The sequence below is a fragment of the Amycolatopsis sp. NPDC005232 genome, from assembly GCF_040607795.1.
Taxonomy (GTDB): Bacteria; Actinomycetota; Actinomycetes; order Mycobacteriales; family Pseudonocardiaceae; genus Amycolatopsis.
Window position 1 is genome coordinate 1 of sequence record NZ_JBEXHL010000022.1, and the last position, 112,845, is coordinate 112,845.

The window sequence follows — 112,845 nt, forward strand, 5'->3', positions numbered from 1 at the left end:
CCACGACGCCCAGCGCATCAACACCGAACTCCGCGCCGGCGACTGACGCCCGACTTCGACCGACTCGGCACACGGCACCAGCGCCGCGTGCCGTTCTGCGTGAGCGGGCCGGGATCGATCGGCTGTGGATGTCGTCGACAACCCGGTCCATCTCCGGCTGGGAGCTCTCTCGGGCGAGGTGGCCGGAGACCGCCTCGATGTGCTCGGAGGTGTTTCGGGTCGGCAAGCGGAAACCGCGGCACGCGCGTCGGTTTCGGGCGAGCTCGGTGGATGAAATTCGGCCAGGCAGATCGTCTACTGTGGACCTGGAACAGTGCCGCATGGTTTCTGGATGGCACGAGATCACACTTGTCCGGCAGGAACCGTTCATCCGAGTAGTGCCGTTGCCACTGCGGACGAGGATCAGTACCCGTTGGCTGGGTTCGAGCCGCTGTACGTCGTCGCTGCTCGGCAGTGGTGGGGGTAGTCCGGTGAGCGGTGCTGGAAGGACAGGATCGCGGGGTTCCGGATCGTGCCGTCCTGGATCTCGATGGCGCGCCGGACGGTTTCGTGGGCGTCCCAGGTGGAGGGTCCGGAAAGGACTGATCGGAGGTGGGGGAGCAGGGCTTCGCTGATTTCCCAGGTCGCCGAGTTCCACAAGTAGGACGGGACCGGCCGGCGAACCATGCCTGCGTCTTAAGCCGGCAGGGCCCACGACGGGGCACGTCGACGGCGAGTGGTGGCCCCGGAGCCGTGACCTGACCTGTGAGCTGCCCGCGCTGCTCACGGCGGCGGTCGCTCGTCTGGGCCGGATCGGCGAGGTCGCCTACCACGCCGAGAAGAACACCCGGGCCGAGGGCACTGGCTCGCGCCACTGCCCGCCTGAGCCCCGCTACCCATCGTGGCGTTCACGAAAGGATCCCCTGATCAATATTTCCACATTGGACAATCCGCTGTTCAGTCACCCCATCGCCGAGCAACCTCGGCCCGGCGCGTTGACCACGTCCCAGGACGACCGCTACGGAAAGTTGTTCCTCCAGCCGGGCTACGAGCCGGGGTCGGACACCGAAACCGAAACCCGCCCGCACCGGCGGCCTGGCAACGCGAACACGCGGGTACGAAAGTCAGGACGTCCCAGCCACCGCTGATCCGGTTTCGTGCGAACCAGCCGTCCAGCGTGGGTTTCGCCACCACGGCAGCCCGGATGGACCGGACGCGAGGCCGAGAATTCCTGCGTATCAACAATTCTCACCCCGTTCGGGGACGCACTTGACGTGATCTCACGCCTTCACTCCACGGCCGCCGGGACGGGTGGGCTCGACCATAGATGCGCCTGCTTCAGCGGGCATGACGAATCGGTAGAGGAGAAAATTGTGACCACGGACGTCACTGTTGTATCGCGGTACGACCTGCGGGTCAAACTGGTGCGGGATGTGCTGAAGGAAAACACGAAACTGGATGAAAAGGCGTGTCAGGCGCTCGCGGTGCAGCTGCTACACGCCATGGACGCAAATCCCGAACGAATGCGGTGAACGCTCGCCGGCCGGCCTTACGCTGCGGCTTCGACCTGGGCTCTGCCAGGGCCTCGCCCCTTCAACCGCAATGCACCCCGGGGTGGTGGCAGGGGAGGACGGCCGCGACGCGGCGTTGCCGAAACGCAACCAGCCGTCCGGCACGCCGCTGTCCCGGCCCGCTTTGGAGACGCAGGGTTGCCGCACACGGACCCCTTCCCCTGTAGGACGTTGCCTGCCGTGCCGTCACTGCTTCCTTGGTGCCGCGAGCTGTCCCTCGGCAGGCCCGTGACACGGGCCGGGGGAGTGACCGGATGGGTAGTGGCGGTCGATGATGGTCCTGTGCCCTTCAGCGCCCGAGAACACTTCCTCAGCCAATACCCCCCAGGCGAAAGACCCACCGCTTTTGAGCAGTACGAGGGCTCAGGCATAGCATTGGAATGGCTGTTCGCTGCGGTCGGCTCCGGCGTCGCAGGCAATGTCGCCTATGACGTGCTGAAAGGCCTCGCCCAGCGGGCGGCGACAGCTACCTGGAAGCCTCAACGGCCGTTGCCGGAGCACGATCGGTTGGTGCTGTTGGCTTGGCTCGCGGTCCAGGTGAGGTGCTATCGGCTTGAGTTACGTGAACCTGAGCTGGGGAGTCTTCGCCTGGTTTCTCGACTTGAGCGGGACGAGGCTGTCGAGCTCCTCTTGCGTGGTTCTGCGCTGTCGGTCAAGGTCGTGTCTCCCTCGGGATCGAGGCGGTACACCAAGCCCAAGGTGTCGGTGACGCTGTTCACCGTCGAAAGCGCTTAGCGCGTGTCTTACGTGGTGATCGGTCGCTCGTGAGCGGTGATCTTGCCTGTGGTTGATCGTTTGTCGTTGAGGTTGGTTCCGGATGAGCTGTGGGTCCCGGCGGAGCCGTTGATTCCGGCAATCAAGTCCCGCCGCGGTCCTCGGCGCCGCAAGCCGGCCAAGCTGCACGCCGACGAGGCCTACGACCCAGCCCGACCTGCGGCGCTGGGTCCGCGATCGCGGCATCAAGGTCCGTATCGCCCGCAAAGGCATCGAATCTAGCCAGAAACTCGGCAAACACCGTTGGGTGATCGAACGAACCATGGCGTGGTTCACGGGATACCGACGCCTGACGCTGCGCTACGAACGCAAAGCTGAGCGGTTCCTCGCCTTCCTCATCCTCGGAGCCAGCCTCACCTGCTACAAGAAACTTCGCAAACTCACCACATGAGACACGCTCTAAGTGCCGTTGCAGTATTGGGTGGCAACACCGGCGACGCGGGGCCCGGATCCACATTGGCGGTGGGAAACCCCAGCATTCGCCCGCGCTGCGCCCCGATGACGACAACACCTCTGACCGTGCGCGCGACGGGCTCACCCATATCGGCTCCTCGAGTTACTGGGCGATTCTGCCGTCGTCGAGGATCAGCTTCGGGTCGTGCCCCATTCGATCCCGCTTGATCTCCAGGTAACGGATGTTCTCGGGGGTCGCCTGCACCGGTAGCGGCACCTGCCCGAGCACCTTCAGTCCGTAGCCTTCGAGCCCCACGCGTTCGGCGGGATTGTTGGTCAGCAGGCGCACAGAACGGATCCCGAGGTCGCTGAGAATCTGTGCCCCCGTGCCGTAGTCGCGGGAGTCCGCGCGCAGGCCGAGCTCCAGATTGGCGTCGACGGTGTCCGCGCCCTGCTCCTGCAGCTGGTAGGCCTGCAGCTTGTGCAGTAGCCCCATTCCCCGTCCCTCATGGCCCCGCATGTACAGCACGACACCTCGGCCCTCCCGCGCGACGGCCGACAGGGCGGCATCCAGCTGGTGACCGCAGTCGCAGCGCAGCGACCGGAAGACGTCACCGGTGAGGCACTCGGAATGCACGCGGACGAGCACGTCCTCGCCGTCGGACAAATCGCCGCAGACGAATGCGATATGCACGCGCTCGTCGTGGAGGGACGAATAGCCGATCGCGGTGAACTGCCCCGCCGTCATAGGGATACGAGCCGAGGCAACGCGTTCGACCAGTTTCTCGACCCGCCACCGATAGACGATCAGATCGGCGATCGAGATCATCTTCAGGTCGTGTTCTTCCGCGAAGCGCTGCAGCTCCGGGCCGCGGGCCATCTCGACCGGGTTGTCCTCGCTGGTGATCTCGCACAGCGCCGCCACCGGGGCGAGACCCGCGAGCACCGCCAGGTCGACAGCCGCCTCGGTGTGCCCCGTCCGGCGCAACACCCCGCCGGGCCTGGCCCGCAATGGGACGACGTGACCGGGCCGGCTGAAGTCGCCGCTGCTGGACGCCGGATCAGCCAGGCTGCGAATGGTTCTCGCACGGTCGCTTGCCGAGATCCCGGTCGAGATCCCGTGCTTCGCGTCGACCGTGACCGCGTAGGCGGTCCCCCGCCGATCCTGGTTGGTGGTGACCATCGGCGGCAGGTCGAGACGATCCGCATTCTCTTCCGTCAGCGACACGCAAATGTATCCGGACGTGTGGCGGACGGTGAACGCGACCAGCTCGGCGGTGGCGAACTGGGCGGCGAAGATCAGGTCGCCTTCGTTCTCGCGGTCTTCATCGTCGACCACGATCACCGGTCGACCGGCGGCGAAATCGGCTATGGCCGCCTCGACTGCGGCTGTTCCGTGCACGGATTCCCCTTCAGTGAGTTGGCATATGCGGGACAGTGGGATGAAGACTGCGCCCTCATCGGCTGCCGTCCACCGGACATCGTTGAAACGCGAGTCCGTCTTCGACGCGAGAACCCTGGCGAGCCTGGTGCGCCGCGAGCATGTCGACCCCGATGCGACGGCATTCGCGCAACAGCGGCCACGATGTCGACGTCTTGGCGACACACAACGAGACCAGAGGCGGGTCCAGTGAGGACAGAGGTGAAGGAACTGGCGGCCAGTCCGCGGGGTCGAGCGCCGTCGACAAGTGCCGCGACGGCGGTTACGCCGCTCGGAAACTCTGAATACACACTTGACCGGTATTCTCGAATAACAGGGAACCCCTGTCCGTACGGAGCTGGCCACTCGAAGCGAAAGCCGGTCGCCGGGTTGTGAATCGCGAAGGCGGTATCGGTCATCGTTGTCTCCAGATCACGGTGAGAGTTCGCGCACGGGCGCGGCGCTGGCCGACGTGCATGTCGTCGGCCAGCACTCGTCGCCGGCCCCAGGCCGCGGGCACAGCCACAACTCCGTCAACACGGTCGCTTGTTGGTCAGCCCAGCAGCTTGCCGCGGTAGCCCCAGTGCGAGGGCTCGATACTGTGAAGGACGATGGCTGTGTCGTTTGCCGCGTCCTCCCCGAGGACGGAGCCGACTGCCTGCGTCAGCGCCTCGACCATCTTCGCGCTGAACGTCTCGTCGTCGAAACGACTCGTGAAGAACGATGCTTCGATGTGAGCCATTGCTCTCTTTCTCCTTCTTCCGTGGTTACGACGTGCTCAATTCGTTCGAGCCCGGCTGGCCGGCTTCACCGTCTCGCCGGCACCGTTCTCGGTGAGTTCGTCGTGGTCGTTCGATCAGGAATCCTCGGCCCGGGTCGGGTGCTCCGCTTCCTGGAGGTCGAGCGCCTCCGATACGGCTCGCAGATACCCGCTGAGCTCACGCCCGGCCCGCACGACGTGCCTGATGTTGGAGGGCTGGGCCAGGCGACCGATGTCGGTGAGTACGTTTCCGTCGACCACGACGACATCGCCGACGGCGCCGGTCCGCAGTGAGCCAAGATCAGGTCGGTCCAGCAGCGCCGCCGCGTTGGTCGTAGCCGTGGTGATCGCTTCTTCTTCGGACATGCCGTGCCGGACGTACAGCTCGAGCTCGCGAGCGTGCGCGCCGAACGGGCACAGCGTGCCCGAGGAGTCGGTGCCCATCGCCACGTTGACCCCGGCCTCGCGTGCCAGTGTGAACGATTTCAGCGTGCGGTCGTGTGCTTCGCTGAGGTCCGCCACCCCTTGGGCGGTCAGGCCGCGGAGTGTCCCCTCTCGTTGGCACCAGTCGTTGAAGGACATGGTGGGGACGAGGAAGGTCCCGCGCTCGGCCATCTCGATCGCCAGCTCCTCGTCGAGGTACGAACCGTGCTCGATGGAGTCGACACCTGCCGCAAGGCTGCGTCGGATGCCTTCGGCAGACAGTGCGTGCGCTGCGACCCGGAGGTCCAGCTCGTGGGCAGTCTCGACGATGGCGGCCAGCTCGGCGATGCTGTAGTTGGGCCAGCTCGGCCGTTCGCCCTTCGACATCCCACCGCTGGCCATCACCTTGATGAAGTCCGCACCGGCCCGGGCCTGGAGGCGCACGAGCTTGCGGCACTCCTCGATGCCATCTGCCGTGTCCCATTGTTCCCGTGGCGTGTACGGCGGGTAGAACAGATCGCCGTGACCGTTGGTCATGGTGATCCACCACGGAGCGACGGCCAAACGAGGTCCGACCGCCAAGCCTTCGTCGATGAAATCGCGAAGCTCGGTCTCTCCGGCGCCGCGGTGCCCCATGACCCGCAGCGTCGTGAATCCGGCGGCGAGCGCTCGGTGGGCGTTGCGCAGCCCGTGCAGCAGCTTGGCCGGCTTGCTCACCTGGCCGCGGAAGACATCACTTGCAATTACGTGGTGGTGATCGGAATTGGTCGTCAGGTGGACGTGGGCGTCGATCAGGCCGGGCAGGACGGTGCAACCTGCAGCGTCGAGCCGGGGAGTCCCCGGGGGAACCCTGCCCTCTTCCCGCGGCCCTGCGTAGACCACTGTGCCGGCTCGGATGTGAACGAGTCCGTCGCTGTGATGCTGGCCCGGCCCCGACCATACCAAGCCGCCTTCGATGGCGATGTCGCCGGGAGTCATCGCGAGCCCGGGAAGCACGCTGGTTCTGACAATTTCATCCCCTTAGAAGGTGTGGTTCTTTCCGCCGAAGACAGCGCTCACGGAGTCGTCGGTGAAGATGCTGTTGATCGAGTCCGCGAGCAGCGGGGCACATGAAAGCACCTTGATCTTGTCGGGGGCACCCTCGCGGAGCGGGATCGTGTCGGTGACGACGATTTCCTCGAAAGGCGACGCAGCAAGGCGTTCGTACGCGGGCCCGCTGAAGACCCCGTGGGTCGCCGCGGCGAGCACTCGGCGAGCACCGGCGTGCTTGAGCGCCTCTCCTGCCGCGCACAGCGTGCCGGCGGTGTCGATGATGTCGTCGATCACGATGGCGGTCTTCCCGCGGACATCGCCGATGACGGTGGTGATCTCGGCGACCTGCTGCTGGGGCCGCTCCTTGTCCAGGATGGCCAGGCCGGCCCCGATCTGGGTGGCGAACTGCTTGTTGAGCTTCACCCGGCCCGAGTCCGGGGCGACGATCACCAGGTCGTCGTCGAGGCCGGCGAAGTAGTCACTGAGGATGCCCAAGGCCGTCATGTGGTCGACCGGGATGCCGAAGAACCCCTGCAGCTGGCCGGCGTGCAGGTCCATCGTCAGCACTCGGTCGACACCCGTCGCCTCAAGTGCGCGAGCCACCATGCGAGCCGAGATCGGCTCGCGCGGAGCCGACTTCTTGTCCTGCCGCGAGTAGCCATACCACGGAGTCACTGCGATCACGCGGTGTGCGCTCGCACCGACGGCGGCGTCCACCATTACCAGGAGCTCCAGGAGCGAGTCGTTCGCATTGACGCCTGTCTCCGGGTTCGCGCACATCGGCTGAACGATGAAGACATCCGCTCCACGGATTGATTCTTCGAACCTGCTGTAGACCTCTCCACTGGAGAACGTCTTCAGGGTCACCTTGCCAAGCTCGATCTGAAGAAGCTCGGCGATGGCACCCGCCAATGGCGCGTTGGACCGGCCGGCGAACACCATCAGCCGCCTGCCCCAATTTGCGTGCGACGACGCGTTCACGAGCTCACCACTCCGCCAGTGCGGATTACGGACGCCCGAGGGGGCATCCGGCCTTCCCCTGTCAGTGGTCAGATTCACGAGGTAAAAACCTTTCGACTTCGGTCCGAAAAAGGGGAGACGCTGCGGGTTCGACCACCATCACGTGCCCGCGCTGCTTTCGTCGGTCGCCAAGACGGCGTCGATCGTTGCCGCACTCGGCACGCCCGTGCGCGCGCCCACCGACTCAACCGACAACGCCGCAGCAGCCGCGCCGCGCCGCGCCGCGCCGGCGACGTCCGTTCCCGCTGCCAAGCTGGCGGCAAACACGCCGTTGAAGGTGTCCCCAGCGCCGGTGGTATCGACCACTCGACGTGCCGGCCAAGCCGGGATCCGGGTGCTGACTCCGTCAGCACCACACAACAGCACGCCGTCGGCGCCCAGCGTTACTACCACCGGCGCTCTCGTGTGGGATGCCACCGCGGCCGCCATCGTCTCCACCGGCGGGTCTCCGGGCTGACCAAGCAGACGGTAGAGGTCTCGCAGCTCGCCCTGGTTCGGGGTGATGATCGGGGCGAGCTTGAGGAGCTCTTGGACGCAGGGGACGACAGGGGCCGGGTTGAGCACACACAGCAACCCCTGTGCAGTGGCGGCCTCGACTGCGGTGACGACTGCCGTGACAGAGATCTCCGTACTGACCAGAACGCACCCTGGCCACCCGCTCGCTCGCTCGATCGCGGCCCTCACGTCCCGAGCGCCCACCGCCGCATTTGCGCCGGCAGCTACGGCGATCTGGTTCTCCCCGAAGGAATCCACGACAATGAGCGCAGCTCCGGTAGTGGACCCCTCCTTGATCACGACATCGCTGACGTCGATCCCTTCGGCACGCAGCTCGGCCAACGCAGCCACTCCGAACTCGTCAGGCCCCACGGCGCCGACGTAGCGGACATCGGCACCTGAGCGCGCCGCCGCGACAGCCGAGTTGCCGCCCTTCCCGCCGCCGTGACGCTGCAAGTCCGCCCCCACCACGGTCTCGCCCGGTCCGGGAAGCCTGGAGGCGGCGACGACCATGTCGACATTCAGCGCCCCGACGACGAGGAGACGCCCGTTCATGCCTGATCCGGCCGGCTGCGCACCGTCGCCCAAGCTCACGACACCTTTTCCGCGAGCACCGGCGCTTCCTGCGCCTGCGCGGTCCACGAGACGATCGCCGTCCACATCTGGCCGTAGTGCGGCCACTCCAGGAACTCCTGGGGTGCCCAGTGTGGGGCGAGATCGGAGGCAAACGCCGCGGTCCGGCCGTCACCGTACTGGCCCACGACCAACATCGGGTCCTCATCCACCCGCGCCACGACGGTGGCGTCCGGCTTCGCAATGAGTTTGTTGTAGCCGAGAAGGTGGGGCCATTCCGGCGGCGTGCCACCCAGGACCGGGTGATCGGGTTGGCAGACCTCCACCGCGACTCCCTCCGACCTCTCGACACGGTCGTCGTACGGGAGCATGGCCACGGGCAGCGGATCGGCGAGCGGGCTCATGCCGAAGCGGCCCTTGCCATCGATCCCGGTGAAGGAAAGATACCCCCCGACCATGACCAGCCCGCCACCTCGCTTGACGTAATCCGCAACCAGACCAAGCCGGTTTGGCGACCTTTCCGATCGCAGGAAACTCTCATCCGGCAGCAGGAAGGAGTTGGATCCGATGTCAGAGATGACGACCACGTCGAACTCGTCGATTTCCTCCGGCGAGCGGGGGAACCGCAAGGTGATCTCGTGGCCCCGGATGTAGGTGACCTCGAACCCAGCGTCATCCAGGCAGCCGAGGAAGAAGCCCGCGCCCTCCTCGTATTCGGTCGAGTGGAACTGGTCGAAGCCCTTCATGTGGATCGTGTGCTTCACCCACGACTCCCCGACGAAGAGAACCCTGAGCGGCGACCCGGTGGTGCTCATCAGCTTGAACTCCCTTGCACGAACTGGTTTCTGGTTGATGTGGCTTTGAGCTGGCGGCCCAGCGCGTGCGCCTCGCGAAGGTCGATCCCGACGTAGGTCTTCGCGGCCAGGGGCGCCAAAACGGGCGTTGGGTTCACCGCGACCGATTGCGAGAACGTCATGAACAGCTGCACGTCGCTGGATGAATCCCCGTAGACCACACACTCATCGGCGCTCAGGTTGCGAGCAGCGAGAGCCGACTGGGTGATTGCCACCTTCGCCTCTGGCCTCAGCGTGGCTGAGTTCTCCAGCGGGCTGCCCAACTCGACAGCCGAGCCGTAGGTCTCGTTGGCGCCCCAAAGCTCCAGCCTGCGGACGAAGAACGTCGGCGACTGGGAGATCACGATCACGTCCTCACCGCGAGATCGAATGTCCTCGAAGGTTTCGGCGACACCTTCCATCCAGGGCGAGCTCTGAAAGGCATCGTCGAAGTCGGCAGGGGATGCGTCCTTGCAGATGTCGAGGAGCTTCAACCAGAAGTCGGTGTCGGAGATCGTCCCCTCGCCCCACGCCCTCTCGATTTCCTGCCCGGCATCGAGTTGGCCCATCTGGCGAGCCAGCTCGATCGCGGCGGTGCTCCTCAGGAGGGTGCCGTCCATGTCAAACACATGGAGGCAGCCCACCGCGCCGGCCTCTGCGGATGTGTTCACCTTCAGTTCTGCCCTTCGGACGAGGAGAACGGCTTCTGATCGAGCACTACGGTCTTGTTTTCGAGGTACGGCAGAAGGCCGGCGACGCCGCCTTCTCGGCCGACACCAGACTGCTTGAAGCCGCCGAAGCCGATCCCGAAGTCCGCCCGGTTGCCGTTCTGCCCCACTGTCCCTGCGCGCAGGAACCTGGCCACCTCGCGAGCACGGTGCGCGTCGTAGGTGAACACCGAAGCATTCAGACCGAACGCGGAGTCATTGGCGATCCGGATCGCGTCTTTCTCGTCAGCCGCGGCGATCACTGAGATCACGGGCCCGAAGATCTCCTCTTGGGCGATCCGGGAGGAGTTGTCCACATTCCCGAAGACGGTCGGCTCAATGAACCAGCCCCGGTCGAGGTCCTTGGGTCGGTTACCGCCGAACGCCAGGGCGGCCCCTTCGTCCTTGCCGATCTGGACATAGCCCTCGACCCGCTCACGCTGTCGCCGAGAGGCCAGCGGCCCCATCTGGACGCTGGGGTCGAACGGGTTCCCCACCTTGACCCGAGAGAACCGCTCGGCGAGCGCCTCGAGCATCTCGTCGTGCCGATGGCGAGGCACGATAATCCGAGTCAGCGACGCACAGATCTGGCCGGAGACAAAGCACGCGCCCCCGGTGAGGCTGTCGGCCGCTTCGGCAATGTCCATGTCGTCGAGGACGACCGCCGCCGATTTTCCTCCCAGCTCGAGGGTGTACCGCCCGATGCGCTCCGCCATGATCCCGGCGATCCTCTTCCCAACCGCCGTGGACCCGGTGAAGGTGATCTTGTCCACGCGGTGATCGGTCACCAGCGCTTCAGAGGCCTCCCGGTCGGCGGTGAGCACGTTTACCACGCCGGGGGGGAGGCCGACCTGTTCAGCGATCTCGGCGATGACATACGCGGCGCTCGGCGCCTCCGGTGACGCCTTGACGATCACCGTGCACCCGGCGAGTAGCGCGGGCGCCAGCTTCCAGGCGGCCAGGTGCATCGGGGTGTTCCACGGAATGATCGCCCCCACGACGCCTACGGGCTCCCCGACGATCATCCCGAAGCCTTCGCCCGAGCTGGTGGGCACCTCCTGCTCGAACGGATACCGATCGGCGAGATCAGCGTAGTAGTTGAACGCCGCAGGGACCTCCTCCAGGACAGCCGGCACAATACGGGCGATGATCCCCGTCTCGCGGGGCCACAACTGGACCAGGTCATCGGAGCGCTTGGCTGCCGCTTGAGCGATGGCGCGCAGGAACTCCGCCCGCCGGCTCGGCGACATCCGTGGCCACGGGCCGTCGTCGAAGGCCCGCCGCGCCGCTCCCACTGCCCGCGCGACATCCGCCGCTTCGGCCTCAGCGACAGTGAAAAACAGCTCCTCCGTCGCCGCTTCGATCACGTCGATCGTGCGGGTCGTCGAAGGATTGACCCATTGCCCGTCAATGTAGAACTGCCCCGGGTTCGAGATCGGCGCGCTGGGCGTCTTGGTTGTCATCGGAATGCTTCGCCTCCAACTGGTCGGCTATCGCGGAGCTCGTGGTTGTCATCACTTGCCGACCCGGCCCTTCATCGGATCGCGCCCAGTCGGCGGTGGGCGCGGGGCCAGGGGTCAAGGAACTGGACGCGGTGGACCGTGACTCGTCGTCACACAGCGTGATCCAGAACCCCTTCGAAGAGCGTGGATTCGATTACCCGCCGACGGATGGTCTGGTACAGCGGACCGTGCTCCTCGCGACTGGCCAGTGCTGATGCCCAATCAGGGTCTGAAAGGAACGTCGCCCACTTGCGCTCCAGCTCGGCAAGGTCGGAGAACCGCATCGTGTAGACGAGCTCATTGAAGGAGTTGTCACCGATGGTGGTGCAGCCCACCTGCGTCATCTCCATCCCGTGCTTCCTGAACAGCGGCACCACCACTGACGTGAATAGGTCGACGACATCCCGGAACCGGCCCGCCGCCGGGACGTACTCGCGAACCTCGTAAATCACCTTGTTGATCTCCTCTGCGGTCTTCGGGTTCTGAGCCTTCACGGCAGTTGGCGGGCGGATCCCCACGGTTGGTCTCGATCAGGCGCGCTTGGACACCCGAGGGGTGTTAGTCCGCGAACGCGGGAAGGACCTCTTCAGCCATCATCTTCATGTTCTTGACGATCGCGTCGGTGGGCTGACCGACTGCGATGAGGCATGCCAAGTGGTCCACTCCAAGCTTTTCGTAGGACTTGAACCGCTCGATCATGCGATCGGGCGTGGTCAACACCGGGTCGGCGTACTTCTCCAGCAGGTTGTCCTTGGAGAAGGAATGCTGCTCAGGTGTCATCTTCCCGCGGTGCACGTAGTCACGGCTCTCGCCGACATTGCGAGTGGCGAGCCGCTCTTCCTTCGTGTCGACCGTGCCGGGACCCTTGACCAGGGCCATGTAGTAGTTGTATTCGTTCACGACGTCATCGAAGTACTCCAACGCCTCTTCCTCGGTACGACCGACCCAGGTATGGCGGAGTACCATGACCTCGCCGCGAGGATTCCCGGTCTTTTCGATCTCGTCGTTGTAACTCCCGATGAGCTCCTCAAGGTCGCCGTGGGGCTCGAAGTTGCCGTAGTTCGGCGCCGTGATCAGATTCAGGCCCTGCTGGGCGACCCGGCGAACACCATCGTTGCTCTGCGATGCGACCCAGATATCAGGATGTTGCTTCGCCGCCGGCTTTGGGACCAGGGTCGTCGGCGGGAATGAATAGAACTGGCCGTCATGGGACACGTCATTCTCGGTGAAGAGACGACGGACGATCTCCAACCCTTCTTCGTACATTGCCCGCTGGTTCTCCGGCTTCACCCCGAGCCGATCGAGTTGGAACCTGCTCCCACCGCGTGCGACGCCGATGCCGATTCGACCTGGCGCGAGATGATCCAGCAGGCTCATCTCGGAAGCGACCAGGAGCGGGTTGTAAGCCGGTAGGACGACCACACCCGGAACGATCCGCAGCCGCTTGGTCCGCTGAGCCGCGACCGCCGCGAACATCATCGCCGAGGGATTGGCCACGTAGTTCTGGAACTGGTTCTCGTTGATCGTGATCCCCTCGAAGCCGAGCTCCTCGGCGGCATCGACGATCCTGAGCATGCTGTCCAAAACCTCGGACCAGGGCCGGGTCATGTCCGGATAAAAGAACGGCGCCGTAACCCAGAACTTCATTGCCATCGTGTTTTCCTCAACTCTTGTTCGCTAGCTTCCAAGGGACCGTAGGACTAAAACCCGAGGCGCTCGGCGAAGCAGTCCACGGCAACGGGAAAGACCACGATGCCGTGGACTGCTTTATGAGTGCCCCGCGGGTGAGTGGTTCAGTTGACGGCCGCGCCGGCGGGTGCCGGTGCGGGTCCGGTGAGCATTGGCGCGATGTAATCGCCGTACCATTCCTGCGGCACCGGCGCCTCACTGGCAGCGATCAACTCAGAGAAGTCCCACTTCTTCAGGAGTTTTCCGTTGCGGAAGACGGGCTTGAGCAGGTTCTGCTCGGGGCTGACGGAGTCGCGCGGTACGGTCTTGTACTCACCGTCCTCCAGGATGAGGGCGAGCCGCCCGGCCTTGGACCTCTTGAAGCTGGCCCCGGTGGGCTGCTTGGAGATGTCGCGCCACTCACCGTTGACGCAAACGGCGTTTGCCTTCTGTGCGAAGTTGTTGGTGTCGCGGTTGACGTGCTGAAGGAGGCCGCCGCCCATGCCGAAGACGGCGTTGTCTGCCGCGAGGCCGCGGCGCTCCATCTCGATCAAGATCGCCCGGAGGCTCTCACCGGTGACGCCGTCGCCCTGCACCACTCGGATGAACGGAGGGAGGATCTTGAAGCCCTTGCTGTTGACTTCGTAGCCGAAGGCGTCCATGAGCCACTCGGTGGTGTCGGAGGTGACCTGGACGACGTCGCCGGAGTCGGGGCGCGCGCCCACCATGCCGGGGAAGTTCTGGATCAATTCCTTCAGCTCGCCGCCGAGGATCTTCTTGACGCAGTGCTCGTGGTCGTAGGTGTCGGTCAAGACCAGCGCGAAGCCGTAGTCGCGGTAGGTCTCGAGCATGTTTCGGATGGCGTCGGCCTCGAAGTCTCGCCCCCAGGCGGTGAAGCCGGCGTGTTCGGAGTTGGGGCCGGAGTTCGATGGAGCGACGGCGTTGTACCAGCGCTTGGCGGCGAGGATGCCCGGGGTGGTGTCGCTCTGGCTGAAGTTCACCAAGTGCGCCATGCCACCAAGTGCGGCGGATTGCTGCGAGCTGACCCCCCGTGCGCCGTAGTCGTGAAGCATGTGCCGGAGCGCTCCCTGGTTGTCGGAAGTGCGCTCCAGGGCGGTGCGGATCACCTGCTTGCACAGCCAGCTCAGGGTGCCGATCGTGGTGGGATACCACACCGCCCTCAGCAGGGCAGTCTCGAAGAAGCTGGTCACCCAGTAGTACTTCGGGTCCGTGTTGATGAGCTGCACGAGCACGTTGTTACTGGGCAGCACGGTGCCCTCGGGGATCGCCTCGATCTCGACGGGCAGATAGCCGTCGTGGTCGTTGATGATGCCCATCCAGTTGTCGCGGTTGAAGTGCATCCCCTGCTCGCGCATGAGGTACTCGGCCTCATCGACATCCTCAAGCGTCACGGGGCGCATGAGGTAGTCCCGGATGAAGGCTTGGAGGCCGACGAACATCGTGACGGGGAACTGGCCGCCGCGGGACTCGATGTACGACGAGATGTACTCGGTGCCCGGCGGGTACAGCGAGTAGTGGCAGTGCTTGTAGTTGTCGGTGTTGACGACGATGTTGTCGAACTGGTCGCCTAGGGACATCTTTGTCCTTCCTCTCGGCCGCCCCGCGACTGGAGTAGTCACCAGCAGTCGCCAGCGGACCATTAACGATTCTACATCCACGCCGAAGTCTGCGGTCTGCAACCACGACTTCGCTGATCAGATCGTCGGTCCAGCGGGTAGAAACCTTTCTACCGGCGGGACTGTATCAGCGGTAGATCGGCTCTGTAAACGGTGAGTTTCGATCGGCCCGAAGGGACCAGGGTAGGACCTGCTCTGCCCGGGCAGGGGTACCTGACGGCGGTCGAGCTCTCGATCGCATTCGAAGATGTCGTGGCCGTGGAGGTTGAAGATCTCCGCACCGCTACCCCGTACCGCGGACCCTCACGCGGCCGTCGCCTGGCGCATCCTTCGTCTCCGGCGTGCCTTGCGGCCCCAGGTCACCTCGGCGGCCAGCGCCCGAACCCAGTGTGTGAAGCGCGACGCACCGAGGCCGACGGATCCGCGCCACCCGCGACATCGGGGGACGCTGCGCCCCAACGCGCGCCGGCCTAGGCCGGAGAACTGCAGCAGTAGTTCTGGAAAGCGTTCTATCCTTGAGCTGGAATCGGCTATGGTTACCCTTCGCGACGTGAACGAAGTGCCGCATGACGACACGTGGGGGTGATCTTGACCCGGAATTCGGGAGCCATGCCGACGCGCAGGCCCACGATGAAGGAGGTTGCTGAGCGGGCAGGAGTCGCGATCAGCACGGTAAGTTACGTGCTCAACAACAGCGGGCCCGTTGCGGCCGACCGGCGTGCACGGGTGCTGGAGGCTGTCCGCGCGCTGGGCTATTTGCCCAACGAGTCTGCTCGCAACCTCAAGCGACATAGCGTGGCCACCGTAGGTCTCGTTGTCCCCGACCTTGTGAACCAGTACTTTGCGTTGATTGCCGAGGGAGTGGAGCAAGCCGCGTCCGAGAAGGACGTCTTGGTGGTGTTCTGCACACCGGAAGCGACCGGTGGCGGCGAGTCCTGGAACAGCAGGCTGCTGCGCAGTCAGCGCCTCGACGGGCTCATCTACCTCTCCGGATCAGAGACGCGAATGGAGGCTCTGGTCGAGTTGACCCGAGTCGGCCCTGTCGTCCTCGTCGACGAAAAGCTCCCTGGATTCAACCTGCCGTCTGTGGTCTCGCAGAACCGCCGAGGTGCGAGGGAGATCGCCAACCACCTCACCTCGCTCGGGCACGAGCGCCTAGCCATCCTTGGCGGTCCGCTCGAGCTCTGGACGGCCGAACAGCGCCTCTCGGGCTACCGCGAGGCCATCGCCGCCGCCGGACTGAATCCGGACGGCATCCCCGTGCTCGCAGGTGACTACAGGATGTCTTCGGGCGAGCAGCTGGCTGCCGAGATCCTGAGCCGCACGCCGGACGATCGGCCAACTGCTTTGATCTGCGCGAACGACCTCATGGCAATTGGGGCCCTGACCTACTGTCGCCGCGCTGGCCTGCGGGTGCCGGAGGACGTCTCGGTGGTCGGATTCGATGACCTACCGTTCGCTTCCCTCCTCACCCCGGCTCTCACCACCGTCCGACAGCCCGCTCGGGAGATGGGCATTCAGGCCATCAAACTGTTGCTCGGCATGGTCGACGGCGCCGATCCGACTCCTCCCCCTCCGTTACCGGTCTCTCTGAAGATCCGGGAGTCGACAAGCCCCCTCTCCGTCCACTGACGAGGCGTTCTCATCCACGACGCGATCACCTGGACAGAGGTTTTATCAGACACGCCCTAGATGTTGCGGGTCATGACGTTGGTGACGGCTGGCGGGGCCTGGGACAGGGGACCAGGTCTTTCGGCGGCAGGATGGGAAGTGCGACCAACACATCCGAGCCCGACAGAAAGACCCGTCCAGGCACCACCGTAATGCCCCCGCTGCCGGGTCGAGGGCCGACGCCGCCACGGAGAGGCCGGTCTGCTCGGCCGCCCGAGTGTCCCGCACGGCCAGCCAACGCCACCCCCGCCGAGGTCATCACCCGGATCGAGTAGCTGCGCCGGCAACGCGAGTACTCCGCTCGCCAGATCGCCACCGAACCGGCCGCCGAAGGCATCACCATCTCGGTCCGCACCGTCGGCCGGCCACCTGCTCCGCATCGGCCTGAACCGACGCCGCGTCATCGATCCCACCGGCCAGGACAACCGGCAACCACGGCGGATCATCGCCCACTGGCCGGGCACATGGTCCACCTCGATGTGAAAAAGACCGGCCATATCCCCGATGGGAAGCGCTGCCTGATGGGACCGCTCGGACCGCGATCGGGTTCGTCCACCGGGCTCGGGCGTTCCTCGCCCGCCACGGCAGCACCCACATCCACCGTCTGGTCACCGACAACGGCGCCTGCTACCGCGCGAAGGGTTTCGCCACCGTCCTGCGCGGAGCCCGGCCAGCCACCAGCGGATCACGCCCCACACCTCACGCCACAACGGGAAAGTTGAGCGCTAGAAACGGATCCTGGCCGAGGAGTTCTTCGACGCCCGCGCCTGGACCAGTGAACAGCACTGCACGACAGCTCTGGCCGTCTGGAACGTGCATTACAACTGACATGATGGCATGGGCCCCGCTTATTTCCGTTATAGCGAAGGGAAATGCGGCCGGCACGAACCGTGACGTCGGCATCGGCATCGACCCACACAAGACCAGCTGGTACGCAGCGGTGGTTGCCGACACCAGCTACTCGAAGAACTCAGGGTGGCGGCAAGCCGCGCCGGCTACTGTGAACTGTGTCGTCTGGCCCGACGTTGGCCGGGCATCGCTGGGCGAGCAAGAGCAGCAACGGCCTGGGCCGGCCGTTTACCCAGCGATTGATCGACGACGACGTCGCCGTCGTGGACGTGTCGTCCGAACTCAGCTGCCGGGTGCGCCAACTGGCCACCGGGCACGGCCGCGAGAACGACCAGGTCGACGCCCGCTCGGTCGCGGTTGCCGCACTGCCGGCGCCGACCGGCAGCATCATCGGGACGACCAGGCCGAAACCCTGCGGCTGCTCAGCGAACACCGAGATGAGCGTCATCCGACGCCGCACCCAGGTCATCAACCGGCTGCATGTCCTCCTGCCGCAGTTGCTTGACGGCGGAGCTTCCGCATTCGTTGACAGCCGACCGCGCCGCTGCGCTGCTCGGCCGGATCCGCCGAGCCCGCGGGGCACGAGTCACACGACGGGCACTCGCGGTCGACCTGGTCGCGGACCCTCGCCATCTCGACAAGAAGATCGCCACCGTGGAACGACGAGTGTCGGACGCGCTGTCCGACAGCGAACCGGCGCTGTTGCGGCTGCCCGGAGTCGGTCCCATCCTGGCCGCTCGCAGCATCGATCGTGTCGGATCACTCGACCGGTTCCCCGACGCCAGCCACTTCGCGTCCCGCTGCGGGACCGCGTCGATCGAGGTCTCCTCCGGCGACGTCACACGCCACCGGCTATCCCGCGCCGGAGACCGGCAGCTCAACCGTGCACTGCATCTCATCGCATTCAGCCAAGTTCGCTGCCACGCCCCAGCGCGAACCTACTACCAGTACAAACGCGCAGCCGGTAAACGCCACCGCGAAGCCATGCGCTGCCTCAAACGACGGCTTGTCGTCTACTGCCACCTCACAGCCGACCCGCGGGCTGCGGCGCACGCCGCGACTTGACAGAGAGGAGCTACCATCGACCACACGCCGCCGCTGGTAACCAGTCACCAGCCACCCAGTTCCTCGCTGGCGTCACCCACGTCATGGCCGCATGCAGCTAGATCTCCTCCAGCGTGGCGCCGTCGTAAAACTTTGCAGCCTTGTAGACCATCGGATCCGAGGTGGAAACCTCCAAGTAGGTGACTTGCGCAACGATCAGAACGTGAGTTTTCGCGCGGAAGCGTTCTTTGATCTCTGCCTCGATCGATGCGGCCGACCCGCGGATCAGAGGGGATCCTTCCGGTCCGGCGTGCCAGTCGAGTCCGGCGAACTTGTCGTCCGACTTGGACGCGAATCCAGCGACGACCGCACGCTGCGTGTTGGCGATGATGTTGATGCCTAGGTGCTTGGATTCGAAGAGCGACGGGTAGGTCGAGGATGTTTTCTGCACACACAAGGCCACCAGCGGCGGGTCCAGCGAGATGGGCATGTAAGCGCTGACGGCTAGTCCGCGGGGTCGATCTGCGGAGTCCATGGTCGTCACCACGGTCACACCGGTGACGAACTTCCGGTTGAACTCCTTGAGATCCTCGATGCTGGGCATCTCGACCGCCTCGCCCGCGCCATTGGGCGCCGCGGGCGAGGCGAGCGCCGATCCCAGGACAGGCGCTCCCAGGTCGGACAGCATGTCGACCGACGGATCCCAGGTCACGCGCTCACGGATGATCCGGCCATCGCGCAGCGTTCCCTGTACGGCGCCTCGGGCGTGCAGCGCACGCCTCGTCGGGGGGACGTCGCCGAACGCGTTCACGAACGTACCGGTCGCCGACCAGAAAAGCGCGAAGTCATCGCCGTCCACGACGATCATGTCCACCGTCGTCCGCAGGTCCGGGATAGAAGCCCGCATGTCGCGAACCTGGCGCTTGAGCTCGGCCAGGCCCGAGGTGCGCCCCAGCCCGGCGTTCTCCAACTCGTAGTCGGCGTGGACGATCTCATCCAAGGCATCGGAATCGCCTTGGTTCCAGGCGGCATCCCAAGCCGAACGCACCAGGTCCTTGAAGTCCGACATCTCTTCCCATCCTCACTTCTGGCACCAAGAGGCAGACGACGCCACGGTTGCGGCTCGGTCTAGCCGACTGTGTCGCCGGGGCGCACGAACTCGGCTGAGGGCTTGGCTGGGCGCGTGGACTCCTCTGGACGAGGAATATAATCGATTCTACTATTAGTGTCAACGGCATTGTCAACTTGTCGAACTTGCTGATATAAGCGTGATCCACTGTGCTCGACACTGGTGGAAGCGATTCAATCAGGCCCGGCCTGCTCTTGAGCGCAAGCGTTCGTGGCAGGTCCCGCACCCATCCGCCGCCGCCACGACCGGAGCGCCCCGACTGTCAACCGACGTGGGGCGGGGGCGTTGCTTTTGCGTGCCGGCTTCCGAACCGGTGCGGTCGCGTGTGAAGGGAACTCAACAGTGTCCGACGGGTCGAAGGTGTCGCTGTTTCTGGACGTCGACACAGGCGTGGATGATGAGATGCCACTGCTGATGGCTGCGTCGTCACGACGTTGACGCCGGCGCGGTCGTCAGCGCGCTTGCGCCCGCTGTTGCTGCGGTGAGCGAACTTTCACTCGCCGGTCGCCGCGTCCGGATCACGGCTCTCGGTCGCTTGTCGATGTCGTGCCCGACGTCGACCAAGGTGCCATTCGAAGGGAATTCGTCCAGCGGGTGGCGGGTGTAAGCCCAACGCTGCGGGCTGCCGCGAGCCGCCTCGCGCTGACCCGGCTGGCGGCGTCGATCACGCGCCCGACGATGTCATCGTGCTGATCTACACGCCCGGAACGACCCGTCCTCAGGGCAGGGGAGCGATGAGGCTGCCGCGTGGGCTGTTCTCGCTCAGTTATGCTACAACCAGAAACGATTCGAGTATCCGGGCCGCGGGGGAGCGGCCCGCGAATTCAACAAGGGAACCGCACTGTGGACGAAGCCTCTGCCAGCCAGATCCAGGTCAACGCCGTCCTGGGACCCGTGCCGGCCGACAAGCTCGGAACGACGCTGACGCACGAACACCTCATCTGTGACTGGACGAAGCCCCTGGGCGAACCCCAGGGCGAAGTTGACCGCAGTGTCTTCGCCCGCCGTGTGGATCCCTCGATCCGTTGGCTGCTCACAGAGGATCCGTCCTGCTGCTTCGACAACGCACGCCTGGAAGACACAACGGCCGTGGTCGATGAACTCCAGTGCTTCATCGACGCAGGAGGACAGACGGTCGTTGACTGCACCAACGGAGACATCGGCCGAAACCCGCGTGCGCTGCGCGAGATTTCCGAGCGAACCGGTCTCAACATCGTCATGGGTTCTGGTTGGTACGTGCACCCGTATCACGACAGCGGGACCGCCCTGGCCACAGCAGCCGAGCTCTACGCACAGATCCTCGCCGAGTTTGCTGACGGCGTCGGCGACACGGGGGTGAAGCCGGGTGTCATCGGAGAGATCGGCGTCTCGCCGGAGTTTACCGACGCAGAAGGGGTCCGCCTCCGCGCAGCCGCTCGGGCTCAGCTGGCGCTGGGCGTACCGCTTCTCATCCACCTGCCGGGATGGCAACGCCGTGCCTTCGAGGTGCTGGACATTGTCCTGAGCGAGGAGGGTGTTGCGCCTGAGGCAGTCGTCCTTTGTCACATGGATCCATCTGGCGAGGACGTTAACTACCAACGCGAGGTAGCTGATCGAGGTGTCTGGCTCGAATTCGACATGATCGGCATGTCCAACTACTTTCCGGGCGAGGGTCAGTCGCCTGCGCCGGAACAGACGGCCGCGGCGATCGCGCGCCTCGTCGAGGCTGGGCACGCCTCCCGACTCCTCCTCAGCCATGACCTGTCGCTCAAGAACATGTGGACGCGGAACGGCGGAAACGGCGTCGGCTACGTTCCTCGGCTGTTCCTCCCTCGGCTCGAGCGCCACGGGGTGCCGGGCGGTGTGACCGCCGATCTGCTGACGACCAACCCCCCGCGCCTGTTCGTCGGCGCCGCGCTTGCCTCGGCCGCTGGTGACAGCGGCTCGTGAGTGCGGCGGTGAACGCAGGGGAGACCACATAGTGGAAACGACTTGCCTTTGTGCCCGCCTGAGCTACTTACGCAATCGTAGGTGCCTGTCGGAGGGACGCACGGCCGGCCCGCGTGCACGGAGCGGTCGTCATGGACGTCACGGCTGGAAGCGTCGCAGGCCGCGTAGCGACGAAGAGTTCGCGCGACAGCTGCGAAAAATGGATTCACACAGCGAGAGGATCAAGAACGTGACGCAACACCTCGGGAATGTATTCAACTACGACCTCGACGCAGAAGGCCATGAGTCCCTGGAAGACAGCCACACAACCATCGACACGGCGGCCTATCACATCGGAATGGTCGACGGCGTCAACGTCGGGGTGTGGGAGGCGGAGCCGGGTCTCATCGGCGGTCTGACTGCCGACGAGATCTTCGTCGTTCTCGAGGGCCGTGCCGAAGTGACATTCGAGGACACGAAGGAGAGGCTCGAGGTCGGCCCAGGCGATGTCGTCCGCCTCAATGCCGGCCAACGGAACACCTGGCGCACCTTGGAACGGCTGCGCAAGGTCTCCGTCTGGTCGGACTCCGGAGTCCGGCAACCTTCCTCATGACGGCCTGGCGCCGGCCCGACTCGCGGTTGTCGATACGAGTACAGCGGGACTTTGACCGCAGACATGGCCCAGCGCGTCCCCAAACCCCCACCAACCCGACTTTGAGAGGCCCCGCATGATACGCCGACCCGTGATCCTCGATGTCGACACCGGCAACGACGACGCTGTCGCAATCACCATGGCCGCGACTCATCCCGCCATTGAGCTTCTTGGTTGCACCACCGTTGCCGGCAACCTCTCGCTCGAAGAGACCACCGACAACACCCTCCGGGTGCTGAATGCGATCGACAGGAGCGACATCGAGGTCCACGCCGGGCTCTCGCGTCCCTTTGCTCCGGCGCCCTACGCTTCCGGCGCGAACGAGGTCGAGGGCGTATTCCATCAGAGCACACTGCCTGTCGGCACCTCAGGGCTTCAGCCACGCAGTTGGCACGGCGTCGAATGGCTCATCGAGACTCTTCGCCAGACAACAAGGCAGGTCACGCTGATCCCGGTCGCCCCACTCACCAACATCGCCGCCGCGATCACCGTCGCGCCCGACATCCTCGATGCGATTGACGAGGTCGTCCTCATGGGAGGAGCGTCGACCTTCGGGAATCGAACCCCGGCTGCTGAGTTCAACATCTACACCGACGCAGTCGCAGCGAACGTCGTGCTCAGAGCTGGCATCAGGCGCCTCACGATGGCCGCGCTCGACGCGACACACGACGTGCTCGTCAGCCAGGACGACTTGCACCGCTATCGAGCACTGGGAACGCGCGCCGGCGACGTCGCGTCCACTGTCATCGACTACTACATCGATGGTTACGAAGCGTCTGTCGGCCCTATCGGGGCCGGCTCATCTGCACCGCTGCATGACGCGTTGTGCGTTGCGTATGCGATCGACCCGGAAGTCCTCGACATCACTGAGGCCTACGTCGAGGTCGACACAGTGAGCCCGTACAACTACGGGCGCACAACCGTCGACTTCCACAGGTACCGAGGCGAGCCGGCGAATGTCCGTTTCGCGAAGCACGCGGATTCGGCTCGATTCCACCGGATTCTCGATGAGTGCCTACGCGAAGATGTCGAGCAGTCTGAGACACGTCTTGTCAGGCGGTCTGTATGAGGGCCTCCGGTGAAGGCTGGTTGATCCAGGCGGCTTTGGGCAGCTTCGGCGCCTGGGGTCGGCGTGATGCGCCCCGGGGTCTGCGCAGGCTCTGATTCCGGGAAGGATGCAGAGCATGCCGGCACCGAGGAAGTACAGCGAGGAGCTGCCTGAGCGGGCGACGCGGATGGCCTTGGACGGGATCGCGACCGAGGGGCAGCGGATGGCGGTCATCTGCCGGATCGCGGGTCAGTTGGACGTTCGCCCTGAGGGATTGCGGACTTGGATCAACCGTGAGGAGATCGACGTCGGCACGGTGCCCGGCCGCACCAGCGATGACGCCCAGCGTATCGTCGAACTGGAGCGCGAGGTGCGTGAATTGCTGCGGGCGAACGAGATCCTGAAGACGGTCTCGGCGTTTTTCGTCGCCGCGGAGCTCGACCGCAAGACCAAATAGAACCTCAAAAATTCCATACATCGGTGGGAGGTTCCGCTCGCGGTGGTCATCCAGTATCTTGACGACCACCGCGAGCGCGTTGTCGAGGGCGAGGAAACTCGGAGCCGAGTCGATCTGTGCATCTTCGGAAACAGTACGTGTGCAGATCGCGCCGAGGACGTACCCGGGCGGCAAAGAAACGCGCTCCATCGAAACGTGCTTTGCGAGACGCCCAACTGGTAAAATTTGGCAGCTGTATATGACGTGGCTGTGCTCGCGTTTGGAGCGGCAGCTGTGCGGTTCCTGTCGTCGTCCACAACGCGGTGCGTCGGTGCCTGGCGGGCGAGCGGCGTCGACTCTTGGGCGTAGACTGGTCCGCGGTCGAGATCGCCCGTTCGAGGGGTTCTGCTCAAACCCAAGGGATTATGGCCCGACGCTCGCGACTGACCTGCGTTTTCGCAGGTCAGAACACTGCTGGGCCAAGGAGGACTCATTATCCCTTGGCCGTCGGTTCGAGCCCGGCCCGGCCCACTCTTCATCTCTTGATCATGCGGTTGACCTGCGGGACACGGAAACGATGCCTGAAGTTGATCTTGTAAGGTCTATTGGTGCCCGGTCAACAAGTAGCGCAGTGCTTGGAGTCCAAGGGATTATCCGAGTACGACTGATCACATGACCGCCGCTGAGGCACCTGAGGAGGTGCTGGAACCCGATGACATCAGAGAGCTCGTCGGGGACTGGAGAACGCATCTGAGGGCCAAGAACCGAGCCGACTCGACGATTGATGCGTACCTCGACAGCAACGCCATGCTGGTGAATTACCTCGACGACGAGGACGTGTCGATGCTGGTTCCTAAGATCGGCCGGCGAGAACTCGGGCGCACTTCGAATACCTCCGGCAACGGCCGAACTTTCGTACCGGGGGAGGGGTCGCTCTCTTTCAGCTACATCGCGAAGCAGAACCGGCACTTGCAGCAGCTCTATCGGCGGCTCGACGACGTCGAGGACCTCATCGAGATCTCGCCCTTCTACAAATGGAAGGCCCGCCGTCCCAGAGAATCCGCCGGCGATCTTGCGCGACCGTGAGCTGAAGGACCTTCTGGCGACGACGGCGGGCAAGTCGTTCGTGCAACTGCGCGATCGCGCGATCATGCTGGTGCTGATCGACTGCGGACTGGGGCTCGGGGAATTGTGCGCGGTGCGACCGGCCCACCGGCTCAGTGGAAGCGGGGGAGTTTCGGACGCCTACCACACCCGGCCGCGGGAGTCGCCCATGCCGCCGCTGGGGTAGTGACCCGCCGATGGGGAAGCGGATCCGCCGATCGGTGGTGACTGTGACGGTCGCATCGCCGCTCGAGCCGCAGGTCACACCGGACGCTTGAGCGCGACGACGGCCCGGTGGTCGTCCTCGCCGCATGGGCTGCTCCGTTCCCGCTCGATCTCGCGCTCCAGGTGCATCGGCGCGTGGTCGCGGTCGACTTCGTCGGTGCGGCAACCACGCGCTCGCGCGACCAAGTCGAGGCGGCGGCCGACATTGCCCAGCGCGGGACCCAGCAACGCCTGCTTGCTGATCCCGAACGGCGCTCCCGGTCCGAACGGCGCCAGCATTTCGCCGATCATCTCGGTGACGAGCGGCAGCAGTTCCTGCGTGCGTTGAATGACAATCGCTCGGTTCGCGTCGTCGGCCGCGACGTGCCGGCGGCAGGTGAACGTGCCCCAGGCGATGTGACGGCGTTCGTCGGCGGCGATGTGCTCGACGATGCGGACGAGGCCGGGGAAGATGCCGCGGCTTCGACAGATCTGCGCCGCGGCGGTGTAGCAGGTCAAGGCGAGGCAGCCTTCGACGATGTGGTTGTGGGTCACCGCGGCCCGGATCTGAGCGGCGGGCGAGTGGTCGTCGGTGAGTGCGTACAGCGACCAGGACAGTTCTTCCAGGAAGATTCGGCGGCGAACATTCCTGCTCTCGGTGAACCACGGCAGGGAGTCACTCATCCCGATCGCGTCGGACCACATGCGGAGCGCCTGGGTGTGCTGCGCCTCTTCGAACACGAGCTGCGTCAGGTACGTCTCGTCGTCCCGCCTGTTCTCGGTGGCCATCGCCGTCACGAACGGCTGCAGATCCTGGGGCGCCGACTCGCCGATCGAGATGAGGTTCGCCACGAACAGGCAGGTCAGACGGCGCTCGCCGGGGGACAGCGTGGCGAAGTCGGCTTCGTCATTGGTGAGGTCGATGTCATCGGGATTCCAGAACGCCGCATTGCCGTCGCGGAACAGCTGCCGGGGGACCGGGTCTGGCCGGCGCTCGGTGCAGGTGCCGCCGCCGAACCTGAGGTGGTGACTGGGCTCGATATCGCCGATGAGGGACATGGCCGCTCCAGGTGTCCGGTTGATCTGGCCGCCAGGATCACCCGGCGGGCGCGGTGCGGGAATGGTCCGCGCGCGCCACGGCTGGCCCGCGAGGGCCAACTTCCGGCCCGCTCAGTCCGCCGGGATCTCGACCTCGGCGACGAGTCCACCGCCCGGACGGTTCCGGAAGCCGACGCGTCCGCCGAGCGCCTGCACGATCTGTTCGACGATCCAGAGTCCGAGTCCGGCCGTGCCGCGATTCGACCCGGCCGCGGTGAACTTGCCGGTCAGCTTCGCGAGGTTGCTCGCGTCCACGCCGGAGCCGCGGTCGAGCACCCGCAGCAGGAGCCGGCCGGCGGTGACTTCGGCCTCGACGTCGACGGGCTTTCCTTCACCGTGGCGGGCCGCGTTCTCGAGTAGGTTCGTGAGCACACGGCGGAAGCGCTGAGGGTCGGTGGTGACGGTCAGAGCGTCGTCGAAGCGCAATCGCAGCCGCGGTGGCTGGAGTCCGGCCGCGTCCGCGGAGGCCAGTACCAGGGCCCGCAGCTCCACCGGCCGGGGCCGGCCGGTGCCGAACGCCGGGCGGCGGCTCGCCGCGACGTCGCCCAGGGCGTCGAGCATGTCGGAGAGGTGATTCGCGTGCTCGGCGATCAGCCGGCTGCCCGTTTCGCGGTCGGCCGGGGTGAGCGCGCTGTCCTCGGCGAGCCCCCGGGCCAGTGCGCGGAGCGAGATCACCGGCGTCCGGAATTCGTGCAGCACGACAGCGAGGCCGTCCTGCTGGGACTGGTACGACTCGAGGAGCCGCCGCCGCAGGTCGCGTTCCTCCTCGGCCGCGGCGTGCTCGGCCATCGCCTCGACCCGGGAGGCGATCCCGGCTTCCCGCTCGCGGTCGACCAGCCGGGACAGGCTCGCGCCGAGCAGCCCGGTGAGCAGCAGGTAGCCCGTCCACCAAAGGCCTTGGAGCAGGCGTTCCTGCCGCGAGGTGAATTCCGGGTCGACCAGGAGCACCACGGCCAGGTAGGCGACGCCGAGTCCGAGGGCGAGGGCCATGCTCGGGCCGAGGGGCAGGCGGATGGCCGCGGCGGTGACCACGAGCACGAGGATCGCCACCGCCGGGCTGGTCGCCGCGCCGGTCATGGCGACCGTGAGCAGGGTGAAGGTTGAGTCGAGGACGGTGAGCAGCCAGGCGGCCGGCCGGGTGTACAGCTCCCAGCGCGGGTTCGCCGCGACGCCGGCGGCGTAGCCGGACGCGACGGAAAGGGTCACGACGACCCACGGAAGGTGCCGCCGGACGTCGTCGCCGCCGGTGACCAGCAGCAGGACCATCGACAGCGCGACCGCGAGCCGCACGGCGACCATCACCCGGGCGACCGGCAGCGCATCCGGCACGGTCGGCACGTCGGCCGGCATGACGGCCCTCCTCGTGACTCTTGGTGATCGCCGCGGCCGGTTTGGTGGCGGAACGTACCTGTCATACTAGGCCCGTGAATGATCGGCGTCTGGTGGTCGTGGTCGTGGACGATCACGAGCTGTTCGCCAGAGGGCTGGCGCTGCTGCTGACGACCAACGCCGGCGACCGCTTCGAGGTGGGGGGAACCACCACGCACGTCGAGGAGGCCCCGGCCCTGGTCGAGTCCTGCGGCGCCGATCTCGCGCTCGTCGATCTGGCGATGCCGCCGCTGGGCGGAGCGGCCGCGATCCGCCAGATCAAGCGGCGCCACCCGGCCACCCACGTGCTCGCGCTGTCCGGATCGGATGATCTGGAACTCGCCGAGCAAGCCCTGCGCGCCGGGGCGGACGGCTATCTCACCAAGTCGGCGGACCCGGAGGTCCTCGTCGCGCCGTTGCTGACCGTGGCCGCCGGGTTCCGGGTCCTCGAAGGCGAGCTGCTCGACGTGCTGCTGACCACGACCCGCAAGCCGCCGGAAGCGCTGCTGGACACGCTCGACTCCCAGGATCTACGGCTGTGGGCGCTGCTCGCCCGCGGCCTGGAGACCCAGGACATCGCGAACCGGATGCTGGTCTCCGAGCGCACGGCCAAGCGCATGGTCGCGTCGTTGCTGAACCGGATCGGCGCCGCCAACCGGGTCGAAGCCGCCGGGTTGGCCGGGGCCTACGGTCTGCTCGACCACGACCCCACAGACCGTCCACAGTAGAGACTCCGGCCCCGCCGGCGACGTCACGCCGACAACGTTGACAGGCCATTGCGGACCGCGGGCCGTCGCTACCCCAACGAGTCATCCTTTTGCCGCCGGGTGGTGATGCGCGCGCGGTTCCGCGCGCCGCATCATTACCGACCATCGCAGTTCCGCGATGCGGCCTGACCGGAATCACGGTCACGCCCGGAGAAGGAGTTGGGTGGAATGGTGAGCCGATCAGGAACCGGGCCGGTCGCCCGGTCCGGCACCCGCGTGACGATGTCCCGGGGAATCGACACCAAGGCGTGCGGACGTGGTATTTGGCGTGGTTTCGCCATTTTGGTGATCGGCGCCTTGCTGCAGCCGATCGCCGCGGCCGTCGCACCTCTGGTGGGTGCGAGCTTCCTGCTGATCACCGCCGTCGTGGCCTTTGGCTTCGCCGGCTTTCGCACGGGTGACACGCACCACCCGATCTTCCAGGGGGCTGTGACCGCGGTCGGTGGCTACGTTCTCGTGCTGCCCTTGAGTTTCCTCACCGCGGCGACGGTCGGGCCGCAGCAGGTGCTGGCCACCGCAGCGGTCGCCGTCGCCACCGGTGGGCTGGCCGGCTTCGCCGGCCACGTCGTCCGCGCTCGCGAGAAGCGAGGCGAAAAGGCGTGACCGCAACGAAACCCGCACCCGCGCGTCGGTGGAGCGCCGGTGTTCAACGGCCGCTGGTCGAAGCCGGGGAAATCGTCCACCTGCTCGGCCGGGTGCTCTGGCTCGCGATCCGCCACCCGTTCGGCTACTGGGGCGAAGTCCGCGACCTGATGTTCGAGACGTTGCGCCGCTGCTGGCTGCCGGTCATCATTTCCACGACCGCACTCGGTTTCGCCGGCCCGGGAATGCAGGGCGGCAGCCTCTACAGCGTGCTCGGCATTCCCGACCGCCTCGGCTCCTTCTTGTTGATGGCCAGCGTCCGCGAATTCGCGCCGTGGATCGACGCGATGATCGTCGCCGGGGTGATGGGCACGGCCATCGCCGCAGACCTCGGCGCGCGGCGGATCCGCGAGGAGATCGACGCCATGGAGGTCCTCGGCGTCGACCCGGTCCGGACCCTGGTGCTGCCGCGGATCATCGCGGTCACCCTGATGACCGGTCTGCTCGAGGTGTTCGCACTGGTCTGCGGCGTGATCGGCGGCTACATCGCGGCGGTGCCGATCTTCGGCGCGACCGGCGCGGCCTTCATCGGGAACTTCTGGTCCAACGCGACCACCACGGACATGTGGGGCAGCATCGTGAAGACCCTCGCGTTCGGACTGATCCTCTCGGTCGTCTGCTGCTACAAGGGGTTGAACGCCCAAGGCGGCCCCATCGGCGTCGGCCGTGCGGTCAATCAGGCCGTGGTCATCTCCTTCGCGTCGATCTGGATCTTCAACTACGTCTACACGTCCGCGCTGCTCGGGCTGAACCCCGACATGCAGGTCTTCAAGTGAGGGATGCGGAATGACCGGAACGGTTCGGCATGAGCCCGGCGCAACACCGGCGGGCCGCACGAAGACACCGGACGTCGTCATCACGTTCGGGGGGATGGCGGGGAAACTGCGTGACGCCGTCGCGGCCGGCGGTGACATCATGAAGTTCGCCGGCCGCACGGTGCGCAGCCTGCCAGACCTGCGGCGCCACGTCACGGAAGTGTTCGCCCAGGCCGGAATCTTGATCCTGTCGAGCGGGATCATCGTCTGGCTGATGCAGTTCGTCGTCGGCACGATGTGCGCGACCGAAGCCAGTTACACGCTCAAGCAGGTCGGCGCCCCGATCTATTCGGCGGTGTTCAACGACGTCTGCGGTCTGCGTGAGATGTCGGTCTACATGTGGGCCTACATCTTCGCGGCGAAGGTGGGTTGCGGGCTCGTCGCGGAAATCGGGTCGATGCGCATCGCCGAGGAGATCGACGCGCTCGAAGTGCTGGGCATCAAGTCGCGCAGCTACCTCGTCGGCACCCGGATCGCCGCCGCCTGGCTCTGCATGCCTTTCCTGTACATCGTAGGGCTGGGCCTGATGTTCATCTCGATGCACCTGGTCACGGTCTACCAGCTGGGCACCGTCTCCAGCGGTGGCTATTCCTTCGTCTTCTGGCTGTTCCAGAACCCCTACGACCTGATGGCCGCCATTTCGAAGATGATCGCGATGGGCACGATCATCATCTTCGTCGGTTGCTACTACGGGTACAACGCGTCCGGCGGGCCGGTCGGCGTCGGGAGAAACACGGCGAAATCGATGATGCTCAACATGGTCCTCATCCACGTAGTCGGGTTGCTCGGCACGTGGTTCTTCTGGGGCTCCTACCCGAACATGCCGATCGGTAACTGACAAGGAGAACTCATGGTCATCGGGGTGAACGGGCCGGCCGTCGACACGATCGGCTCACCGGAGCGGGTGCACACGATGGAGGTGCGGAACGTCCACAAGTCCTTCGGCAGCTTCGACGTGCTGAAGGGGCTCAACCTGGAATTCGCCGACAACGCGATCACCACCATTCTCGGCCCGTCCGGTACGGGCAAGAGCGTGCTCATCAAACATCTCGTCGGCTTGCTCGAGCCGGACCAGGGTGAGGTGAGGATCTTCGGTCGCGACATCTGGAAGATCGGCGAACGAGAGCGCTACGAACTGCGCAAGCGGTTCGGCGTCCTCTTCCAGGACGGCGCGCTGTTCGGGTCGATGAACATCTTCGACAACACGGCGTTCCCATTGCGCAAACACACCGACATGGGCGAGGACGAGATCGAGGCGATCGTCAACCAGCGGCTCAAGGAAGTCGGGCTCGAACGTTCGTCCTACAAGTACCCCAACGAGGTCTCCGGCGGCATGCGCAAGCGGGCCGGCTTCGCGCGGGCGCTGGTGATGAACCCCGACATCGTGCTGTTCGACGAGCCCGACTCGGGGCTCGACCCGGTCCGCACCAGCCTGCTCAACGACCTGATCCTCGACATGCACCAGGAGTACCGCGGGACCTACCTGCTGGTGACCCACGACATCCGCACCGCACGCAAGGTCAGCGACTACGTCGGGGTCATCTGGAAGGGCAAGGTCGTCCACTACGGACCGACCGAGGAGGCCTTCAACTCCCCGGATCCGTTCGTCCGCCAGTTCCTCTCCGGCGACTCCGCCGGACCGCTGGGAATGGACTGAATCCATGCGCAGAATTCCCCTCTTAGTGCTGGGGGTAGCCGCGGTAGCCGCCGCCGCGCTGCTGATCGCCCCAGGCGACGACGAGTACCCGGCGAACGTGGTGTTGCCGTCGGCGACCGGCTTGATCGCCGGCAGCAAGGTCCTCGTGAACGGGTTCGACGCCGGGCAAGTCGACGACGTGTCCATCAAGGACGGACGAGCGCAGGTCACCGTGAGACTGACCAAGGACTTCGCGCCGCTGCACTCCGGCGCGTCGGCGGGCATCGTGTGGAAGGCCGTACTCGGCGAGCGGCAGCTCGACGTCCGGGACGGTCCGAAGACGAACCCGGTCATCCCGGCGGGCGGCACCCTGGACGGCAAGGTGTCCGACCCGGTCGAGATGGACAAGGTGCTGGCCGCGCTCGACCCGGCCACCCGCACCCACCTCAGCTCACTGGTGCAGGGACTCGACCGCACCGTCGCGGGCAACGAGACCGACCTCCGGCAGACCCTCCGAAAGGCAGGCCCGACGGTGGAAGCGCTCGGCGGGGTACTGCGGGCCGTCGGCTCGGACGGGCCGGCGATCAAGGAGCTGGCCGGACAGCTGAACGGCATGGTCACCACGCTGGTGAACCGCGATCAGCAGGTGCGCACCATCGTTTCCGGGCTGTCCGGCGCTACCGAAGCAGCCGCGCAGCAGCGGGACCAGCTGCGCGCGGCGCTGCGGAAGCTGCCCGGCACCCTCGGGACCGCGGACCGGACGCTGGCCGACGTGCCCGGCACGGTCGACAAAGCGGTGCCGCTGCTGAACGACCTCCGCCCGGCGACCGACCGGCTGCCCGCCGTGGCCCGCACCCTGCGCCCGGTGCTCGCGGACCTCCGCCCGACCGTCGCGGAACTGCGGCCCACCCTGGGTTCGCTCGGCACGCTGCTGCAGTTCACTCCGGGGCTGCTCGACAGTGCCCACGGTGCCCTGCCCGGCACGGACTCGGCGGTGACTTCGCTGACGCCCGCACTGAGCTTCTTGCGGCCCTACACGCCCGAAGTGGTCGGGTGGTTGTCGAACTGGGGCTCCTCGGCCGCCAACTACGACAGCAACGGCCACTACATGCGCGTCAACATCCCGGCTGGGATCTCGAGCTTCGACAACAACCCGGGAGTCATGCCGCCCGGGATGGCCAGCGACCCGTTTCCGGCGCCCGGCGCGATCGCCGGGCAGCCGTGGACCGACGCGTTCGGAGGTGGAGTCCGATGAGGCCACGGCGGAAGATCCAGGCCGTGCTGGCCACGGCCGCGGTGGCGGCGGCGGTGGCGGGCGCCGCGGTCACCAACACCGGCTCCGGCGAGCAGCCGGGCAAGCTGACCATCGCCGCGGAGTTCGCCGACGCGAGCCCGCTGGTCGTCGGCAACGACGTGAAGGTCAAAGGCGTCACCGTCGGCGAGGTGGCCGGCATGAGCGTCCACGACGCCAAGGCGGTCGTCACCCTCGAGGTCGATGGCACGGCTCTGCCGTTGCACAAGGACGCCCGGGCCACCGTGCGGCCGGTCAGCCTGCTGGGGGAGCGCTACGTCGACCTCGATCGCGGCAGCGCTTCCGCGCCGGTGTTGACGGACGGGGACGTGCTGCCGGCCGGGCAGACCGGGCAGGCGACCGATCTCGACCAGGTGCTCAACACGATCGACGACCCGACCGGGCAGTCGCTCGCCGCGCTGGTCACGATGCTGGGCCAGGGCATGCAGGGCAACGGCGCCAACGCGCAGGCCTCGATCAAGGCGCTCGCGTCGTCCATGCAGGACACCGACGGGCTGGTGCAGCTACTCGGTCAGCAGAACCAGCTGCTCACCGACCTCGTCGACCACGTGCAGCCGGTCGCGAGCGCATTGGCCGCCGACAACGGCAAGACCCTGGGTGACCTGGTCGACTCTTCGCGGCAGGTGCTCGGCGTGACGGCGAAGAACCAGGAGGGACTCGACGCCTCGCTCGCCGAGCTGCCGGGAACGCTGGCCGCCGCGCGTGACACCCTCGCCGAGCTCACCGGAACGGCCAAGGCCACCACGCCCGTGCTCGAGGGGATGCGGCCGACGACCGACAACCTCACCGCCGTCAGCGACGAACTGCGCAGGTTCAGTGAGTCGGCGGATCCCGCGCTGACGAGCGCGAAGCCCGTCCTCGAGCGCGCCGAGAAGCTGATGGACGCGGCGCGGCCGGTCGTCGAGGAGCTCCGGAAGGCAGGCCCGGGCCTGCGCGGCACCGTCGCCGCGGCGAACCCGCTCACCGCGCAGCTGACCGGCAACATCGAAAACGTCCTGAACTTCTTCCGGTTCTGGGCGATGTCGACCAACGGCTGGGACGGGCTTTCGCACTACTTCCGCGGCCAGGCGATCATCCACCCCGAAGAGATCACCGGGTTGCTGCCCTCACTGACCGGGACTCCGCCACCACCCACGATTCCGGGCGCGGGCAAGCCGGCCGCTCCGCCGGCGCTGCCCGGCCTGCCCGGATCGCTCGGCTCTGGCCTGCTCGACACGAAGTCCCTCGTCGCGCCGGACGGCGGCGTGACCGGGCTCAACGAGCGCCAGGAGAGCGGCGTTCTCCAGTTCCTGCTCGGAGGTTCCTGATGACCAAGCGCCGGTCGCGCAAGTTCCGCTCGGTGTCCACGGGCGCCTTGGTGCTGGTGGTGTTCGCTCTCGCGCTGCAGCTCGCGCTCACCGCGGACAAGGGGTTGCCGGGGGCGACCTACACCCTGGTCGATGCCGATGTCTCGGACGTGGGCGCGCTCCGCCCCGGTGACGATGTCCGCGTCGCCAGCGTCCGGGTCGGTCGCGTCAAGGACATCCGGCTGGTCGGCGGGGCCCCGCGGGTGACGCTCCAGCTCGACGGCACGCGGGAGGTCTACCGGGACGCAGCGGCGGACGCCAAGACCGTCACGGTGGCCTCGCGGTCCGCGTTGGGGCAGAAGTACATCGCGCTGACCCCGGGTACCCCCGAGGCGGGGAAGCTCGGCCCGGCGGACGTGGTCCCGCAGAGGCGGACCGCGGGCTCGCAGGAGGTGAGTGACCTGCTGGACGTGCTCGACGCGCCCACGCGGGACGCGCTCGGCTCGACCGTCCGGGAAGTGGGCGGCGGAGCCGGTGGGCACGCGCAGGACCTGCAGGACGCGCTCAAGGCCGCGCCGCGGATGCTGCCCGACCTCGCGACCGTGTCGAAGGCCCTGTCCGCGAACGACGGCGCGGACCTGACCGCGCTGCTGACCACAGCCGACCGGCTGTCCGCCCGGTTCACCGGGCGCCAGGAACAGCTGTCGGAACTACTCGGCCGGCTGGACACGACGATGCGAGCCGTCGCGGTGGACGAAGGGAAACCGCTCGACGACGTCGTGCAGCGCGCCCCCGGCACGCTGCAGGCCGCGCGAGCCGGCCTGCAGTCATTGCAGGCACCGCTCAAGGACCTGCACGCCGGCATGGCCCAGCTCGTGCCCGGGGCGCGTGCTCTCGGCCAGGCGACCCCCGACCTCCGGGGCGTGCTGCGCGAAGCGGTACCGCCGCTGGGGAAGGTGCCGGACGTCGGCAGGCAGGCCGAGCCCGCGCTGACCGACTTGACGAAGGCCGTCGGTGACGCGCGGCCGCTGGCACCGCGGCTGACGCAGACGTTCGCCAGTGCCGACCAGTTCCTGCGGGTGCTGGCGCCGTACGCCCCGGAAGTCAGCGGGTGGTTCACGAACTGGGCCGCCGCGCTCTCGCACGGTGACGCCAACGGCCACTTCCTGCGGCTGTACCTGCTGTTCAGCGAGGAGTCCGTGCTCGGGCAGGGCGGTCTGCGAGATCCGCTGGTCGCCAGAAACCCCTATCCCGCACCGGGTGAGGCGGCGCAAGACGCCCGGAAGATCCCAGGAGGTAACCGGTGAAGGCGCTCGCACTTCGTTCAGGCATCGGGCACCGGCGGCCGGTGTCCGCGTTCAAGCTCGGCGTTGTCGTTCTCGTGGCGACCTTGCTGGCCGGCTACGCGCTGCTCGAGAAGGACCGCGTCGCGACGGCGTTACGGCCTGGTGACACTGTCCGCATCCAGTTCGCCCAGGACTACCACCTGCAGCCGTTCGTCTCCCAGGTCAAGATCGCCGGGGTCCCGGTGGGCGTGGTGTCCTCGGTCGACCGGTCCGGCGACGGCTCGGCACTGGTCGAGCTGAAGGTGGACGACGGCGTCACGGGCAAGCTCGGCGCCGCACCGAGCGCCGCCCTGCGCCCGACCACCATCCTCGGCGGCAAGTACTACGTGGAGCTCGTCCCGGGCGGCGGCCGGACCACTTTCGCCGGCACCATCCCGGTCGAGCGGACCAAGACCCCGGTGGAGCTGCAGCAGCTCGCGGACGCTCTGCAGCCGGACGCGGTGAAAGGCATCCGCTCCGCGACGCAGAACCTCGACGACACCCTCCGCGCCGGCGGGAAGCCGGCGATCGAGGGGCTGCTCGCCGACGCGCCGGACACGCTCGACGCGACGACGCCGGTCCTGCAGGGCCTGCAGGGCACGGACCCGCGCACCGACCTGACGAACGTCGTGCACGGGTTCGAGTCGACCGCGCGCGTGCTGACCGAGCAGCCGGGGCAACTCGACTCGATCGTGCAGAACCTGCAGCAGGTCACCTCGACGCTCGGCAACCGGCGAGCCGACATCGCCACCGCGATCGCGGACCTGCCGAGGACACTGGACAACGCGGACGACGGGTTGACCCACCTCGGCGTCACGCTGGGCAAGCTGCGGGAGACCGCGGACCCCGCGCGTCCGGTCGCGCGTGAGCTCGACGCGTTCCTGGCGCACGCCGATCCGGTGCTCACCAAGACCCGTCCGCTGCTGACCGACGTGCGCGGCCTGCTCACCGACGCGCAGCCGTTGGTCGAGCAGCTCGTCCCGACCGCGCAGGGCACCACGAAGGTCTTCGACGACGTCCGCGGGCCGGTGCTGGACCGCGTCAACGGCCCGATCATGAACATGGTGCTGTCGCCCTTCAAGGGCACCGGCATCTACGCCGGAGGCGGCTCCGACCAGCCGTTCTACAAAGAGGTCGGCTACATGTTCGCGACCATGGACCGCGCGTCCGATCTCACCGATCCGAACGGCGCGGCCGTCGGTCTCCAGCCGGGGCTCGGCGGCGGCAGCATCGCCGGCACCCCGATCAACTTCGAGCAGCTGATGAATACGCTCGCCCACCTGCAGGGCGCCACCCCGGAGAACAGGAGCGGCCGATGAACGCGCACTCGGGCCGGGTCCGGCGGACCTGGCAGCGGATCTCGAGCGAACCGCGGCTCAAGCGCAACGTTCTCGCCGTGGCCGCGCTCGTGACCGCGGGGCTGGTGGCAGGTGGCTACATCCTGACGATGCAGCAGGTCCGCGTGCCCTGGGACGGCAAGACCCACTTGTCGGTCACCTTCGAGTCCGCGCCGGCGATCAACCCGTCGAGCAGGCAGGAAGTGCGGATCGCGGGCGTGGCCGTCGGCGACATCCGTGCGGCGAGCGTCGACGACCGCGGGCACGCGCGGCTCGAGCTGGCGATCGACGAGGGACACCAGGTCTACGACAACGCCCGTGTCCTGCTGCGCCCGAAGAGCCCGCTCAACGAGATGTACGTCGAGCTGAACCCCGGCGGCCCGCCGGGGAAGCCGCTGTCCGAGGACGGGGTACTGCCCGTCGCCAACTCGGTGCGGCCGGTACAGGTCGACGAAGCACTCGGGCACCTGGATGCCAACACGCGGGAAGCGCTGACCACGCTGCTGTCCGAATCGGACGTCGCGCTGGCCGGAGCGCCGGCCGAGCTGCCGCAGGGGCTCGAGGCGACCGATCAGGTGGTGCGGGACCTGCGCCCCGTCGCGACCGCTCTGCAGACCCGCAAGGAGACGCTGCAGAAGCTCGTCACCGCGCTGGGGCAGATCGCGTCGGCGACCGGCGGCGACGACAAGCGGCTGGGCGCTCTGGCCGACTCCCTCCAGAAGACCCTGGCGACGGTGGGGCAGCGCAACGGCGACTTCGACGCCGCGCTCGCGCAGCTGCCGGACTTCACCCACCAGCTCGAGCAGGCCACCGGCAGCATCGGCGCACTGAGCGCCCAGCTGGACCCGGTCCTGGACAAGCTGCGCGAGGCGAGCGGGACCCTGCCCGGCTCGCTGGAGAAGTTCACCGGCACGGTCGACAAGCTCGGGGAGACCGTCGACTCCGCCCGGCCGGTGGTCGACAAGGCCGTTCCCGTGGTTCACGACCTGCGTCCTTTCGTCGGTGACCTCAACGCCTCACTCGGTGACCTGCACGACGTGACCGGACGGCTGGGCCCGATCACGACCGCGGTGCTGCCGTACCTGAACGACCTGGCCGCGTTCGTCACGAACTCCCGGTCGATCACGAGCCTGCGCGACGGAACCGGTGGGGCGTACCGCGCCATCGCTCAGCTCTCGCCGGAAAGCGTCACGGGCCTGCTGCCGCTGCTGCCCGCCCTGCAAGCCGCCGCCGCGCGATAGAGGGAGTGTCCAATGAGGATTCCCAGTGGACTGGTCCCGCACATCCGGACCTTGGTGCTGGCCGTGTTCATCGCCGCCTGCGCCGGCCTGTTCGGGTACCTGTGGCTGAACTCCGGTGGCCGGCTGCCCGGTATCTCCCGGGCGGGTTACACCGCCGAGCTGCAGTTCCGCACCGCGTCGAACCTGGTCTACGACTCGGACATCACCATCGCCGGGGTGAAGGTCGGCAAGGTCGAGGCGTTGCGCACCGAAGGCGACCTCGCGCACGTCACGATGCGGCTCGACCAGAACGCGCCGCTGCACGAGGGGGTGACCGTCCAGGTCCGGAACAAGACCCTGATCGAGGAGACCTACCTCGAGATCACCGACGGTCACGGGCCGGCGCTTCCCAGCGGCACCGTGCTGCCGCCGTCGGCGGGCAAGGAGGCCGTCGAACTCGACGACGTGCTCACGAGCCTCGACCGGCCGACGAAGGAGTCGCTGGGCACGCTGGTCCGCTCGCTCGGCGCCGGGACGAAAGACACCAGGCAGGGTGTTTCCCAGGCGCTGCAAGGACTCGGCGATCTCGGCCGGGAGGGGCACGGCGCGTTGGCGGCACTCTCGGCCCAGTCCGGAGACCTGCGGCAGCTGACCGGCAACACAGCGAAACTGCTCGCGGCGCTCGACACCCGGCAGGGCCAGATCGCCGACTTGGTGACCGACGCCGACAAGCTCACCCAGGCGACCGCGGGCAGTGACACCGAGCTCCGGGAGGTCCTGCGGCGGCTGCCCGGCCTGATGGACACCGCCAAAAACGCCAGTGGTGGGCTGAGCCGGCTTTCGCCCGCGCTGGGCCCGGTCGCGGGTGGTCTGAACGCGGCCGCTCCCGACCTCGACGCGGCCCTGCAGGAGCTGCCGGCCACGTCGGCCGATCTGCGTGGTCTGCTGCCGTCGTTGAACAGCGTGCTCGACGCGGCGCCCGGCACGCTGCAGCGGGTGCCCGCGGTGTCCGCTGACGCATCGAAGTTCCTGCCGACGCTGAACGTGGCGCTGGGCGACGTGAACCCCATGCTGTCCTACCTGGTCCCCTACGGCCGCGACGTTGCCGCGTTCTTCACGAACATCGGGCAGGTGACGGCGCGCGGTGACGCCAACGGCAATGCGATCCGGCTGTTCATGGTCTTCAACGAGCAGAGCCTGAAAGGCTTGCCGGTCAACGTCGACGTCGGTCCGCTGAAGAAGAACAATCCCTATCCGGCGCCCGGGCAGTCGGCGAACCCGGGACCGTTCACCGGGTCCTACCCGCGGGTCGAGCAGGACCCGCCGAAGTGAGGCGCTTCAAGCTGCGGCGGCCGTCCCGCAAGGTGCTGGCGATGACGGCGGTCCTCATCGTCCTCGCCGGGTTCGTCGGCACCGGCATGGCCAGGACCCGCATCGAGACCGGGGTCAGCTCGCTCCTGCCCGGCGACGATCCCGCGGTCGCCCGATTCGACGAGCTGAGCCGGTCGTTCGGCGGCGACCCCGTCGTCGTGCTGCTCGAATCGGCGCGACCCGGGCTCCTGCTCGACCAGCCGCACCTGCCGTCGCTGGTCAAGCTGGAGGGCGAGTTCGCGAAGCTGCCCGACGTCGCCGCCGTCTACGGGCCGGGGACCGTGCTGAACCAGGCCGCCGGCCGGGCCCAGGACCTGATGGCCGAGCTCTCCGGCCGCCGCGACCGCCTGCGCGCGCAGGCACAGGCACAGGCCAAGCAGCGTGGCGCGACCGACCGGGCGGCCGGCCAGGCCGCCGACGGCGCGGTGGCCGCGTTCGACCAGCGGTACGGCAAGCTGCTGGTTCAGGCCCTGCCGGCGGGCCTGCCGACGCTGAAGAACCAGGCGTTCGTCACTTCGGTCGTCTTCGGCGCGGACGGAAATCCCCGGCCGCAGTGGCACTTCGTCGTGCCGTCGGTGAAGTCGGTCGCGATCTTGGTCCGCCCGCGGCAGAACCTCGACCAGTCCGCCACCGAGCGGCTCGTCCGGGGCGTGCGGGATGCGGTCGGCGCGGCCGCCGTCGACGGAGCGAAGGTGACCGTGTCCGGCGTCCCCGCAATAGCGGGTGCACTCGCCGATGAGGTTCGTGCGGAACTTCCCCTGCTCGGCGGCGCCGCGTTGCTCGCGGTGGCCCTCTGTTTCCTGCTGGTTCCGTGGCACCGCCGCCGGCACCAGCTGCTGCCGTTGGCAGGTTCGCTGGTGGCCACCGCGGTGACGGTCGCCCTGTTCGGCTGGCTCGGTCGGCCGCTGTCGCTCGGGGTGGTGGCCTTCTTGCCGGTGCTGCTCGGCGTTGGCAGCGATTTCCCGACCTATCTGGCACGGCGGGCGGACCGGCGGGTCGTGTTCGCGGTCGCCGCCGCCACCGCGTCCGCGTTCGGCGCTTTGGCCTTCGCGCCGTTGCCGTTCGTGCGGGACCTCGGGATCGCCCTCGGGATCGGGGTGCTGGTCGCCTTCGCCGTCGGCCTGCTGTTCCGGCCGGCCGTGGCGGAGCCCGCACCCGTGAAGGTCTACAGTGGACGCACCGCGAGCCTGCCGGTGCGGCTGGGAGTGGGTCTGGCGGTGGCGGCGCTGGCGGCCGGCGGCTGGGCGACGCTGCCGGGGCTTTCCCTGCAGAGCGACATCGAGAGCTTCGTGCACGGCCTGCCCGCGTTCGACGACGCGAAGCACGTCGAGCAGGTCATCGGCTCCTCCGGCGAGGTCGACGTCGTCCTGCACGGCCCGGACGTCACTTCTCCGCAGGCGCTGGCGTGGTCGCGTCAAGCCCAGGACGTGATCATCGCCCGGCACGGTGACCGGCTCCGTCCGGTCGTGTCGCTCCCTACGCTGCTGAACTTCCTCGGCTCCGCGCCCACGAAGGACGAGATCACCGCGGCCGTGCGCCTGTTGCCGCCCTACCTGACCGGGTCGGTTCTGCGAGCCGACGGGCAGGAGTCCGTGCTCTCGTTCGGGGTGCGGCTGGACGACGTCGAGAGCCTGGTCGGCCTGCGTGACGACCTGCTGAACCAGCTTCCCCCGGCGCCGCCGGGCTACCGTGCCGAGCTGACCGGGCTGCCGATCGTCGCGGCACGCGGGTACGAACTGGTCTCGGGCAACCGATTCTGGACCAACGGCGTCGGCATCGCCGTGGCCGGGCTCGTGCTCGCCGTGGTGCTCGCCCGGCGGAAGGACGCGCTCCGCGCGGCCGCCACCGCCCTCGTGGCGACCGGGACGGGCTTGCTCGCCGTATGGCTGGCCGGGATTTCGCTGACGCCGATCACCATGGCGCTCGGATCACTCATCGCCGCCGTCGGCTGCGAGTTCGCGGTCCTGCTGGCGGAAGCCGGACGCCGTCGCGATCACGCGCTGCGCAGATCCGTGCTCCTGGTCGGCGCGGTTTCGACCGTCGGCTACCTCGCACTGGCCCTTTCGCGGCTCGACGCCATCCGGCAGTTCGGCCTGCTGCTCGCCGCGGCCGTAGTCCTGTCGATGGCCGCCGCCCGGCTCGTCGTCTGGCTCGCGCCAGGCCGCCCCGCCTCCGCTCCGGAAACCAGCCCGGCGCCCGAAGCACTCGTAGGAGTCACCTCATGAAGATCACCGCATGGCCCGGCAAGGTCCGGTTGCCCCACAGCCGCCGCGGCCGAATCACGACCTTGCTCGTCCTCGTCGTGCTGCTCGGCGGGACCGGACTGGCGTGGTGGTCGGCGCGCGCCGACGACTTGCCCGGCGACGCGGTCTTCGCCTACGGCGACCAGATCGAGTCCGTCACCCAGCTGCAGGAGCGGATCCAGACGTTGACGGCGCTCTACGGCGTGCAGCCACCGGACCAGCAGGACGCCGCCAAGTCCGACGCGTTCCGCCGCGACACCGCGAAGGCGGTCGCCGTCGGGATGGTGCTCGACCACGCGGCCCGCGACCGCGGCATCGTCATCGCCGACAAGGCGGCCCGTGACGTGCTGACGCGGTTCATCTCCCAGCAGATCGGCGAAGGGCCGGACGCCCGGAGCAAGTTCGTCCAGGCGCTCGGCACCACCGGTACGTCCGAAGACGCGGTGCTGGACGAGATCAAGCGGCAGCTCGCGGTCTCGCAGCTGTTCGACTCGGTCACCGCGGGAAGCGCGGTCGGCGACGACGAGGTCTCGGACGCGTTCGCGAAGCGGAAGGCGCAGCTGGACACGCCGGAACGGCGGCAGCTCACCAACATCGTGGTCAAGACCAAGGAGGACGCTGACCGGGTGCTCGCCGACCTCAACGCCGGGACACCGTTCGAAACCCTGGTGGCCCAGCGGAGCCTGGACGGCGCGACGCGGGACAAAGGCGGCGACCTGGGCCAGGTGACCGCGGCCCAGCTCGAGGACGGCTACGCCAAGGCGGCCTTCGCGACACCCGTCGGCGGGCTGTTCGGTCCCGTGCAGACCACCCACGGCTGGAACGTCGGCCGGGTCCGCCAGGTCCTGCCCCCGCAGCCGGCGGTCTTCGACCAGGTCAAGGACCAGCTCAAGCAGCAGCTGACCCTGGAGAAGGCGCTTGCGACGTGGCGCGGGTGGCTCGGGTCGCAGCTCACCGGCGCGAACGTCCGGTACGCCGACGCCTACCGCCCGGCCGATCCGGCCGCGCCGCCGCAGCAGGCGCCGGGGTGGTCGCCGATGCCGGGTCAGGTGCCCGGGCCACCCCGGCCGTCGCGGTGATCGCGGACTTCGCGGTGCTCGCGGTGGCGGGCACCGCACTGGTGGCGGTCGGACGGTGGGGCTGCCGCGCGGCGGCCGGGCGGGTCAGCCCGGCCCTGCCGGAACCCGAGCGCCTGCGGCGCATCGGGAAGCTGCGGGGGAGCGGACACGTGTTCCAGGTCGTGGGCGTGGTGTTCGCGCTCGCCGCGGTGTGGAGCCTCTGGTGACGGTCAGGCGGGCTCGGGGGTTCCCCGGCCCTGCTGGGTCCGCAGGAACAGCGAGACCGCTTCCGCGCGGTTCGCGGCGCCGAGCTTGCGCAGGATCTGCTTGACGTGGGACTTGGCCGTGTCCTCCGAAATCGTCAGCCGGGTGGCGATGGCGGCGTTGGTCCGGCCGTCGCCCATGAGCCGGAGCACCTCCAGTTGCCGCGGGGTCAGCGCCGACTCCACGAAGGATCGGGCCGGCACAGGTCCGGCCGGAGGAACGACCGGATCTCCGACGACCGGTACCGCCGGGTTGCTGTTGCTCAGGATCCGATCCATGGCGTCGGCTAGGTTCGTCGTGAACCTGCCGACCTCGGTCCGCAGCGAGTGCAGGCGCTCGACAAGCACGGTCCGCCGGAACGCGATTCCCAACCCCTGGGCGAAGGTGCCGAACACTTCGCGGTCGAACTCGTCGACCTGGCGCCCCTGGACGTGCCGATCCGCGTGCACCAGCCCGAGCACGCCGTCGTCGCCGACCACGGGAGCGACCACATAGGACTCCAGCCGGGCGGCCTCGACCAGGCAGGCGAGCCCACGCGCTTCGCGCTGCGCGTCCGTGACGAGCAATGCGCGCCGCCTGCGGACGGCTTCGGTCTCGACGACGGTGCGGTCCAGGACCGGGGACTCCGCCCAGCCGACCCGCAGGATCTCCGCCGCCCAGGCGGGGTCACCCAGCACGGTGCAGGACTGTGGCACCCACACCGACTCCCGGATCTCTGAGAACAGGGCGCGGTCGAAGCCGAGCTGGCACACCGCGTCCGGCACACATTTGGCGAGCCGGGCCACCGAGCGAGCCTCCTGCAGCCGGGTCAGTGCCTCCTGGACCTGAGCGTGGACGCGCATCCGGAGGTCGAGCTGGGCCTGGCGCAGCCGCTCGCGGACGTCGGAGACCTCGATGAACAGATGGAGGACGGCGCCGGCCTGTCCGGTGGTGGCGAGTTCGCCGACCCGTTCGGCGAGTTCGGCCAGAGCCGCTTCCGCGACCGGGAATTCGTCGGGCACGTCCGGGTCGAGGGCACCGCCGAGCAGGGACCGGGCCCGGGTGGTGACGGCCCGGACCTCGCGCAGGACAGCATGGGGAACAGGGTGCCCGCGGCCGTTTCGGGACGGAGTCAACGTTGACTTCATGGTTTCCTCTCAAGCCGGGCGGGAACGCGGGGCGCCGGACCCGCTCGTCGGACGGGTCCGGCGCTGCGCGGGGAGGATCAGGCGTCGGCGGAAACGGCGGTGGTGACAGCGAAACCCGCCACCCACTCCGGCACCGGCTCGTAGAACCGGTAGTTCATCACGTACTTCCCGCGGGCCGCCATCGCGGCGTACGCGGCGATCCAAGTCCGCACCTCGTGCGAGGAGTGCCCGGCCTGCTCGGCGAACCACTCAGTGCTCCAGCCGTCGACGAGTCGGAGTTCGCCCGCCGAAACCACATCGAGGAACTGCTGGTCCCACTCCGGGTTGATCGGCTGCATCGACGACGTGCCCGCGGCCAGGTCGAGGCCGGAGGCGATCACGCGGGCCTGTCGCCGGGCGCGCTCTTCGGGCGTCGGGTTGCGACCGTCGATCAGCCGCGCGGCGACCTCCTCGGTCGCGTTTTCCAGCTGGGGCACCGGTGGGTCGTGCGAGAGCCCGCCGGAGCCGAGGAACAGCACGCGCTGCTCGTCGAGGTGGGCGCTCGCGTGGCCGATCGCCGTGCCGAGCTGCCGGACGCGGCCGACGGGACAGAGCGGCGCGGCGACCGAGTTGATGAAGACGGGGATGACGGGAACGCGGTCGAGCCCGCCGAACAGCAGCTGCAGCGGCTGGGAGAACCCGTGGTCGACGTACATCTGTTCGGACAGCGCGAGGTCGACCCCGGCCGCCAGCACCACCTTGGCCAGCGTCCGCGCGGACTCGGCGACCGAGAGCTCGCCGGCCGGGGTGTCGTAGTCCCCGAGTGCGGTCGCCCGCGTCCCGATGCAGAACGGCGGCATCATGTCGTAGAAGAAACCGTTGTAGTGGTCAGGCGCGAAGAGCACCACGAGGTCGGGGTCGAATCCGGCGATGAAGCGCCGCGCGTGTTCGAAAGCCTTCTCGACCCGCTCTTCAACGGCTTTCGCCGGATGGTTGAAACCGATCAGTGGCGAATGGGACAGGGCGCACACGGCAACGGGCATCGGCCCTCCACCCTTTCTTTGTTGGCATTCTTCCGGTAAGAAACATGCTAGAATCTTAGCATACCAGTACTGGGTTTCGATGACGCGACGGAAAGGGACCTGGCATGACAGTGCCGACCGGCAATCGCAGCGAAGGCAGTCACCGAGCAGCGCGCAGGAAGTTGGGGAAACGTCACCGGGTCGGCACGGCCGCCTGCACCGCGGTCGCGCTCACGAGTGCAGTCGTGGTCGGAGGTGGGGTGCTGCTGGTCGAACCCGTGGCCGACGGGCGGGCCTTTCCCGCGACCGCGACGACCAGGTCGCCGGCGCCGGGGAAACCGGTCTGGCCGGCCTTGCCAGGGGTAGGGCTGCCGGCGACGCTGCCTAGCGTGCCGGTGCTGCCGCCGCTCGCGGTTCCGGCTGGCCACCGGCTCGGTGCCGCCACCGGATCCGGTGCGAGCGCGGGCATCCCGGCCACGGTGCTCGACGCCTACCGCCGGGCCGAGGCCTCGCTCGGTCACGCGAACCCGGCGTGTCACCTGACCTGGGCGTTGCTCGCGGGCATCGGCAAGGTCGAGTCGAACCACGCCCGCCACGGCGACGTGGACGAGCAGGGAACGATGGTCCGGCCGGTCTACGGTCCCGCCTTGGATGGTTCGCCGGGCTTCGCCAGGATGGTCGACGCGCGGAGCGGGCAATGGGCGCGTGCCGCCGGCCCGATGCAATTCATCCCCTCGACCTGGCAGAAATGGGGTGTGGACGGATCCGGTGACGGCCAGGCGGACGTACAGAACGTCTACGATTCCACGGAGTCGGCCGGTCGGTATCTCTGCGCCGCCGGTCGCGATCTGAAAACTGGCGCCGGACTGCGGAGTGCCATTCTCGGTTACAACAACTCCGAGGATTACCTGAACAAGGTAATGGCGTGGACGCGAATCTATTCCGCGGGTTCGTTCGCCGTGCCGGACGAACCCGGGTACCCCGGCGAAGATCCGACCTACGACGAAAGCGTGGCCTCCGTTCCGGCCCATCCGGCAGCGCCGCGCCCGCCGGCCACGGGTGCCGTACCGGCCGCGCCCGCATCGGCCAAGCCGGCCCCCGCGCCGGCCGCCCCACCCGCGAAACCGTCGCCCGCGCCCGCGCCCGCGCCTGCACCTGCGCCGATCGCCGGGTTGCCGATCAGCGTGCCCGCATCTCTGGACGGCGTCGTCGCGACCGCGGGGGAGGTGGTGGGTGGGCTCCTCGGCCCGCTCGGCACGCACTGAACTCCGGTGACGACTGATGGCGCCGCCCCGGCTGGCTGGGGCGGCGCCATCAGTTTCCCGCGGCCCGGACGCGCCACACACAAGCACGGTGCCGGGCGGGTCTCAGGAGTATTGGCCACGGACTTCGCCGACGAGCCCGCGCCAACGCCGCCCGTTCTCGCGCGCGCCATCGGCGTACGGGCCGGGAACGACGTGGTACGGCGGGCGGGCGGGGCCGGCGGTGACGTAGCCGGCCTCGTCGAAGCGGAGCTTCTCCAGGGTGATGTTGTACTTGGAGAACTCGGGGAAGTTCGTCCTGGCGAGGAACGGTTCGTACGTCCACTCGATGCGACGGGTGAGGTGCCGCGCCGTGTCGACGTCACCGGCCTGAATCGCGTCGCGCAGGGCGAGCACGGGCTCCGGACCGCACAGGGCGCTGCTGCTCCAGCAGCCGAGCGCCGTTTCCGGGTGCAGCGTGTGCGCCGCGAGCCAGTCGCTCTCCAGCGGCAGCAACCGGAGCCGGTTGCCGACCCCCGCCATGTCCGCGGCGAACTTCGGCGTGATCGCGATGTACTTCGCGCCGATGATCTGGGGGACCTCGGACAGCGCGGCGTAGGCGGCCGACGGGATCGGGCCCTTGAACGCCTCGGGGTTGTCGTAGAGGACGATCGCCATGTCCGGGAACAGGCCGGCGACGCCGCGGTAGAACGCGAGCAGCGTGTCGGCCCCGAGTTCACTCCACATCGGACGGCCGAGGATGACGCCGCGCACGCCGAGGTCCCGCAGGAAGTGGATCCGGTCGATCGTGTCCCGCGTGTTGGGGGCAGTGGCACCGACGAACAGCGGGAGGTCCGGGGCAGTGTCCGAGACCGCGTCGGCGACGCACGCGGCGAAGGCCTGCCATTCGGCCAGCGTAAGGGTCGCCATCTCGCCGAGCGTGCCGTTGGTGATGATCCCGTCCACGCCGTCGGTGACGAGCGCGCGGATCATGCGATCGGATTCGTCGAGGTCCACGGTGTCGCGTGCTGTGAGTGCGGCCGCGCCGGGCAGTGCCGGGGTGGGCGTGACGGCGATGACGCCGCGAAGGTCGTCGACACCGAATTTCTGCACCATGGGTCTCCTCGCGTTCACAGGGAATGGGCGGTCCGCCCGGCAGGTCAGGTGGGGGGCTGCCCTGCCTGCCGGGCGGACCGGGTTCGGGGGGACTTCAGGAAGCGTGGCCGAACGACTCGGGCGGCTGCAGGCCCCACGGGCTGAACGCCTTCGGGAAGTCGTCCCACACCACCGGGTCGTTGCGACGGACCCGCGGCATCTCGGCCGACAGCTCATAGCGGTTGCCTGCGGCCCAGAAGTAGGTGTAAACGTTGCCGCCCACGCCGTGCCGCCCCGGCCCGACTTCGATCGGCACGCCGTGCCGTCCGAGCTCGTCGGCGGCCAGCTTGAGGTGGTCGAACGACTCCATCCCGAGGGCGTAGTGGTGCAGCGACTTCCCGGCCTCCGGCGTGGAGATGATTGCGATGTCGTGGTGCAGCGTGCTGGCCCGGCACCAGGCCGCGCCGATCACCCCGGGGGCCGGGGCGAAGATGTCGGACACCTGGAAGTCCAGTAGCTCGACCAGGAAGTCGACCAGCGGCTTGGGGTCCTGCGCCTGCACGGTGATGTGGTCGAAGTCCAGTGCGCGGATCCCGCCGCGGCTGGGGGCTTTGGACGGGTGGATGTACTGCGGCCCGGTCGAGAGCACCGCGAGCTCCATGACGTGCCCGGAAGGCGCCGCGAACTGCAGGGATCGGACCACACCGGGGTGTTCGTCGGTGCGGGTCTCAGTCACGACACCGGCTTCGGCCAGCCGCTTCGCGTAGTGGTCGAGGTCGTCGACGTCGTCGACACGCAGAGCGAACCTCCGGACCCCGGTCCCGCCGGCGGTCAGCACCAGATCGCAACCGCCGTCGATGCCGACCGAGAGCCGCACGGCGCCGTCGGCGCGGCCGAGTTCCTGCATGCCCAGTACGTCGGTGTGGAAGCCGATCGCCTCGTCGAGATCGGCCACGGCGAGTTCGGCGTGGGCCACCTGAGAAATACCCATCGGTGGGTCAGCTCCTGTCCATCTTGTCGTAGGGGATGTTTCCGGCGCTTTCCCGCTTGTTGATGCCGAGGGAGTCGAGCTGTCGCGAGTTCTCGACGAGGATCATGCGGACGCGTCCGGTGCCGTCGTTGTAGTGCCGGTGCCAGACCCACGGTGGGGTGTAGACGAAGTCCCCGGCCGACCACCGCAGAGTTTCCGGCCCGATTTCGGAGTAGCCACTGCCCTCTAGCACGCAATGCACGGACTCGTGAACGTGGCGCTGGAGGTCCGTGGCCGTGCCGGCGGGGATCTCCTGGAGGTAGAACTCCATCGACTTCGCCGGCACGTCGGCCAGCACGCCGACCCGGCTGGGGTTGCCCGTCACGTCCTCCTCGAGCCACCGGGCACTCGCCGAGCGGATGACCAGGTGCTCCGGCATCGACCGCTCCGGGTCGTAGTGCTTCATCTCGTTGAGCTTGTGCATCCACTGCTCGAAATTCGTCATGGTTCTCCAGCTAGGTCGAGGTCATCCCACCGTCGACGACGTGGGTCTGTCCGGTCTGGAACCCGGCAAACTCCGAGCAGAGGTGGGTCACCAGGTCGGCGATCTCCTCGGGACGTCCCCACCGGCCGACGGGCAGTTCGGTCGCGAGTTGCCGTTGTTCCAGCTCTTCGGTCGGGACACCCGCGGCAGCGGCGCGTGCCGCGGCAAGCGAGCGCCGCCGCGGCGTGTCGATGTGCGCGGGGGCGATGACGTGCGTGGTAACGCCGTGCGGGGCGACCTCGGCGGCCAGGGACCGGGCCAGTGCGGCGACCCCCGCCCGCATCACATTGGACAGGTGCAGCAGCGGCAACGGTTTCACCACGCCGACCGAGGTGACGTAGATCAGCCGTCCCCACCCGGCCGCGGACATCGACGGCAATACCGCGTTGGTCAGTGAGATCGCGCTGTCCAGCAGGAGCCGGTAGGCCGAATCCCAGTCGTGCGCCGAGAGTTCGGCGGCCGTCGCCGCGCGGGTGCCGCCGGTGTTGGACACCAGGATGTCGATGCCCCCGAGCGTTTCGCGCGCGGCGTCGGCCGCCGCGGCCGCGGCGCCGGGCTGGGTGAAGTCCGCGATCGCCCAGCCCGCGGCACCGATCTTCCGGGCGACCTCGCCGGTGTGCGGTCCGGTTCCCGTGATGAACACCTCGGCCCCGTCCGCTCGCAGCGACGTCGCGATCGCCATGCCGAGCCCGCTCGACCCGGCGGTCACCAGTGCCCGGCGGCCGTGCACCGTCATGCCGCCGCACCCTCCCCGGTACCGCCGGGCAGGACACCGGATTCCTTGATCGAGGTGGCCAGCAGCCCGTCGATCAGGCCCAGCGGCTCGGTCCAGTCGTACTGGTTGAACTGGGTGTTGATGCGGAGGAACAGGGGATCACCCGCGTAGAACCGCTCGTAGAGCTCGTGGCGGCCGCCGAAGGCGGAGACCGCGAGATCGGCGGCGATCTTGTAGATCGCGATGCGGTCCAGGCTGTTCGTGTCGGGACCGCGGTAGAACCGGGCTATGTCCGCGGCGATCGGCGAGTCGAACGCGCTCACGTCGGCCGGCTGGTACAGCAAGCCGCCGGCGAGGATCTGCTGCAGGATCTCGCGGATGCGCGGGTACCAGCGGTTCCCGGAGTTGCGGATCGCGTACAGCGGCCGGACGTCGGGGAACAGGATGCCCTCGTCGTTGCGCTGCGCGCCGGCTTCGGCGGCGAGGACGGCGGCCCTGGTCAGCTCGATGTACGTGGTGATCTCGCCGAGCGCGTCGCGGACCTGGGGGAATTGGTCGGTCTTGACGACCTCGGTCGCCCGCTTGGCGATGCCCGCGACGAACTGGAGCTTCGCCAGCAGCCGTACCGAGGTCTGGACGCCGGTGAACGCGTTGGAGTTGATCGCCCAGATGTTGTTGACCCGCTCGTAGTCCTGGTTGATGAAGACCCGTTCCCAGGGCACGAGCACGTCGTCGAACACGACCACGGCGTCCATCTCGTCGAACCGGCTGGAGAGCGGGTGGTCGAAGGCGTTCCCGCCGCCGAACGGTTCGCGGCAGATCAGCCGGACACCCGGGGCGTCGGCCGGGATGGCGAACGCGATGGCGTAGGGCTTCTCGTCGGCCGCGTACTTGCGGAGCGAGAAGGGCCAGACGAGGATCTCGTCGGAGTAGGGCGCGGCCGTGGCCAGCATCTTCGCGCCGCTGACGATGATGCCGTCCGGGGTTTCGCGCTTCACGCCGAGGTAGGTGTAGGGGTCGGGCTGCTGCGACGGCGGCTTCGACCGGTCGACCGGCGGGTCCGCCAAGGCGTGGGACAGGAAGAGATCGTTGTCCCGCACGTACTTGTAGTACGCGCGCACCCGGTCGGCGCCTTCGCCGAAGAACTCGGCGTTGGCGTTCCACGCCACCAGCATCGCGCTGACGAAGTCCGTGCTACGCCCCATCATGCCGAGGCTGGAGTCCGCCCACTGCTTGTGCATGACGCGGCGGAGCTCGAGGTCTTCGGCCGTGCGGGGCATCAGGAACTGCACGCCCGCCTTGCCAGCACCGTCTTCGGGCGCAAAGAGCATGCTGTCGGTTTTGGACTGAAGGTCGTAGAGGCGGGCGATTTCGGCCGCGGCGCCGGACGTCGCCTTGTGCCCGGCCACGTCGGTGATCTTCTCGGCCCCGACCCACAGCTCAGGGCTGTGGGTGCGCAGCCGGTCGAGGTACGCGGCGCCGTTTCGTGCGGTCATCACTTTCCTTTCAAGAACCTGATGTGGGTCTCGTTGAACTGGTCCGGCTTCTCCCACTGCGGCCAGTGGCCCGCGCCCTCGATGACCTCGAGGCGGCTTCCGGGGATCAGCTCCTCCAGCAGCGCGGCTTCTTCGACCGAAGCCGTCGGGTCGTGGTCGGTCCACAGCAGCAGGGTCGGCGAGACGATGCGGCTGCACCACTGCGACGACCAGACGTACGGACGCCGGTGTTCCCAGTCCTGCACCGCGAGGATGTTGCGCATCGCGGTTTCGAACCCCGGCTGGGTGTAGATCCGCAGCCGCAGGTCGACGAGTTCGTCGGTGACGAGGCTCTTGTTGTGGAAGAGCCACTCGACCCTGGTACGCACGCTCTGCCGGTTCGCCTCGCGGACCGCCTTCATGCTCGATTCCTTCAGCCCGGCCATCACCTCCGGCTTGTTCGTGATGTTGCCCGGGGTATTGAGCACCAGCCTGTCGATCCGGCCGGGGTGGTGCGCCGCGGCCCACGCCGCCACCCAGCCACCGAGCGACTCACCGGAGAGGTGGGCCTTTTCGATGTCCAGCGCGTCCAGGACCGCGATCAGGTGGTCGCTGAGGTAATCGATCGTGTAAGGCCGGTCGGGCTTGGCCGAATGTCCGTGTCCCGCCATGTCGTACACGACGATCCGGAATTCTTTCGCCAGGTCGCGGATGTTGCGGGAATACGCCTCCAGGTGCCCGCCCGTGCCGTGCACCATGACCAGTGCCGGACCGGTGCCCGCTTCCACCACCCGGGTGGCGATGCCGGCCGCGTCCACGGTCCGCTGGCGCAACTCGATGCCCGCCAAATCGCCCCAGATGCTTACGTGCTGCTCCACAGCATTCCTTCCTGTCGCGACGTCCCCACATATTGGCATACTAGAATCTCAGGAGCAAGCCGTGTTTGCGACACGGTCGTCGTCGCTCGATGGCGGAAAAGGAAAACGGGTGTCATGGCCGTAGGCATGACACCCGTTCATGTGAGTGTGGCTACACTTCCACGAACTTCCAGAACCGCGAAACGTGCTCCTCCATGAGCCTGCCGGCCCGTTCCGCGTCCCGGCGCTCGATCGCCTCCGCGATCTCGGTGTGCTCGCTCTGCGCCTGCGCCAGGTCCGTGCTCAACCGGTTCTTCTGGAGGTAGAAGTCGTTAAGGTCCCAGGTGTCCATGGCCAGTTCGGCCAGCCGCTGGTTGCCGCCGGTGGCCAGTACGGCGGAGTGGAAGTCGCGGTTGGCCCCGGCGAAGGCGAGTGCGTCGTTCCGCTTGGCCGGGCCGGTGCCGCGGACCAGCATGTCATCGATCTCGGCCAGCTGGGCATCGGTGGCGGTGAGTGCTGCGAGCCGTGCGCCCGCTCCCTCCAGGATGCCCGCCACGGCGAAGTGGTCGCGCACCTTCCGTTCGTCCGGGACCGTCACCTGGCATCCGACCTGAGGAATGACCGAGATGAATCCGGCGGCGGCCAGTCGCATCACCGCGTCCATCACCGGCCTGCGGCTCACGCCGAACTCGGCCGCGAGGTCGTAGGTGCTGAGGATCTCGCCGAACTGATGGCGTCCCTCGAGCAGTTGGGTGAGGAGAGCTTGGTAGATCTGGTCTGTTTTGGTGACTGACGCGATCATGGGCATGGACTATCCGGCCCTTCGGTGCGGGAAGGTCGGTGCTGGCGTACTGTCGATCACGCCGAGATTCTAGCGTGTCAATGGCGAGTAGGGGTGCGCCGAAGCGGGAGCCCGGGTGTGGTGGTCGGCTCATTGAGCCGGGTGGAGCAGAGGGCTCGCGCCGTCTGGTGGCAGCGCTGAAGCCGGAGCGGACTCCCGCTCCGGCTTCAGGCCGGCCGAGGCTGCTGCCCGCGACCTCGGTCAGTCCACCGACCAGTCGGTGTTGTCGATCTGGCCGAACATCTTCATGGCGGCTTCGAGGCCGGGCAGGTTGGCGAGTGCCACCGACATGGAGCCGCGGAACTTGACCTTCCGGGTGACCATCGCCTTGGCGGCGGGGAGTTCGCCTTCGCCGAGGCGCTGCCAGGTCTCCACCTTGGCCGTCAGGACGAAGTCCGGCTTCACGCCTTCGATCGGGGCGCCAGCGCGCACGACTTCGCCGGCGTTGACCTCGATCTGGCCCGCGCGGCTCTCGTTCTCTGCGAGCCGGTATTCGATGACCATGCTCAGCTTCTTGAGGCCCTCTCGCGTCGCGTCCGTGGTGTTCCAGAGCTCGGCGTAGGACTTCATCCACTCCGGCGACAGGACGGGTGTTCCCATGGTGCGCTCTCCTTTGGTTCGCCTCCGCGGCGGACAACTGGGGTTTGACAACGAGGCTGAAGATACTAGTATCTTAGAAAGCCAGTCAAGCTGTTGCTGCGGCCCGCCCCATTGTGGGCCGCGATTTTCGGAGGAGACAAAGATGTCTGACGCCAAGGCGGTCACATGTTGAGGGACGAACTCCGGCAGATCCTCGAGAAGGGTTTGCGTGACGTAGAGGCCGACTGGACCGTTCCGGCCGCAATCATCAACGACCCGGAGATGCACGACGCCGAGCGTGAGCGCGTGTTCGGCCGTTCGTGGGTTTTCCTCGCCCACGAGAGCGAAATCCCGGAACGCGGCGACTACGTCGTCCGATACATCTCGGAAGATCAATTCATCGTTTGCCGGGACGAAGACGGCGAAGTCCGCGGCCACCTGAACAGTTGCCGTCACCGCGGCATGCAGGTATGCCGCGCCGAAATGGGAAACGCCTCCCATTTTCGCTGCCCGTACCACGGCTGGACCTACAACAACAAAGGCAGCCTCGTCGGCGTGCCGGCCGGGCGCGAGGCGTACGGCAACAAGCTGGACAAGTCCCTGTGGCAGCTCAAGCCGGTCCCGAAACTGGGCACCTACAAGGGTTTGATCTTCGGCTGTCTCGATCCGGACGCCCAATCCCTCGATGACTACCTCGGGGACATGAAGTTCTACCTCGACATCGTGCTGGACCGCAGTGACGCCGGCCTGCAGGTCGTCGGCGCCCCACAGCGCTGGGTCGTCGACGCGAACTGGAAGCTCGGCGCCGACAACTTCATCGGCGACGCGTACCACACCATGATGACGCACCGGTCCATGGTGGAACTCGGGCTCGCTCCGCCGGACCCCAAGTTCGCGCTCTACGGCGAGCACGTGCACACCGAGAACGGCCACGGTCTCGGAATCATCGGCCCGCCGCCGGGCATTCCGTTGCCCGAATTCCTGGGTATGCCAGAGAACATCGTCGAGCAGTTGCAGCGCCGGCTTTCGCCGGAGCAGGTCGAGGTGTTCCGGCCGGTCGCGTTCATCCACGGCACCGTGTTCCCGAACCTCTCGATCGGCAACTTCCTGATGTCGAAGGACCACGTCTCGCCGCCGACGTCGTTCCTCACGCTCCGGTTGTGGCACCCGATCGGCCCGGACAAGATGGAGATCATGTCCTTCTTCCTGGTCGAGAAGGAAGCGCCGGACTGGTACAAGGAGGAGAGCTACCAGGCCTACGTGCGCACGTTCGGTATCTCCGGGGCCTTCGAACAGGACGACGCCGAGAACTGGCGCAGCATCACCCGGGTGCTGGGCGCCCAGTACGCCAAGAAGATGGAGCTCAACTACCAGATGGGCCGCGGCGTCTACGAGCCCGACCCCGACTGGCCCGGTCCCGGCAACGCATTCCCGATGGACTACGCCGAAGCCAACCAGCGCAACTTCATGGAGTACTGGATGCAGCTGATGGTCACGGACCCGTCGTCGCACACCGGAAACGGCAAGGTCTCCGACGAGGCCGCGGCCGAAGCGCTGGCACGGGCGGAGGCCTAGGACCGATGACCACAGCAACGGAGATCACCGACGCCACGGTGCGTGAAGTCACCGAGTGGCTCTTCGCCGAAGCCGAACTGCTCGACACCGGCAAGTACCGCGGGTGGCTCGACCTGGTGGCCGAGGACCTGTCGTACGTCGTGCCGCTGCGGGTCACGCGCGAGCGTGAGGCCGAGACGGACATCGTCGAGGGGATGACCCTGATGGACGACGACTGGGACTCGATGGAAATGCGCGTCCTGCGACTGGAAACCGAGTATGCGTGGGCGGAGGACCCGCCGTCGCGGTCACGGCACTTCGTGACCAACATCCGGGTCGCCGCCGGCGAGGCGGAGGGCGAGGTGGCCGTCAAGTCGAACCTGCTGCTGTACCGCACCCGCGGCGACGTCGCGACGTTCGACATCCTCTCCGGCGAGCGCCACGACGTGCTCCGCCGGGTGGCCGGCGGCTACCGGCTCGCCAAGCGGGTGGTCGTGCTCGACCAGACCACCGTCATGACGCACAACCTCGCCCTGATCATGTGACGGAGGCAGTTCGGTGACCATCATCCACAACGAGGGCCAGGACCCGATCATCCAGATCGCCAACGAGTTCACGGTGATCCAGGTCAGCTACACCAGCACCGGCCAGCGTGAACGCCTCCTCGTCAGCTCGCCCCGGCTCGGGTTCCAGACCCTGCTCGACCCGCTGCAGCTGGAAAGCCTCACCTGGCAGCCGCCCGAAATGTATTCGAAGCTGCTCGACACCCCGTACGGCCCCGGGACGGAGCTCAACGCGCGCCCGCTGTCGGCTCTGCTCGGAAAGGACTGATTTCCATGGGTTTCCTGGACGGGAAGGTCGCGCTGGTCACCGGCGGGGGATCGGGTATCGGCCGGGCCGTGGTCGATCTCTACGTCCGAGAGGGCGCGAAGGTCGGCATCCTCGAGATCTCGCCCGAGAAGGCGCGGGACCTGCGAGAGAAACTGCCGCCGGACGCCGTGGTCGTGACACAGGGCAACGCGGCTTCCATGTGGGACAACGAGCGCGCCGTCGCGGACGTGACGAAGGCGTTCGGGTCGCTGACCACGCTGGTGTGCGCGGTGGGCGTGTTCGACTACTTCACCGAGATCCCGCAGCTGCCGAAGGACAAGATCGGCGAGGCGTTCGACCAGCTCTTCGCCGTCAACGTGAAGAGCAACCTGCTGACCGTGAAGGCGGCGCTGGACCAGCTGATCGACAACCGCGGCCAGATCATCCTTACCATTTCCAACGCGGGGTTCTACCCCGGTGGTGGTGGTCCGCTCTACGTGTCGTCGAAGTTCGCCGTCCGCGGTCTGGTGACCGAGCTCGCGTACGAGCTTTCGCCGCACGTGCGGGTCAACGGAGTGGCGCCCGGCGGCACGATCACGGACCTGCGGGGAATTCCCGCGCTGGCGAACGAAGGTCAGTCGCTGAAGGACGTCCCGGACATCGAAGGCCTGATCAAGGGGATCAACCCCCTGGGCGTCGTCGCCCAGCCGGACGACCACTCGTGGGCCTACGCGTTCCTCGCCGCGAAGGAACGCGCGCCCGCGGTCACCGGCACGATCATCCACAGCGACGGCGGGCTGGGCGTGCGCGGGATGACGCGCATGGCGGGGCTCGAGCCCTGATCCTGCACCGCATAACGGGGAGACGGCCTCGGAAACCCCGAGTTCCGAGGCCGTCTCCTTTCCACCCTCGAAAGGAGGCGTCGATGAAGACGCTGGTGGCTACCGAAGAAACCCAGGCTGATCCCGCCACCGCGCTGTGGATCTGTGATGTCTGCCAGGACGTGTACGACCCCCGCCTCGGCGACCCCGAAGGCGGGATCGAGCCCGGCACGTCGTTCGCCGACATCCCGGACGACTGGGTCTGCCCGGTGTGCGGGGCGCGCAAGAAGGAGTTCCGGATGCTCGCGCCGGGCGACGAGTACGACGTCGAGGACGACGCCTACGCGGGAGCGCAGGGGTGAGCACGCCGGGCCGCGTTCTCGTCTGTCTCAAGCAGGTCCCGGTGCCGGGCCAGGGCGTCTTCGACGAACGCACGAAACGGATCCGCCGGGACGACGACCAGGTCGTCACCAACCCGCCGGACCTGCACGCGCTGGCGCAGGCGCTGAGCGTGCGGGCGGAGACCGGCTGGGAGGTGGTGGCCGTGACGATGGGGCCGCCGGCCGCCGCGTCGACCCTTCTCGACGCGCTGAGCCGGGGCGCCGACCGGGCCGTGCACCTGGTCGACCGGCGGTTCGCCGGCGCCGACACCCTGGCGACGGCCCGGGCGCTCGCCCGGCTCGTCGAACGGGAGCGCCCGGACCTGGTGCTCACCGGCCGGTGGACGCTGGACGGCGGCACCGCGCAGGTCGGCCCGCAGGTCGCGGAGCTGGCTGGGCTTCCGCAGCTGACCCAGGCCACGATCCTGCGGGCCGGCGACGGTGCCCTCGCTGCGGACGTCGAGACCGATGTCGGCCGGGAAACCTGGACGGTCGCCTTGCCCGCGGTGGTCTCCGTCGGGCGGGGCACCGAACCGCCGTTCGTGACCCAAGCCGATCCGTCGGCCGTCGAAACGCTCACCGCCGAGGAGCTCGGGGGAGGACCGCGCGACTTCGGCACCCGCGGTTCGCCGACCTTCGTGGCGGAGATCCGGCACAACGCCCGCGAACGCCGGGCCGAGTACGTCGGGGCCGGGTTCGACACAGCGGAGCTGCTGGAGGCGGCCTTCGCGCCGCTGGAGCCCGAGGCCGACGTCGTCGTGGCCGGCCCGTCGCGCGAGATCTGGGCGGTCGCCGAGCCGCTGCCCGGCGGTGGCCTCCATCCGACGAGCCTCGAAGCGCTGGCCTGCGTCCGGACGGTCGCCGGCGACCTGCGGGCCACGATCGTGGCGGTGCTGCCGTGCGACCAGCCGCACGACCTTCCGCGCGTGCTCTACGCGCACGGGGCCGACCGGGTGCTGGTGCTGCGAGGGACCGAGCCGGCGGACTACCGCACGGACCTGGTCACCGACGCACTGAGCACGGCCATTGCCACGCACGCGCCGTTCGCGGTGATCGCGCCGTTCAGCGCGCGTGGCCGCGACTACGCCCCGCGCGTCGCCGCGCGGCTCGGGCTCGGCCTGACCGGGGACTTCACCGCCCTGGAGGTCCGTGACGCGGACACCGACGAGCCCGACCTGCGGTGGCTCAAACCGGCCCTGTCGGCGGACGTGGTCGCGCCGGTGATCGCGCACTCCACCCCGTCGATGGGCACGCTGCGGCCCGGGTCCTTCCCGGCGCGAGCCGTTCGCGATCAGCGGGAGCCGGAGGTCGAGTTCGTCGGTGGCACCGCGACCGGCGACGGTGCGTGCACCGCGGTCGAGCGCCGGGTCGAGCTTCCGGACGCACCGAGGCTCGCCGCGGCGCGGCTGGTCATCGGGCTCGGGCCAGGGCTGGGCACCGGTGCCCGCCGCGTCGCCGAACGCGTCGCCGCGACACCGGGGATCGCGCTCGTCGCGACGGCCGCCGCGGTCGCCGCGGGGGAGGCGCCCCCGCAATTCGAGATCGGGCCGCTCGCCCGCAGTATCGCGCCCGCGGTCTACCTCGGGTTCGGGCGCCACGACCTCGGCACGCTCCAGGCGGTCAAGGGCGCCGGCCGAGTGGTCGTCGTCGATCCAGGTGCCTGGCTCGACGCCTTCACCGGTCTGGCCGACACCGTCGTCACCGCGAACGTCGAGGGGGTCCTGCTGGACCTGCTGCTGGCGACGGCGGGCGCAGCCGCCGGCTGAGCACTGGAATCCCAAGGAGGACCCATGAGTACCGCCGCGCCGGCGGCGAACGTCGACCCTCGGCGGTTTCGCGACGCCATGGGCCGGTTCGCCACCGGCATCACGATCATCAGCACGCCGACCCCGGCGGGACCGCACCACATGACCGCGAACGGCTTCATGTCGGTGTCCCTCGAGCCCGCCCTCGTCGTGGTGTCCATCGCCCGCCGCGCCAAGATGCACGACTTCCTCCTGGCCAGCGGCGTCTACGGCGTCAGCGTCCTCGCTGCGGACCAGGAACCCGTCAGCATGCACTTCAGCGGCCGTCCGGACCCGGACCTGCACCCGCGGTTCGACGACCACGCCGGGGTCCCCCTCGTGGCCGGGGCGCTCGCGCAGGTGGCCGCGGAGATCGTCGACGCCCACCCCGCCGGTGACCACACGTTGTTCGTCGGCGAGGTGCGCCACCTCGCCGACGGCGTGGGCGACCCACTGGTCTTCCACGCCGGCCGGTACCGCCACCTGCTCAGCCCCGCGGCGGATTCGGAGTACTCCGACGCCTGGTCCGGCTTCTGCCTGGATCCGTTCGGTCCCTCTTCCCGCGCCTGAATTCGGAGGTAACCCATGCACGCCCGCCCCATCCGGTGGCTGCCGTGAACGCCGCCGTCCGCGAAGCCGCGGACCTGCTGTGGAACGCCGTCGACACCGGCAGGCCGTGCCTGCCGATCCGCGATCTGTTCACCTTCGGCGACATCGAGGCCGCTTATGCGGTGCAACGGCTGAACACCGAGCGCGCGCTGGCCGCGGGCCGGCGGTTGGCCGGCCGCAAGATCGGCCTGACCTCGCCCACCGTCCAGCGCCAGCTGGGTGTCGCTCAGCCTGATTTCGGGGCGGTGTTCACCGACATGGCCGTGGCCGACGGCGGGACCGTGCCCGCCCGCCGGCTGCTGCAGCCGAAGGTTGAGGCCGAGATCGCGCTCGTGCTGACCGACGACCTGCCGGATCCGGACTGCACCGCGGCGGACGTGGTGCGCGCCACCGGCTTCGCGGCGGCCGCGTTGGAGATCGTGGACAGCCGGATCGCCGACTGGGACATCTCCATCGTTGACACCGTCGCGGACAATGCGTCGTCCGGCCTGTTCGTGCTGGGCGGCACTCGACTGCCGCTCGACCGCGTGGACCTGCGGACGGTGCGGATGACGTTGTCCCGCCACGGTTCGGTGGTTTCGGAGGGCAGCGGTGCCGACTGCCTCGGCAGCCCGCTCGCCGCCGCCCTGTGGCTGGCGTCCACGTTGGCCCAGCGAGGAGATCCGCTGCGGGCGGGGGATGTCGTGCTGACCGGCGCACTCGGACCGATGGTCGCCGTCGCGCCGGGGGATGTCTTCCACGCCGAGCTCTCCGGGCTCGGTTCGGTGCGGGTCGGCTTCGCGGACGAAGGAGAAGCCCGGTGAGCAAAGCGAAAGTAGCCGTCATCGGGTCGGGTAACATCGGCACCGACTTGATGATCAAGGTGCTGCGGCTGTCCGAAATCCTCGAAATCGCCGCGATGGCCGGGATCGACCCGGCCTCCGACGGCCTCGCCCGGGCCCGCCGGTTGAAGGTCGCGACCACCCACGAAGGCGTCGACGGGCTCGTGCGGCTGGACGAGTTCACCGATGTCCGATACGTCTTCGATGCGACCTCGGCCGGCGCGCACCGCTACCACGACAAGGTGCTGCGCGCTCTCGGCCGAACCGTCATCGACCTCACTCCGGCCGCCGTAGGCCCCTACGTCGTCCCGCCGGTGAACCTCGAAGCCCATCTCGACGCCCCGAACGTCAATATGGTGACCTGTGGCGGCCAAGCCACGATTCCCATCGTCGCGGCGGTCGCCGCGGTCACTCCGGTGCACTACGGCGAGATCGTCGCCTCGATCTCTTCGCGGTCCGCCGGGCCCGGTACTCGCGCCAACATCGACGAATTCACCGAGACCACCGCCGCGGCGATCGAGCAGGTGGGCGGCGCGGCGCGCGGCAAGGCCATCATCGTGCTGAACCCCGCGGAGCCGCCCCTGATTATGCGCGACACGGTGTACTGCCTGGTTTCGGAAGCCGACACCGAGGCGATCACGGCGTCGGTCGAGCGGATGGTGGGCCGGGTGCAGGCTTATGTTCCTGGCTACCGCCTCAAGCAGAAGGTGCAGTTCGACGCGGTCGCGGCGGACGATCCGCTGCGCGCCCTGGTTCCGCCCGGGGACGCTCCGGTGAAGGTGTCGGTCTTCCTCGAGGTCGAAGGCGCCGCCCACTACCTGCCCGCCTACGCCGGGAACCTCGACATCATGACCTCGGCGGCGCTGGGCACCGCCGAACGCATCGCTGCCCGCCGCGCGGGCGAGGGGAGGGCCCGATGACCCGGCTGTACATCCAGGACGTGACCCTGCGAGACGGCATGCACGCCGTCCGGCACCGCTACACCGTCGAGCAGGCCAGGGCGATCGCGTCCGCATTGGACACCGCCGGCGTCGCCGCGATCGAGATCGCGCACGGCGACGGGCTGTCCGGCTCGAGCATCAACTACGGCGTGGGCGCTCACACCGACTGGGAGTGGATCGAGGCCGTGTGCGACGTCGCGCGCCGGGCCGTGCCGACCACGTTGCTGCTGCCCGGCATCGGCACGCTGCACGACCTGCGGCAGGCCCACGCGTTGGGTGTCCGGTCGGTGCGGATCGCCACCCACTGCACCGAAGCCGACATCTCCGCCCAGCACATCGGTGCCGCCCGCGAACTCGGCATGGACGTCGCGGGCTTCCTGATGATGTCCCACCTGGCAGAACCCGCCGAGCTGGCGCGGCAGGCGAAACTCATGGAGTCCTACGGCGCGCAGTGCGTGTACGTCACCGATTCCGGCGGCCGGCTGACGATGGACGGCGTGCGCGACCGCTTCCGCGCCTACCGCGACGTCCTGGACGCCGCCACGGAACTGGGCATCCACGCCCACCACAACCTCGCTCTCGGTGTCGCGAACAGCGTGGTAGCGGTCGAAAACGGCGCGACGCGGGTGGACGCGTCCCTGGCCGGGCAGGGCGCGGGTGCCGGGAACTGCCCTCTCGAAGCCTTCATCGCGGTCGCCGATCTGATGGGCCACGAGCATGGCTGCGACCTGTTTCCGCTCATGGACGCCGCCGACGATCTCGTCCGTCCGTTGCAGGATCGCGAAGTCCGCGTGGACCGGGAAACCCTCAGCCTGGGCTACGCCGGTGTCTACTCGAGTTTCCTGCGCCACGCGGAGGTTGCGGCGACGCGGTACGGCCTCGACACCCGGGCGATTCTCGTGGAAGTCGGCCGTCGCGGCATGGTCGGTGGCCAGGAGGACATGATCACCGACGTTGCTCTCGACCTTGCGGCCGGGCGCCGGAGGTGATCTGCCTGCAACGCCGTCGGTTACTTGTCCCTTCGCGCGGTCTGCGTGGCGCAGTCGACGTCCCGGGACGTCCGGTATTCCCGTCGGCGCCGGTTGCGTTCTTGGCGTTCCCGCTCTCGGCGGCTGTAGGTCGCGTTGAGGACGGTCTCTTCGTCCTCCAGGCTCGATCCGAGCGCACCGGCGACGATCCCGACCGAACTGCACAACCACACCAGGTTCAAGTACGAACCCACGCCGACCGGGTGCCCCAGAGCCTGCGCAAAATAGCCGCTGTCGATCAGGACGGCCGCCGCGAGCAGCGCGAGCACGAACAGGATCGCGTACATGCACGCCACCCCGATGGCCAGCGTGGTCGCCGTGGAAACATTGTACAGCAGAGCCTTGCGTCGCCCGGCGACCTCGGAAGGCCGGTCCCACAGGTGGTTGTACACCGTCAACCACACCGTCATGACCAGGACGGTGACCACCGTGATCGCCGCAAGCCGCATCGGGGACAGCGCGTCCGCGAGCTTCCAGAACGAACTGGTGATGATGCCGTAGGCGGCGGTCCCGGCCGCCGCCGCGGTGGCGCCCGCGAGGTGCGGAACGAGCCGCCACGGACGGTTGTCCCGCACCATCCCGGCCAGCAGCCGTAGCCGGCCACGCAGCCCGACCAGAGCGAGATGAGTCGTGGCCGACTGGTGTCCGCCGGACATGCGCTCCGTCGGGGCCAGCGCCTCACGCCACCGCGCCACCGATCCTCGTTCAGAATGATCTCCGTCGACTTCGAGCCGCCGCGACACCAGCTGCCGCACCACGCGGACCAGCAACGTCCGTGCCCGGTGACGCACCAGGACGGCACCGAGCGCGGGCAGCGAGATCATCGCGACCCTGTGCTCGACGTCGACCCCCGCCACGACGGGTTTTGTCCCCGCGCGCCGGGGAAGATCGGTGAGCAGGACCAGCAGGTCCCAGCCCCGGTCCTGCCGGTGCCGCTGCGACAGCGTGCGCATCGGTATGTCCCCGTCTTCGTCCAGCGGCAGCTGCGTTACCTCGTGCTCCACCCGCCACCGCATCTCCCCGCTCACTCGGGCGCCGAAGATTCCGGGTAGATCGTCGGCGATGGTCGTGATCACCTGCTCCGGCAGCCCTTCGTCGGCGAGCACCCCGACGATCACCGGGCGTGGTGCGTTCATGTGGTTCACCTCGCTCATCGGCACCTGCCGGTTTCCCCGGGCGGTGCCGGCCAAACCACCCGCCCGGGCGACGCCGCGAGCAGCGGCGCCGTGTTCGGCCGGCCGCCGACGCCGGTCGTCCAAGTCAGCGTCGACCATCTAATTCGGCACCGAGCTTGGCTACCGGCCGGACAGCGGGTCAGAGCGGAAGGGCGGGATGCCAGGACGTCGCCACACGGTAGGCCCGTGCCGGTGGCGTGCCCGGTCGTTCCCGGCGCGCCCGCGTGACCAGCACCAGTAGCCACACAACCCCGATCGCCGCGATCAGGCACTGGCCAACCCAGGTCAGCGTCGTGTACAGCCCGACCCGGGTGCCGGTCGGCGCGGCCGGCAGGCCGCGCACCAGCAGGTCGTACTGCCACGGCAGCAGCTCGGTGGTCACCAAATCCGACAGAGACAGCCCTTGAGGGGTGAACAGCGCGGTCAGCGCGTACCCGGCCGATTCCAGGGCCGCGAACCCGAACCCGACCGTGGCGCCCAGGATCAACCCGTCGCCCAAGGACTTCACGGCCAAGTGCCGGGTCAGCAGTGCGAGCGCGGCCAGTTTGACTGCTTCCTCGATGAGTCCGACGCCGACGTACAGCCACGGCGACGGGTACAGCAGATACGTCTCCAGCACCGATGCGCCGAGCACGCCGAGCACACCGCCGACGATGAATGTGCGGAACACGATTTCGGCGGTGATCTCGCCGGAGTCCCGGCGCTCGAAGGCCCACGCGACGAAGGTCACCGGCACCAGGAAGGTGCCGAGCAGCACCAGGGTGGGGATGAGGTTGGGGTTCCCGGTCAGATAGGTGACGACCGCGGACAGTATCCACAGGACCAGGCCGACTCCGAACATCCGAAGCCACATACGTCGTTTCGGCCGTTCGGCGACAACTCTCACCTGCGCTTCCCCCACCGCTCGCCGCGGCCGTGGGCGGCCGTGTCGATGAAAGTCCGGTACCGGTCCGCGGAACCGGGCTCTGCGACGTCCTCGAGCCCTTGGGGGCAGCGCAGTGACGACCACAGCTCGGCACGCGGTTTCGGGTCGTCAATGACGGCTCGGTACCAAGAAAAAACCTCGGCCAGCAGGGTGTCGTCCATCGCGTACAGCACGGGCGGCGCGAGCCCGGTCAGCTCGAACAGGCCGTTGAGCGCCGTCAGCCGGTCCTCCACCCGGTGCACGAGGTCGAACAGGCCGTCGTCCATCTGCTCGACCTGGGACAGGTCGAGCACCAGGTGCCGCGTGCCGGCGTGGAGCAGCCCGGCGAAGTGCGCGGCCAGGAGGCGGAGGGCCCGCGCGTCGATCGGCCCGCGGACCGTGACGACGGTGTGGTGGTCGTCGCGCAAGGTCGAGGTGACCGTGAAGTTCGCCGCCGTGGCGGCGACCTCGCGCGCCGGCCCGGTGAGGCGGTGCAGCTCGGCGAACGCCACCGCGTACGCCGGCTGATCGAGGTTGAGTGAGAGTTCGTTGACCATGCGCGGCCCTTTCAGAGGAGCAGTTCGAACATCCGGAAAACCTGGTCCCACTCGGCGGAGCCGGGGTTCTTGACGCGCGGATCGATGATCTTGAACGCCTGGGCGAGAGCCACGCTGAGGCCGCCGGCGATGGCCGGGAGCCGAGCCTCGGTGTCTTCGGAGATCGCGATCCCGAGCGGGGGACGCGACAGGAGCTGATCGAGCAGCGGCACCACTTCCAGGTCCTCGTCCATCTTGAGGAACTCGTGCATGCGCTCCTGCAGTCCCTTGGTGATCGGCAGGTCTCGCGGCTCGATGACGTCCCGCCCGTTGGCCTTGGCCGTGGCCTTGGCGAGCACGAAGAGGTCGTAGATCCTGCGGTCCAGGAACTCGTCGTACCGTTTCAGATCGCTCTTGTCGACGTCCAGGCTCGCGGCCATCCGGAAGAACCGTTCGAACCTCGCCACACCCATGACTGGCATCAGGCCTCCTGTGAGAGATGTTCGTGCACGAACCGGACGGCCATGGCGCCTTCCCCGACCGCTGAGGCCACCCGTTTGACTGAGCCGTGGCGGACGTCCCCCACGGCGAACACACCCGGCCTGCTCGTCTCCAGCACCAACGGCGAGCGAGGTACCCCGCGCCACACGTCGGCGTCGCGGAACCCCTCGGCGTCTGCCCCGGTGAGCACGAACCCGTCCTCATCGAGGGCGACCATCCCGGAAAGCCAGGCGGTGTGCGGGGAAGCCCCGATGAAGACGAACAGCGCACGGGCGTCGAGGACGCGGCGCTCACCGGTGCGGTTGTTCTCGACGACCAGGGATTCGAGACCGTCACCGCCGACGAGCTCGCGGACTTCGGTGTGGCCGAGCACGGTGATCCGCGGATGCCGTTCGACCTGGTCGACGAGGTAGCGGCTCATGTTCGCGGTGAGATCGCCGCCGCGCACCACCAGGTAGACCACCGGCGAACCTTCCGCGAGGAACACGGCCGCCTGGCCGGCCGAGTTGCCGCCGCCGACCACGGCCACGGGGGAGGCCAGGCATCGACGCGCTTCGTGCAGAGTCGCGGCGTAGTAGACGCTGGTCGCTTCGAACGTCTCGATGCCGGGTACGACGAGCCGGCGGTACCGGGCGCCCGTGGCGATCACGACAGCGCGGGTAACGATCTCGATGCCGTCGTCGAATCCGACGGCGAAGCGGCCGCCGCGTGGTTCGAGGCTGCGCGCTTCGGCCGGCACAGCGACCCGGACCCCGAACTTGGCCGCCTGGATCACCGATCGCTCGGCCAGCTCCGCGCCGGAGATCCCCGGCGGGAAGCCGAGGTAGTTCTCGATCCGGGACGTCGTCCCGGCCTGGCCGCCCGGGGCCACGGCGTCGAACGCCGACAGCCTCAACCCGTCGGAAGCGCCGTAGACCACCGCGGCCAGACCGCCGGGCCCGGCGCCGACCACGAGCAGGTCCTGTACACCGCGTTCCGGTTGCGGCGGCCGTAGCCCGACTTTCCTGGCCACCTCGGCGGTGCTCGGGTTCCGCAGCACTTCGGTGCCGTTCAGCACGACCACGGGGGTGTCCTCGACGGCGACGCCGAAGCGCTGCAGGAGCGCCTCGGCCTGCTGATCCTTCTCGACGTCGACCAGCCGGTACGGGAGCCGGTTGCGAGCCACAAACTCCAGCAGCCGCCTGGTATCCGGGGAATAGCAGGAGCCGACGATCCGCAGCCCGTGGCCGGACCCGATCAGGAGTGTCCGTCGCACGAGGTAGGCACGCAGGATCAGATCGCCGAGCACCGGATCGCCGAGCACCAGGCGCCGCACCGCGCTCACCGGGATGGTGAGCACCTCGCCGGGTTCGGCGGCCACGGCGCCGACGAACGCGGGCTGGCCTTCGAGCAGGCCGACCTCGCCCAGGAACCGGCGGGGTCCGTGCACGCGCACGACCTTCGCGTCGTCCCCGGTTCCTTCGGTGATGGCGACCTTGCCGCTCAAGACCACGAAGAACTCGGACGGTTGCCCGCCCTGCGCGTACAGCACCTCGCCCGCCTCGACCGGACGGCGGTCACCACCAGCGTGGAGCGTGCGGATCTGCTCGTCCGTGAGCCGGGGAAACGCTCCGTACGAGTCCGGCGTCTCGGTCAGCGGCGCGCCGAGGTCGATCCCGGTCGCGGCGGTCATACGAAGGTCTGATCGACGTAGCACCAGCGCCAAGTCTCCCCGGGCTCGAACGAGCGCACGATCGGGTGCCCGATGGCGTAGGCGTGCTTGCTGGCGTGCTTCATCGGCGACGAGTCGCAGCAGCCGACTTGCCCGCACGTCAGGCACAGCCGCAGGTGCAGCCACGGCGTGCCGGCGACCAGGCACTCCTCACAGCCCTGGGGGGTTCGCGGCACCACGTCCTGGACGAGCGCGAGATGCCGGTCGACGACGTGCGTCATCGCACGTCACCTTCCCTGGTCGAGGTGGTCTTGGGGGTACTTTCCGGCCGCGCCAGCGCCTGATCGAGCCACTCGCGCAGCACGGGGATTGGCGCGGCGCCCGCTTGCCGCGTGACGACTTCGCCGCCGCGCAGCACCATGAGTGTCGGCACGGACTTCACGTCGAACCGCTGGGACAGCCCGGGTGCCTTGTCGACGTCGACCTTCACGAGCTTGACCTTCCCGGCCCGCTCCCGGGCCAGCTGGGCCAGCGCGGGGCTGACCTGGCGGCAGGGCCCGCACCAGGTGGCCCAGAGGTCGACCAGCACCGGCATCGTGGCCCGCTCCGCGACTTCCGCGAAGTCGTTGTCTCCGGCGTCGACGATCCAGGGCAGCGGCTGGTGGCAATGCCCGCACTTCGGCTTGCCCGCGGCGGCGGCCGGGACGCGGTTCTTGTGGCCGCAGTGTTCGCAGACGACGGTGCCGGCGGTTCCGGTGTCGGTGCTCATGCCGCGGACCTCCCTTCGCCCCCGCTGTAGGTGACGACGAGCTCGCCGTCCTTGGCGTCGACCGTGATCACCAGCCCCTCGGTCGGTTCACCGCGCAGAAGCGTGCGGCCGATCTTGGTCTCGACCTCGTGCGAGATGTACCGGCGCAGCGGCCGGGCGCCGTACACGGGGTCGAACCCGTGCTGGGCGATGAGCTTCCTCGCTTCCGCGGTGAGCTTGACCGAGATGCCCTGTTCGGCCAGCCGGTGGCGCAGCTCGTCGAACTGCAGGTCGACGATCCGCTCGATCTCGGCCGGCCCGAGCGGGGTGAACAGCACGATGTCGTCGACGCGGTTGAGGAACTCCGGCCGGAAGTGGTGCCGCAGCTCGGCCAGCACGGCGTCCCGGGCGTCCGGCTTGATTTCGCCGGTGGAGGTGACCCCGTCGAGCAGGTGCTGCGAGCCGATGTTGGAGGTCATGATGATCACCGTGTTGCGGAAGTCGACGGTACGGCCCTGCGCGTCGGTGATCCGGCCGTCGTCGAGCACCTGGAGCAGCGTGTTGAACACGTCCGGGTGCGCCTTCTCGATCTCGTCGAACAGCACGACCGAGTAAGGCTTGCGCCGCACGGCTTCAGTGAGCTGTCCGCCCTCGTCGTAGCCGACGTAACCCGGCGGAGCGCCCAGCAGCCTCGAGACGGTGTGCCGCTCCTGGTACTCGCTCATGTCGAGCCGGACCATGTTGTCCTCGCTGTCGAACAAGGCCGCCGCCAGGGTCTTGGCCAGTTCGGTTTTCCCGACACCGGTCGGGCCGAGGAAGATGAACGACCCGATCGGCTTGCGCGGATCGCGGATGCCCGATCGCGCCCGGATGACCGCGTCGGCGACCAGCCGCACGGCCTCGTCCTGGCCGATCACCCGCTCGTGCAGGATTTCGTCGAGCCGCAGCAGCTTTACCCGCTCGCCTTCCTGCAACCGGGAAACCGGGATCCCGGTCCACGAGGCGACGATCTCGGCGATCTCGTCCTCGGTGACAACCTCGTGCAGCAGTCGCTTCCGGCCCTGCTTGCCCGCCAGCTGTTCTTCCTCCGCCGCAAGTCGGCGCTCGGCTTCGGTGATCTCGCCGTAGCGCAGCTCGGCCGCGCGGTTCAGGTCGTAGTTCCGTTCCGCTTCGTCGGCTTCGTGGCGCAGCCGTTCCAGTTCGGACCGCAGCTCCTGGACCCGCCGGATCGCCTGACGCTCGGCTTCCCACTGTGCCTTCTTCGAGTCCGCTTCGGCCCGAAGATCGGCGAGTTCCCGGTCGAGGTCCGCCAACCGTGCTTTGCTGGCCTGGTCGGATTCCTTGGACAGTGCGGCTTCCTCGATCTCCAGGCGGGTGACGCGCCGGGTGAGCTCGTCGAGTTCGGCGGGCATGGAGTCGATTTCCGTACGTAGCCGCGCGCACGCCTCGTCGACCAGGTCGATCGCCTTGTCCGGCAGGAAGCGGTCGGTGATGTAACGGTGGGACATGGTCGCGGCGGCGACCAGTGCGCCGTCCTGGATCTTGACCCCGTGGAACACCTCGAGCCGCTCCCGCAGTCCACGCAGGATCGAGATGGTGTCCTCGACGGAGGGTTCGTCGACGACGATCGTCTGGAACCGGCGCTCCAGTGCGGCGTCCTTCTCGATGTGCTTGCGGTACTCGTCGAGCGTCGTCGCCCCGATCATGTGGAGCTCACCGCGCGCCAGCATCGGCTTGAGCATGTTCCCGGCGTCCATCGCGCCTTCGGTGGCGCCGGCCCCGACGACCGTATGGAGCTCGTCGACGAAGAGCAGGATGCGTCCTTCTTCGGCTTTGACCTCGGCCAGCACGGCCTTGAGCCGCTCCTCGAATTCGCCACGGTACTTCGCCCCGGCGACGAGCGCGCCCATGTCGAGCGAGAAGATCGTTTTGTCCCGCAGGCCTTCCGGCACGTCGCCGCGCACGACTCGCTGGGCGAGGCCCTCGACGATCGCCGTTTTGCCGACGCCCGGGTCGCCGATCAGCACAGGATTGTTCTTAGTTTTCCGCGACAGGATCTGGATCACCCGGCGGATCTCGGCGTCCCGGCCGATGACCGGGTCGAGTTTGCCCGATCGCGCGTCGGCGACCAGGTCCCGGCCGTACTTCTCCAGAGCCTCGTACGCGCCCTCAGGGGTGGCCGAGGTGACCCGCTGGTTGCCGCGGATCTTGGTCAGCGCCGCCAAGAACGAATCGCGTGTCACACCGTATCGGGTCAGCAGCCGCCCCGCGGTGGACTTCGCACCCTCGTCGACGAGTGCCAGCACGAGATGTTCGACGGAGACGTATTCGTCCTTGAGCCGCTTTCCTTCCCGTTCGGCGGCGTCCAGCAGACCGGCGAGGCGCCGGGTGAGGTAGACCTGCCCGGGTGTGGTGCCGGGGCCGGTCACCTTCGGTCGCCGCGCGAGCTCGGCTTCGACGGCTTCGCGGAGACCGTCGACGTCCGCGCCCGCCTGCACGAGCAGCCGGGGCGCCAGGCCGTCGGCCTGGTCGAGCAGGGCGAGCAGCAGGTGCTCGCCGTCGGTCTCGGTGTGGTCGTGGCGCTGCGCCACGCTCTGGGCCTCCTGCAGCGCTTCCTGTGATTTCTGGGTCAGCTTGCTCATGTCCATCGCTGGTGGCTCCTGACTTGGGCTTCGAGGACGTCGAGTCGGTCCAGCAGGTCGAGCACGAGCCCGATGGCCGCGTAGTTGAGGGAAAGGCCCGTGCGCAGGCGCTGGATGCGCGCGAGGGTGTCAACGGCGGACGGCGCGAACCACAGCCGCCCGCTCGCATCGGCGGTGCCGTCGACCAGGCTCAGCGCGACGAACCGGCGGATCAGCTCCGGGTGCAGTCCGCTTCGTGCGGCTACCGTGTCGAGGCTGAGCCGGACGGGGCGCGCGAGCAGGTACTCGGCCATCAGGTCCTCCTGGGGTCGAAGTCGGACACCGCGGACAGCTCCTCGAAGAGCTCCCGCTCCCGTTTGCCGAGCTTCTTCGGCACCATCACGCGCACCTCGGCGTAGAGATCGCCCGGCTTGCCCTTGGGGTTGGGCAGGCCCTCGCCGCGCAGCCGCAGCCGCCGTCCGGTCGACGAGCCGGGCACGACCCGCACCTTGACCTCACCACCGGGCGTCAGCACGGGGACCGTGGCGCCGAGCGCCGCCTCCCACGGCGACACCGGCAGCTCGACCGTGATGTCGCGCCCGGACAGGCGGTAGCGAGGATGCGGCTTGATCCGCACCACGAGGTAGAGGTCACCGGGCGCGGCGTTCCCGGACGCCCGCCCGCCCTGACCGGCGAGCCGGATGCGCTGTCCGTCGAGCACGCCGGCCGGGATGTCGACGTCGTAACTGCGCTCGCCCGCGCCGGCGATGCTCAGGTGCCGTCGCCCGCCCCGGTACGCCTCGTCGACCGTCAGTTCGAGCTCGGCCTCCTGGTCGGCGCCCGCGACCGGCCCGCCGGAGCCCCGGCTCCGGAAGAAGCCGCCCAGCAGGTCCTCGATGTCGACGCCTTCGAAGCCCTCGAAACCGCCGGCGAAGCCCGGACCTGCCTGGCGGCCGCGGCCGCCACTCCGTCCACCGGCACCGGCGTAGACCCGCTCGTCGAAGTCGTCGGGCACGCGGCGGAAGTCCGCGCCGAACCGGTCGTACTTCTTGCGCTGCTCCGGGTCGGACAGCACCTGATAGGCCTCGCTGACCTCCTTGAAGCGCTCTTCCGCGCTCGGGTCGGAGTTCACGTCGGGATGGAGCTGCCGCGCCAGTTTCCGGTACGCCCGCTGGATTTCATCGGCGCTCGCGGTTTTGGCGACACCGAGAGCTTCGTAGAAATCGGTTGCCACCGGTCATCACCCCTGTGACTTGGACACCGTCACGGCCGTCGGCCGCAACTGGCGCCGGTCGGTCCCGTAGCCGGGGCGCACTACACGGGTCACGGTGTTCGGTTCGGTGGCCGGGTCCTCGACGACGGCGACGACCTCATGCCTGTTCGGGTCGAACCGGACGTCGGTTTCGTCGTCACGCGGGTACCCGAGACCGGCGAGCAGCTGGACGGCTTGATCCCGGATCGCGTGGACGCCCTGCACGATGGCCGACGGGTCCGCCTCGGCGTGCGCGAGCGCCAGTTCGAGGTTGTCGAGCACCGGAAGCCAGGCCGCCGCGACCCTCGCACGCTCGGCTTCCACTTCCCGCCGCAGCTCCGTGGCATGGCGCTTGCGCACGTTGTCGAGGTCGGCCAAGGCCCGCCGCCACCGGTCCTCGAGCTCGGCGAGTTTCTCCTCCGCCCCGGCCGCCGGGGCCGGCACCTCCTGCGGGCCGGGCACTGTGCCGGCCTCGGCGACCTCCGCGGAGGGGTTTCCCTGCTCCGCGGCCTTTCCTGGGGTGGTCATCGATCCGCCTCACGCCCGGTCGAAGTCCGCGTCGATCACGTCGTCCTCGTCGGCCGCCTGCTGCGCGCCGCCGCCGGAACCGCTGCCTCCTTCGCCGTCGCTGCCGCCGGTCGCCCGGGGAGCGTTGAGCCCGGCCAGCACCTGCTGCAACTCCGAGGTCAGCGAACGCGCCTGGTCCACCGGAGCCGCGTTCTTCACGGCCTCACGAGCCTGTTGGACGAGCATCTCCGCCCGCGCCTTCTCGTGCGGCGGGGTTGTGTCCGTGATCGCCCGTTCGACCTGGTACGCCGCGGAGTCGAGCAGGTTGCGCGCGTCGACCTCCTCGCGCAGTCGCAGGTCCTCGGACCGGTTGCGTTCGGCTTCGGTGACCATGCGGTCGATCTCCGCCTGGTCGAGATTCGAGCTCTCGCTGATCGTGATGCCCTGCTGCGCGCCGGTGTCCTTGTCCTTGGCGGTGACGTCGAGGATGCCGTTGGCATCGACGTCGAAGGTGACCTCGATCTGGGGCTCGCCCCGCGGCGCCGGGCGGATGTCGGTGAGCTGGAAGCGCCCGAGGACCCGGTTGTCGGCCGCCCTTTCCCGCTCGCCCTGGAGCACCACGACGTCGACCGCGGGCTGGTTGTCCTCTGCAGTGGAGAACACCTCGGTCCGCCGCGCGGGGATGGTCGTGTTGCGCTCGACGATCTTCGTCATCACGCCGCCCCGGGTTTCGACGCCGAGGGACAGCGGGGTGACGTCGAGCAACAGGACGTCCTTGACCTCGCCTTTGAGCACACCGGATTGGACCGCCGCACCGAGCGCGACGACCTCGTCCGGGTTGACGCTCATGTTCGGGTCCTTGCCACCGGTCAGCCTGCGGACCAGGCTTTGCACGGCCGGGATCCGTGTCGATCCGCCGACCAGGATGACCTCGTCGATGTCGTTCGCGGTGACCTTCGCGTCGCTCATTGCCTGCTTGACCGGGCCAAGGCACCGCTCGACCAGATCCGCGGTGATCTGTTCGAACACTGAGCGCATCAAGGTGGTCGTGAGGTGCTTCGGGCCGTCTTTGTCCGCCGTGATGAACGGCAGGCTCACGCTCGTCTGGCTGACGGAGCTGAGCTCGACCTTCGCCTTCTCCGCGGCTTCGAAGAGCCGTTGCAGCGCCTGTGGATCCGAACGCAGGTCGATGCCGTTGTCCTTCTGGAACTGATCGGCGAGGTGGTCCACGATCCGGCGGTCGAAGTCGTCACCGCCGAGGTGGGTGTCTCCGGCGGTCGACCGGACCTCGACCACGCCGTCTCCGACGTCGAGCAGGCTCACGTCGAAGGTGCCGCCGCCGAGGTCGAACACGAGGACCGTCTCGTGGCTCTTCGAGTCGAGCCCGTAGGCGAGCGCGGCCGCGGTCGGCTCGTTGATGATGCGCAGGACCTCGAGGCCGGCGATTTTGCCGGCGTCCTTGGTGGCCTGCCGCTGGGCGTCGTTGAAGTACGCCGGCACGGTGATGACAGCCTCGGTCACCCGCTCGCCGAGGAACTTGCCCGCGTCGTCGGCGAGCTTGCGCAGGATCTGCGCGCTGATCTCCTCCGGCGAGTAAAGCTTGTCGCGGACCTTGAACCGGACGACGCCGCCCTCACCCTCGACGACGTCGAAGCCGACAGCCTTGGCCTCGTCGCCGATCTCGTCGTATTTCCGGCCGATGAACCTCTTCGCGGAGTAGACGGTGCCCTTCGGGTTGAGGATCGCCTGGCGGCGGGCCAGCTGGCCGACCAGCCGCTCCCCGCTTTCGGTGAACGCGACCACCGACGGGGTGGTCCGGGTGCCTTCCGCGTTGGCGATGACCGTGGGTTCGCCGCCCTCCCAGGTGGCGATCACCGAGTTGGTCGTGCCCAGGTCGATGCCGACTGCCTTGGCCATCACACGCCTCCTTTCATCTTGCCGAGCAGGTTCTTGGCTTCGTCGGCCACGGCTTCGTCGGCGACGACCTCGTAGCGGGTTGGAGTCGTGACCCGGACCGAGGCGAAGTCGCGGCGGCCACGCTGGAGCGCGTGGGTCACGAGGCCGAAGATCGCGCCGATCACCGCGCCGAACACGAGTCCGTACACGGCGAGGGTGAAGGTCGCCAGCAAGGGCATGAACCAGTTGAAGATCCCGAACAGCCAGCCGATCAGCAGCCCCGTGATGGCACCCGAGCCGGCTCCGCGCAGCGCGGCGCCGCCGTAGTTCAGGCGCCCGACGACCTGCTCGACCAGCTTGACGTCCGAGCCGATGATGGCGACCCGCTGGACCGGGAAGCCGTTGTCCGACAGGTAGTCAACGGCACGCTCCGCTTCGCTGTAGGTCTCGTAAGCGCCGATCGGACGACGCTGGCTCGCGGCGCTCTGTTCCGATCTGAGCTGTTCCGAAGAGTGACGCGGTGGTGGCGTCGTGGCGCCGGGCTGCGCAGTCATCGTCTGGCTCCTAGGCGTTCGCGTGTTCTTCTCGAGAAGCCTTTTCGACGATCTGAGGCTTCTTCTCGCTCGTTTCGGTGCCACTGCCGATTTCGACTTTGCGAGGCTTGCTGGCTTCGGCAACCGGGATACCCAGCACGAGCACACCGTGGTCGACTTCCGCGGACAATCGCGTGCTGTCCAGGTTGTCGCCGAGGAAGAACTGGCGGCTGAACTCACCTTGCGGCCGTTCGTCGACCACCAGTTCGTCACCTTCACGGCGCAGCGGGGCGCGACGGGCTCGCACGGTGACCACGTTGCGTTCCACCGTGACGTCGACGTCGCCGGGGTCCACTCCCGGTAGATCCAGCGCGACGATGAACTGGTCGCCGCGGCGGAAGGCCTCGATCGGCATCGCCCGCGGACCGCGGGCGCCTACCATGGCCTGCTCGGTCAACCGTTCGAGATCGCGGAACGGGTCGAAACGCATTAATGTCATAACTCTCCTCATTCCGGGCACCTGTCAGGAAGAGACGTACCGCGTCCAACGGACTATGTGACGCGTTCTCCTGGCGGGCACGAGTTGCGGGTACCGCGAGAAGCGAGACCGTCGCAGTGGCCTCTTGGGACACAACACATCGTGACAAGGACGGCCATGGTCGCGCGTGCGCCTGGCAGGTCGAAATTCGCGCGGACGATCGACCCGGCAGAGCAGGATCATCCGTGTAAGATTTTGTCCAGTCGGCGGTCGGAGGCCCGGATGTCACCCGCGGCGGCGGGCGGAGCCCACCAAGATCTACAACGGTCGGACAGCTGGTGGCGTGGCCACTTGTCGAATTTGCGCGGGCTGTTCGACGGCCGTGAAGCCGACGACATCATTCGGCTTGCCGCCACGTCGCTGTTGTCGCTGAGCGGCTGCGGGGCCAAGGCGGCGTACCTGATCATCGACGGCGCACTCAGCCGTCGGGATGACGCGGAGCCGGACGCGGAGCTCGACCGGCAGGTCCGGTTCCTCGACGGCGGCAGCGGCCCGCTCGTCCTACCCGACGGTGATTGGTACTGGGGCTTCGCGCTGCGCGGGCTGAGCAGCCTGAGAGGCTACCTGGTGGTGCACGCGGCAATGGAGCCGTCGAAGGACGAGTTCTTTTTGCTCGAAGGGCTCAGCCAGCAGACGGCGGATGCGCTGGCGAACGCCGCGCTCCACCGGCGAGAGCGGAAACAGGCCCTCGACCTGCAGGATCTCAACGGCAGGCTGTCCGCATCGGTCGCCCGACTCGAGCAACAGACGCACGTGCACGAGGTCCTCACCAACATCTCCGTGTCCGGTGCGGGCGAGCCTGGCATCGCCCACGCGCTGCACCAGCTGACATCGTTGCCGGTCGCGATCGAAGACCGGTTCGGCAACCTGAAGGCCTGGGCCGGTCCCAGCAAGCCAGATCCGTACCCGAAGCCCATATCCCACCGGCGCGAGGAGCTCCTCAGGCGCGCCGCGGCGGTCCCGCATCCGGTCCGGGAGAAGGATCGGTTGATCTCGCTGGTCAAACCGCGCTACGAGGTGCTCGGCGTGGTGGCGCTCGTGGACCCCCGCAGGACCGTGGGCAGCCACGAGATGTTCGCGCTCGAATACGGGACGACGGTGCTGGCGCTGGAGCTGTCCCACCAGCGCAATCTCGCCGAGGTCGAGCTACGCCTGCACCGTGACCTGGTCGACGACCTGATCACCGGCACCGACGACGAGAGCGCCTACGCTCGCGCCGATGCGATCGGGCACGATCTGCGCGGCCCTCATTGCGTGATCGTCGTCCAATGGAGCGGGAAGCAGGCCGACGACGCTGTCGCCGCAGTCACCGGCCGGGCGGCTGCCTCGTTACAGCTGAGCTCGATGATCTCGCGGCGCGCGGGAGCGGTGGTGCTCCTCGTCCGCGGCCGCCCGGACGGGGACGCGCTGTACCGCACCCTTTCGAAGAGCCTCGGAAGCGCCTGTGCGATCGGGGTCGGTGCCCGCTGCGACAGCCCTCACGACTTTCCGAGGTCTCACTCGGAAGCCTTGCGAGCCTTGGACATCCGCCAGAAATCAAGGTCACCCAATGGTGCGACGACATTCGACCAACTGGGCCTTTATCGAATTCTGGACACCGGAGAGAATCGCGCCGAAATCGTCGCGTTCGTGCGGGAATGGCTCGGCCGGCTTCTCGACTACGACGAGCAAAAGAACACGAGTCTGGTCCAGACGCTGTCGCAGTACCTCGAATGCGGCGGTCACTACGACAAGACCGCTTCCGCGCTGGTGATCCACCGGAGTACCCTGCGCTACCGGCTGGGCCGGATCCGAGAGATCACCGACCGCGACCTCAATGACGTCGAAAGCAGGCTCAACTTGCACGTGGCCACCAGGGCGTGGCAGGTGCTACGGGGTTCTGAGTGAACGGGGAGGGCCCGTGGGCAGCGACGGTAGTGGTCTTGCTTCTCGCCGGTGTGGCCGCGCCCAAACGCCAGCTTACCCAATTGCATTTGACGATTCGCGACGGCGAATCGCGGTCGGTTGCTCGAGATGCTCGACGACGTCGAGCCTTTGGGAGTCTGCGTAACCGGTCGGCAAGGTGGCCTCGGCGTGGGCGACGATCTTGACTCCGCGAAGGAGACGGCCGTGGTTCGCCGGTCTTTTGGGCTGCGGTACTGCGAGGTCCGCTGCGGGTAATCCTCAGCTGTACGGGTGGGTCTGACGGCGTGTCTGCCATCAAGTCGCGGCCCCGCGAACGGTGAGCTGCGGATCGTCTCTGGCGATTCGGGTCCAAACGCGAACGTCGAGGGTGAAGAAGGTGTCCAGACCGGCTTCGGGCTCGTGGTGCCAGGCCGGGAGTGCCTGGCCCAAGCTTCGGCCTGGCGGGGGTGTGGCTTTCGGCGATTGAGCCAGAGCGCCATGCACGCGGGGTCGATCCGGGCGGCGCCGAGGCCGCAACTGGATCGGGGCCCAGTCGACGGTCAGTCTGGCGGTCACCTGTGCGGGGTGTTCGCGACTTCTCGGCGGGTTGCTTCGATGTCGCGGTATCTCTGTCATCCGAGCGCGGTCAGCAGCGCGGTGAGGGCGGGTTTCTCGGTGGCCGGGTTCGGGCTCGTTGCGCGCAGTTGAAGGACGGTGTCGATCTTGCCGTCGATGGTGGTCCAGGCGGCGTCGTCCCGGGGTTTGAGGCGGGCTTCGGCGTTGTCCCCTGCGCGATCACGCCGCCGGCGAACACGCCCTCGACACGAGTGATGTCGGAGAGGGTCGTTTTCCTGGGCCGCCGGGTGACCAAGGTGTCAGCCCCTGTCGCTCTCTGCCGTCGTGTTTCCAACCTCTCGGGCTCGCTCATGCCGCACTGTGCCGCCCGGTCGCGCAGTGGTTGAACGGGTTCTTCCAGCGGCGGCGGGCGCCCGGCGGTGGTGTCCGACGGTCGCCGGGAACACCTACCGCCGGTTGCCGATGCGGGAGCGGTCGCGAAGGGCAGTTCGCTCGCGTCCACCGTGTGCACTTGCGGCGGCGCCGAGGGCGGGAGCGTGGTGATCATCCGCACTGTGACGGCCATCATGGGTACGGTCGTCGGCCTGACCTTTTTCTGCGGCTTCGGCAATGTGCTGGGGCTTGTTCTTCGGTTGGGTGTGCCTGTATGGGTGGCGCCGCTCATTGCGCCCGCGGTTGATCTGACTTTTGTGGCATTGCTCGTCGCGGTTCGTCGGCTGTCGGTGTGTGGCTCGCCTTCTGTGAGCATGCGGTCTGCGCGGCGGCTGTTGGTTGGTGCGAGTGCGGTGACGTTGGCGTTGAACGTGGCCGAACCACTCGTTGCTGGCGAGGTCGGCAAGGCGTTGTTCGACGCGGTGGGGCCGCTGCTGTTGATCGGCTGGTCAGAGGTCGGTCCCGGCCTGCTGCAGGCGATCGGCCACACGAACCGTCTGGGGGTTTCGCACGAACTCGCCGGGTCCGAAGCGACCGAGCGGGCAAGCTCGGTTGATCTCACGCAGGAGACGCAGGCTCAACGCGACGAGGGCGTCCCGCAGCAAGGTGCTGGGCAAGCGGTTGCCGCCCGGGTGCCGGAGGCCCTCTTGGCGCAGGCCCGGCAAGAAGACGCGGCCCATCGCATGGCTCTTCAGAAACCGATTTCCGCCGACACGCTGAGGGCTCGACTTGGAGTTGGCGCTGTCCGGGCCCGTCAGCTCGTCAAGATCGTGCGGTCCGAGTTCGACGAGCAGGCGGCTGGTCATCGACCTGCGTGCGAGCGCCACCCCCACATTGCCATCTAGGTTCAACGCCAACGGCGTGGCCCGTTGCGATTCAGCGGCCCGTGCTCGGTTAACAGGATTGGTGGAAGTCCGGCATTTCGAGCAAGTTAAAGGAATTCCTAATTGATGGTAATATTTTCGGCCTCATCGCTATTTACGTTTTTCTAACGACGATCCGGAGTGGTTAGCCCTAACGGCTGATTTGTTTCGCTGGGAGGCTGTGTAACTTCGTCTCGCGGCCTGAGATCCTGGCGGCGTGCGAGCTGATGACCTGTGGTCATCCAGGGGTGGAAGGCTAATGCTGTGCCTGGTGGACTGAGGTCGTTGTCTAGTCGTGCGCGAAGACTCCCGGTCAATCGTTGGGTTAATTCCCGTGCAAGTCGAGTGCTAGTGTCCCTTTTTGCTGTTGTGGGACTGGTAGCCGGAGAGACTGCTGCTTCAGCATCGACGGTAGCGCCTGATTCGCGAACCGTGGGTGTCGAAGCAGCGTCCACTGCCAATCCTCGTGATTTCGGCACAAATTCAGCGCAGTCGGCAGATTCTGTGATCGATGGACATGGCGATCAGGCGGGATATCACCTGTTGGTGGCCCGTGAGGCATCCGGTTTCCAGTGGCGTGAAGTCGCCTTGCTGCGGCCTGCCGGGTTGGACGAGGCGTCCTGGACGGGATATCAATGTCTGTCCGGTGATGGCCGGTTCGCCGCTGTCTCAATATTGCCGACGTCGGCAGTGAATGAGCAGACGTCCCGTGACCATGGGGCTTTCGCTTATAGCGTCGACTTGACGTCTGGCGCAGTTCATCCGGTGGCTGAGGGTGTGAGCCTGAAGTACTACTCGCCGGGATGTGGGAGCGGGGACGAGGCGGTGTTCACCGCGGAAGTCGGCGCCAATGACGCGAAAACCGAGTTGGTGAGCGCGAACCTGGCGTCGGGCAAGGTCGATAGTGCGACGACGGTGTCCGGGCAGGTCACATCCGCCGTGCCAGCCAAGGGCGGCACCGTCGGCGTCGCGGGCACGCAGATTGAGTCGATCACACCGGACGCGCACGTGTCCGTCCTTGCTTCGGCTCCCGGAGACGCCTACGACCTCCGACCGTCAGGCGATGGCGGCGTGAACTTCCTCGCTTCCAAGCCGGGCTCGGACACCGCTGTCGCAATCCACGAGGTCAACGGCAAAACCGAGCAGCTGGCCAGCGGAAACCGCACCCGTGTGCAGTTATTCTCCGGCCGCGCCGGCCATTCGGTGCTCGCGGGCGCCGCCCACACCCAGCCGGCCGCTCTGCAGACAGCTGGCGTCCGCGCGATCGCGGACAGCGGGTTCGCTCACGCCGCCACCTCCTCATCTCTCGACGGCGATGCCCTACTCGGGCCGAACTCCCACTCGCAAACCACCGATCCCGTGTTCCGATCGACCAGCACCGGCAAAATCCTGACCCGCGCGGCAGCGAAGACCGCCGCGCCGGCGACCACCGCGCTGCCCACGTACAAGCTGTCCGCGGCAACGACCCCACCGCTTTCTCTGCCGGCGGGACGGCTGCAACCCAAAGCCGACGCGGCCACGAGCGGCGCAGCAGCGCCGAGCCAAGCCGCGGCCGCCCAGACTCCCACGTGCGCCGTGCCCCGCCTGGACACGACGAAACAGGTCATGCAACCGGCCCCGGCCCAGGTGAACTGGGCAGTGCAGATGGCCGAGCAGGGACTGCTCACCGGTAGCGCCTACACCCGGCCGACTGGATTCGACAACCTCGGTCTCGCCGCCTATGCCCCGAACAGCGACTTCCCGCTTATTCCGCTCAACCACCCCGCTGGCGGGTGGAGCACCGTTCCACGGCCGGTTTTCGAAGGGATCATGGCCCAGGAATCGAACTGGTCCCAGGCGTCCTGGCACGCTCCGGCCGGCACAGCCGGCGACCCCCTGATCGCGGACTACTACGGCGCAGGCGGCGACATTCGATCGATCAACTACGCGGGTGCCGACTGTGGTTACGGAATCAGCCAGGTCACCGACGGCATGCACATCGGTGACCACTCGCTCTCGGCCCATGGGCAGATCAAGGTCGCGGTCGACTACCAGGAGAACATCGCCGCGGGACTGCAGATCCTCGAGGACACCTGGAACCAGCTGTACACCGACGGCATCATCGCCAACAACGGCGATCCCAAGTACCTCGAAAACTGGTACTTCGCCATCTGGGCCTACAACTCCGGGATCCAACCCAACGCTGCCAACGGCAACACCACCGGCTGTACCCCCGGCCCTACGTGCATGGGCCCGGACGGCACCTGGGGACTGGGCTGGACAAACAACCCCGACAACCTCGACTACCCGCCCAACCGCGACCCCTACCTGCAAGACACCTACGCCGACGCCGCGCACCCGGCCAGCTGGCCCTACCAGGAGCGGGTACTCGGCTGGATGGCGTCGCCGTTGATCCGCTACGGCGACCGAGCGTACGCGACGGCCTCCTACAATGGCGGGAAAACCTGGATCCAGCCGGCGCCGTTCTCGAGCTTCTGCTCCCTGGCGAACAACCAGTGCGACCCGGTCAACACCAACCCGACCAACCCCGGCGCCAGCCACTGCATGCTTAACGACTTCGAATGCTGGTGGCACCAACCCGTGACGTGGATCTCCAGCTGCGCCACAACGTGCGCAACCAGCGCCTACGCCGTCGGCACCGGATCAACCGAACCGGCCAACCCGACCCACAACCCGCCGACGTGCACTCTCGACACCTCCAAGGTCGCCGCGAACTCGATCATCGTCGACGACGAACCGACACCCCCGCTGAACCTGCAAGGCTGCGGCGCATCGAACTGGTCCAGCAACGGCTCGTTCAACTTCCAGTACGGCACGAACTCCGCAGGCGACCCCATCGGCGCCATCGACACGCACCAACTCGGCACAGGACTGGGCGGCCACATTCTCTTCAGTCACACCGAAACAGGCGCAGAACCAAATCTGATCAACACCGGTATCTGGACCCCGAACTTGCCGTCGCTGCAGTACTACAAGGTCAAGATCCACATCCCCGGCCTGGGCGCAGAGGCCACCAACGTCGTCTACGTCATCAACCCCGGCGGCGGCGTCGCTCCGTGGAAGATCAGGGTCAATCAGGCGTGGAACTCTGAGCAATGGGTGACCATCGGGACCTTCGCCATGGAAAACGGTGCGAACGTCGTGTTGTCCAACGAAAGCGCCACCGTGAACACCAGCGGCCACAACTACGCCGACTTCGACGTCGCCTACGACGCCATCGCGTTCGTGCCGATGGGCGGCACCCCTGGCCAACCCATCGGCGGACCACCCGGCGTCCAGGACGCACCCCGCGGCAGCAACCCCGCCTTCATCGCCTGCGGCTGCGCTAAACGCACCGCCGGTGACCCGGTGGACACCAGCACCGGCTACTTCGGACAGGACTTCACCGATCTTTCCACACCGGGGCGGGGCATGGCCCTGGCCTTCACCCGCAGCTACGCCGAGAGCATCGCCGACCCCGCCGGCCCCAACGGTTCTCTCGCCGTGGACGGCCCCTTCGGCTACGGGTGGACCGACTCATACAACCTCTCCGCAACAACGGATCCCGGTACAGGCAACGTCACCGTTCACCAGGAAGACGGTTCCGCCGTCACCTTCGTCGAGAATTCCGGCAACTACACACCGGCCGCCCCACGTTTTGACGCCACCCTCACCAAGAACGGCGCGAACTACACCTTCGTTCGGCGCGGCAGCCAGTTCTTCACATTCGACACCACGACCGGCCACCTGACCGCCGAGACCGACCTCGCCGGCAGCAAAGCGACCCCGACCTACCAGACCACGCTGGCCTACGACTCCGGTGGGCACCTCTCGACCGTTACCGACCCAGGCCATCGCACCTACACCCTGACCTGGAGCGGCAACCACATCACCGGCCTCATCGACAGCGCCGGGCGCCAAGTCGACTACGGCTACAACGCCACGGGTGACCTCACCGACGTCTACGGCGTCGGAACCACGCGCACGCCCACACGTGCCGATGACGACCACACGCAATACACCTACGACGGCCATCACCTGATGACCTCGATGCGCACCCCGAACAACTTCGGCGGCCCCGCAGGCGTGGCGACGACCATGGTCTACGACACGGCCGAACGCGTGCACACCCAGACCGACGCCGACGGCGACGCCACCACCTTCACCTATGGGCCGGACGGCGGACTCTCCACAGGCCAGGTCCTCGTCACCGATCCCTCCGGGCACAAGACCCTCGACACGTACCAGAACGGCCTGCTCGTCTCCGAGACCCACGGCTACGGCACTTCCGACGCCGGAACCAGCTCGTACACCTATGACCCTGTGACGCTCGGAGTGTCCACCCAGACCGATCCCGACGGCGGCTTCGAGACGTTCACCTACGACGACCACGGCAACAAGTCGTCAGAGTCGAACGCGCTCGGCTACACCACGAACTACTCCTACGACGACGCCGGCAACGTGATCGAAACCATCGACCCGAACGGGATCGCCACGGTCAACCAGTACGACCAAGCAGGGCAAATCCCCGACTCGGCAAACGGAATCCGAGACCTCACCTCCACCACGACCACCCAGGTCGACAACGTCGTCGAGTCCACCACCGGCAACTTCGGAACCGAACCGGTCCGCACCGTTACCTACCACTACGACGACCCCGCCCACCCCGCCGACCGCACCCGGACAACCGACCCACGCAACAACACCACCACCGAAACGTACGACGCCTACGGAGACAACACCTCCAGCTCCGACCCCCTCGGCGACACCACGAAATACGCCTACGACACCAACACCGGCCAGCGCACCTCCAGCGTCGACCCGAACGGCACCGCCGCCGGCGTCACACCGAGTTGCGCACCCCCCGCCACCGGCTGCACGACCTTCACCCTCAATGCCAAGGGGCAACTGTTGCAGACGACCGACGCACTCGGGCACGCCACCAAGAACACCTACGACAGCGATGGCAACAAAACATCCGCCATCGACGCGAACAACCACACCACCACCTACACGTTCGATCCGGCCGACCGCATGACAACAACAACCATGCCGGACAACAGCACCCGGAAAACCGACTACAACCCCGACGGCACCACCGCCGACACGATCGACGGACTCGGCGCCCGAACCTCCTTCGGCTACGACGGCCAAGGCCGCAGCCACACCCGCACCGACCCCGACAACCGGACGATCACCACCAACCTCGACCACGCCGGACGCGTCCACACCATCGTCGACGCCGCCGGCCGCACCACCACCATGGGCTACGACCTGGCCGGCGAACTCGCGTCCGTCTCCTACTCCGACAGTGCCACCCCCGGCGTGACCTACGACTACGACCCCGCCGGGCAACGGGTCGACATGAACGACGGCACGGGCACGTCCACCTGGACCTACAACGCGTTCGGCGAAGTGAGCGAAAGCCAACAAGGCTCCGGTTCCACCGTCACCTACGGCTACGACGACGCCGGAAACCAGAACGCGATCACCTACCCCGGCCAAAGCGCCGCCGTGGCCCGCGCATTCGATCCGGCCAACCGGCTCACAAGCGTCACTGACACCGCCGGCAACGCCACCACCTTCGGCTACACCCGCGACAGCGACGTGCTGACGACGACTTACCCCAACGGCGCCACCGTCACCAACGGCTACGACACCGCAGACCGACTGCACACCACCGTCGCCACCACCGGAAGCACCACCGACGTCGCACAGACCTTCGACCGAGACCCACTCGGACAGCTCACCACCGAAAGCACCGGCGCCACGAGCAAAACGTACGGCTACACCAGCCGCGAACAGCTCTCCAGCGTCACCGCCGCAGGCAACACCGCCGGATACGGCACCGACCCAGCCGACAACCCGACCACCGTCGGCACCGCCACCCAGGCCTTCGACCCTGCCGGACAGCTCTGCTGGACGCTCCCAACCGGAACCACCCCCAACCCAGCCTGCACCACAGCACCGAGCGGAGCCACGGGGTACACGTACAACGCCCAAGCCGAGCGCACAGCCGCTACCCCGGTGGCGGGCCCCACCACGACCGAGACCTACGACCAAGCAGGCCACCTCGCCACCTTCACCGGCCCTGCCGGCAGCTCCACTTACCGCTACGACGGGCTTGGACAACGCACCTCTAAAGCCACAGCGACCTCGGCGATCGCCTTCACCTGGGACGGATCAACGACACCCAACCTGCTCTTCGACGGCACGATGGCCTACCTCTACGGCCCTGACGGGCTGCCGATCGAACAAACCGGACCCGCAGGCACCAACTGGTTTGTCCACAACAACATCGGCTCCACCATCGCTCTGCTGACCAACGCCGGAACCGTGGGCGCGACCTACGCCTACAGCCCCTACGGCGCGGCCTCCCACACCGGCACCGCAACCACCTCGCTGCAGTACACCGGCCAGTACCTCGACAGCGAATCCGGCTTTCTCTACCTGCACGCCCGCTACTACGACCCGACCACCGCCATGTTCCTCACCGTCGACCCCGACGTCGACGCCACACATGCGGCCTACGGCTACGCCGGCGACAACCCCGTCAACGCCAGCGACCCCGGAGGACTGGCCAGCCTCTGCACGTACGCGCAGGAAAAGCACGACCCAGCCCTGATCGCCCGCGACTGCAAAGCACCCACCCAAACGCCGGACCCCAACCGCTGCCCACGAATCAACGAGGACGGCCTCGGGTGTGCGGACGCGGCCTGGAACCAAGCCCACCCCTTCAGCCAAGGCACCAGCGGCGTCTGCTTGGGCGGCACTCTCGCGGTAGGCGTTGGGGTCACCGGCAACTTCTGCCTCGCGGCCACGGGATCCAGCATCGGATTGACGGGAAGCTGCGGGATCGTTCTCGGCGTCAGCGGGGAATTCGGCCTGACAGGGTTCACCTCGAACGCCAAGAAGATCAGTGATCTCACAAAGGGCTTCGGGTCTACTTCCGGATCCGGCCTCGGACCGTTTGGTTTTTCCGATTCGTGGGGGCCCTCAGACGACGGCTTCGTCAACGTGTTCGGGCTCGCTGTCGGCTTGGGGGCGGGTTTTTGGACCGGCCCCACCTACACGTGGCTAATACTCGGTGGGTGAACCAGCGATGACGACTTTCCGTCCTGTGGGCTCGAGCGTCGTGGCCTTGGGTATGTGCCTCGGCCCCAGTGCGCTCGCGGTGAAACTGGTCGCCATGGCGGCGCACTTCGGCGCATCGCCTGGCGTCACGACCGTCTGCGCCGGCGCGCTGGCTGTCGTGCTCCTGCTTGTCGGCGTGGCACTCTCGTCTCGGGTCCGGATCACTGTCGACGACGGTGGTGTCCGATTCCGCAATCTGTTTCGCAGCAGGAGCTATACCTGGCACGACCTCAGCGCCGTGACGATCAAACGGTGGGGCGCCCGGATCACCGCCGCGGACGAGGTCGCCGCCACGCTTCCGATCGGGTTCGGTACGTATGGTCGCAAGCACGGCGTCGCGTTCGAGCTTGCCGACGGAACACTGTCCCCGACCTCCGCGGCGACTGCGTGGGTTGGCTCGAACTCGCGGCGTATCCTGCTCGACGCTCTCGACACCCACGCGACAGCCCACGGAGTCACCGTCCGGATCATCAATCCGAACAACGGCGGCCTGTTCGGCATTGGCTGGGACATTCGCATCGGCGACGGCATCCCGCGACCAAAGAAGGCCCGCACGTGAACAAAGAAGCCGCCTCACGAAACGACAACGGGGGCCTGTCGTGCGCATAATCGCCCTGTGGTGCGCGCTCGCGGTGGTCGCCTCTCTGGCCGTTCTCGTCGACTCATTCCTCCCGGGCGCGCCGCATCTGCCATTGCCGGTGTTGTTCACCGCTCTCGTCGGGATCTTTCCAGTGGTCGGGATTGTGTTTGCGGCGGTTGCGCTCCGTCGCTCCGAGTTGCCTGTCGCGACGATCGCGCCCCGCCTGTTGCGGCTGCTTCCTGCCACGCTGCGGTGGGGTGCTCCGCTCGTCATCGCGGGCGCGGCCATCGTCGCTGTACTCACCGGCCCGCGAGCGCCCGACGGCGTCCCCGAGATCACCCCCGGCGGCTACCTCATGGACACCCGCAACGGCGACTACCCGATCAGTGCCGGCGAATACCTCCACGCCCAGGCCGAGAACCAGAGGCTGTTCGCGGCGATCTCTATCGCTCTGAACACCGCGGCAGGCACCAGCGCGTTCGCCCTACGGCCACAATCCCGACGCCGGCCGCGACGCGACTCGAAAAAGCCGGCTTGACGGTGGCTGCTGTCGACGACGGTTCGAAGCTGATCGTCGGCGGTTGACGGCAGCGGCTTCGTGGACTGCCTTGGCGACGCCTCGGAATTCGTTCTTCAGGATCGCGGCGTGGTTGCTGGTGACCTTCGCGCTCACCTGGATGTTCGGGTTGCGGGCGGTGGCCGCGCCGACGGCGACGCGGATGCGCGGCGAACTCCGGCAGCCTGGGTGGAACTGGCCGACCAGCCAGTGCCACCGATCCGCGCTCCGAGACGGGAGTCGAGGTCTCGGCTGGATCGTGCGGTCGTTACTCCAACACGGTGCCGTGGGGCAGTTTCGCCAGTTCCTGCCGAAAAGGTCGCTAGCGTCGCGGTCCATGAGACGATTCGCGAAAACCCGCGCACTGATCGGCGCTACTGCGGTGTTCGGCGGTCTGCTGGTCGGGGCCGGCACGGCCAACGCTGAACCCGTCACCACCTTCCGCGTGTGTCTGACTCACGACGCATGCAGTGACTCGACCCCTGACGACGAGTTCGTGAGCGGTCAGATCATTTGGTACAACTGGGCGGTCCAGATCAACGGCACGCTCTTCACGTGGGATGGCCGCTCGTTCACCCCGCAGGCGGTGTTCGATGCGTTCCATGCCGGCAACCCGACACGCCTGGACAGCCAAGGACGCTCCGTAACCCAGCCCGACGACCAGCGCAGCTTCTCGTTCTCCGAGGGCGGCGGATCAGCCGATCGACGGGTCGACTATGTCCGAGTTCAGCTGATCGACTACTCCGGCCCCGACGCGGCCTTCCTCGGCGATCAGTTCTACTTCACGCGTCCGGCTTCCTGATCCCACAGCACCACTTGGTGTGGGATCAGACGAACGTGCGGCGTGATGCACGCCTGCATCACGCCGCGCCGCCGATACACGGTCCGGCAGCGCGACGCGGGTGTCGGCCAGTTCGCGAGCAGATCACCGTGCGGAGTACCGCAGCGACTCGCGCTCAGCCGCCGGGGAGGGGGCCGGGGTAGCGCTTGAGGACCTGAGGTTGGCGGATGTTGCCGGGCCAGAGGATGAGGCGTGGAGGTCGTTTCCGAAGCGGCCGTCGTCGGAGATGGTGGTGAAGCCTTTGGCGTAGACGCGGGCGGTGTAGTCGCCGGGTGGGATGGTGGTGCGGGGGATGTTGGGGGTGTAGTTGAGCATCTAGACGATGATGCGGCCGGTGGTGGTGCGCAGGCCGGCTTCGGTGACGTGGTCCCAGCCGTCGAAGTTGTCGTCGGGGGCGGTGGTGCGGACGTCGAGGATGACGGGGACGGTGGTGCGGCGGCCGGTGCCGACGCCGAAGACGCCGTTGGCGCCGGCGATGAGGTCGTTGATGAGGGGCATGGTCCAGTCGTCGGGGTCGAAACGGGCGGTTTCGTCCTGGACGAAGAAGCTGTTGTAGTCGGCGAACACGTCGAGCTCGGTGTAGGCCAGCCGGGTGCTGTCGGCGTCGGGGTCGGTGGTGGAGGGTGGTTGGTCGGGCATGAGGTGGACCTGGGCTCCGTCGGGTAGGTCGTGGATGGTGGAGGCGAGGGGGCCGCGGGCGCGCATGCAGGTGACGGCGTCCTTGGCGGCGAGGTTGGCGTCGTCGTAGCCGCCACCGATGGTGAACAGGCGTAGCGGGATGAGGCGTTGGTCGTGGGCAAGGGGGCCGTGGCGGTCTTGCCAGGCACCGGCGAAGGCGTGGGCGCCGAGGACGTCAGGGTCGGCGAGCAGCCAGGCGGCCCAGTCCTCGAGGCTGGTGCCGATCGGGGTGCGGTCGGCGGTTTCAGGATCGAAGACGACGACCTCGTGGTTGCCGGCGATGGCGAACTGGCGGCCGAATAGGTCTTGCGCGAAGCAGAACAATCCGTCGGCCTTCCCGCTGTAGGTGTCCTTCCACGTGCTGGGGGTGTTCCAGTGCTGCAGTTCGGGTCCCAGGCCGGTCGACGGCAACGGAGTGGTCACCGTCCACATGGGACGATCCTACGGCCAGTAGACCGCCGGGATCCCCGCCTGCCTCACAGCCGGCTCGAAGGTGGACCTTTCGCGGGCCGGCTGCGGGCCGACGAAGCCGAAGGCCTGACCACGCGGGTGATCCAGGCCTCCCGATAAGAGGCCTGGATCACCCCGGCCCCGCAATTCTGCCCCATCGGCCCGCAAACTGGATTATTCGGACGATCACGAGTGAGTCTCCGAGACCGGGATCGGCCCGAAGATCGGGCAGGATCCGGGGCATGCTTTTGCCCAGAAGACTCATCGCCGTCGCCTTCGTGGTGACAGCTGCCGCGGGGTGTACCGCCCCCGCGGCGAAGGAACCCCTTGCCGTTGCGGGCACGCTGCGGGAACCGGTCGCGACCAACGCGACAGCGGGGACCAGCGCCCCACCGTCGACCGCCTCGACGTTCGTGCCGGCGGTGTCCCCCGAGAAGCTGAGTTCCGCGTGTCCGTTCTTGGACATTGCCGAGTACCAGCGGACGTTCGCCGTGAACCAGGAATTGGTCACGAAGGAAGAGCCGCCGGACCACAGCAACGGCATCACCACCTACACGTGCGACTTCCTTTTCACCAGCAGCCACTCGAGCGCCTCGGCGTACCTCTACGTCTTCGCGACAGGGGAGACGTCGGTGAAGGCCTCACTCGAGGTCTCGGCGCGATCGTGCAGCGCCAAGCCGCATTACCTCGGTGACAACGCGTTCTACTGCATCGACGCAGCAGACAACAGCGACGGCACCGACCTGGTGGTCACCAAACTCAGCCATCGGCAGATGCGCATCGCGATCGTGTCGTCGGGAGTGCCACTCGACGTCGACCACCCCGACGGTTACGCCACCCTCGCGAAGACTCTCTTCGACCGCTTGTGAACGCCGAGCCCCGGCGTTGTGATCACCGCAGCGCCGGGGCCAGCGACACGAGCTGGTCGATCCCCGGGCCGAACTCCGTGCCGACCGGGGGAAGCAGGGTGACGTGGTCGGCGCCGGCGCCGAGGTGGGCTTGGACCGCGGCGGCGACGGCGTCCGGGCCGTCGAAGGGGACCAAGCTGGGCACCAGGTCGTCGGTGGGTTCGGTGGGATGGCCGAGTGCCGTGAGGATCGCGCGGAACGCGGCGCGACCGAGCCAGGTCGAGACGGTCTGCCGGGCCGTCTCGATCGAGTCCGCGATCGGCTGGGCGACCACGAGCAGCTTGTCCGGGCCGAGCACGCGGCGGGCGGACGCCGTGTGCTGGGGCGGCAGGCCAGCGGGCGGCGCGCCGTCGGCCAGTTCGGCGGCGAGGGCGAGCATCAGGGGACCGTTGGCGCCCAGGATGACCGGGTACGGTGTGTCCGGCGCGGGCGGCCGGGTTTCCGCCGCCATTGCGTCCAGATAGGACCGCATGGTGGACAGCGACTCCCGAAAGGACGGTCCACACTCGACGCCTGCTGCGGATGCCCGACGCCGAGGCCGAGCGTGAACCGGGCGGGGAACGCTTGCGCCAGGAACGCCGCGGCGGCGTGGGCGGTCTGGGGCGGGCGGGCCGAGATGTTGGCGTCGCAGGTGCCGACCGCCAGCGCCTCGGTCGTACCCAGGAGCACGGCCAGCTGGGCGAGGGCGTCCTTGCCGATGACTTCTTCTCGGCCATCGGCCTCACCGCTCCTCCGTGCCGTGGCCGGGCGGCAGGTCGCCGGCGGCGAGGTCGAGTCGCGCGCGGTGCATCCGCGGCCGTTGTCGGTTCGCCGGTGCCCGGAAGGCGGACGATCTGCCGTTGATGTGAAGGAGGACCGATCCTGTCGGAGCCTCCTGTCGATCACCTGCTCACCGAGCGGCTGACCGTAATTTCCCGCACCCCCGCCGTTTCGCCAATTTGGAAAGCCTGCCCGCTGACGCTCGGATCGCCGAGAGTTCGATAATTCCGCGTTCCTGGTCATCGGCGTGGTCATTGAGCACGTCGGCGAGGTCGGCTAGTTGGTCGGCAAGGCGGCGCTGCGGGGTAGGTCCGAGCTCACCGTCGAGGAAGGAGATAACCACCTCCGGCAAGGCCGACGCGAGCACGGCGAGTTTGTCCGCGAGCTCGGCGCTGAGCGGACTCACGCGGCCGACTGTTGGCCGCATGGCCTCGGGCGGCCGTGATCAGCGTGGTGGCGCCTGGCGTGCGCTCGACTCGTGGTGTCGGCTCGGTCTTGGAACCGATCATCATGATCGCCCTCTTCCCGGACTTACTGCTTCGTCGTTGGGTGCACCCCGGCGGCCGGGACGGTCGGGCGGGAGCGGATCTGCGGGAGGTCGCCCGGCGACCTTCTTACGGTCAAGTCGACCGGCCGCCGAGGTGCTGGTGGAAGTTTTGTGCCCACCGGTTGAGCAGACCAGAGCAGGAATCGAGCGCGTTTCTTGCATGCGACCAGCTGACCTGCGGTAATGTGTTGATCTCGGGGTGTGATCTAGGGGGTGCTGGCGATGGGGCGACGCCGACCGGGTCTGAAGCGGGCACGACAGCGGGCTGGGTTCAACCAGGAGGCTTTCGCGTTTGAGCTGGGCGTCGACCCGAGCACGGTGGGTCGCTGGGAGAGGGCGGCGACGGAGCCGGAGTTGTGGCGGCGACCCAAGCTGGCCAAACTGCTGGGGATCACGCCGACCGAGCTCGATGATCTCCTGCACGACGTCGTCGAAGGCAGCATCCCGGAGTCTGGAAAGTCTGCTCCCGCACCGCGCGCCGGCGGCTTGGTGCCCGTTATCGTCAGGGGAGAGTCGGTGTGGCTGCCGGTCGACGCGGAATCGTTGGCGGCAGTTGCAGACCGTGCTTCGCTCCCCGCGGATGCAACGACGCAGAGCGGCGGGGAGGTATCAGGTTTTGCCCCCTCCGAATGGGACGCGATGAGTCCACTGAACCGCCGGTCGCTGCTGAAGTACGGCGTGGCGGCTACGGCCCTGCCTGCGCTCGGGCTGGACGAACTGCGGCACGTCGCGCAGGCCATGGCCGACGCGCGCCGGTACTTCGACGGAACGACGTTGGACTACTTCCGACGGCAGCTGGCCGCGTGCAAGGCCGACGACGGAGCGCTCGGTCCCTCGAAGACGTTGCCGATGGTGCTCGGGATCGTCGGAGCGGTCGAAGAGCACGCTCGCGACGTGAAGCCGCAGGTCCGTCGTGAGCTGCTCAGGCTGGGCGCGGACGGCGCGGAGTTCGCCGGCTGGCTGTTTCGCGACATCCGCGACTTCGGCCGGACGCTGTTCTGGTACGACCGCGCAGTCGAGTGGGCGCAAGAAGCCGACGACGTCGCGATGCAGGGCTACGTCCTGCTGAAGAAGTCGCAGCTCGCATTCGACGAGCGCGAGCCGTTGCGAATGCTGACGCTCGCGCAGGCGGCCCGCCGCGGGCAGCGGTCGCTGCCGAAGCGGGTGCAGGCCGAGTCCGTGCAGCAGGAGGCTCGTGCGGAGGTCATGCTCGGCGCGACCGCGGACGCTGTGGCACCGAAGCTGGACGAAGCGCGCGCTCTTCTAGATGCGCCCGACGATGGGGCCTCGCAGCTCGGCGCGCATTACAACTCGACGCTGCTCACGATGCAGACGGCGATCTGCTACACCGAGGCCGGGGCGCCACGGCGTGCGGTCGAGATCTACGACGATTCCTTGGTCGAGGACCGGTTTTCCCCGCGCGACTACGGGTTCTTCCTCTCCTTGCGCGCTGGCTCGCTCGCGCTCGCGGGTGAGCCCGACGAGGCGGCACGGACGGGGATCGCGTCGGCGGCACGGGCCGACAGCACGAACTCACGCCGGACGAAGCAGGAGCTCGTGCGGGTGCTCGACTACCTTGCGCCGTGGAGCAGGCGGCCTGAGGTCGTCCGGCTCCGTGAGGTCGTTACGGCTTGATCCGTTAGTCGCGGGTCAGCCAGTCCTGTACGGCAGCGATGGCTTCGGCTTGGTACGCCTGACTTTGTGGGTCGGCGTAGGTCGGGTCGTCGTGGACGGCGAACCCATGTTGGGCGCCTTCCAGTTCCAGCAGCCGGTGCTCATGCTGGAGCCTGGTGATCGCGTTCCTCGACGAATCGACGGGGATGAACGTGTCCTTCGTGCCGTGGATGATGAGGGTCGGTGCTTGAACGTCCGCCAGCGCCGCGCGCGCGTCGAACCAGAAGACCTCGTTGAGCAGCGCGCGGCTCAGCTTGAAACTGGGCGAATGCGGCAGGAATCCGTGGGCGGTGAGGTCGTAGGCTGCTTCCGGCGTGAGGTATTCGTTGTGCCAGAAGTCTTTTTGGTCGACGAAGCGATTCTTGTAGTCGAGCAGAGGGTTGAAGAGCACGAGCCGGTCGACGTCGTCGGGTCGGTGTGCGGCGTAGAGAGCGGCAAGCCCGCCGGAGAAGCTCGCGGCCAGCAGCGACGCCTGGGCGTCGCCCGTCTGGTCGACCAGGTGGGCGCGCGCGGCGCTGATGCTGTTGAGGACGCCAGCAAGCGACAGGTCTTCCTGCCGGCCGTCGCTTTCTCCGTGCCCGGGCAGGTCGAAGCGCAGCGAGCTGATGCCGGACTCCGCGAGTCCGGCCGCCAGCCGGGTGAAGAAGCCGGCCTCGTGCCGTGTGACTCCGCCGCCGTGCACCAGCACCACGGACGTGCCCGACCTGGTCTCGGGGGTCACTATGGTTCCCGCGAGCGTCGTCCCGTCGGGGGAGCAAAAGGTCGTTTCCGTGCTGCGCGGCGGCATCCAGCGCTCCTTGCTTTCGGCGTCGGTCCCATCGTGCCAGTTGCGACGAAAGTCGGCGGGAGCCGCACGGCCGGGCGCGAGATCACCTGCGGGCAGGCCGCAGTTTCTTGAGGAGGTTCTCGCCCTCGGTGCGTAGGTGTGGTTCGAGCAGGTCCCAGTCGCTGCCGCTGCCGACGACCCAGAGGTAGCGGCAGATCACCGATAGCAGCGCCAGGTGCCCGCTTCGGGTCTGTAGTTCCGGCATCGCGCGGAGCCGTTGGGCGGTTGGTGGGTGCAGGAGGCTGGTGCAGTAGAGGGTGGCCAGGTCGTATCCGGCGAAGGCCGGGCGCCAGCTTTCCCAGTCGAGGATGCACAGCTCAGGTCGGCGGACGTTGCCCCAGTGCAAGTCCGCGTGTGCGGTTGTCCAGCTTGCGCCGGCGAAGTCTTCCTCGGTCAGGGTGACGTCGAAGTGCCGGTGCACGCCGCGGATGGTGGCGGCCACGGCGCCGAGTTCATCGTGCCAGTTCAGGGGATAGGTCTCGAGCACGGCCAGGGACCGGCGCAGTTCCGCCCACCACGTGATGGGCAGGCCGGCGGCGCCATGGAGCACGCCGCCGGGTGCGACGGTGGACCCCGAGGCGAGGGTCATGACCTCGCCCCGAAGTCGTCTTCCACGCAGATACGCGTCACTGTGGCGCCAGTCGACCCATCTGAGCACGCTGGGCTTGGCGACGCCGAGGATGGCGTTGGCCGCGACGTTGCCGTCCCATCGGCATACGGGTTCGTAATCGGGGTCTTCGACCACAACCCGAAGCCACACTTTCCTGCTGGAATCACAGGCGACGGCGCCTGCCGACCGCATGTCGAAGGTGTTCACCGGCTCGCCGATCACGCTGACGGCGAGCCGGGCCGCCGCAGCTTCGAGCTGTTTGTCGAGCCAGAGCCGGCGTTCCTCGACAGCTGCCTCGATCTCCTCGGCGTCGGTGCTCACTTCTTCCAGAACTCCCCTTCTTTGCCCCAGCTGCCGCCCTTGCGCCCCCACTCCGTGGCGTTCGCCGACGGTGAGGGCGCGGTGTGGGTGGCCGCGAACTGTGCCCAGTCAGTCTCGCGTTCGGCGATGGTGAGCACCATCTGGTCGAGGACAGTCATGCGGTCTGCCTTTCATGGAGGAGATCGGCCAGCGCCAGGATCGGCGCCTGAACGGAGTTCCGACAGTGGTCGGTCTCCGTCGCTGTGAAGGTGCCATGTTCGAAGAACCGGTCACCAGCGTGCGCGCCTTGGCAGAAGGAGAAGAACTCGCAGGTCTGCTTGCACTTTTCGAGCCCGGCTGCGAACTCTTGGACGTACGACAACCCAGCCGCGCGACGCGCGATCGTGGCCAGGTCGTCGGAGAGGACGTTGCCGGCGACGAAGTCGCCGTAGGTGGCGCTGCGGACGCCGAGCAGTTCGGGAGAGAGCAGCACCAGGTCGCCGTTCCAGCCGACCGTCGGGATGAGGTCGTGTCGGGCGTCCGCGTCACGCTGATCGCGCGTGAGGCCGAGGAAGCCCCACAGCTTGTCGACTTCGCGCACGGTCATGTCGGGGTGGTCCCGGCACCAGGTGAACGCATCGCGCCAGAACCGGACGGCGCGGTCGCGTGAAGGCGTGGTCGCATCTGCGTTCGCGCCCTCCTTGGCTTCAACGTTGAACCCGACCCACGTGGTGCCGAGGTCGCGCAGAAAATCGAGGACCTCGGCGGCTCGATTGGCGCCGTGCTCGCTGACTACGCCCAAGACACTGAACGGGATGCCTCGGCGCTTGAGCGTCTCGACGCCGGCGATCGTGCGGTCGAACATGGGGTGGCCGCCGCGGTCCACGCGGCGATGGTTGAGGTGGCCGGGTCCGTCCAGGCTGACGCCCACGCCGATGTCGTACTGCTCGAACACGTCGCACCAGGCGTCGGTGATCGGCGTTCCGCCGCCGGTCTGCACCTGATGCCGCACCTGTCCGGCCAGGCGCAGCGGCTCGAATGGCTCCAGCAGCCTCCTGAACCGGGTCACGCCGACGGCCAACGGCTCACCGCCGTGCCAGACGAGCTCGACCGGCGGCCACGAGGACTCGATTCCTGCTGCGATCGCCGCAGCGACAGCCGGTGACATTTCTTGCTTCAGGTGACGTTGCAGCAGGTAGCAGTACCCGCAGTCCATCGGGCACAGCGTGGTCGGCTGCAGGACGATCGTCTTCGGGCGGTCACTGATCCAGCGGCTCACGGCTCAACCCCGCGTTCCGGAATACCGCGTCGGCCCGGGGACGGGTCGGCCGGCCTTCTCCCACTCGGTGAAGTGGATGACGATCCTGTCCCAGAGCCCTGGCGCGCCGACTTCGGCGACGTGCATGCGCATCCGGTTCGCTTGGCTGTCCCAGCAGGCCAGGACTCGCACGCCGGCACCGGCGGTGGTGTCCACGAACAGGTGCTCGTCCAGGTGGCGGTGCAGAGTGCGGCGTCGGTATTGGACCGTGGGAAGCCCGGCTCGGACGATCGACTCGGCGTTTTGGTGTTCGATGCCCTTGACGATGCAGGCGGGTGCCAGCCGGGCCGTCTGCAACGCGGCGATGAGTTCGGCGTGACGGCTGTCGCGGCGATGCACGCGCAGCATGCCGGCCAACAGCTCGGACCAGGAGTTCTTGCTCATCACGGTGGCGGTCATTACTCGAGTCCTTTCCGATCGGGATGCGAATCGGGTCTTCAGTAGGCGTCGGGATCGGTTGTCGGATACTTGGGCTCTTCAGCCGGGGCCGCCGTGTCGGGGAGGTTCTGTAAGCCGGTGAGGACCCGCCGCAACAAGACCGAGTCGACGAGGGGATCAGCGGGGCGTTGTGCGTAGGGACGGACACGACCGGGAATCCGGTGTGGCAGGGATGCCACGGGAGGATCACCCGTTGCCACAGGCAATACCTCCGTGGGCTGCTCGTAGACGCGCTCCCAGTCGACGCGTTCTCGCAAGAACGCGACCGACCGGCCGGCGCGGTACATCTCGCGGGCGTGGCGCCGATCGGCCCTGACGGTGTACAACACCCACGCCGCCGCTATCCCGCCTACAGCGAGAAGCAGAGCGAGGGCACCGATCACGTCGCCGCGGCACCGTGCCCCTCGCCATGATCAAGCGACCATTCCGCTTGCGACTGCTGGACCGGCCGGTCGTTGTTCGTGCCAGCGACACGATCGGCATGGGCCTTCAGTTGCGCGCCCACTTCGATGAAAAGGTCGCCGTATGCACGCTGGCGCTCCGACGTCATCGCGCCGGTCGCAAGTGCTCGCACGGCCTCCGGGGCGTACTGCGCGACGAGGCCGAGTACCTGGAGCAACTCCGCCGTCTCCAGCTTCACGACACAGCCCCAATCGTCGAACGACCGTGTCGTTCCGGGCCTGCTCCGGTATTTCCTGACGCTGTGGTTGCACGCTGACCGGTCATGCAGACCGCCTCTTTCGCCTCGCTCGTCGTAGATGGGGCATCCCGACGGCAGGAGCAGCGCCGATTCATGCGAGCTGAAACGTCGGGGCGACTAGCTCGATGCTCGGCGCTGCGGGGATGTTCCTTGGACCGACCGCCGGGATGCCGAATCGACCTTGGACCCCGACGAGGCGTACTACCAGAGCGTGTATCAGGCACGATTCGTGCATCGAGCCGCTTGACCTGCGGAAACGTGGCGCGCGTGAGTTGAGCTCGAAGGGGCGAACGTGTTCATCGGCGGTGTAAGCCGGTGTGGGTACGCACGGTGACTGACCACTTTGCATCCATGTGTCCGGTGGCTGGCGCCAGCGTGTGACCTCATTGACCGGGTGATGGCACGCCCACCCATCCAGGTGCTGCGACCGACCAGCAGGGGCGCCCACAGGTGTCACTCGTCGGACTACGTATTTGCACGCACACGATCTCTGATCATCTACTCAGCGCGGCAAGCTAGATTGCCGACGAATATCACTCGAACGAGTTAATGCTCAATCTAACTGTTGTTGTAACGCAGTTGATCAAGGTATTCATGGGGATTGCGTGACTATCGCGTTGAGGGACAGCTCGGAGTGGAGTCCACTGTCGAGAGCTATGTGGCACGGCTCGCCGATGTTTTCGACGAAGTGGGTCGGGTTCTCGCGCCTGGCGGGACGGCGTGGCTCAATCTCGGCGATTGTTTCGGTGGCTCGTGGGGGAACTACGTCGCTGCTGGATCTACCGCACGGACTGCCCGGGCGAGGGCTGCGACGGGCTATGGGGTGCATAGGCCGCCGACCTCGGCTTGCCGGCGGAAGGATCTTGTCGGGGTGCCGTGGCGGGTGGCGTTCTCGTTGCTGGAGCGGGGGTGGGTCCTGCGGAACGCGGTGGTGTGGGAGAAGCCGAACGCGCGGCCGGAGAGTACGCAAGATCGGCTCGCTCAGCGCTACGAGATGGTCTTTCGGCTGGCACGCCAAGAAGGGCACGACGGCGGAGTTTCCGCGGGTGGGGCGGAAGTGTGGCAAGTACCGGCGGGCCGCTCCCGCATGGGGCATCCGGCGCCAGGGACGTTGAAGATTGCGCGTCGCTGTGTGCGTCTGAGTTGCTCGCCGGGTTCGGTTGTGCTTGACCCGTTTTGTGGCAGCGGTACGACCGGCGTTGCGGCTCTGGAGCACGGGTGTTCATTCGTCGGCATCGACTTGGACCCGGGCTGCCAGGTGATGGCTCAGCGTCGGCTCGCAGAAGTTGAGGTAGGCGCATGAAGTCCGAGGAGTGCTTCGCGGAGGGGATGACGATCGCCGAGGTGGCTGGATTGCCCGCAGTGGTCGATTTGATGACGGCGGCGCGGGCTTTGCGGATTGGTCGGACAACGGCGTACGCGTTGGCGCGTGGGAGCAGCTTCCCGTGCCCGGTGTTACGGGTCGGTGGGGAGTACCGCGTTCCAACGGTTGGGCTTCTGCGTGCCCTTGGCCTGGGTCCACCGATGGGGTGAACGTGGGTGGGCTCGGGCTTCCCCGAGGACGGTGTGCAGCGCGAGCATCGGGCGGCAAGCCGCTGAGTCAACCAACTGAGGGGATGGTGCTGGAGATGGCCGAGGGGTCGGTGTACAAACGCTGTTCCTGCAAGGACGGTGACGGTCGGAGCTTGGGCAAGGAGTGCCCGAGGCTGGAGCAGAGCCGCCACGGTCAGTGGTGTTACCGCATCGAGTTGCCCGCGGATCGTGCGAGAAATCGACGGCCGAGACGACGCGGCGGTTTTCCGACCGCAGCGGAGGCGCAGAACGAGCTGAAGCGCGCCGGTGACTTGCTGGCCATTGCCGACGACGATGACAAGGACATGCTGCGCAAGATCGGGGATGTGATCGCCGCGGCGATTTCGGCGAAGGAGAAGCTGCCCGAGGTCGAGAGTCTGCGCCGGCTGGTGCGTGCGGGTGCCGAGGCGCTGGAGCATCCGGCGATGTGCGAGGTGTTCACCGCGTTCCTGGCCAAGAAAATGAAGACGCGCAGCCGCAACACCTACCGCTCCTACGAGTCCCACGTGCGGCTCTACCTCCGGCCCCATCTTGCACACATTCGGCGGGACAAGCTGAACGTGGCTCACTTGGATGGGATGTTCGATGCGATCGTCGAGCACAACGACCTGATCGGCGAGTATCGCGCGAGTGGCGATCCCCGGAAGGTCGCCGCGGTGAAGTGGCAGCGGCCGGTGGGTCCGACCTCGATCCGGCGGATTCGGGAGACCTTGCGGGCAGTGTTGAGCCCGGCGGTCAAGGAGGGTCTGCTGACGATGAACGTGGCGTCGTTGGTGGAGTTGCCGCCGGCGGTCCGCCCGAAGCCGAAGGTGTGGACCGAGGAGCGGGTGACGTGGTGGCGGCAGACCGGGGAGATCCCGTCTGCGGTGATGGTGTGGACCCCGCAGCAGACAGGTCGGTTTTTGGACTTCGCTGTCAACGATCCGCTGTATCCGTTGTTCCATGTGATCGCACATGTGGGGCTCCGACGTGGTGAGGCGTGCGGGCAGCGGCGCACGGACACCTATCTGGACGCGGCCATGCTCGAGGTGGCGAATCAGATTGTCCAGTACGGCTGGGAAACCGGTGAGTCCGCGCCGAAGACCACGTCGTCAGAAGGCCTGGTCGCGTTGGACGCCGGTACCGTCATCGTGCTCCGGGCGCACCTCGCTTCCCAGGACGAGGCCCGGGCCCGGCTTGGTGCCGCGTGGGTGGAGAGTGACTTGTTGTTCACTCAGCCCGATGGCAGTCCGCTGCATCCGGCCGACGTGACTGCCTGGTTCCAAGAGCTCACCCGCCGGGCCGGGCTGCCGCCGATCCGGCTGCACGACCTGCGCCACACCGCCGCGACCCTGGCGCTCGCAGCAGGCGCGGACATGAAGGTCGTCCAGAACATGCTCCGACATTCATCGATCACCGTGACCGCCGACATCTACACGACCGTGCTGCCCGAGGTCGCCCTCGCAGCTGCCGAGGCGACCGCCAGGATCATCCCGCGGTCTGCATCGCGACAGCTCGGGCTCGTCTCGGGCACCGCACCGACCATTGTGGACGGTGCTGAAGTGGAAGAATCTCTTCCAGATAACACAAATCCCCAGGTCGGTGTTTCACATGACCTGGGGATTGAATGTGCGCCATCAGGGACTCGAACCCCGAACCCGCTGGTTAAGAGCCAGCTGCTCTGCCAATTGAGCTAATGGCGCTTGGTGCTGCCCGCCGCTTTGGTTTCCCTCGGCGACGTGGAAAAGATTAGCAGGCTGTTCAAGCCGCGTTTCAGGGGGGTCCCGTTAACCGCGCGCGGGTGGTCGCCGCGGCGGCTGGAGGGCTCCTAGCTGCGCGTTCGGGGTCAGTCTGACAGATCGGGGGCCGTTGTGGGGCCGCCAAGGTGGTGAACCGGCCGTTGACAACTGTACGGCGTACAGGTCACCTTAGTGTCATGTACGACGTACAGGAGAACATCCTCGCCACCCCGCTCACGCTGCCCAACGGCGCCGTCCTGGCCAATCGGCTCGCGAAGGCCGCGACCAGTGAGCACCTGGCCGACCGGCGCGGCGCGCCGACGCGGCAGCTCACGGAGGCCTACCGGCGGCTCGCGCACTCCGGTGCCTCCCTGCTGATCAGCGGAAACGTCATGGTCGACGGCTCGACGCTGGAGGCTCAGCGCAATGTCGTGATCGAAGACGCCCGCCACTTGCCCGAGCTGCGCCGATGGGCCGCCGCGACCGTCGGCACCGAGGCGAAGTTGCTCTTGCAGCTCTCGCACGCCGGTCGGCAGTCGATGCGCGGCCTCAAACTCGCCGGGCGGCGGCAAGACGTCGTCGCCCCGTCGGCGGTGCCTCTGGACCTGGGCAAGTGGCTGTTCCGGCGACCGCGAGCGCTGTCGGACGTGGAAGTCGTCGCACTCGTCCAGCGCTTCGCGACCGCCGCTCACGTCGCGGCCGAAGCGGGCTTCGCCGGCGTCCAGCTGCACGCCGCGCACGGCTACCTGCTCAACCAGTTCCTGTCCCCGCTCGTCAACCGCCGTGACGACCGCTGGGGCGGCCCGCTGGAGAACCGGATGCGCTTCCTTCTGGAGGTCGTCCGCGCCATCCGCGCCGGCACGCCGCCGTCGTTCATCCTGTCGGTCAAACTCAACTCCGCCGACTTCCAACGCGGCGGCTTCGCCCCCGAAGACGCCCTCGTGGTCGCCAAGGCCCTGGAGCACGAAGGCGTCGACTTGCTCGAAGTCTCCGGTGGCACCTACGAAAGCGTCGCTGTCGTCGACGGCACGCCCGAACGCGCCTCAACCCGCGCCCGCGAGGCCTACTCCACGACTTCGCCGACCACTTCGCCCGCGAGCTCACGATCCCCCTCATGCTCACCGGCGGCTTCCGCTCTCACGCCGCCATGGCCGAGGCCGTCACCTCCGGCTCTGTCGACCTCGTGGGCCTGGCCCGCCCCATCACCCACGACCCGACGTTCCCCCACCGTCTCCTGACGAACCCCGCCACCCACAGCGCCGCCCCGACCCCCAAAGTCGGCAACAAACTCCTCGACGACCTGCTCAACTCCTCCTGGCACCAACAGCAACTCGCCCGCCTGGGCCGCGGCGCCGACGCCCGCCCCACTCGCCGCCCCCCAACCGCCCTCCTGATCGCCCTCCTAACCACCCTCCGAGACGCCCTCCTCCACTCCTAACCCTCCACAAAGGACCCCACCGCGCGCACCACGACAATCGGCAACCACACCGGTCAGGGGTCCGGGCAACCAGGCGAGACGGGGATCCGGGGCGACCACACCTGTTGGGGTCCGGGGGCATCCCCCGGCGGGGGTCTGGGGGTCCGACCCCCAGAAAAGGCGAAACCCCAGTTCGGGAAAGGTCCCACCAGGGACCGACCAAACTGGGGTAATGGGGTGAGCGACGGGTTTCGAACCCGCGACCTCCTGGACCACAACCAGGTGCTCTACCAGCTGAGCTACGCCCACCATCTGCGAGGGATCGTCGCGATCACCTTGCTACGGAATATCGTAGCGTGCCCTCGCGACGGGTTTTCACCGGGTCAGCTTTGGTGGCGTTCCTGCACTTCGGCGGCCGCGGCTTTGGCTTGTTCGCTGGTCGGCCCGGGTTGGGGGACGAAGGCGACGTTGCGGTAGTAGTCGAGTTCGCCGATGGATTCCTTGATGTCGGCGAGCGCGCGGTGGGCGAGGCCCTTCTCCGGCTTCGCGTAGTAGATGCGCGGGTACCAGCGCCGGACGAGTTCCTTGACCGACGACACGTCGACCATGCGGTAGTGCAGGTGGCTGTCGAGCGCCGGCATGTCGCGGGAGATGAAGCCGCGGTCGGTGGCGATGGAGTTGCCTGCCAGCGGGGCCGTGCCGGGGTCGGGGACGTGCTCGCGGATGTAGTCGAGCACGCGCTGCTCGGCTTCGGCGAGCGTCACCGCGGAGGCGCGGACCTCTTCGGTGAGCCCGGACTTGGCGTGCATGTCGTGGACCACCTGCGGCATGCCGTCGAGCGTGGTGTCGTCGGTGTGGATGACGATGTCGACTCCCTCGCCGAGGACGTTGAGGTCGGCGTCGGTCACGAGGGCGGCTATTTCGATCAACGCGTCTTTGCCGAGGTCGAGCCCCGTCATCTCGCAGTCGATCCAGACTAGGTGGTCGGTCACCCGGACAACCCTAACCCGACACGGGGATGTCAGCCGGGTTACCTGCGCATTCGGCGCGTTACGCTCGGGCAGCCAGGTGAAAGAGTGTGATTTCGGACTCGGAACGGGGTGCGGCCAGTGGCCGAGCAGGGGTCGGGGCCTGCGGCGGAGATCGCGCAGGGTTACGTGAGTGAGGGCGCCGCGGTGGAGCTGGGCGCCGTGGTGATCGACGGGCGGACCGAGGCGGCCGCGGCCGTGCGGCTGCCGCTGGCCACGCTGAACCGCCACGGTCTGGTGGCGGGTGCGACCGGCACCGGCAAGACGAAGACGTTGCAGCTGATCTCGGAGCAGCTCTCGGCCGCCGGCGTGCCGGTGGTGCTGGCCGACGTGAAGGGCGACCTTTCGGGGCTGTCGGCGGCGGGTGAGGCGAACGACAAGCTCACGAAACGCGCGCAGGAGCTGGGTGACGACTGGGCGCCGGCCGCGAGCCCGGTGCAGTTCCTGTCGCTGGGTACCGGCGGGAAGGGTTCGCCGATCCGGGCCACGATCACGAGCTTCGGCCCGGTGCTGCTGTCCAAGGTGCTGGGCTTGAACGAGACGCAGGAGTCGACGCTCGGCCTGATCTTCCACTGGGCCGACCAGCGAGGACTGGCGCTGCTCGACACGAAGGACCTGCGGTCGGTGATCACGCACCTGACCAGCGACGAGGGCAAGGCCGACCTCAAGGGCATCGGCGGCGTCTCCTCGGCGACGGCCGGGGTGATCCTGCGCGCACTGTCCAATCTGGAGGCCCAGGGCGGCGAGGACTTCTTCGGCGAGCCCGAGCTCGACGTCCACGACCTCATGCGCGAGGTCGACGGCAAAGGTGTGGTGACGCTGCTGGAGCTGGACGACCTGCAGTCGAAGCCGGCGTTGTTCTCGACGTTCCTGATGTGGCTGCTCGCCGAGCTGTTCGAGGAGCTGCCCGAGGAGGGCGACCTCGACAAGCCGAAGCTGGTGTTCTTCTTCGACGAGGCGCACCTGTTGTTCAACGACGCGTCGAAGGCGTTCCTGGAGCGCATCGAGCAGACGGTGAAGCTGATCCGGTCGAAGGGCGTCGGCGTGTTCTTCTGCACGCAGCTGCCCACGGACATCCCCAACGCGGTGCTGTCGCAGCTGGGCGCGCGGGTGCAGCACGCGCTGCGGGCGTTTACGCCGGACGACCAGAAAGCCCTGGCCAGGACGGTGAAGACGTATCCGAAGACGCCGCACTACGACCTCGAGACGGCGCTGACGTCACTCGGGATCGGCGAGGCGGTCGTCACGGTGCTGTCCGAGCGGGGCGCGCCGACGCCGGTCGCATGGACGCGGCTGCGGGCGCCGCGGTCGAAGATGGGCTCGGTCGGGGACGAGGCGGTGGCCGCGGCGGTCGCGTCGTCCGGCCTGCACGCGAAGTACTCGGAGACGATCGACCGCGAGTCGGCGTACGAGAAGCTGGCGGCTCGGGTCGCGGCGCCGGCGGAGGCGCCGCCTGCTGCCGAGGCCCCTGCACCGGCTCCTGCTGGGAAGGCCGAGAGGGAGGACCCCGGGCTGATCTCGCAGGCGATGAGCAACCCGGCGGTGAAGTCCTTCATGCGCTCGGCCGCGTCCGCGCTGGGGCGGGAGATCACGCGGGGGCTGTTCGGCAACCGCCGGCGATGAAAATACCTGACACAACCTGGCAGGTATGGCGGGCAGGCTGAGGGCTCACGATCGGAAGGACCAGCCATGACCAGCACCGCGACCGCCACGTTCGAGCTCGACAAGTGGGAGCCGCAGGCCGAGGACGAGACGGGTGGCACCGAGTTCGCCCGCGTGGCCATTGCCAAAACCTTCACGGGTGCCGTCGAGGGCACCAGCACCGTCGAGATGCTGACGGCCTCGAATGCCACTTCGCGCGCGTACGTCGCCTTCGAGCGCCTGGCGGTGTCCGTCGACGGGCGCAAGGGTTCGTTCGTGCTGCGGCACACGGCGGGCGACGAGGGCTTGTCGCTGCTGATCCTCGCGGGCTCCGGATCGGGAGAGCTGACGGGCATCTCCGGCTCCGCCGCCGTCACCCAGGACGAGGCCGGCAACCACACGTTCACGCTGACCTACGAGCTCCCGGCAGCGTGAAAGCCGCTCTCTCAGGGCCCCGAAACCCTGGGAGAGCGGCTTTCACCGTTTTTCCCCACTACCCCGATTCGAGCGAGGAAAGTCGGACGGGCCGCCCCGACCGCGGTCCGTCCGCGACTGCGTCAGCCGTTGACGATCTGATCCACGATCGTCTTGGCGTCGTTGACCGGGATCGCGAAGCCGATCCCGACGCTGCCCGCGGAGCCGTTGGCCGAGGCCGACGGGTTGTAGAGGGCGGAGTTGATGCCGATGACCTGGCCCTGGGCGTCGACGAGCGCGCCGCCGGAGTTGCCCTGGTTGATCGAGGCGTCGGTCTGGATCGCGGTGTAGCTGGGGCCGTTGTCCGCCTGGTTCGACGTGCGGCTGAACGGCGACTGCTGCTGCTGCTCGCCCCCGCCGACGTCGGACAGCGGCCGGTTCAGCGCGCTGACGATGCCGGTGGTCACGGTGTTCTGCAGCCCGCCCGGCGAGCCGATGGCGATCACTTCCTGGCCGACCACGAGCTTGGTCGAGTCGCCGAGGGTGGCGGCGGTGAGGCCGCTGGCGCCTTTGGCCTGCAGTACCGCGATGTCGCCCTTGGTGTCGGCGCCGACCACACTGGCCTGGTACTGCTTGCCGTCGGACGTCGTGATCGTGACGTCGCCGACGGCGCCGTCGACCACGTGGGCGTTGGTGAGGATCCGGCCGTCGGAGCTCAGGATGACGCCCGAGCCGATGGCCTCGCCCTGGCCGGTGTCGACGTTGACCTGCACGACGCTCGGCAGGACCTTCGCCGCGACCGTGCTGACGTCGCCGGTGGAGGTCGTGTTGCTGACCGTCTGCCCGGCGACCGCGGAGGACGACGCGGGCGAGGCCACCGACGTGGTGGTCAGCCCGACGATCGCCGCACCGGCGCCACCGCCGACGAGCGCCGCGGCGAGCGCGGTCGCGCCGACGACGGCGGCGAGCTTGCCGCCCCGTCGCTTCGGCTGCATGACCGGCTGAGCCTGCGGCTGCTGCGTGAAGAGCGGGTTCGGCGCGGCCTGCTGCTGGTGGCGGTACTGCCCGTGCTGGGCGTACGGGCCGTACTGCGGCTGGGTGTGCTGCTGGGCGTTCTGCTGAGCAGCGATCGGGTGGGTCTGGTGCGGCTGGTGCCCACCGGGTGAGGCGGGGCCGGGCCGACTCTCGTTCTCGGTCATGACACCAGATTCGCGGCCGTGGTTGTGAGAACCCTGTGGAAATCCCTTCGGCTTTGCTGAGAAGAATCAGCTGAGAATCCTCAGGCGTTCCTCAGCCTGGTTCGGTGGCTTTCAGTCGAAGAACTTCGGGACGTCGAGCGCACCTCCCGAGGCTTCGAACTCGTCGTGCACGGCTTGGCGCAGCGTCGCGTCGGCGAGGTAGTCGGCGGCGGTGAGGGCGAGGCCGAGCGCGCCGTCGACCACGGCCTTGTCGCCCGCGGGCGAGCCGGCGGCTTCGGCGAACTCCTTGGTGTGCAAGGCAACCGTCGGTCCGGAGACGGCGATCATCGGGTGCAGCGCGGGCATCCGGTAGGACAAATTGCCCAGATCAGTGGACCCGGTGAGGAACTCGGGCACGATCCCCGGCGGCAGCGGCTTGCGGCCCGTGTCGGCCTGGTTCGCAGACCAGCGCCCGGCGAACGTGGTGTTGAAGCGGATCGGCAGGTACGCAGGCTGCGAATCCCACGCGAGCTCCACGCCGCAGCCCGTCATTTCGGCGGCGCCGTGGGCGATCGCGGTCATCCGCTTCGCGAGGTCGCGCAACGTCTCGGGGTCGGCCGAGCGGAGGTAGAACAGGAGCGCGGCGCGTTCGGGGATCACGTTGGGCCGCGCGCCGCCGTCGGTGAAGACGCCGTGCACGCGGTCGGTCGAAGGCAGTTGCTGGCGCAGCATCGACACGCCCTGGTAGGCCGCCACCGCGGCGTCGAGCGCGTTGCGCCCCATGAACGGCTGCGCCGACGCGTGGGCCCCGACCCCGTGGAACACCATCTCCAGCTGCCGCCGACCGAGGAACGGGTGCAGCGCGATGTCGTGGCTGAACGGGTGGAGCATGATCACGGCGTCGACGTCGTCGAACACCCCGGCGCGCGCGAGCGTCTCCTTGCCGCCACCGCCTTCCTCCGCGGGCGTGCCGATGAGGGACACACGTCCGCCGACCTGCTCGGCCACGGCCGCGGCGCCCAGGAACCCGCCGGCGCCGGCGGTGCAGATGACGTTGTGCCCGCACGCGTGCCCGAGCCCGGGCAGCGCGTCGTACTCCGACAGCACGGCGATGTGCGGGCCGCCGTTGTCCGGGGTGCTCGCGCGCAGGGCGGTGTCGAGGCCGCCGAGGCCGACCGTGACCTCGTGGCCGTGGGCGCGCAGGAGCTCCGCCAGCGCACCGACGGAGCGGTGCTCGGTGAAGCCCTCTTCCGGGTGGGCGTGCAGGTCTTGGCTCAGCGCAACGAGTTCGTCGGCGCGGGCCCGCACTTCTCGTTCCACGGCCGTGCGCACACCGGACTCGGCTCCGGTGTGGTCGGAGCCGAGGGGTTCGGCGGACGCGACGGCCTCGGCCGTGGCTTCGATCAGGGCGCGCAGGTGGGAGTCGTCGGGCGGGACGGGAGCGGCGTCGGTCATGCGGCGATGCTATCCCCGGGCACCGAGAAAGTGGATCAGTTCGCCTCGGGCAGCTCGCCGGCGACGATCTGGGTGACGCCCGCGAAGCGCTCGGCGACGATGCGGAAACCCCGGGCGCGCAAGGCGGCGGCGATCTCGCCGCGGTCGAACATCTGCTGCCCGCTGAGGATCCCGCCCGCCGTGTCGACGACTCGCGCGGGTTGCCAGTCGCGGCGCGCGCTCGTGAGCAGCACGACGCGGCCGCCGGGACGCAGGATCCGCGCGAACGAGTCCAGCGCGCGTTCGGGCTCGGCGAACATGTGCAGGGCGGCGAAACAGCAGATGGCGTCCACTGTGGAGGGTGTGATCGGCGGTTCGACGGCGTCGGCGCGGAGGTAGGCGACTCCGTCTTCATCGGTCTCGGTGACGGCGCGGGTGAGCATCGAGGGCGCCCCGTCGAGGCCGATGGCGAGGCCTTGTTTTCCCACGGCTGCCCCGAAAGCGCGGGTGAACCGGCCGGTGCCGCAGGCGACGTCGAGCACGATCCGACCTGGTTCGAGCGCGAGGAGCTCCGTGGCGAGGCGGACTTCGCCGGCCATGCTCGGGCCGAACGGGCCCTTGAACAGCCGGCCGAACATGGGACGCCAGTAGCGTTCGTAGACCTGGGGGAGCAGCGTCGTGCGCATCACGCGCTGGGTGATTCCCGTGGTGGGCCCGGCTTGGAGCGCGTCGCCGAGGACGTCGAGGTAGCCCGCGTCCGTGGTCTTGGCCGGAGCGTCGAGCAGATCGGCGAGACAGTCCTGGGCTTTCGGGTGCTCTACCACCGGTTTCGCTCCCTTCCTGTTCGGATACCGGCAGTATCCCAAAGCCTGGTCCTCCACGATCGAGTGAAGATCTAGCCGATCAGGCGTTCGAGGCCCCGGATTGTCGGCCCCTCTTCCTAACGTCGCTTCCACGGTTCTCCGACCCCCGGAGGCCGCAGAGGAGGGACACCCGATGACCGCACCGATCCTGCTGCCCATCGACGTGCCGACCGGCGAGATCGCCGTGCGCGGACCGTTCGACCTGTCTGCCGCGAGCCACTACCTGGCCGGTTTCGGCCCGGCCGCCCGGCCCGACGCCGCCTCGGAGCCGGGTGTGCTGCGGTTGGCCTTTCCCGTGGACGGCGTCTGGACCCACGCCGGCGTCGCGATCCGCCAGAGATCGCCCGGCACGGTGGAGGTCGAGGTCTCCGCACCGGTCGAACTGGCGGCGCGCGTGATGGGCCAGGTGAGCCGCATGCTCTCCCTCGACGTCGACGCCTCCGGTCTGCCCGACATCGACCTGCGCGACTCCGTCGCCGCCCGCTTGCGCGCTGCCCACCCGGGTTTGCGCCCCGTGCTGTTCTCCTCGCCCTACGAAGCCGCCTGCTGGTCCGTGCTCTCCCAAGGCATGCGCTTCACTACGGCCATCCGGCGCCGCCGCGTGCTTGCCGAACGTCACGGCGCCATCATCGACGTCGGCGAATACCAAGTGGTCTCGTTCCCCGCACCCGCGGTCCTGGCCGAGCTCACCTCGGAGGACGGCCTGGCCGACTTCCGCGTCGCCCGCCTGCGCTCCGTCGCCCAAGCCGCCGCCGACGGCCGCCTCGACCCTGCCGAACTTCGCGCGCTCCCCATCCCCGACGCCCTCGCGCACCTGCGCGCCATCCCCGGCATCGGCGCCTTCTCCGCCGAACAAATCCTCCTGCGCGGCGCGGGGCACCCCGACCTCTTCCCCCGCGCCGACGGCCGCCTCCACGAAGCCATGCGCGACGAGTACGGCCTCCCGGTCACGACCCCGGCTTCCGAACTGATCCCCCTGGCCGACGACTGGCGCCCCTACCGCAGCTGGATCGCGTTGCTGTTCCGGGCCACCCTCGATGCCGTCCCGCCAGAGCCCGACGCGGCTTCCTCGGCTGAGGAGGTGGTCACGGGCTCGTCCGCACAGTGACGCCCGCACCGGCGCCGGCGCCGCGCTCGCCCGGCTGACTGCGGCTCGCGAAATGGCTCGCGTGGACGCGCCGCTCCGGCCGCGGCGGTGCCGTCCTTCTGGGCAGTGACTGCCGAGCCGGCCTCGGCGGTGGCTTGGCTCCTCGCAGTCGGCTGGGGTCAGTCGGTTGCGGTCGGACGGCGCGCGCTGAGTCGTGGACAGGAAGGCGTGCGGGCGCTGAGTCGGAATGTGGGTCGGGGAGGGGAAGGCGTGCGGGCGGGCGCATGAATTGCCCACGGGCGCGTTCTGCGGGCCCAGCTCGCCTCGTAACCGGTGCCGGGCCGGCGGCGGTCGGCGGTGGCCCGGCTGCTCGCAGTCGGCCGGGGTCAGTTGGTTGCGGTCCAGCGGCGCGCGCTGAGCCGGGACGGGAAGGCGTGCGGGCGTAGGGATTGCTCACGGGCGCGTTCTGCGAGCCCAGCCTGCTTCGCGTCCGGTGCCGGTGCCGGGGCTGGGAGCGGAGCCGGTGGCGGTGCTGGGCGGTGGGCGGTGGGCGGCGCAGCCGGAGCCGGAGCCTCGGTCCTGGCCGAGGAGCGGGCAGACAAGTGAAGGAGGTGGTCAGCGGCGCCGAAGAGGCCTGCGCCCCGGCCAACAAATGTCGAAGCCGAAGAAGGGAGATCCCATGAAGTGACCCACCCCATACCGACCTCAGTCGGCCCATCCCGCAACGGGCACTAACAGTGGCCAGATGTCGCTTGTGGTGAGGTGTGCGCGTGATTTCGTGTGTGCTCGACGTCTCGTCCGTGGTCACCAGCCAAGCCGTGGCTGGTGGGTGGGAGCGTGCGGCCGGCGCGCCCGGGGCCGTCGAGGCGGCGCTCACGCAGGCGAACACCCCGGCGGCGATCACGCTGATCACCGGTGGCGTCGCGCTGCTGGTGGTGCTGGTGGGCGGCACGCCGTGGCGGTTCGCGCGCAACGTGGTGACCATCGTGCACGAGGCGGGCCACGCGCTGGCCGCGGTGCTGGTCGGGCGGCGGTTGCGCTCGATCAAGCTGCACTCGGACACCTCGGGCGTCACGGTGTCGCGCGGGAAGCCGGAGGGGCCGGGCATGGCGTTCACGGCACTGGCCGGGTACGTCGCGCCGTCGGTGCTGGGCCTGCTGTTCGCGAGCCTGGTCGGGCAGGACCTGATCACGGCCGTGCTGGTGCTGGTGGCGTTGCTGCTGCTGGGTGTGCTGATCATGGTGCGCAACGCGTACGGCGTGTTCACCGTGGTCGCGAGCGCGGTCGTGCTGGGGCTCGTGGCGCTGGTCGCGCCGCCGGTGGTGCAGGCGCCGTTCGCGTACCTGCTGACGTGGTTCCTGCTGCTCGGGGGCGTCCGGCCGGTGGTGGAGCTGCAGGTCAAGCGCCATCGCGGCCAGGCGCGCGACTCCGACGCCGACCAGCTCAGCCGCCTCACCGCGGTGCCCGCCGTGCTGTGGGTGCTGGTGTTCGTGGTGCTCACGGTGAGCTGTCTGCTGGCCGGTGCGCTGTGGCTGCTGGAGCCGGTCGTCGCGTGAGGGTGCGTCCCGAGGGTTGAGCCAGTCGTCCCCGGATGTGGGCGGTGCGGCAAACTGGTCCTCTGCCGAACGCGCGGAGGGAGACGACGATGGACGAGGTCGCGAAGGCCGTCGAGGAGTGCGCGCGAGCGGCGAAGCTGGCCGCGCCGTCGCTGGCCAAGGCCACCGAGGAGGCCGTGGACGCGGCGCTGCGAGGCATGGCCGAGCGCCTGCAGACGCACCGCGAGGACGTGCTCGACGCCAACCGGGCCGACGTCGCCAAGGCGCGCGAGGAGGGGATGAGCGCGGGTCTGCTCGACCGGCTCACCATCACGCCCGAGCGCCTCGACGGCATGGCCGAGCAGCTGCGGCTGCTGGCCGGCGCGCCGCACCAGGAGCGGTCCGTCGAGGTGTCCACATTGGATGGTGGGCTGCGGCTGATCGAGCGGCGCCGTCCCGTGGGCGTCATCGGCGCGAACTACGAGGCGCGGCCGAACGTGACGGTCGACGTGGCGTCGCAGCTGGTGAAGTCGCGCAACGCCGGGGTGCTGCGCACCGGGTCGGCGGCGCTGGGCTCGGCCCAGCGGCTGCGTGACACGGTGATCGCGCCGGCGCTGGCCGAGGCCGGGATCGACCCGGACGTGGTGCAGCTGGTGCCGCGCGTCGAGCGGGAGGCCGCGTCGGCGCTGGTGCGCCTGCCGGGGCTGGTGCCGCTGGTGATCCTGCGCGGCAGCGGCGACAGCACGCGCGCGCTGGCCACCGAGGCGGCTGTGCACGGCGTGCGCACGCTGGCCCACGCGGACGGCGGCGGCGTGCTTTACGTCGACGCGGCGGCCGACGCCGGCAAGGTGCGCGACCTCGTGTCCGCGAGCCTCGACCGGCTCGGCGTGTGCAACCGGCTCAACCTGCTGCTCGTCCACGACGACGTGCACGACGCCGTGTGGCCGTCGATCACCGCCGCGCTGGCCGAGCGCGGGGTGACGCCGTCGCTGGCGCCGCACGAGCACGCCATCGGCTACGAGTGGGCGCTGGACTCCGACCGCGAGGCGACCGTCACGGTCGAGCGCGTGAGCGGGCTCGACGAGGCCGTGGAGATCGCGAACGAGCGGACGTCGGGCCTCGCGGCGGGCATCGCCACCGAGGACGAGGCGGCGGCCGGCGCGTTCTTCGACGGCTACACCGGCACGGGCGTCTTCTGGAACGCGCCGACGCGGCTGCTCGACGGCTTCAAGCTGCTGGCCGTGCCCGAGACCGGGATCAACCTCGACCGCGTGCCGGGGCCGCGCGGGCCGGTGACCTACACCGACCTGTACGTGCGCCAGTACGCGGTCCAACCCGCATGAGCAGGCGTCCCCACGTCGTGTTGTCCGCCGCCCAGTCGCTGGACGGCTATCTCGACGACGCGAGCACCACCCGGCTGATCCTGTCCAATGAGGACGATTTCGCCGAGGTCGACCGCCTGCGCGCCGACGCCGACGCGATCCTCGTCGGCGCCAACACGGTGCGCGCGGACAACCCGCGGCTGCTCGTGCGTTCGGCGGAGCTGCGCAGCGAGCGCGTCGCGGCGGGGCGGCCGGAGCAGCCGATCAAAGTGACGGTGACGAGCACCGGCAAGCTCGATCCGGCGTCGCGCTTCTTTACGGTCGGCGAAGCGCCGAAGCTCGTCTACGCGCCGCCGGTCGCGGTCGACGGCCTGCGCGACGTCGCGACGATCATCGACGCCGGCACCCCGCCCCGGCTCGAGCGCATCCTCGACGACCTTGGCGAACGCGGCGTCCGCCGCCTCCTCGTGGAGGGTGGCGGCGCCGTCCACACGCAGTTCCTCGAGGCAGGCCTCGCCGACGAGCTGCGCCTCGCCATCGCGCCCCTGGCGGTCGGCGACCCGCGCGCGCCGCGCTTCCTCGGCCCCGGCGCGTTCCCGCGTCCGCTGGAGCTGGCCGAACTGCGCCAACTCGGCAACGTCGCCGTCCTGCACTACCGTGCGGCCGCCGAGCCCACCCCGATCGACGTCCTGCGCCTGCGCCAGGCGATCGCGCTGGCGGACGAATGCCCGCCCAGCTCGACGTTCCGCGTCGGCGCCGTCATCGCCGCGCCCGACGGCACCGTGCTCGCCACCGGCCACTCCGGCGAGGGCGAGCCGCACAACCACGCCGAGGAAGCCGCCCTGGCGAAGCTCCGCGCGGACGACCCCCGCCTGGCCACCGCGACCATGTACAGCTCGCTCGAGCCGTGCAGCTCCCGCGCTTCCCACCCGAAGAGCTGCACACAGCTGATCC

111 protein-coding genes, 2 tRNA genes and 4 pseudogenes (1 of these 117 only partly in view) are annotated in these 112,845 nt (G+C 68.0%); 56 read left to right on the forward strand and 61 right to left on the reverse strand.

What is annotated here, in order from left to right; translation table 11 throughout:
• Positions 1 to 402 precede the first annotated feature (402 nt).
• Positions 403 to 666: a hypothetical protein gene (locus tag ABZU76_RS33560; protein WP_354876617.1), complete on the reverse strand. Its 264-nt coding sequence runs from the start codon at positions 664 to 666 to the stop codon at positions 403 to 405.
• A gap of 2 nt (positions 667 to 668) precedes the next feature.
• On the opposite strand from ABZU76_RS33560, the gene ABZU76_RS33565 reads away from it, so the two are divergent.
• From ABZU76_RS33565 to ABZU76_RS33580, 4 genes and pseudogenes are all read left to right on the forward strand, one after another.
• On the forward strand, positions 669 to 1,127 hold the full coding sequence (locus ABZU76_RS33565) for a DUF5994 family protein (RefSeq protein WP_354877009.1): 459 nt from the start codon (positions 669 to 671) through the stop codon (positions 1,125 to 1,127).
• A 225-nt stretch (positions 1,128 to 1,352) separates the two neighbouring features.
• Positions 1,353 to 1,511 (forward strand): DUF6307 family protein, encoded by a 159-nt coding sequence (locus tag ABZU76_RS33570; RefSeq protein WP_354876620.1) that lies wholly within the window; start codon positions 1,353 to 1,355, stop codon positions 1,509 to 1,511.
• A gap of 321 nt (positions 1,512 to 1,832) precedes the next feature.
• Positions 1,833 to 2,285 (forward strand): hypothetical protein, encoded by a 453-nt coding sequence (locus ABZU76_RS33575; RefSeq protein ID WP_354876623.1) that lies wholly within the window; start codon positions 1,833 to 1,835, stop codon positions 2,283 to 2,285.
• A 129-nt stretch (positions 2,286 to 2,414) separates the two neighbouring features.
• Positions 2,415 to 2,715 (forward strand): annotated as a pseudogene (locus ABZU76_RS33580) (transposase); the annotation flags it as partial.
• Here the strand turns inward: ABZU76_RS33580 and ABZU76_RS33585 are convergent.
• The 13 genes from ABZU76_RS33585 to ABZU76_RS33645 form a co-directional block, all read right to left on the reverse strand.
• Entirely contained in the window at positions 2,705 to 2,866 is a 162-nt protein-coding gene (locus tag ABZU76_RS33585) for a riboflavin kinase (protein WP_354876625.1), read from the reverse strand. The pseudogene ABZU76_RS33580 and the gene ABZU76_RS33585 sit on opposite strands and share 11 nt — an antisense overlap.
• 14 nt (positions 2,867 to 2,880) lie before the next feature.
• Complete coding sequence (locus ABZU76_RS33590) at positions 2,881 to 4,119, reverse strand: bifunctional 3,4-dihydroxy-2-butanone-4-phosphate synthase/GTP cyclohydrolase II (RefSeq protein WP_354876627.1); 1,239 nt, start codon at positions 4,117 to 4,119, stop codon at positions 2,881 to 2,883.
• A gap of 55 nt (positions 4,120 to 4,174) precedes the next feature.
• Positions 4,175 to 4,405, reverse strand: a complete 231-nt coding sequence (locus tag ABZU76_RS33595; protein WP_354876629.1) for a flavin reductase family protein — start codon at positions 4,403 to 4,405, stop codon at positions 4,175 to 4,177.
• 285 nt (positions 4,406 to 4,690) lie between these two features.
• Entirely contained in the window at positions 4,691 to 4,879 is a 189-nt protein-coding gene (locus ABZU76_RS33600; protein ID WP_354876631.1) for a hypothetical protein, read from the reverse strand.
• Positions 4,880 to 4,993: 114 nt separating this feature from the next.
• Entirely contained in the window at positions 4,994 to 6,316 is a 1,323-nt protein-coding gene (locus ABZU76_RS33605) for an amidohydrolase family protein (RefSeq protein ID WP_354876634.1), read from the reverse strand.
• 24 nt (positions 6,317 to 6,340) lie between these two features.
• Positions 6,341 to 7,333 (reverse strand): ribose-phosphate pyrophosphokinase, encoded by a 993-nt coding sequence (locus tag ABZU76_RS33610; protein WP_354876637.1) that lies wholly within the window; start codon positions 7,331 to 7,333, stop codon positions 6,341 to 6,343.
• 138 nt (positions 7,334 to 7,471) lie between these two features.
• Entirely contained in the window at positions 7,472 to 8,461 is a 990-nt protein-coding gene (locus ABZU76_RS33615; RefSeq protein WP_354876640.1) for a ribokinase, read from the reverse strand.
• The gene (locus ABZU76_RS33620; protein WP_354876643.1) at positions 8,458 to 9,255 is read right to left on the reverse strand and encodes a glutamine amidotransferase; all 798 of its coding nucleotides are present in this window, start codon (positions 9,253 to 9,255) and stop codon (positions 8,458 to 8,460) included. Before ABZU76_RS33620 ends, ABZU76_RS33615 begins: the two co-directional genes overlap by 4 nt.
• A complete protein-coding gene (locus tag ABZU76_RS33625) occupies positions 9,255 to 9,893 on the reverse strand; it encodes an HAD-IB family phosphatase (protein ID WP_354876646.1) in 639 nt (212 codons plus the stop codon). Before ABZU76_RS33625 ends, ABZU76_RS33620 begins: the two co-directional genes overlap by 1 nt.
• Before the next feature lie 53 nt (positions 9,894 to 9,946).
• Positions 9,947 to 11,443, reverse strand: a complete 1,497-nt coding sequence (locus tag ABZU76_RS33630) for an aldehyde dehydrogenase (RefSeq protein ID WP_354876649.1) — start codon at positions 11,441 to 11,443, stop codon at positions 9,947 to 9,949.
• A gap of 149 nt (positions 11,444 to 11,592) precedes the next feature.
• Positions 11,593 to 12,000, reverse strand: coding sequence for an NIPSNAP family protein (locus tag ABZU76_RS33635; RefSeq protein WP_354876653.1), 408 nt, complete (start codon positions 11,998 to 12,000; stop codon positions 11,593 to 11,595).
• A gap of 40 nt (positions 12,001 to 12,040) precedes the next feature.
• Positions 12,041 to 13,135 carry an LLM class flavin-dependent oxidoreductase gene (locus tag ABZU76_RS33640; protein WP_354876658.1) on the reverse strand — a complete coding sequence of 365 codons (1,095 nt, stop codon included), beginning with the start codon at positions 13,133 to 13,135 and terminating at the stop codon, positions 12,041 to 12,043.
• A 140-nt stretch (positions 13,136 to 13,275) separates the two neighbouring features.
• A complete protein-coding gene (locus tag ABZU76_RS33645) occupies positions 13,276 to 14,850 on the reverse strand; it encodes a nicotinate phosphoribosyltransferase (RefSeq protein WP_354876661.1) in 1,575 nt (524 codons plus the stop codon).
• Between the two features lie 567 nt (positions 14,851 to 15,417).
• Between ABZU76_RS33645 and ABZU76_RS33650 the strand changes: the two genes are divergently transcribed.
• Together ABZU76_RS33650 and ABZU76_RS33655 are read left to right on the forward strand one after the other, a co-directional pair.
• Positions 15,418 to 16,419: a LacI family DNA-binding transcriptional regulator gene (locus ABZU76_RS33650; protein ID WP_354876663.1), complete on the forward strand. Its 1,002-nt coding sequence runs from the start codon at positions 15,418 to 15,420 to the stop codon at positions 16,417 to 16,419.
• Positions 16,420 to 16,638: 219 nt separating this feature from the next.
• Positions 16,639 to 17,283 (forward strand): annotated as a pseudogene (locus ABZU76_RS33655) (IS481 family transposase); the annotation flags it as partial.
• A gap of 145 nt (positions 17,284 to 17,428) precedes the next feature.
• On the opposite strand, the gene ABZU76_RS33660 reads toward ABZU76_RS33655, so the two are convergent.
• Positions 17,429 to 17,755, reverse strand: a complete 327-nt coding sequence (locus ABZU76_RS33660) for a hypothetical protein (RefSeq protein ID WP_354876666.1) — start codon at positions 17,753 to 17,755, stop codon at positions 17,429 to 17,431.
• Positions 17,756 to 17,832: 77 nt separating this feature from the next.
• Between ABZU76_RS33660 and ABZU76_RS33665 the strand changes: the two genes are divergently transcribed.
• Positions 17,833 to 18,372: a transposase gene (locus tag ABZU76_RS33665; protein ID WP_354876669.1), complete on the forward strand. Its 540-nt coding sequence runs from the start codon at positions 17,833 to 17,835 to the stop codon at positions 18,370 to 18,372.
• A 97-nt stretch (positions 18,373 to 18,469) separates the two neighbouring features.
• On the opposite strand, the gene ABZU76_RS33670 is transcribed toward ABZU76_RS33665, so the two are convergent.
• Complete coding sequence (locus ABZU76_RS33670) at positions 18,470 to 19,420, reverse strand: flavin reductase (RefSeq protein WP_354876672.1); 951 nt, start codon at positions 19,418 to 19,420, stop codon at positions 18,470 to 18,472.
• A gap of 903 nt (positions 19,421 to 20,323) precedes the next feature.
• On the opposite strand from ABZU76_RS33670, the gene ABZU76_RS33675 reads away from it, so the two are divergent.
• The 6 genes from ABZU76_RS33675 (at position 20,324) to ABZU76_RS33700 (ending at position 24,815) form a co-directional block, all read left to right on the forward strand.
• On the forward strand, positions 20,324 to 21,409 hold the full coding sequence (locus ABZU76_RS33675; RefSeq protein WP_354876675.1) for a phosphotriesterase: 1,086 nt from the start codon (positions 20,324 to 20,326) through the stop codon (positions 21,407 to 21,409).
• Between the two features lie 229 nt (positions 21,410 to 21,638).
• The gene (locus ABZU76_RS33680; protein WP_354876678.1) at positions 21,639 to 22,001 is read left to right on the forward strand and encodes a cupin domain-containing protein; all 363 of its coding nucleotides are present in this window, start codon (positions 21,639 to 21,641) and stop codon (positions 21,999 to 22,001) included.
• A gap of 130 nt (positions 22,002 to 22,131) precedes the next feature.
• On the forward strand, positions 22,132 to 23,109 hold the full coding sequence (locus tag ABZU76_RS33685) for a nucleoside hydrolase (RefSeq protein ID WP_354876681.1): 978 nt from the start codon (positions 22,132 to 22,134) through the stop codon (positions 23,107 to 23,109).
• 115 nt (positions 23,110 to 23,224) lie between these two features.
• Positions 23,225 to 23,545, forward strand: a complete 321-nt coding sequence (locus ABZU76_RS33690; protein ID WP_354876684.1) for a transposase — start codon at positions 23,225 to 23,227, stop codon at positions 23,543 to 23,545.
• 651 nt (positions 23,546 to 24,196) lie between these two features.
• Positions 24,197 to 24,610: a hypothetical protein gene (locus ABZU76_RS33695; RefSeq protein ID WP_354876687.1), complete on the forward strand. Its 414-nt coding sequence runs from the start codon at positions 24,197 to 24,199 to the stop codon at positions 24,608 to 24,610.
• Positions 24,597 to 24,815, forward strand: a complete 219-nt coding sequence (locus ABZU76_RS33700) for a hypothetical protein (RefSeq protein WP_354876690.1) — start codon at positions 24,597 to 24,599, stop codon at positions 24,813 to 24,815. Before ABZU76_RS33695 ends, ABZU76_RS33700 begins: the two co-directional genes overlap by 14 nt.
• Positions 24,816 to 24,889: 74 nt before the next feature.
• Here ABZU76_RS33700 and ABZU76_RS33705 read toward each other — a convergent pair whose 3' ends face one another.
• The gene (locus tag ABZU76_RS33705) at positions 24,890 to 25,891 is read right to left on the reverse strand and encodes a R2-like ligand-binding oxidase (protein ID WP_354876693.1); all 1,002 of its coding nucleotides are present in this window, start codon (positions 25,889 to 25,891) and stop codon (positions 24,890 to 24,892) included.
• 111 nt (positions 25,892 to 26,002) lie between these two features.
• Positions 26,003 to 27,280, reverse strand: a complete 1,278-nt coding sequence (locus ABZU76_RS33710) for a HAMP domain-containing sensor histidine kinase (RefSeq protein WP_354876696.1) — start codon at positions 27,278 to 27,280, stop codon at positions 26,003 to 26,005.
• Between the two features lie 74 nt (positions 27,281 to 27,354).
• Here ABZU76_RS33710 and ABZU76_RS33715 point away from each other — a divergent pair, with 74 nt between their 5' ends.
• The 14 genes from ABZU76_RS33715 to ABZU76_RS33780 all read left to right on the forward strand — a co-directional run bounded on the left by ABZU76_RS33715 (position 27,355) and on the right by ABZU76_RS33780 (position 42,537).
• Positions 27,355 to 28,026 (forward strand): response regulator transcription factor, encoded by a 672-nt coding sequence (locus ABZU76_RS33715; RefSeq protein WP_354876699.1) that lies wholly within the window; start codon positions 27,355 to 27,357, stop codon positions 28,024 to 28,026.
• 210 nt (positions 28,027 to 28,236) lie between these two features.
• Entirely contained in the window at positions 28,237 to 28,668 is a 432-nt protein-coding gene (locus ABZU76_RS33720; protein WP_354876702.1) for a hypothetical protein, read from the forward strand.
• A complete protein-coding gene (locus ABZU76_RS33725) occupies positions 28,665 to 29,483 on the forward strand; it encodes an ABC transporter permease (protein WP_354876705.1) in 819 nt (272 codons plus the stop codon). The genes ABZU76_RS33720 and ABZU76_RS33725 overlap by 4 nt, the downstream gene beginning before the upstream one ends.
• A gap of 10 nt (positions 29,484 to 29,493) precedes the next feature.
• Complete coding sequence (locus ABZU76_RS33730; RefSeq protein WP_354876708.1) at positions 29,494 to 30,360, forward strand: ABC transporter permease; 867 nt, start codon at positions 29,494 to 29,496, stop codon at positions 30,358 to 30,360.
• Between the two features lie 12 nt (positions 30,361 to 30,372).
• Complete coding sequence (locus tag ABZU76_RS33735) at positions 30,373 to 31,179, forward strand: ABC transporter ATP-binding protein (RefSeq protein WP_354876711.1); 807 nt, start codon at positions 30,373 to 30,375, stop codon at positions 31,177 to 31,179.
• A gap of 4 nt (positions 31,180 to 31,183) precedes the next feature.
• Positions 31,184 to 32,413, forward strand: coding sequence for an MlaD family protein (locus ABZU76_RS33740; RefSeq protein ID WP_354876714.1), 1,230 nt, complete (start codon positions 31,184 to 31,186; stop codon positions 32,411 to 32,413).
• Entirely contained in the window at positions 32,410 to 33,777 is a 1,368-nt protein-coding gene (locus tag ABZU76_RS33745) for an MlaD family protein (protein ID WP_354876717.1), read from the forward strand. Before ABZU76_RS33740 ends, ABZU76_RS33745 begins: the two co-directional genes overlap by 4 nt.
• Positions 33,777 to 35,063: an MlaD family protein gene (locus tag ABZU76_RS33750; RefSeq protein ID WP_354876720.1), complete on the forward strand. Its 1,287-nt coding sequence runs from the start codon at positions 33,777 to 33,779 to the stop codon at positions 35,061 to 35,063. The genes ABZU76_RS33745 and ABZU76_RS33750 overlap by 1 nt, the downstream gene beginning before the upstream one ends.
• On the forward strand, positions 35,060 to 36,400 hold the full coding sequence (locus ABZU76_RS33755; protein ID WP_354876723.1) for an MlaD family protein: 1,341 nt from the start codon (positions 35,060 to 35,062) through the stop codon (positions 36,398 to 36,400). Before ABZU76_RS33750 ends, ABZU76_RS33755 begins: the two co-directional genes overlap by 4 nt.
• Complete coding sequence (locus tag ABZU76_RS33760; RefSeq protein WP_354876727.1) at positions 36,397 to 37,659, forward strand: MlaD family protein; 1,263 nt, start codon at positions 36,397 to 36,399, stop codon at positions 37,657 to 37,659. Before ABZU76_RS33755 ends, ABZU76_RS33760 begins: the two co-directional genes overlap by 4 nt.
• Before the next feature lie 12 nt (positions 37,660 to 37,671).
• Positions 37,672 to 38,970 carry an MlaD family protein gene (locus ABZU76_RS33765; RefSeq protein WP_354876730.1) on the forward strand — a complete coding sequence of 433 codons (1,299 nt, stop codon included), beginning with the start codon at positions 37,672 to 37,674 and terminating at the stop codon, positions 38,968 to 38,970.
• On the forward strand, positions 38,967 to 41,234 hold the full coding sequence (locus ABZU76_RS33770; protein ID WP_354876733.1) for an MMPL family transporter: 2,268 nt from the start codon (positions 38,967 to 38,969) through the stop codon (positions 41,232 to 41,234). The genes ABZU76_RS33765 and ABZU76_RS33770 overlap by 4 nt, the downstream gene beginning before the upstream one ends.
• Positions 41,231 to 42,331, forward strand: coding sequence for a peptidyl-prolyl cis-trans isomerase (locus ABZU76_RS33775; RefSeq protein WP_354876736.1), 1,101 nt, complete (start codon positions 41,231 to 41,233; stop codon positions 42,329 to 42,331). The genes ABZU76_RS33770 and ABZU76_RS33775 overlap by 4 nt, the downstream gene beginning before the upstream one ends.
• Entirely contained in the window at positions 42,328 to 42,537 is a 210-nt protein-coding gene (locus ABZU76_RS33780) for a hypothetical protein (RefSeq protein WP_354876739.1), read from the forward strand. The genes ABZU76_RS33775 and ABZU76_RS33780 overlap by 4 nt, the downstream gene beginning before the upstream one ends.
• A 3-nt stretch (positions 42,538 to 42,540) precedes the next feature.
• On the opposite strand, the gene ABZU76_RS33785 is transcribed toward ABZU76_RS33780, so the two are convergent.
• Entirely contained in the window at positions 42,541 to 43,689 is a 1,149-nt protein-coding gene (locus ABZU76_RS33785) for a LuxR C-terminal-related transcriptional regulator (protein WP_354876742.1), read from the reverse strand.
• Between the two features lie 89 nt (positions 43,690 to 43,778).
• Positions 43,779 to 44,723, reverse strand: a complete 945-nt coding sequence (locus ABZU76_RS33790; protein ID WP_354876745.1) for a 3-carboxyethylcatechol 2,3-dioxygenase — start codon at positions 44,721 to 44,723, stop codon at positions 43,779 to 43,781.
• Between the two features lie 104 nt (positions 44,724 to 44,827).
• On the opposite strand from ABZU76_RS33790, the gene ABZU76_RS33795 reads away from it, so the two are divergent.
• Complete coding sequence (locus ABZU76_RS33795) at positions 44,828 to 45,967, forward strand: lytic murein transglycosylase (RefSeq protein ID WP_354876748.1); 1,140 nt, start codon at positions 44,828 to 44,830, stop codon at positions 45,965 to 45,967.
• A 102-nt stretch (positions 45,968 to 46,069) separates the two neighbouring features.
• Here the strand turns inward: ABZU76_RS33795 and ABZU76_RS33800 are convergent, their stop codons facing one another.
• From ABZU76_RS33800 to ABZU76_RS33835, 8 genes are all read right to left on the reverse strand, one after another.
• Positions 46,070 to 47,059, reverse strand: a complete 990-nt coding sequence (locus ABZU76_RS33800) for a dihydrodipicolinate synthase family protein (protein WP_354876750.1) — start codon at positions 47,057 to 47,059, stop codon at positions 46,070 to 46,072.
• A gap of 94 nt (positions 47,060 to 47,153) precedes the next feature.
• The gene (locus ABZU76_RS33805; RefSeq protein ID WP_354876753.1) at positions 47,154 to 48,029 is read right to left on the reverse strand and encodes a VOC family protein; all 876 of its coding nucleotides are present in this window, start codon (positions 48,027 to 48,029) and stop codon (positions 47,154 to 47,156) included.
• Positions 48,030 to 48,036: 7 nt separating this feature from the next.
• Positions 48,037 to 48,513: a cupin domain-containing protein gene (locus ABZU76_RS33810; RefSeq protein WP_354876756.1), complete on the reverse strand. Its 477-nt coding sequence runs from the start codon at positions 48,511 to 48,513 to the stop codon at positions 48,037 to 48,039.
• Positions 48,514 to 48,523: 10 nt separating this feature from the next.
• Positions 48,524 to 49,288: an SDR family oxidoreductase gene (locus ABZU76_RS33815; RefSeq protein ID WP_354876759.1), complete on the reverse strand. Its 765-nt coding sequence runs from the start codon at positions 49,286 to 49,288 to the stop codon at positions 48,524 to 48,526.
• On the reverse strand, positions 49,285 to 50,763 hold the full coding sequence (locus tag ABZU76_RS33820; protein ID WP_354876762.1) for a 4-hydroxyphenylacetate 3-hydroxylase N-terminal domain-containing protein: 1,479 nt from the start codon (positions 50,761 to 50,763) through the stop codon (positions 49,285 to 49,287). The genes ABZU76_RS33815 and ABZU76_RS33820 overlap by 4 nt, the downstream gene beginning before the upstream one ends.
• Positions 50,763 to 51,620: an alpha/beta hydrolase gene (locus ABZU76_RS33825; RefSeq protein WP_354876765.1), complete on the reverse strand. Its 858-nt coding sequence runs from the start codon at positions 51,618 to 51,620 to the stop codon at positions 50,763 to 50,765. Before ABZU76_RS33825 ends, ABZU76_RS33820 begins: the two co-directional genes overlap by 1 nt.
• Positions 51,621 to 51,771: 151 nt before the next feature.
• Complete coding sequence (locus ABZU76_RS33830) at positions 51,772 to 52,407, reverse strand: GntR family transcriptional regulator (protein ID WP_354876768.1); 636 nt, start codon at positions 52,405 to 52,407, stop codon at positions 51,772 to 51,774.
• Between the two features lie 234 nt (positions 52,408 to 52,641).
• Positions 52,642 to 53,040, reverse strand: a complete 399-nt coding sequence (locus ABZU76_RS33835; RefSeq protein ID WP_354876771.1) for an SCP2 sterol-binding domain-containing protein — start codon at positions 53,038 to 53,040, stop codon at positions 52,642 to 52,644.
• 165 nt (positions 53,041 to 53,205) lie between these two features.
• Here ABZU76_RS33835 and ABZU76_RS33840 point away from each other — a divergent pair, with 165 nt between their 5' ends.
• The 10 genes from ABZU76_RS33840 (at position 53,206) to dmpG (ending at position 61,728) form a co-directional block, all read left to right on the forward strand.
• Positions 53,206 to 54,594 (forward strand): Rieske 2Fe-2S domain-containing protein, encoded by a 1,389-nt coding sequence (locus ABZU76_RS33840; protein WP_354876774.1) that lies wholly within the window; start codon positions 53,206 to 53,208, stop codon positions 54,592 to 54,594.
• Positions 54,595 to 54,599: 5 nt separating this feature from the next.
• The gene (locus tag ABZU76_RS33845) at positions 54,600 to 55,118 is read left to right on the forward strand and encodes an aromatic-ring-hydroxylating dioxygenase subunit beta (protein ID WP_354876777.1); all 519 of its coding nucleotides are present in this window, start codon (positions 54,600 to 54,602) and stop codon (positions 55,116 to 55,118) included.
• A gap of 13 nt (positions 55,119 to 55,131) precedes the next feature.
• Positions 55,132 to 55,404, forward strand: a complete 273-nt coding sequence (locus ABZU76_RS33850; RefSeq protein ID WP_017981167.1) for a hypothetical protein — start codon at positions 55,132 to 55,134, stop codon at positions 55,402 to 55,404.
• A 5-nt stretch (positions 55,405 to 55,409) separates the two neighbouring features.
• Positions 55,410 to 56,225, forward strand: coding sequence for a 3-(cis-5,6-dihydroxycyclohexa-1,3-dien-1-yl)propanoate dehydrogenase (gene hcaB / locus ABZU76_RS33855; RefSeq protein ID WP_354876780.1), 816 nt, complete (start codon positions 55,410 to 55,412; stop codon positions 56,223 to 56,225).
• Between the two features lie 83 nt (positions 56,226 to 56,308).
• Positions 56,309 to 56,566, forward strand: a complete 258-nt coding sequence (locus tag ABZU76_RS33860; protein WP_285994591.1) for a rubredoxin — start codon at positions 56,309 to 56,311, stop codon at positions 56,564 to 56,566.
• On the forward strand, positions 56,563 to 58,350 hold the full coding sequence (locus tag ABZU76_RS33865) for an electron transfer flavoprotein (RefSeq protein ID WP_354876783.1): 1,788 nt from the start codon (positions 56,563 to 56,565) through the stop codon (positions 58,348 to 58,350). The genes ABZU76_RS33860 and ABZU76_RS33865 overlap by 4 nt, the downstream gene beginning before the upstream one ends.
• A 24-nt stretch (positions 58,351 to 58,374) precedes the next feature.
• A complete protein-coding gene (locus ABZU76_RS33870) occupies positions 58,375 to 58,938 on the forward strand; it encodes a flavin reductase family protein (RefSeq protein WP_354876786.1) in 564 nt (187 codons plus the stop codon).
• Between the two features lie 44 nt (positions 58,939 to 58,982).
• A complete protein-coding gene (locus ABZU76_RS33875; protein ID WP_354876789.1) occupies positions 58,983 to 59,780 on the forward strand; it encodes a fumarylacetoacetate hydrolase family protein in 798 nt (265 codons plus the stop codon).
• Positions 59,777 to 60,718 carry an acetaldehyde dehydrogenase (acetylating) gene (locus tag ABZU76_RS33880; protein ID WP_354876792.1) on the forward strand — a complete coding sequence of 314 codons (942 nt, stop codon included), beginning with the start codon at positions 59,777 to 59,779 and terminating at the stop codon, positions 60,716 to 60,718. Before ABZU76_RS33875 ends, ABZU76_RS33880 begins: the two co-directional genes overlap by 4 nt.
• Positions 60,715 to 61,728: a 4-hydroxy-2-oxovalerate aldolase gene (gene dmpG / locus ABZU76_RS33885; RefSeq protein WP_354876795.1), complete on the forward strand. Its 1,014-nt coding sequence runs from the start codon at positions 60,715 to 60,717 to the stop codon at positions 61,726 to 61,728. Before ABZU76_RS33880 ends, dmpG begins: the two co-directional genes overlap by 4 nt.
• Positions 61,729 to 61,748: 20 nt before the next feature.
• Here dmpG and ABZU76_RS33890 read toward each other — a convergent pair whose 3' ends face one another.
• From ABZU76_RS33890 to ABZU76_RS33955, 14 genes are all read right to left on the reverse strand, one after another.
• Complete coding sequence (locus tag ABZU76_RS33890) at positions 61,749 to 62,903, reverse strand: hypothetical protein (protein ID WP_354876798.1); 1,155 nt, start codon at positions 62,901 to 62,903, stop codon at positions 61,749 to 61,751.
• A gap of 178 nt (positions 62,904 to 63,081) precedes the next feature.
• The gene (locus tag ABZU76_RS33895) at positions 63,082 to 63,783 is read right to left on the reverse strand and encodes a PrsW family glutamic-type intramembrane protease (RefSeq protein ID WP_354876801.1); all 702 of its coding nucleotides are present in this window, start codon (positions 63,781 to 63,783) and stop codon (positions 63,082 to 63,084) included.
• Positions 63,784 to 63,824: 41 nt separating this feature from the next.
• Positions 63,825 to 64,403 carry an STAS domain-containing protein gene (locus ABZU76_RS33900; protein WP_354876804.1) on the reverse strand — a complete coding sequence of 193 codons (579 nt, stop codon included), beginning with the start codon at positions 64,401 to 64,403 and terminating at the stop codon, positions 63,825 to 63,827.
• Between the two features lie 11 nt (positions 64,404 to 64,414).
• Positions 64,415 to 64,864, reverse strand: a complete 450-nt coding sequence (locus tag ABZU76_RS33905) for a DUF1931 family protein (protein WP_354876807.1) — start codon at positions 64,862 to 64,864, stop codon at positions 64,415 to 64,417.
• Positions 64,864 to 66,555, reverse strand: a complete 1,692-nt coding sequence (locus tag ABZU76_RS33910; RefSeq protein ID WP_354876810.1) for an FAD-dependent oxidoreductase — start codon at positions 66,553 to 66,555, stop codon at positions 64,864 to 64,866. Before ABZU76_RS33910 ends, ABZU76_RS33905 begins: the two co-directional genes overlap by 1 nt.
• The gene (locus tag ABZU76_RS33915) at positions 66,552 to 66,815 is read right to left on the reverse strand and encodes a UBP-type zinc finger domain-containing protein (RefSeq protein WP_354876813.1); all 264 of its coding nucleotides are present in this window, start codon (positions 66,813 to 66,815) and stop codon (positions 66,552 to 66,554) included. The genes ABZU76_RS33910 and ABZU76_RS33915 overlap by 4 nt, the downstream gene beginning before the upstream one ends.
• A complete protein-coding gene (gene trxA / locus ABZU76_RS33920) occupies positions 66,812 to 67,303 on the reverse strand; it encodes a thioredoxin (protein ID WP_354876816.1) in 492 nt (163 codons plus the stop codon). The genes ABZU76_RS33915 and trxA overlap by 4 nt, the downstream gene beginning before the upstream one ends.
• Positions 67,300 to 69,930 (reverse strand): ATP-dependent chaperone ClpB, encoded by a 2,631-nt coding sequence (gene clpB / locus ABZU76_RS33925; protein WP_354876819.1) that lies wholly within the window; start codon positions 69,928 to 69,930, stop codon positions 67,300 to 67,302. Before clpB ends, trxA begins: the two co-directional genes overlap by 4 nt.
• Entirely contained in the window at positions 69,921 to 70,217 is a 297-nt protein-coding gene (locus ABZU76_RS33930) for a chaperone modulator CbpM (protein ID WP_354876822.1), read from the reverse strand. Before ABZU76_RS33930 ends, clpB begins: the two co-directional genes overlap by 10 nt.
• Positions 70,217 to 71,137 (reverse strand): J domain-containing protein, encoded by a 921-nt coding sequence (locus tag ABZU76_RS33935; RefSeq protein ID WP_354876825.1) that lies wholly within the window; start codon positions 71,135 to 71,137, stop codon positions 70,217 to 70,219. The genes ABZU76_RS33930 and ABZU76_RS33935 overlap by 1 nt, the downstream gene beginning before the upstream one ends.
• A 6-nt stretch (positions 71,138 to 71,143) precedes the next feature.
• Positions 71,144 to 71,683, reverse strand: coding sequence for a nucleotide exchange factor GrpE (locus tag ABZU76_RS33940; protein ID WP_354876828.1), 540 nt, complete (start codon positions 71,681 to 71,683; stop codon positions 71,144 to 71,146).
• 9 nt (positions 71,684 to 71,692) lie between these two features.
• The gene (gene dnaK / locus ABZU76_RS33945) at positions 71,693 to 73,579 is read right to left on the reverse strand and encodes a molecular chaperone DnaK (protein ID WP_354876831.1); all 1,887 of its coding nucleotides are present in this window, start codon (positions 73,577 to 73,579) and stop codon (positions 71,693 to 71,695) included.
• Positions 73,579 to 74,112 carry a general stress protein gene (locus tag ABZU76_RS33950; protein WP_354876834.1) on the reverse strand — a complete coding sequence of 178 codons (534 nt, stop codon included), beginning with the start codon at positions 74,110 to 74,112 and terminating at the stop codon, positions 73,579 to 73,581. The genes dnaK and ABZU76_RS33950 overlap by 1 nt, the downstream gene beginning before the upstream one ends.
• A gap of 10 nt (positions 74,113 to 74,122) precedes the next feature.
• Positions 74,123 to 74,590, reverse strand: a complete 468-nt coding sequence (locus ABZU76_RS33955) for an Hsp20/alpha crystallin family protein (RefSeq protein WP_354877012.1) — start codon at positions 74,588 to 74,590, stop codon at positions 74,123 to 74,125.
• Between the two features lie 330 nt (positions 74,591 to 74,920).
• Here ABZU76_RS33955 and ABZU76_RS33960 point away from each other — a divergent pair, with 330 nt between their 5' ends.
• From ABZU76_RS33960 to ABZU76_RS33985, 6 genes are all read left to right on the forward strand, one after another.
• Positions 74,921 to 76,516 carry a helix-turn-helix domain-containing protein gene (locus ABZU76_RS33960; protein WP_354876837.1) on the forward strand — a complete coding sequence of 532 codons (1,596 nt, stop codon included), beginning with the start codon at positions 74,921 to 74,923 and terminating at the stop codon, positions 76,514 to 76,516.
• 1,109 nt (positions 76,517 to 77,625) lie between these two features.
• Positions 77,626 to 78,366 (forward strand): hypothetical protein, encoded by a 741-nt coding sequence (locus ABZU76_RS33965; protein ID WP_354876840.1) that lies wholly within the window; start codon positions 77,626 to 77,628, stop codon positions 78,364 to 78,366.
• 450 nt (positions 78,367 to 78,816) lie between these two features.
• A complete protein-coding gene (locus ABZU76_RS33970; RefSeq protein WP_354876843.1) occupies positions 78,817 to 85,458 on the forward strand; it encodes an RHS repeat-associated core domain-containing protein in 6,642 nt (2,213 codons plus the stop codon).
• A gap of 7 nt (positions 85,459 to 85,465) precedes the next feature.
• A complete protein-coding gene (locus ABZU76_RS33975) occupies positions 85,466 to 86,056 on the forward strand; it encodes a PH domain-containing protein (protein WP_354876846.1) in 591 nt (196 codons plus the stop codon).
• Between the two features lie 40 nt (positions 86,057 to 86,096).
• Positions 86,097 to 86,615 carry a hypothetical protein gene (locus tag ABZU76_RS33980; protein ID WP_354876849.1) on the forward strand — a complete coding sequence of 173 codons (519 nt, stop codon included), beginning with the start codon at positions 86,097 to 86,099 and terminating at the stop codon, positions 86,613 to 86,615.
• Positions 86,616 to 86,970: 355 nt separating this feature from the next.
• The gene (locus tag ABZU76_RS33985) at positions 86,971 to 87,435 is read left to right on the forward strand and encodes a hypothetical protein (RefSeq protein WP_354876852.1); all 465 of its coding nucleotides are present in this window, start codon (positions 86,971 to 86,973) and stop codon (positions 87,433 to 87,435) included.
• A gap of 123 nt (positions 87,436 to 87,558) precedes the next feature.
• On the opposite strand, the gene ABZU76_RS33990 is transcribed toward ABZU76_RS33985, so the two are convergent.
• Positions 87,559 to 87,789, reverse strand: coding sequence for a hypothetical protein (locus ABZU76_RS33990; protein ID WP_354876855.1), 231 nt, complete (start codon positions 87,787 to 87,789; stop codon positions 87,559 to 87,561).
• Positions 87,790 to 88,575 carry a hypothetical protein gene (locus ABZU76_RS33995; protein WP_354876858.1) on the reverse strand — a complete coding sequence of 262 codons (786 nt, stop codon included), beginning with the start codon at positions 88,573 to 88,575 and terminating at the stop codon, positions 87,790 to 87,792.
• Between the two features lie 269 nt (positions 88,576 to 88,844).
• Between ABZU76_RS33995 and ABZU76_RS34000 the strand changes: the two genes are divergently transcribed.
• Complete coding sequence (locus ABZU76_RS34000; protein ID WP_354876861.1) at positions 88,845 to 89,471, forward strand: hypothetical protein; 627 nt, start codon at positions 88,845 to 88,847, stop codon at positions 89,469 to 89,471.
• A gap of 22 nt (positions 89,472 to 89,493) precedes the next feature.
• Here ABZU76_RS34000 and ABZU76_RS34005 read toward each other — a convergent pair whose 3' ends face one another.
• Genes ABZU76_RS34005 through ABZU76_RS34015 form a run of 3 tightly spaced genes read right to left on the reverse strand, consistent with a single transcriptional unit; the run spans position 89,494 to position 90,675 of the window.
• Positions 89,494 to 89,982, reverse strand: coding sequence for a hypothetical protein (locus ABZU76_RS34005; protein ID WP_354877027.1), 489 nt, complete (start codon positions 89,980 to 89,982; stop codon positions 89,494 to 89,496).
• On the reverse strand, positions 89,889 to 90,512 hold the full coding sequence (locus ABZU76_RS34010) for an LLM class flavin-dependent oxidoreductase (RefSeq protein ID WP_354877015.1): 624 nt from the start codon (positions 90,510 to 90,512) through the stop codon (positions 89,889 to 89,891). The genes ABZU76_RS34005 and ABZU76_RS34010 overlap by 94 nt, the downstream gene beginning before the upstream one ends.
• A complete protein-coding gene (locus ABZU76_RS34015; protein ID WP_354877030.1) occupies positions 90,400 to 90,675 on the reverse strand; it encodes a hypothetical protein in 276 nt (91 codons plus the stop codon). Before ABZU76_RS34015 ends, ABZU76_RS34010 begins: the two co-directional genes overlap by 113 nt.
• Positions 90,676 to 91,038: 363 nt before the next feature.
• On the opposite strand from ABZU76_RS34015, the pseudogene ABZU76_RS34020 reads away from it, so the two are divergent.
• Both ABZU76_RS34020 and ABZU76_RS34025 read left to right on the forward strand, forming a co-directional pair.
• Positions 91,039 to 91,221: pseudogene (locus tag ABZU76_RS34020) on the forward strand (helix-turn-helix transcriptional regulator); the annotation flags it as partial.
• A 234-nt stretch (positions 91,222 to 91,455) separates the two neighbouring features.
• Complete coding sequence (locus tag ABZU76_RS34025; RefSeq protein WP_354877033.1) at positions 91,456 to 92,451, forward strand: XRE family transcriptional regulator; 996 nt, start codon at positions 91,456 to 91,458, stop codon at positions 92,449 to 92,451.
• A gap of 4 nt (positions 92,452 to 92,455) precedes the next feature.
• On the opposite strand, the gene ABZU76_RS34030 is transcribed toward ABZU76_RS34025, so the two are convergent.
• From ABZU76_RS34030 to ABZU76_RS34060, 7 genes are all read right to left on the reverse strand, one after another.
• The gene (locus ABZU76_RS34030; protein WP_354876864.1) at positions 92,456 to 93,277 is read right to left on the reverse strand and encodes an alpha/beta fold hydrolase; all 822 of its coding nucleotides are present in this window, start codon (positions 93,275 to 93,277) and stop codon (positions 92,456 to 92,458) included.
• Between the two features lie 82 nt (positions 93,278 to 93,359).
• Positions 93,360 to 94,247, reverse strand: coding sequence for a hypothetical protein (locus ABZU76_RS34035; RefSeq protein ID WP_354876867.1), 888 nt, complete (start codon positions 94,245 to 94,247; stop codon positions 93,360 to 93,362).
• The gene (amcA, locus tag ABZU76_RS34040) at positions 94,244 to 94,405 is read right to left on the reverse strand and encodes a multiple cyclophane-containing RiPP AmcA (RefSeq protein WP_354876870.1); all 162 of its coding nucleotides are present in this window, start codon (positions 94,403 to 94,405) and stop codon (positions 94,244 to 94,246) included. The genes ABZU76_RS34035 and amcA overlap by 4 nt, the downstream gene beginning before the upstream one ends.
• On the reverse strand, positions 94,402 to 95,505 hold the full coding sequence (gene amcB, locus ABZU76_RS34045; RefSeq protein WP_354876873.1) for a cyclophane-forming radical SAM peptide maturase AmcB: 1,104 nt from the start codon (positions 95,503 to 95,505) through the stop codon (positions 94,402 to 94,404). The genes amcA and amcB overlap by 4 nt, the downstream gene beginning before the upstream one ends.
• A 3-nt stretch (positions 95,506 to 95,508) precedes the next feature.
• Positions 95,509 to 95,943, reverse strand: coding sequence for a hypothetical protein (locus tag ABZU76_RS34050; RefSeq protein WP_354876875.1), 435 nt, complete (start codon positions 95,941 to 95,943; stop codon positions 95,509 to 95,511).
• 38 nt (positions 95,944 to 95,981) lie between these two features.
• Entirely contained in the window at positions 95,982 to 96,365 is a 384-nt protein-coding gene (locus ABZU76_RS34055; RefSeq protein ID WP_354876877.1) for a hypothetical protein, read from the reverse strand.
• Positions 96,362 to 96,622, reverse strand: a complete 261-nt coding sequence (locus tag ABZU76_RS34060) for a hypothetical protein (protein ID WP_354876880.1) — start codon at positions 96,620 to 96,622, stop codon at positions 96,362 to 96,364. Before ABZU76_RS34060 ends, ABZU76_RS34055 begins: the two co-directional genes overlap by 4 nt.
• A gap of 694 nt (positions 96,623 to 97,316) precedes the next feature.
• Between ABZU76_RS34060 and ABZU76_RS34065 the strand changes: the two genes are divergently transcribed.
• Positions 97,317 to 97,985 (forward strand): site-specific DNA-methyltransferase, encoded by a 669-nt coding sequence (locus ABZU76_RS34065; RefSeq protein ID WP_354876883.1) that lies wholly within the window; start codon positions 97,317 to 97,319, stop codon positions 97,983 to 97,985.
• Between the two features lie 432 nt (positions 97,986 to 98,417).
• On the opposite strand, the gene ABZU76_RS34070 is transcribed toward ABZU76_RS34065, so the two are convergent.
• Positions 98,418 to 98,738, reverse strand: a complete 321-nt coding sequence (locus ABZU76_RS34070) for a hypothetical protein (protein ID WP_354876886.1) — start codon at positions 98,736 to 98,738, stop codon at positions 98,418 to 98,420.
• Between the two features lie 385 nt (positions 98,739 to 99,123).
• Between ABZU76_RS34070 and ABZU76_RS34075 the strand changes: the two are divergent.
• Positions 99,124 to 99,669 (forward strand): annotated as a pseudogene (locus ABZU76_RS34075) (tyrosine-type recombinase/integrase); the annotation flags it as partial.
• Positions 99,670 to 99,863: 194 nt separating this feature from the next.
• Here ABZU76_RS34075 and ABZU76_RS34080 read toward each other — a convergent pair.
• Positions 99,864 to 99,936 (reverse strand) — tRNA-Lys (locus ABZU76_RS34080).
• A 233-nt stretch (positions 99,937 to 100,169) separates the two neighbouring features.
• Between ABZU76_RS34080 and ABZU76_RS34085 the strand changes: the two genes are divergently transcribed.
• A complete protein-coding gene (locus tag ABZU76_RS34085; RefSeq protein WP_354876889.1) occupies positions 100,170 to 101,210 on the forward strand; it encodes a hypothetical protein in 1,041 nt (346 codons plus the stop codon).
• 412 nt (positions 101,211 to 101,622) lie between these two features.
• Here the strand turns inward: ABZU76_RS34085 and ABZU76_RS34090 are convergent.
• Positions 101,623 to 101,698, reverse strand: a tRNA-His gene (locus ABZU76_RS34090).
• Positions 101,699 to 101,772: 74 nt separating this feature from the next.
• The gene (gene orn, locus ABZU76_RS34095) at positions 101,773 to 102,381 is read right to left on the reverse strand and encodes an oligoribonuclease (protein ID WP_220243189.1); all 609 of its coding nucleotides are present in this window, start codon (positions 102,379 to 102,381) and stop codon (positions 101,773 to 101,775) included.
• A 117-nt stretch (positions 102,382 to 102,498) separates the two neighbouring features.
• On the opposite strand from orn, the gene ABZU76_RS34100 reads away from it, so the two are divergent.
• Together ABZU76_RS34100 and ABZU76_RS34105 are read left to right on the forward strand one after the other, a co-directional pair.
• A complete protein-coding gene (locus tag ABZU76_RS34100; protein ID WP_354876893.1) occupies positions 102,499 to 104,040 on the forward strand; it encodes a helicase HerA-like domain-containing protein in 1,542 nt (513 codons plus the stop codon).
• A 66-nt stretch (positions 104,041 to 104,106) separates the two neighbouring features.
• Positions 104,107 to 104,493, forward strand: a complete 387-nt coding sequence (locus tag ABZU76_RS34105; RefSeq protein ID WP_354876896.1) for a DUF3224 domain-containing protein — start codon at positions 104,107 to 104,109, stop codon at positions 104,491 to 104,493.
• Positions 104,494 to 104,615: 122 nt separating this feature from the next.
• On the opposite strand, the gene ABZU76_RS34110 is transcribed toward ABZU76_RS34105, so the two are convergent.
• The 3 genes from ABZU76_RS34110 to ABZU76_RS34120 form a co-directional block, all read right to left on the reverse strand.
• A complete protein-coding gene (locus tag ABZU76_RS34110; protein WP_354876899.1) occupies positions 104,616 to 105,671 on the reverse strand; it encodes a trypsin-like peptidase domain-containing protein in 1,056 nt (351 codons plus the stop codon).
• Between the two features lie 111 nt (positions 105,672 to 105,782).
• Positions 105,783 to 107,105, reverse strand: a complete 1,323-nt coding sequence (locus tag ABZU76_RS34115) for a M20 family metallopeptidase (protein WP_354876902.1) — start codon at positions 107,103 to 107,105, stop codon at positions 105,783 to 105,785.
• A 35-nt stretch (positions 107,106 to 107,140) separates the two neighbouring features.
• Positions 107,141 to 107,908, reverse strand: a complete 768-nt coding sequence (locus tag ABZU76_RS34120; RefSeq protein ID WP_354876905.1) for a methyltransferase domain-containing protein — start codon at positions 107,906 to 107,908, stop codon at positions 107,141 to 107,143.
• A 172-nt stretch (positions 107,909 to 108,080) separates the two neighbouring features.
• Here ABZU76_RS34120 and ABZU76_RS34125 point away from each other — a divergent pair, with 172 nt between their 5' ends.
• The 4 genes from ABZU76_RS34125 to ABZU76_RS34140 form a co-directional block, all read left to right on the forward strand.
• Complete coding sequence (locus ABZU76_RS34125) at positions 108,081 to 109,055, forward strand: hypothetical protein (RefSeq protein WP_354876908.1); 975 nt, start codon at positions 108,081 to 108,083, stop codon at positions 109,053 to 109,055.
• Between the two features lie 878 nt (positions 109,056 to 109,933).
• Complete coding sequence (locus tag ABZU76_RS34130) at positions 109,934 to 110,590, forward strand: M50 family metallopeptidase (RefSeq protein ID WP_354877018.1); 657 nt, start codon at positions 109,934 to 109,936, stop codon at positions 110,588 to 110,590.
• An 89-nt stretch (positions 110,591 to 110,679) separates the two neighbouring features.
• Positions 110,680 to 111,912: an aldehyde dehydrogenase family protein gene (locus tag ABZU76_RS34135; RefSeq protein WP_354876911.1), complete on the forward strand. Its 1,233-nt coding sequence runs from the start codon at positions 110,680 to 110,682 to the stop codon at positions 111,910 to 111,912.
• Positions 111,909 to 112,845: the 5' portion of a dihydrofolate reductase family protein gene (locus ABZU76_RS34140; RefSeq protein ID WP_354876914.1), read on the forward strand. The gene runs 170 nt beyond the window's last position; 937 of the gene's 1,107 nt are visible here — the first part of the coding sequence; its start codon is at positions 111,909 to 111,911; its stop codon lies beyond the right edge, outside the window. Before ABZU76_RS34135 ends, ABZU76_RS34140 begins: the two co-directional genes overlap by 4 nt.

Excerpts from the sequence above, each read along its gene's own strand:
- ABZU76_RS33660 (WP_354876666.1), bottom strand. The coding sequence starts at position 17,755 with ATGACGCTCATCTCGGTGTTCGCTGAGCAGCCGCAGGGTTTCGGCCTG.
- ABZU76_RS33625 (WP_354876646.1), bottom strand. The coding sequence starts at position 9,893 with ATGGACGGCACCCTCCTGAGGAGCACCGCCGCGATCGAGCTGGCTCGC.
- ABZU76_RS33975 (WP_354876846.1), top strand. The coding sequence starts at position 85,466 with ATGACGACTTTCCGTCCTGTGGGCTCGAGCGTCGTGGCCTTGGGTATG.
- ABZU76_RS33765 (WP_354876730.1), top strand. The coding sequence starts at position 37,672 with ATGAGGATTCCCAGTGGACTGGTCCCGCACATCCGGACCTTGGTGCTG.
- ABZU76_RS34110 (WP_354876899.1), bottom strand. The coding sequence starts at position 105,671 with ATGACCGAGAACGAGAGTCGGCCCGGCCCCGCCTCACCCGGTGGGCAC.
- ABZU76_RS34125 (WP_354876908.1), top strand. The coding sequence starts at position 108,081 with ATGACCGCACCGATCCTGCTGCCCATCGACGTGCCGACCGGCGAGATC.
- amcA (WP_354876870.1), bottom strand. The coding sequence starts at position 94,405 with ATGACTGTCCTCGACCAGATGGTGCTCACCATCGCCGAACGCGAGACT.
- ABZU76_RS33735 (WP_354876711.1), top strand. The coding sequence starts at position 30,373 with ATGGTCATCGGGGTGAACGGGCCGGCCGTCGACACGATCGGCTCACCG.
- ABZU76_RS33990 (WP_354876855.1), bottom strand. The coding sequence starts at position 87,789 with ATGCTCAACTACACCCCCAACATCCCCCGCACCACCATCCCACCCGGC.
- ABZU76_RS33775 (WP_354876736.1), top strand. The coding sequence starts at position 41,231 with ATGAAGATCACCGCATGGCCCGGCAAGGTCCGGTTGCCCCACAGCCGC.
- ABZU76_RS33895 (WP_354876801.1), bottom strand. The coding sequence starts at position 63,783 with ATGTTCGGAGTCGGCCTGGTCCTGTGGATACTGTCCGCGGTCGTCACC.
- ABZU76_RS34135 (WP_354876911.1), top strand. The coding sequence starts at position 110,680 with ATGGACGAGGTCGCGAAGGCCGTCGAGGAGTGCGCGCGAGCGGCGAAG.
- ABZU76_RS33860 (WP_285994591.1), top strand. The coding sequence starts at position 56,309 with ATGAAGACGCTGGTGGCTACCGAAGAAACCCAGGCTGATCCCGCCACC.
- ABZU76_RS33890 (WP_354876798.1), bottom strand. The coding sequence starts at position 62,903 with ATGAACGCACCACGCCCGGTGATCGTCGGGGTGCTCGCCGACGAAGGG.
- ABZU76_RS33810 (WP_354876756.1), bottom strand. The coding sequence starts at position 48,513 with ATGACGAATTTCGAGCAGTGGATGCACAAGCTCAACGAGATGAAGCAC.
- ABZU76_RS33745 (WP_354876717.1), top strand. The coding sequence starts at position 32,410 with ATGAGGCCACGGCGGAAGATCCAGGCCGTGCTGGCCACGGCCGCGGTG.
- dnaK (WP_354876831.1), bottom strand. The coding sequence starts at position 73,579 with ATGGCCAAGGCAGTCGGCATCGACCTGGGCACGACCAACTCGGTGATC.
- ABZU76_RS33750 (WP_354876720.1), top strand. The coding sequence starts at position 33,777 with ATGACCAAGCGCCGGTCGCGCAAGTTCCGCTCGGTGTCCACGGGCGCC.
- ABZU76_RS33695 (WP_354876687.1), top strand. The coding sequence starts at position 24,197 with ATGACCGCCGCTGAGGCACCTGAGGAGGTGCTGGAACCCGATGACATC.
- ABZU76_RS33650 (WP_354876663.1), top strand. The coding sequence starts at position 15,418 with ATGAAGGAGGTTGCTGAGCGGGCAGGAGTCGCGATCAGCACGGTAAGT.
- ABZU76_RS33910 (WP_354876810.1), bottom strand. The coding sequence starts at position 66,555 with ATGACCGCCGCGACCGGGATCGACCTCGGCGCGCCGCTGACCGAGACG.
- ABZU76_RS34000 (WP_354876861.1), top strand. The coding sequence starts at position 88,845 with ATGCTTTTGCCCAGAAGACTCATCGCCGTCGCCTTCGTGGTGACAGCT.
- ABZU76_RS34115 (WP_354876902.1), bottom strand. The coding sequence starts at position 107,105 with ATGACCGACGCCGCTCCCGTCCCGCCCGACGACTCCCACCTGCGCGCC.
- ABZU76_RS34105 (WP_354876896.1), top strand. The coding sequence starts at position 104,107 with ATGACCAGCACCGCGACCGCCACGTTCGAGCTCGACAAGTGGGAGCCG.
- ABZU76_RS33640 (WP_354876658.1), bottom strand. The coding sequence starts at position 13,135 with ATGGCAATGAAGTTCTGGGTTACGGCGCCGTTCTTTTATCCGGACATG.
- ABZU76_RS33670 (WP_354876672.1), bottom strand. The coding sequence starts at position 19,420 with ATGTCGGACTTCAAGGACCTGGTGCGTTCGGCTTGGGATGCCGCCTGG.
- ABZU76_RS33900 (WP_354876804.1), bottom strand. The coding sequence starts at position 64,403 with ATGGTCAACGAACTCTCACTCAACCTCGATCAGCCGGCGTACGCGGTG.
- ABZU76_RS33800 (WP_354876750.1), bottom strand. The coding sequence starts at position 47,059 with ATGGTGCAGAAATTCGGTGTCGACGACCTTCGCGGCGTCATCGCCGTC.
- ABZU76_RS33690 (WP_354876684.1), top strand. The coding sequence starts at position 23,225 with ATGCCGGCACCGAGGAAGTACAGCGAGGAGCTGCCTGAGCGGGCGACG.
- ABZU76_RS33705 (WP_354876693.1), bottom strand. The coding sequence starts at position 25,891 with ATGTCCCTCATCGGCGATATCGAGCCCAGTCACCACCTCAGGTTCGGC.
- hcaB (WP_354876780.1), top strand. The coding sequence starts at position 55,410 with ATGGGTTTCCTGGACGGGAAGGTCGCGCTGGTCACCGGCGGGGGATCG.
- ABZU76_RS33740 (WP_354876714.1), top strand. The coding sequence starts at position 31,184 with ATGCGCAGAATTCCCCTCTTAGTGCTGGGGGTAGCCGCGGTAGCCGCC.
- ABZU76_RS34005 (WP_354877027.1), bottom strand. The coding sequence starts at position 89,982 with ATGCGGTCCTATCTGGACGCAATGGCGGCGGAAACCCGGCCGCCCGCG.
- trxA (WP_354876816.1), bottom strand. The coding sequence starts at position 67,303 with ATGAGCACCGACACCGGAACCGCCGGCACCGTCGTCTGCGAACACTGC.
- ABZU76_RS33585 (WP_354876625.1), bottom strand. The coding sequence starts at position 2,866 with ATGGGTGAGCCCGTCGCGCGCACGGTCAGAGGTGTTGTCGTCATCGGG.
- ABZU76_RS33845 (WP_354876777.1), top strand. The coding sequence starts at position 54,600 with ATGACCACAGCAACGGAGATCACCGACGCCACGGTGCGTGAAGTCACC.
- ABZU76_RS33930 (WP_354876822.1), bottom strand. The coding sequence starts at position 70,217 with ATGGCCGAGTACCTGCTCGCGCGCCCCGTCCGGCTCAGCCTCGACACG.
- ABZU76_RS33905 (WP_354876807.1), bottom strand. The coding sequence starts at position 64,864 with ATGCCAGTCATGGGTGTGGCGAGGTTCGAACGGTTCTTCCGGATGGCC.
- ABZU76_RS33870 (WP_354876786.1), top strand. The coding sequence starts at position 58,375 with ATGAGTACCGCCGCGCCGGCGGCGAACGTCGACCCTCGGCGGTTTCGC.
- ABZU76_RS34030 (WP_354876864.1), bottom strand. The coding sequence starts at position 93,277 with ATGCCGCCGCGCAGCACGGAAACGACCTTTTGCTCCCCCGACGGGACG.
- ABZU76_RS33830 (WP_354876768.1), bottom strand. The coding sequence starts at position 52,407 with ATGCCCATGATCGCGTCAGTCACCAAAACAGACCAGATCTACCAAGCT.
- ABZU76_RS33760 (WP_354876727.1), top strand. The coding sequence starts at position 36,397 with ATGAACGCGCACTCGGGCCGGGTCCGGCGGACCTGGCAGCGGATCTCG.
- ABZU76_RS33940 (WP_354876828.1), bottom strand. The coding sequence starts at position 71,683 with ATGACCACCCCAGGAAAGGCCGCGGAGCAGGGAAACCCCTCCGCGGAG.
- ABZU76_RS33710 (WP_354876696.1), bottom strand. The coding sequence starts at position 27,280 with ATGCCGGCCGACGTGCCGACCGTGCCGGATGCGCTGCCGGTCGCCCGG.
- ABZU76_RS33790 (WP_354876745.1), bottom strand. The coding sequence starts at position 44,723 with ATGCCCGTTGCCGTGTGCGCCCTGTCCCATTCGCCACTGATCGGTTTC.
- ABZU76_RS33840 (WP_354876774.1), top strand. The coding sequence starts at position 53,206 with ATGTTGAGGGACGAACTCCGGCAGATCCTCGAGAAGGGTTTGCGTGAC.
- ABZU76_RS33985 (WP_354876852.1), top strand. The coding sequence starts at position 86,971 with ATGAGACGATTCGCGAAAACCCGCGCACTGATCGGCGCTACTGCGGTG.
- ABZU76_RS33955 (WP_354877012.1), bottom strand. The coding sequence starts at position 74,590 with ATGACATTAATGCGTTTCGACCCGTTCCGCGATCTCGAACGGTTGACC.
- ABZU76_RS34085 (WP_354876889.1), top strand. The coding sequence starts at position 100,170 with ATGTACGACGTACAGGAGAACATCCTCGCCACCCCGCTCACGCTGCCC.
- ABZU76_RS34050 (WP_354876875.1), bottom strand. The coding sequence starts at position 95,943 with ATGACCGCCACCGTGATGAGCAAGAACTCCTGGTCCGAGCTGTTGGCC.
- ABZU76_RS33620 (WP_354876643.1), bottom strand. The coding sequence starts at position 9,255 with ATGAGCACCACCGGGTCGCCGCTCAGGGTTCTCTTCGTCGGGGAGTCG.
- ABZU76_RS33600 (WP_354876631.1), bottom strand. The coding sequence starts at position 4,879 with ATGGCTCACATCGAAGCATCGTTCTTCACGAGTCGTTTCGACGACGAG.
- dmpG (WP_354876795.1), top strand. The coding sequence starts at position 60,715 with ATGACCCGGCTGTACATCCAGGACGTGACCCTGCGAGACGGCATGCAC.
- ABZU76_RS33795 (WP_354876748.1), top strand. The coding sequence starts at position 44,828 with ATGACAGTGCCGACCGGCAATCGCAGCGAAGGCAGTCACCGAGCAGCG.
- ABZU76_RS34010 (WP_354877015.1), bottom strand. The coding sequence starts at position 90,512 with ATGACCAGGAACGCGGAATTATCGAACTCTCGGCGATCCGAGCGTCAG.
- ABZU76_RS34025 (WP_354877033.1), top strand. The coding sequence starts at position 91,456 with ATGAGTCCACTGAACCGCCGGTCGCTGCTGAAGTACGGCGTGGCGGCT.
- ABZU76_RS33820 (WP_354876762.1), bottom strand. The coding sequence starts at position 50,763 with ATGACCGCACGAAACGGCGCCGCGTACCTCGACCGGCTGCGCACCCAC.
- ABZU76_RS33815 (WP_354876759.1), bottom strand. The coding sequence starts at position 49,288 with ATGACGGTGCACGGCCGCCGGGCACTGGTGACCGCCGGGTCGAGCGGG.
- ABZU76_RS33915 (WP_354876813.1), bottom strand. The coding sequence starts at position 66,815 with ATGACGCACGTCGTCGACCGGCATCTCGCGCTCGTCCAGGACGTGGTG.
- ABZU76_RS33805 (WP_354876753.1), bottom strand. The coding sequence starts at position 48,029 with ATGGGTATTTCTCAGGTGGCCCACGCCGAACTCGCCGTGGCCGATCTC.
- ABZU76_RS33950 (WP_354876834.1), bottom strand. The coding sequence starts at position 74,112 with ATGACTGCGCAGCCCGGCGCCACGACGCCACCACCGCGTCACTCTTCG.
- ABZU76_RS33560 (WP_354876617.1), bottom strand. The coding sequence starts at position 666 with ATGGTTCGCCGGCCGGTCCCGTCCTACTTGTGGAACTCGGCGACCTGG.
- ABZU76_RS33835 (WP_354876771.1), bottom strand. The coding sequence starts at position 53,040 with ATGGGAACACCCGTCCTGTCGCCGGAGTGGATGAAGTCCTACGCCGAG.
- clpB (WP_354876819.1), bottom strand. The coding sequence starts at position 69,930 with ATGGACATGAGCAAGCTGACCCAGAAATCACAGGAAGCGCTGCAGGAG.
- ABZU76_RS33730 (WP_354876708.1), top strand. The coding sequence starts at position 29,494 with ATGACCGGAACGGTTCGGCATGAGCCCGGCGCAACACCGGCGGGCCGC.
- ABZU76_RS33630 (WP_354876649.1), bottom strand. The coding sequence starts at position 11,443 with ATGACAACCAAGACGCCCAGCGCGCCGATCTCGAACCCGGGGCAGTTC.